Genomic DNA, 114,970 nt, shown 5'->3' with positions numbered 1-114,970 from the left:
GCAAGGTGGCACGCCAGCCGGCAAGGCCGGCCGTACCACTTCGACCCTGGCCGTTCGGCCTATGCCATTGCGCCGGACGTCCACCTGCGCAGGGCATGGTCATGAATGATGCGATTTTCCCCGATACTCCCGATACCACGGTACATGCGCGCTTCGTGCGTATTGCCGCGCTCTATCCGCAACATCTAGCCGTCGCTTCCGACGAACTGAGCCTGAGTTATGCCGAACTGAACGAGCAAAGCGATCGGGTCGCCGCCGGGCTGAGATCCGCCGGCGTTGAATCCGGGAGCTATGTCGCGTTACTGATGGAGCGATCGGCGGAAGCGATCGTTGCGATCCTTGGCGTGTTGAAGGCGGGTGCGGCCTACCTGCCGATCGATGGTTCGTGGCCGGAGGATCGCATTCGCTTCGCGCTGACGGACGCGGACGTCGCCGCCGTGATCGCGGATCGGCCCGGAGTGCCGGGGCTGGATGAGGTTGCGGTGTTCGGTTTGGGGGATCTTGTGGGTGGCTCGGCTATCGGTCGCGCGCGGGGCGCGCTCTTGCAGGAGAGCTCGCTGGCTTATTGCATGTTTACCTCGGGGTCGACGGGGAAGCCGAAGGGCGTGGAGATCCGGCATGAGTCGATTCTTCGGCTGGTGCTGAAGTCCCATTATCTCGACTTCGACGCCCTGAAAATGCTACATGCGGCGCCGCTGGGTTTCGATGCGTCGACGCTGGAGATCTTCGGGCCGCTGTTGAACGGCGGCACCTGTGTGGTTTATGGAGACCGGGTTCCGACAGGCTGCGGCATCGCGCGCGCCGTCGAACGACACGGTGCCGAGGTGGCCTGGCTGACCGCGGCCTTGTTCAACGCGATCGTCGATGACGATGCATCGCATCTTGCCGGGCTGCGCTGCGTCCTTACGGGTGGCGAAGCCTTATCGGTGCCTCATGTGCGCAGGGCGCTCGCGGCTCTCCCGGCGACCACGCTGATCAATGGCTACGGCCCGACCGAATGCACCACCTTCGCTACGACCTATCGCATTCCGCGTGACCTTCCGGGGGATGCCGGTGCGATTCCCATCGGGCGCGCGATCGGCGAGACCTCGCTGCATGTGTGGAACGAACAGGGTGAACCGGTGGCCGACGGGGACATCGGTGAGCTGTATATCGGTGGCTCGGGCGTCGCCAGCGGTTACCTCAACCGCCCCGAGCTGACGGCCGAGCGCTTTGTCTCATCGAAGCACGGGACCCTTTATCGCACGGGCGATCTGGTTCGCTTTCTTCCCGATGGGAATCTCGCCTTCATAGGACGGGCCGATGGGCAGGTGAAGATTCGGGGATACCGGATCGAGTGTGGTGAGGTGGAGTTCGCATTGCGTGCGTTGCCTGGGGTGGCTAACGCGGCCGTGGTGGCTCGCGAGGATGAGCCAGGGGATCGGCGGTTGGTGGCTTATTACGTGATGGGAGGTGACCGCATCTCCGATCGCGAGCAGGCTCGCTCCTACCAAAGCCAGGACGAGGGCATCGCCGCACGTGCCCTGCGCGATGAGCTCAGCGTCCTGTTGCCGGCCTACATGATTCCGACGGCGTGGGTGCGGATGGATGCGCTGCCGATCAACGGCAATGGCAAGCTGGACCGGCATGCCCTGCCCGCCCCGGATCGTTCGCGTCCTGAACTGGCCGCCACCTTTGTCGCACCGCGTGGCGATGTCGAACGCGCGCTGTGCGATCTTTTTGCCGCGACGCTCGGCGTGGAGCGCGTGGGCCGCGACGACAATTTCTTCGACCTCGGCGGCAATTCGCTGCTGGCGACGCGCGTCATGACGCGCATCCACAACGAGTTGTCCGCTGTCCCGACCCTCGTCGGTTTCTTCGCGGAACCCACGCCCGCCGCCGTCGCCGCGGTGATCGGGGGGCGAACCTCGCGGCACGCACTGTCGAGCCGGCTCGCCAGCGGTACGTCGACGGCAGGCGAGCCGGTGGCGATTATCGCTATGGCCGGCCGGTTTCCGGGCGCGCCCGACGTGGAGTCGTTCTGGGACAACCTGTGCGAAGGTCGCGAAACGATCCGCTTCTTCGCGCCCGACGAACTCGATGCCGCGATACCTGCCTCGGAGCGCGACGATCCAGGCTACGTGCGGGCGCGCGGCGTCCTCGACGGCGTGAGCGACTTCGACGCCTCGTTCTTCGGCATGTCGCCGCGCGAAGCCGAGCTGACCGACCCGCAGCAGCGCCTCTTCATGGAACTGTGCTGGGAGTGCATGGAACGCGCCGGCTATGTACCGGATGGGCAGGAGGCACCCGTCGGCATCTTCGGCGGGATGCACAATGCGACGTACTTCCAGAAGCACATCAGCGGCCGCCCCGACCTGGTCGAAAAGCTCGGTGCCTTCCAGGTGATGCTGGGCAACGAAAAGGATTACGTCGCCTCGCGTGTCGCGCACAAACTCAATCTCACCGGGCCGGCCATCAGCCTCAACACGGCCTGCTCCACGTCACTGGTGGCGATCGTGCAGGCGTTCGACGCACTGCGCGCCGGTCGCTGCGCTATGGCGCTGGCCGGCGGTTCGTCGATAGCCTGCCCGCCGAACAGCGGTTACCTTGCGCAGGAGGGCTCGATGCTTTCGCCCGACGGCCATACGCGGACGTTCGATGTGAACGCACAGGGCACGGTGTTCAGCGATGGCGCGGCGGTCGTTCTACTAAAGCGGCTGTCGGACGCGGTGCGCGACGGCGACCCCATTTACGCCACCATTCGCGGCGCGGCGGTGAACAACGATGGCGCGGTCAAGGCCAGCTTCACCGCACCCAACGCCGCGGGCCAGGCAGCCGTCATCACGATGGCGCTTAACGACGCCGGCGTGGCCGCGCGTGATATTTCGTACATCGAAGCCCATGGTACGGCCACGCCACTGGGCGATCCCATCGAGATCGAAGGACTCACCGAGGCCTTCCGGCAGACCACGAACGATACGGGCTTCTGCGCGATCGGGTCGCTGAAGAGCAACGTCGGCCACCTGGTCATGGCCGCCGGGGCGGCCGGCGTCATCAAGACGGCCCTGGCGCTGAGCGAGCGTCGTCTCCCGCCGTCGCTGCATTTCACCGCCCCCAATCCCCGGCTCAATCTCGCGGCGTCGCCGTTCATCGTCAACGATACGCTGCGGCCGTGGCAGAGCGCCGGTCCGCTGCTGGCCGGCGTCAGTTCGTTCGGCGTGGGCGGGACGAATGCCCACGTGATCCTTGGCGAAGCGCCGGCGCGTGCACCGTCGGATGCCGCGACCGGCCCGCAGTTGCTGACCTTGTCCGCGCGCACGCCGGCCGCCCTCGCCGCGGCTGCGGCGCGCCTGGCCGACCACATCGCCATGCATCCGGACAGCAATCTCGCCGACACGGCCTGGACATTGGCCAGCGGCCGCAAATCCTTCGGACAGCGTACGCACGTCGTCGCGGTGTCGCATGGCGAAGCGGAAGCGCAGCTTCGTGACGTGGCAGCCGCCGCGATCTGCCGTACCAGCAGCGATCCGTCGCCCGGCGTCGTATTTCTGTTCCCTGGCCAGGGCTCGCAGTACGCCGGCATGGGTCGCGAACTGCATGCGACGGAGCCAGTGTTCCGCGCGGCACTGGACGAGGTCACCTGCGCCTTGCGCGACGAACTGGGCTTCGATCTCCGGGAGCGGATGTTCGACGACGATGCGGATGCCCTGAAGGCGACGGCACTCACGCAGCCCGCGACGTTTGCGCTTGAATACGCGCTCGCCCGCCTGTGGATGAGCCTGGGCGTCCATCCCGTCGCCCTGATCGGGCACAGCGTAGGCGAGTTCACCGCGGCCGCACTGGCAGGTGTGATGCCGCTGGCCGAGGCCGCGCGCCTCGTCGCGCGTCGCGGGCGAATGATGCAGGCGTTGCCCGCAGGCAGCATGCTTTCGGTTCGTCTGGGAGCGGCGGAACTGCGTGCGCGGCTTCCGGGCACGTTGTCCCTTGCGGCGGAGAATGCGCCTAACGCGAGCGTCGTTTCAGGGCCCTCCGGCGAGATCGAGGCGTTCCGGGCCGGGCTCGACGTGGAAGGGATCGCTTGCCGCCTCCTGCACACCTCGCACGCGTTCCACTCGGGCATGATGGATCCGGTGCTCGATGCGTTTCGTGCGGAGGTCGCGGCCGTGCCGCTTTCCTCGCCCACCATCGCTATCGTGTCGACACTGACCGGCGTCCCGCTGACCGACGCCGAGGCGACCTCACCCGACTACTGGACGCGTCATCTGCGCGAGAGCGTGCGGTTCTCGCCGGCGCTTCTGCATGCACTCGAAGACACCTCGGCGGCCTTTCTCGAAGTCGGTCCCCGGCCGAGCCTCGCGGTGCTGGGTCGCCAGCATGCACAGGCACGCGGTCGCACGATCGTTCCGAGTCTGGGGGATGGCCCTTCCGATGAGCGCGCCGCCCTGCTTGGCGCCGCCGGTGCGCTGTGGAGCGCAGGCGTGACGGTTGCCGTCGCGGCGCTCGACCACCGTGCGCAACGGCGGCGTGTGCGTTTGCCGACGTATCCGTTCGAACGGAAGCGGCACTGGGTGGAGGCGCGGGTGGCGGCCTCGGTGACGGCGATCGCGGCGGGGGTGTCGCTTTCGCAGGTTGCCGCCGGCATGGCAGGCATCGCACAGCCATCCGACGCACCGCCCCCCGTAGGAGCGCGCCCCGCGCGCGACCCGGACACCACCTCGCCAGACCAGTCAGATCACCACGACATCGTCTCGCCCCAGTCCCTGGAGCTCTCCATGCCCAATTCGCCCGTATCCGCCCGGCCCCAGCGCCTTGTCAGTGAGCTGCTCGCCTTGTTCGAGGATGTGTCGGGGGCTGAACTCGAGGGCGTCGATCGTGCGTCGAACTTCGTCGAGCTGGGGCTCGACTCGCTGTCGCTGACCCAGGTGGCGTTGCAGCTGCAGAAGACATACGCGTTGAAGATCACCTTCCGCGAATTGATGGATGGGTGTTCGTCGTTTGAAAGTCTGGCGGCGCATATCGACCGGTTGTTGCCGGCTGAGGTAGTGGCGGCGCCCGATGCAATGGCTGTTGCAGGAGCCAGCGCGGCTGGCGACGGGTCTGGCGGCAATCTGGCCGGCTTTGCCGGATCGCCAGCGGGGCTGGCTCCTACCGGAGCGGCGGCGCTGAGCTCCACCGGGGCTGGACTGGTGCAGGACATCATTGCCCAGCAGATGCAGATCATGCGGGAGCAGTTGGCGTTGCTGGCGGGAACCGCAGGCCCTGTGGCAGGGCCACCCCCGGCTCCTGGCAGAGCGCAAGCGCCGACTGAGGCAACCGTGGCGGCCAACGACGGCGAAGAGGCCGCGCTTGCGCACACCACGTACGACGTCAGGAAGGCGTTCGGCGCCATTGCACGGATTCACCACGGTGGCACGGACCTCAGCGCCCGCCAGCGTGCGCGGCTGGATGCCTTCATGCGCCGGTACATCGAGCGCACCAAAGCCTCGAAGGCGTATACGGAAGTACACCGCCCACATCTGGCCGATCCGCGCGTGGTCAACGGCTTTCGCCCGCTGTTGAAGGAAATCATCTATCAGATCGTGATCGAGCGCTCCAAAGGCGCCAACGTCTGGGACCTCGATGGCAATCGCTACGTCGATGCGCTGAACGGCTTCGGCATGAACCTGTTCGGCTGGCAGCCTGACTTCGTGCTCGACACCGTGCGCAAGCAACTCGATGAAGGCTATGAGATCGGCCCGCAGCATCCGCTGGCCGGCATCGTGGCGAAGCAGGTCTGCGACCTCACCGGCTTCGATCGCGCGGCGCTGTGCAACACCGGTTCCGAGGCGGTCATGGGCTGCGTGCGCGTGGCGCGCACGGTGACTGGCCGCGACACCCTGGTCATCTTTACCGGTTCGTACCACGGCATCTTCGATGAAGTGATCGTCCGCGGCACGAAGAAGCTGAAGTCCGTACCGGCCGCACCGGGCATCCTGCGCAACACCTCCGAACACGTGCTGGTGCTCGACTACGGCACACCGGAATCGCTGCGGATCATTCGCGAGCGTGCTCATGACATCGCCGCGGTGCTGGTCGAGCCGGTGCAGAGCCGTCGTCCGGACTTCCAGCCGGTGGAGTTCCTGCAGGAGCTGCGCGCGATCACCGAAGAGGCAGGCTCGCTGCTGATCTTCGACGAGGTGGTCACCGGATTCCGTGCCCATCCGCGCGGTGCGCAGGCCGTGCTAGGTATCGATGCCGATATGGCGTCGTACGGGAAGGTCGTCGGTGGCGGTTTCCCCATCGGCGTCATCGCGGGCAAGCGTCGTTTCATGGATGCGCTGGATGGCGGTCACTGGCAGTTCGGCGACGACTCGACGCCGACCGTCGGCGTCACCTATTTCGCGGGCACCTTCGTACGCCACCCGCTGGCCCTCGCCGCCGCACATGCCGTGCTCACGCATCTCACGAAGGAAGGCGGCCAGCTGCAGGCCACGCTCAACGCGAAGGTCGCCGCCATGGTGGGCGAGCTCAACGCGTTCTGCGCAAGCGTCGGGGCACCGGTGCACGTCGTGCACTTCGCCTCGGTGTGGAAGACCACGTTCACCGAAGACCACCCGTTGCAGGATCTGCTGTTCGCGATGATGCGAAGCCGCGGCATCCACATCCTCGACAACTTCCCCTGTTTCTTCACCACCGCGCACGGTGAGGCGGACTTCGCCGCCATTGCCACCGCGCTCCGTGAATCGATTCTCGAAATGCAGGAAGCCGAATTCCTGCCCCGCCGCCGCGAGACCGCGTCCTTCGATGCCGAGCGTCCGCCCATAGCGGGCGCACGCCTGGGCAAGGACCCCGAAGGCCGTCCCGCCTGGTTCGTTCCCAACCCGGACGCGCCGGGCAAGTACCTGAGGGTCACCGCATGACGCCCAATGAGCTGGCCGCCGCCACAGCGGTCGACTACGATCCGTTCGCCGCCGCGCCGCTGTCGCACGTGCTGCCGACGACCGAGCCCCAACGCGAGGTGTGGCTGGCATCCCGGCTGGAGCCGGAAGCCTCGCTGGCGTACAACGAAGCGGTCTCGCTGACCTTCAAGGGCTTGCTCGACGTGCCGGCCCTTATGGGGGCACTACAGGCGGTGGTCGACCGTCATGAGGCCCTCAGAGCCACACTCAGCCGGGACGGCGAGGAGCTGTTCGTGGCCGACCACACGACGCTGCCCATCGCGAGCCACGACCTTTCGCCGCTGCCCCCGTTCGAGAGCGACGCACGTTTACAGGCGGCATTCTCGCGCATCGTTACGACACCCTTCGATCTCGAACACGGCCCGCTGGTCAGGGCGGAGATCTTCCGCCTTGCCGCCGACCGCCATCTGCTGACCCTCGCCGCACACCACATCGTGTGCGACGGCTGGTCGTTCGGCGTGATCGTCCGCGATCTCGCCGCGCTTTACGCGCAACGCCTCGGCAAGGGCCCCGGCCCGGCACCGGCGGGCGCGTTCTCGAACTTCGCGTTGGCCGAGGCGGCGCACGGCGGCAGCGGAACGGCTCGCGAGGACGAACAGTACTGGCTGGGCCGCTTCGCCGGCACGCTTCCCGTACTGGACCTCCCCGTGGACCGGCCCCGCCCCCGCCGTCGTACGTTCACCTCACGGCGCGAAGACCGTCTGCTGGACGCCATGGACGTGGAGGCGATCAGGCGCCTGGCTGCGACACACCGGGCCAGCTTCTACGCCACGCTGATCGCGGGCTTCGCCGTCCTGCTCCGCCGCATCGCGGGGCAGGACGATGTCGTGATCGGCATACCATCGGCGGGTCAGGCCAGCGAAGGGCTGGAAACCCTGGTGGGTCACTGCGTCAACGTGCTCCCCCTGCGCGCCCGGATCCACGATGCCGCGAGCTTCGCGGACGTCCTCGGCAACGTGCGCGGCAACCTTCTCGATGCATTCGATCATCAGCGCTATACGCTGGGCAGCCTGCTCGCCCGGCTCTCGCTGGCACGCGATCCGTCCCGGCTGCCGCTGGTGTCCGTGCTGTTCAACCTCGATGCGCAACTCGACGAGACCACCGCGCCGTTCCCGGATCTTCGTTTCGACGTGGACGCTATTCCCCGCGAGTACGAGAACTTTGAGCTCTTTGTGAATGCCGTGCAGGTCGAGGGCGGACTCCGTCTGGAGTGCCAGTACAACGCCGACCTGTTCGACGCAGCCACGATACAGGGCTGGCTCGACGCCTATGCCACCTTGCTGCGTCACGCGGCGCATGCGCCCACGACCGAAGCGATCGCACTGCCGGTCGTCTCCGACGCCGTCTATCGCGAGCTCGCCGGTCTGCAACCGGCACCGACGCCGTTTCCGGAACTGCGTCTCGCGCACGAATTCTTCGAGCAGCAGTGCGACCGCGCGCCGGAGCGCATCGCCGTACGTCACGCCGACCGTACGCTGACCTATGCGGCGCTGGAGTCACGGTCCAATCGCATCGCCAACGCACTTCGCGCCCGCGACGTCGGTCACGGTGCCCTGGTCGGGCTGTCGCTCGGCCGCGGACTCGACATGCTGGCCTCCGTGCTGGGCGTACTCAAATCCGGTGCGGGCTATGTGCCCCTCGACCCCGCCTTCCCCGCCGAACGCCTGGCCTTCATGGCCGAGGACGCGCGGCTTGCCGCGTTGGTCGTCGATGACGAAACACCCCTGGCGTTCGAGTTCGATGCACGCCGCGTCATCGCACTGAACAGCGACGAGGTGGTCCACGCGTCGTTCGACCGCCCCGCACGCGACCGTCGCGCGGGCACACCGGATTCCGTGGCCTATGTGATCTTCACCTCCGGATCCACCGGACGGCCGAAGGGTGTGCGCGTACCGCACCGCGCGGCCGCGAACTTCCTCACCAGCATGCAGCGTGTGCCGGGCATCGCGCCGGACGACCGTCTGGTCGCCGTGACCACCCTGTCGTTCGATATCGCCTTCATGGAAATGATGTTGCCGCTCACCAGCGGCGCCGAAGTCGTCATCGCCGGTCGCGACGACGTGCGCGATGGCGGACAGCTGCGGCGCCTGATCGAGGACTGTGACGCCACGATGATGCAGGCCACGCCCGCCGGGTGGCGACTGCTGGTCGACGCGGGATGGCACGGGCGTCCCGCTTTCCGTGCCGTTTCCGGCGGCGAACCGCTGCCCGTCGATCTCGCCGAGGCGCTGCTGGACCGCTGTGGCGAGGTCTGGAACGGCTACGGCCCGACCGAGACGACGGTCTACTCCACCTACTGGCGTGTCTCCGATCCGCGCGAGGGAATCTACATCGGCCGCCCCATCGCCAACACCACGGTGCATATCCTCGACGAGCGCGGCCATCATTGCCCGCTCGGCGTGCCGGGCGAAATCCACATCGGCGGCGCGGGCGTCACCCTCGGCTATCTCGACCGCCCCGAACTCACCGCCGAGAAATTCATCGCCGATCCCTGGTCGGAGGCGCCCGACTCGCGTATGTACCGCACGGGCGATCGTGGCCGGTGGACAGCGAAAGGCGTCCTGGAACATCTGGGTCGTCTCGACTTTCAGGTGAAGGTGCGCGGCTATCGCATCGAGCCCGGCGAGATCGAAAGCGTGCTTGCCGACGTGCCCGCGGTCGCCCGCGCCGTCGTCATCGCGCGTGAAGACCGTCCCGGCGACGTACGCCTCGTGGCCTACGTAGTGGGCCGCGACGGCATCGTCCCGGAGGAGGAATCGCTACGGTCGTACCTGCGCTCGCGCCTGCCCGACTACATGCTGCCCCAGCACATCCTCGTGCTGGACAGCGTGCCGCTGCTGCCCAACGGCAAGACCGACCGCAAGGCGTTGCCGCCGCCGATCGCGCACTCCGTCGCGACACCGGGTGCGCGCGTCGCGCCGCGCAACGACGACGAGCGACGGGTCGCCCTCGCGATGGAAGCGGTGCTCTGCCTGCCCGACCTCGACGTGCGCGACGACTTCTTCGCGCTCGGAGGGCATTCCCTGCTGGCCGCGCAGCTCACGGCGAAGCTCAACCGCGAGTTCGGCGTGAGCCTGTCGTTCCGGACGCTGTTCGACGCTCCCACGATCGAGCAACTTGCCGCCGCCATCGGATCGCAGGTCGCCAGCGGCTCGGCGCCCGCCGCGGAGCCGATCGGCCACCGCAGCGATCAGCACCACGCGCCGCTGTCGCTGATGCAGCGCCGCCTGTGGGCGCTGGAGCGCATGCATCCCGGCCGGGTCACGTATAACGCGCCATCGGCGCACCGGCTTCGCGGTCGTCTGGACGAACATGCCTTCGACATGGCTTTCCAGGCCCTGATCCAGCGGCAGTCCAGCATGCGGACGGCGTTCCGCGACGTGGGCAACGACATCGTCCAGGTGATCGAGCCGCAACTGACGTACCCGTTGTTCCCGGCGGAGGATCTGAGGCACCTGCCGGACGAGGAGCGCGAGGCGACGCTGATGGCGCGTCTGCAGCAGCTGACGGACACGCCGTTCGACCTCCGCCGCGCACCGCTGTTCAGTGCGCGCCTGTTCCGCCTGGGCGATACCGAGCACGCGCTGTTCTTCATGCCGCACCACATCATCTGGGACGGCTGGTCGTTCGACATCCTGTACAACGAATTGTCGGCGCTGTATCGCAGCTTCGTGGCCGGTCTGCCCTCGCCACTGGTCGCCCTCCCGGTAAGCTACGGCGACTTCGCCGAATGGCACGCGCACTGGCTGGAGTCCGCGGCGTTCCAGGCGCAGCTGGGCTTCTGGCGCGAACGTCTTGCACAGATGGGCGACGTCCGGGCGTTGCCGACCGACCATCCGCGCCGGCCCGGCATGTCCGGACTGGGACGCACCGAATGGATCCGCGTGTCGCGCGCCGATACCGACGCCATGCACGACGTGGCACGGCAGGCCGACGCCACCCTCAACATGACGCTGCTCGCGCTGTACTTCGCGATGCTGTCCAGCTCGGCCGGGCAACGTGAACTCGTGGTCGGCACACCGGTCCGTGGACGTAACCAGACCGAGGTCGAATCGGTCATGGGCTATTTCAACAATCTGCTGCCGCTGCACGTGTCGGTCGATCCCGCGCTGTCGTTCCTCGAGTTCGTCCGTCTGGTCAGGCGCAAGGCGATCGAGGCCTTCGGCCATCCGGACGTCCCCCTGGAATACCTGCAGCGTGAGCTCAAGATCGGACAAGGAGCGGGCGCCACGCTGTACCAGGCGCTGTTTTCGTTCCAGGACGCCCGCCAGCGTGCGGTCGACTGGGGCGGGCTGGAGCACGAGCAGATCCTGCTCTTCCAGAGTGGCGCTACGGAAGACCTCGGCCTGTGGTTCCTCGAGAGCCACGCCGGCATGGTCGGCGGCGTGACCTACAACGCCGACCTGCTGCAGGCCGCCACGGCGCGGCTGATGCGCGAGCGGTACCTCGACATGATGCGTACGGTCGCGGCCGATCCCGCCATCGCGGTCGGCGCACTCACGGCCGCGACCCCGGCCGAGCGCGAGCGCATGCGTCACTGGAACGCGACGGATACCGACATCGTCCTGCCCGTCGACCTGTATGGCATGGTCGCGGCGGCGGCGAAGACGAACCCGGACGCGGTAGCGATCGTCCAGCATACGCGCACGCTCCGCTACGACGCGCTACTGGAGCGTGCTTCACGGATCGCGGCGCTGCTGCACGAGCGGGGTGCGCATGCGGGCGAGGTCGTGGGCCTGTGCGTGAATCCGGGTGCGGACCGCGTCGCGGCCCTGCTCGCTATCGGACTGACCGGCGCGACGGCGCTGCTGCTCGATCGCGCCGACCCGGCGGCCCGCCTGCGCGACATCCTTGCCGACGCTCGGGCCACGGTGATGGTGGGCGACGCGGCGCTCGAGGCCATGCTCGACTGGCCGCGCGCCTGTGCCGTGTGGCTCGACCTGCACGAGGGAGAAGCGGACGTCGCGACGTGGGACGTTGCGCCGTCTGCCGTGCGGCCCTCGCCCGACGATACGGCGATCGCCTTTTACGCTCCGGATGTCGAGGGGAAGGCACGCGGTGCGGCGTTGTCGCATCGTGCGCTCGCCAACACGCTGCAGGCACTGGCCGGCACGTTGGGCGTGCGTCCCGGCAAGCGCATCGCCGGCGACGCGTCGCCTTCCGATGCGATGTCCGTCGTCGAGCCCCTGCTCGCGCTCGCCCACGGTGCCACCTGGTTCGAGCAGGATGCCCACGATCTCGCTCACGGACGCCTGGATGCCATGGACGTCTTCATCGCCACACCTGAAACCTGGCACGCACTCGTGCGCCAGGGCTGGTCCGGCGATCCGGGCATGCGCGCCGTGGTCGCCGGGGGCCTGCCCACCGCCGAACTGGCCACGCATGTCGCGGGCGCCACCGCCGGCCTGTGGACCCTGTTCGGCGACGCCATGTCCGCGCCCGTCGCGGCATGCGGCCAGGTGGAACGCGCGGCCGACGCCCTGCACGAAGGCCGGCCGCTTGCCAACAGCGAGGCGTGGATCCTGGACGACGGCGGCGAACCCTGCCCCATCGGCGCGACGGGCCACGTTGCCATCGCCGGCCTCGCGCTTTCCATGCCGTTCGGCCACCGCGCGCAGGCCGGTCGCCAGCCAGCCGACGGTCGGCTGGCCCGGACGGGATACCGCGGACGCTGGCTGGCCGACGGGCAGTTGCAGGTGCTCGACCGGGAGGACCGTCGCGTTCGCCGCCATGGTCTCGACGTCGAACCGGCGGCCATCGAAGCACTGACGCTCGCCCAGCCGGGCATCGTGCGCGCCATCGCCGTGCCGCGTCGCGACCGCGACGGTCTGACGCGCATCGACGTATACGCACTGACCGCTCCGGGCTACTCGCCGGACACCGACGACCTGCGTGCCTCGCTCGCGACTTCCCTGCCGGCGTCCTCGATGCCGGCTCACATCACCGTGCTGGACGCGCTGCCGCTGTTACCCACCGGCGAGCCGGATATCGCGTCGCTGCCGGTGCCCGACGACGGCTCGCCCGGTGGACGCACGGTGGACAGTGAACCGCGTACCGAGAGCGAACGTCTCCTCGCCAGCGTCTGGCGGGAGCTGCTGGGCGTGGGCCGCGTCCGCACCAGCGACAACTTCTTCGATGTCGGCGGCCACTCCCTGCTAGCGGTCGACATGGCGCAGCGCGTGCAGAAGCTGAGCGGTATCCAGCTCAATCTGCTGGACATCGCCAACGGCACCCTCGGCACGCTTGCCGCCGAACTCGCCATCGCCAAGCCCGCACCGGCGATCACGGCAAAGCGCGGCCTTTTCAGTCGCCTGCTCGGACGCACCACGCCATGACGCATCTCGCCTGGATCGTCTGCTGGACATCGGCCATCCTGCTGGTCCACGTCTTCGTGGGCTATCCGCTGTGGGTCTGGTTGCTCTCGCGCCTGCGCCCGCTCCCGGTGGCGAAACGCGGCATCCTGCCGACCGTGAGCATCGTCGTCGCCGTGCACGACGGTGCCGGGTTCATCCGCGCCAAGCTGGCCAGCCTGCAGCAACTCGACTACCCCGCCGAGCTGATCGACATCGTGATCGCCTGCGACGGTTGCCACGACGCGACCGTCCTGCTCGCGCGGCGTTCGACGGATCCACGGCTGACCGTGCTCGATTTCCCGAATCGTCGCGGCAAGGCCGCCTGCCTCAACGACGCCGTCGGGCTCACGCGAGGCGAGGTGCTGCTGTTCACCGATGTCCGCCAGAAACTCTCGCCGGTCGCCCTGAAGGAGCTGGTCGCCAACCTGGCCGACCCGACCGTCGGCGCGGTGGGCGGTGAACTGCACATGGAGAACGTGCGCACCGGCTTCGCCCAGGGCGTGGATTTTTACTGGCGTTACGAGAAAGGCATACGCCATGCGGAGGCCTTGTCCGGCTCGACCGTCGGTGTCAGCGGCGCGCTGTACGCCATGCGTCGCCACCTGTTCAGGCCGCTTCCCGCCGGTACCGTGCTCGACGACGTGCTGGTGCCGATGCGCGTCGCCGCGCAGGGCAAGCGCGTGGTGTTCGAACCCAGGGCGATGGCCTGGGACCAGCCATCGCAGGGAGCGGAGGACGAGAAGCGCCGCAAGATCCGTACGCTCGCCGGCAATTTCCAGCTGATCCAGCTGGCGCCGTGGCTGCTGCTGCCCTGGGCCAATCCGCTGTGGTTCCGCTTCGTCAGCCACAAGATGTTGCGGCTGCTGGCGCCATGGTTGCTCGTTGCGCTCACCTGCAGCACCGGCCTGCTGGTGACACGGCATCCGATGTACGCGGTGGCCTTCGGCGGACTGGTCGTCTGTGCCGCCATGGTCGCGCTCGCGAAGTTCCGTCCACCGCTGGGACGCTGGTTTCCGCTGCGTATCGCGCTGGCGTTCTTCTATCTCAACCTCTTCGCGGCACAGGCGCTCGTTGCCTTCGCCCGTAACCGAAGGCTGCACTTATGGTGATCGATAGGCCCCTTCGTGGCGCACCCGGTATCCGGGGCAGACTCGGCGAACTCTGTTACTCCAGTGGCCTGCTGCATCCGTTGCAACGCGTACGGGCATGGTGGCAGCGCGACCTGCGCATCCTCGCCTATCACCGGGTGATGCCGCTGCCGGATCCGGATACCTACGAGTTCGACCTCGAACTGATCAGCACGCCGCCTGCGGAGTTCCGCGAGCAGATGATCCGGATCAGGAAGTTCTTCCGACCGATGCGGCTGACCGACATCGCCGCCGCACTCGACGCTGGCGAGGCCTTGCCGCCGGATACGGTGGCGATCACCTTCGACGACGGCTACGACGACAACTACCGCATCGCGGCACCCATCCTCGATGAGGTGGGCGTGCCTGCGACCTTCTTCGTATCCACCGGACATCTCGATACCGGTCGCCCGTATGGATACGACTGGCTCGTCCACATGATTCTGGTGACCCGCGCGCCACGCCTGCAGTTGCCCGAACTCGGTATCGACATCGCCCTGCCGCCGGATCGCGCCTCCCGTCGACGCATCGCCGGCAACGTGCTGCTGCGCATGAAATGGCTCGACGCCCTGGGTCAGACCGCGATGACCGAACGGCTCGAGCAGGAATGGAACATGCCGTCCGCCGACGCGCGACCGCCCGACTGCCGTCCGATGACCTGGGACCAGGCCCGGGAGATGGAGGCCAGCGGCCACGAGTTCGGTTCGCATGGCGTGCATCACCGCATGCTGGCCCGGCTGCCGGAAGATGAAATGGAGCGCGAGATCCGGGCCTCGAAAGCGACGCTCGACCGCGAGCTGCGCCACCCGTCGATCCTGATGTCTTATCCGGTCGGCGGCGATCGTGCCTACAACGAAGCCGTGATCGCGGCCACACGCAATGCGGGGTTCCGGCTCGCGTGCAGCTATATCTGCGGCACCAACCCGGAGCCCAGCGAGAATCGCTACGCCCTGCACCGTCTGCCGGTGGAAGCGAACATGGGACCGGGCTGGTTCGCGGCGATGCTCGCGCTGCCGCAGCTCATGAGTTACCCCACCGCCGCACACGAAGCCACCGGACCACAGGCGCAACCATGTTCCCTCTGATCCTGGTCTATGTGGTGCTCACCATCATCCGGCCGCAAGATTACGTGCCGGGGCTGGATCTCGTGCCGATCCTGCCCGTGGTACTGATGCTGGCGTTCGGCGCGTGGCTGATCTCACGCGACAAGACCTTCCAGGCGCCGCAATTCATCATCCTCCCGGCCTTCCTGCTGATCCTGATGGTCTCGGAAGTCGCCAACGGATGGACGGGTGGCGCGGTCGACGAGCTCGCCAGGTTCGGCCCGGCCGTCATCGCGTTCTTCGTCCTCGGTGCCGCATGCAGCACGCAGAAGCGTGTGCGGACGGCGATGACCGTGTTCGTCATCTGCGCGGCGGTGCTCGCGCTGCACGGCATCGAACAGGCGAAGACCGGCATGGGCTGGACCGACATCCCGATCGGCGAAGGCGGCCGCATCCAGTACGTGGGTATCTTCAACGACCCCAACGATCTCGGCCTGCTCTTCGCCGCCACGCTGCCGATGGCGATGTTTCTGGGCCGACCCGGTGCGGGCACGATGCGCCTTGTCTGGCTCGGTGCCGCCGCACTGCTTCTGTACGGGATACTGCTGACCAATTCGCGCGGCGCGATGCTTGCCGTGCTCGTCGTGGCTGGCTGCTACGTCTGGTACAAGCGCGGCATCGCGGTGGCCGGCGTACTCGGCATCATCGGCCTTACGGTGATGAAGCTGCTGTCATCGCGCATGGACGAGCTGGATGCCGGCGAGGAATCCGCGGCCGGTCGCGTGGATGCCTGGTACGCGGGACTCGAGATGTTCCGCGACAACCCGATCTTCGGCGTCGGCGCCGGCAACTTCACCGAGTACAACGAGCTCACCGCTCATAACTCGTTCGTGCTGGTCATCGCGGAAACCGGGTTCGTCGGCTTCGTGTTGTGGCTTGCCTTCGTCGGGTATGGCTTCTGGATGATGTTGACCATCGTGCGGCATGTGCGCGTGCCCGGGAAGGACGCGGCCGTCGAAGCCGACTGGGCAACCGAGCGGCAGATGGCGCTGACCTTGCTGCTGTCGCTGTGCGGCCTGTTCGCCTCGGCGTTCTTCCTCAGCCGCAGCTACATGATCGTCATGTACCTCATCGCCGCCATGGTCGCCGGCCACTACGTGGGTGCGCGTCGCCGCTGGCCGGAGCTCCCCTTCTTCCGTCTGTCCGACGGCGGCTGGCGTTGGGTCCCCGCTGCGATGGGCACCATTGCGGGCTTCTTCGTCCTCGTGGCCGTCCTGTTGAGGACCGTATGAGCACGGTCTATGAAAACCTGCTCCGCCACGTCGTCTGGCCCGCGTATGAAGGGGTCCTGCGTCGACGCGATACCCCCCGCCATATGCGTCACTACGAGCGCGAGCAGTGGCTCTCACCGGAGCGTCTCGAGGCCTTGCAGATGGACCGGCTGCGCTCGCTGCTGGACTGGTGCTGGCACGAGGTGCCCTACTACCGACGCCGCTGGACCGAGATCGGCATGCGGCCGGGCGACATCCGCAGCATGGCCGACTTCGCGACGCTTCCCGTACTGACCAAGGGGGACATCCGCCACCATGCGGACGAACTGAAGGCGAGTTCGCTGAAAGACACCCTCGGCTACAAGGCGACGGGCGGCTCGACCGGCGAACCGCTGCGCTTCGGCTTCACCCGCGAGAGCAACGACCGCCGCGTCGCGGTGATGTGGCGTGGCTACGGCTGGGCCGGATCGCGCATGGGACGGCGCACGCTGTTCCTCTGGGGTGGAGCGGTGGGCAGCCCCTCGACGGCGCACCGGATCAAGGACCGGATCTATAACGCGGTGTTCGCGCGCAAGCTGCTCGACAGCTTCCACATGAACGAGACCAACCTCGCCTCCTACGCGGACGCCATCGACGCCTATAAGCCGGAAGTACTCGTCGGCTACGTCGGCCCGCTGGTACGTCTTGCCGAATGGCTGCTTGCGACCGGCCGACAGATCACGCGACCCGCCTCGATCATCGGCGCGGCCGAGGCTTTGCATCCGTTTCAGCGCGAGATCATCGAACGCGCGTTCGGCGCACCGACCTTCAACACCTACGGCTGCCGCGAGTTCATGCTGATCGCTTCCGAGTGCGAGCACCGCGACGGGCTGCATGTGAATGCGGACCACCTTGTGGTGGAGACCCTCGTCGATGGCCATCCGGTCACCCACGGCAGCGGCGAAGTAGCCATCACCGACCTGTTCAATCGCGGCATGCCCTTCATTCGCTACGTCAACGGTGACATGGCGACCCACGCCGAGCACCGCTGCCCATGCGGACGCGGCCTGCCCATGCTCGCGTCGGTCGACGGCCGCAAGCTCGATGCCATCCGCACCCCGGCCGGTCACGTTCTGCCGGGCGAATTCTTTCCGCACATGCTCAAGGACGTGCCTGGGCTGCAGCGCTTTCAGCTGGTACAGCGCCGTCTCGACCGGCTCGATCTTTCCATCGTACGTGGCGACGGCTTCGACGACGCCTCGCTCGCCTATATCCGTCGTGAAGTAGGCAAGGTCATCGGCGACAGCGCCGAACTGCACTGCCATTTCGTCGACGACATTCCGCTCACCCGCAGCGGCAAGTTGCGTGTCACCGTCTCGGAGCTCGTCTCGTGAACATCACGCACTTCGTCGAGAACCTCAACCGCGGCGGCCTCGAGCGCATGGTCATCGACCTGGTGAAGGCGCAGCACCGTCAGGGTGACAAGGTCCAGGTGGTCTGCCTGTTCGAGCGCGGCTCGCTGGCCGGCGAGCTCGACCGGCTGGGCATTCCGGTACATGCCTGCGGCAAGAAGACGGGACTGGACCTCCGTGCGCTCGCGTGCGCACGGCAGTTCATCGCCGGGCACTACACCGAGGTGCTGCACACGCATAACGCGGTGGCGCACTACCAGGCGGTGCTGGCCAGCGCGGGCATGGGCATCCGCCAGGTGGTGAACACGCGCCATGGCATGGGCGGTGCCAACCGCAAGGGTGGCCGCCGCGAATGGTTGTTTCGCCGCGCCCTGAAGGCGACCGACGCAGTCGTGGCGGTATGCGAAGCCGCCCGCCGCGATGCGGTACGCCGCGGCGTCGCGCCGGCCAGGAAAACCTGCGTCGTGCCGAACGGCATCGTCGTCGAAGGCTTCGACGTGGCGTCCGACGCCATGCACGAACGCCTGACCCACCAGTTGAAGATCCCGGACGCCACCCGGATCATCGGCACCGTGGGACGGCTCAACTGGACCAAGGACCAGGCCAGCCTGATCCGCGCGTTCCGCGTGGTGCGCCACAAGCGACCCGATACCGCGCTCGTGCTGATCGGCGACGGCGAGCTTCGCGAGACCTTACGCGCCTGCGCCTACGATGAAGGCGTCGCCGGCTGCGTGCATTTTCTCGGCGACCGCGACGACGTACGCGAACTGCTGCAGGGCCTGGACCTGTTCGTGCTGCCTTCGATCACGGAGGGCTACTCCATGGCGTTGCTGGAGGCCTGCGCCACCGGCCTGCCCATCGTCGCCACCGACGTCGGCGGCAACGCGGAGATCGTCAGCGATGGGGCGACGGGGAATATCGTGCCCGCCTGCGATCCGCCAGCCCTGGCCGAAGCGATGCTCGGTCTGCTCCATGAATCGCAGCGCGCGTCGCGTCTGGGCCGTGCCGCGCGCGACTGGGTCGAGGCGCATGGCTCGCTCGATGCGATGGCGGCACGCTATGGCCGCCTGTACTTCGGCGACAGGGAGGCCGTGACATGAAAGTCCTCGTCCTGACCAACCTGTTCCCCACCCCGTGGGATCCACGCCGCGGCACGTTCAACCGGCAGCAGTTCCAGCGCCTCGGCGAGCGTCACGACGTGGATGTACTCACCGCAGTGGAATTTCGCGAGCGCATGGCGGGGCGCCAGGGCGAAACGCGGGTGTCGGGCGTCCGCGAGGACTGGTTCACCTTTTATCACCCGCCGGGCTTCGGCCGCTTCCTCAACGCGTTGTGCTTCTTCGCCTGCGTCATGTGGCAGCGCGGACGCGAGATCCGTAGCGCGCACTATGACGTGCTGCTCGCCAGCTGGGCCTTCCCGGATGCGGTGGCCGGCGCGTGGCTCGCGCGCCTGCTCGGTATTCCGTACGTGGTCAAGGTGCACGGCAGCGACCTCAACGTGCAGGCGGAGGCGCGTCTCCGGCGTCCGCAGATCCGGCAGGCCCTGCGTGACGCGGCCGGCGTCGTCGCGGTCAGTCGCGCGCTCGCCGCGCGTGCGGTGTCGCTGGGCGCGCATGCCAACACCGTCGAGACGCTGTACAACGGGGTCGACACGCGGGTGTTTCATCGCGGCGATCGCACCGCCGCGCGGCTTCGGCTGGGGCTGCCGCCCGAGGTACCGCTCGTCCTTTACGTCGGCAACCTCAAGGCGACGAAGGGCTGCCACGATCTGATCGACGCCTTCCCGCAGCTGGTCGGGCGTCATCACGACGCACGTCTGGTCTTCGTCGGCAGCGGTGCGAGCCGCGCTCACCTCGAAGATCGCGCGGCGTCGCTGTGTTGCGCCACCGCCGTGCATTTCGAGGGCGCGGTAGACCACGTAGCCACCGCCGACTGGTTCCGTGCGGCGGATGTCCTCTGCCTGCCCAGTCACAACGAAGGCGTTCCCAACGTGATACTGGAAGCGATGGCCTGCGGCACGCCCATCGTCGCCACAGACGTGGGCGGCATCCCCGAAGTGGTCCCCGGGCACGCGGGTATCCTCGTTCCACCTCACCAGCCACACGAACTGGGTACCGCGCTGATCGAAGCCCTGGAACGCCACTTCGACGCAGCCGCCATCGCCGACCATGCCGCCACGTTCCGCTGGGACGAAAACATCGACCGCCTCGAGCGCATCCTCACCCACGTCGCCCATGTGGGAGCGCGCCACGCGCGCGGCCCCCACCTCGCGGCACGCGCCCACCCTCGCCACCCGCCGACACCATGATCCGAAAACCCAGAAAACTCGAACTCCTCGGGCTTCTCCCCGAAACCCTGGTGATGACCCGGACACGCGACGCCTGCCTGCGCTACCTCAGCTTCGACGACGGCCCCGAGCCAGGCCACACGCCGCGCCTGCTCGACACCCTCGCGAAGCACGGCGTCAAAGCGAGCTTCTTCCTTGTCGGCGAGAAGATCGAGCAGTACCCGGAGATCGTGCAGCGGATCGTCGCCGAGGGCCACATGATCGGCAATCACTCGTACAGCCACTGGTCTTTCAGCAACATGACCCTCACGAAACAGCTGGACGAGGTGTATCGCACCGACGCACTGCTGCGGCTGTTCGACGACCGCCCGCATCACCGGATGCGCCCGCCCAGTGGTTACGTGGGCGCGCAGTTGCTGCTGCACTTCGCGCGGCGCAAGCGCAATCTGGTCTACTGGTCCTACGACAGTCTCGACTATCAGGACGCCCCGGTGGAAACCCTGATCGCCCGCCTGCGCAACGACCCGCCCGCGCCCGGCGACATCGTGCTCATGCACGACGACAGCGACAAGGCGGCCGAGGCACTCGACGTGATGCTGCCTGAGTGGCTGTCGCAGGGCTTCGGCTTCGCGGCGCTGGAAGGGTCGGCACCATGAACATCCTCTATCACCACCGCACGCGCGGTCGACACGTCGAGGGAGTGCACATCCGCGGCATCGTGCAGGCGTTGCGTGAGCTGGGGCACGACGTTTCCGTCATGTCGTTTCCGGGCGCCGATCCCGAGCGGGAGGTCGAGGACGCCTCGCCCGGTAAGCGCGGTCGCATCGCCACGCTGGTGACGCGACTGCCTGGCGTCGTCTTCGAGATGTTCGAGCTGCTTTACAACGTGGTGACGTGGTTTCGTATGGCACGCGCCTGGCGCAAGGCGCCGCCCGCACTGATCTACGAGCGCTACTCCCTGTTCCTTTTCGCCACCGTCTGGCTCGCACGCCGGCGCGGCATCCCCCTGCTGCTGGAGATCAACGACTCGGCGCTGGTCGACCGGGTGCGCCCGCTGACGATGAAAGGGCTGGCCCGGCGCATCGAGGGCTGGTGCCTGCGGCGTGCGACGGGACTGGTCTTCATCTCCACGTACTTTCGTGACTTCGCGCGCGGCGCATACGGCGCCATCGCCCCCAGTGTGGTCTCGCCCAATGCGGTCGACCTGCCACGTTTCGATCCTTCGCGCTTCGATGTCGCCGCACTGCGCGCCTCGCGCGGCCTGACCGGCCGGGTGGTGTGCGGCCATATCGGCGCCTTCGCCCACTGGCACGGTGTGGATGGCTTCGTCGAAGCCATCGCCGGGCAGCTGGATGCCGTGCCGGAACTGGCGCTGGTCTTCGTCGGCGATGGCAAGACGCTGCCCGCGGTCCGGGCACTGATCGCGGATCGCGGTCTGGCCGACCGGGTATTGCTGCCGGGTCGGGTACCGCACGACGAGGTCGCCAGCTGGATCGCCTGTATGGACTATGCCGTGCTGCCGAATTCCAATCACTACGGGTCTCCCATGAAACTGTTCGAGTTCATGGGTATGGGTGTCGCGGTGGTCGCGCCCGACTACGCGCCGGTGGCGGAAGTGATTGCCGATGGCCGCACGGGCTGGCTGTTTCCGCACGGTGACGCCGCCGCCTGCGTCGAGCGCGTGCTCGCGCTGGCGCGCCATGCCGACGAACGCCAGCGCGTGGGCGACGCCGCCCGCGACTACATCGCCAGCGAGCGGCAGTGGCGCAACAACGCCGAACAGCTGCTCACCCTCGTCCCGGCCGGAGCCTGAATGTGATCGTCATCGCCCTGCTCGTCCTGCTCCTGCTGGTCGCGGCGGCGGTCACCGTGGCCATCCGCGCACGCAACATGCAGTACTGGCTGTGGGGCTATCTGACCCGGCGCAAGCCGCCGAAGGTGCAAGGACCGAAACACGTGCTGTTCTGCTTCGTCGACCATTTCGAGCCGAACTGGGGCCGTGTGGACATGGATACGCAGCGGCGTCGCGTGGACCGCTGGTGCAGCGATTATCGCGCGCTGGCGGCGCGCCATCGCGACGCGGACGGACGCGTTCCGCAGCACAGCTTCTTCTACCCGGAAGAGGAATACGTCGAGGAGCATCTGGACAAGCTGCAGTCGCTTTGTGCCGATGGGTACGGTGAGATCGAAATCCATCTGCATCACGACAACGACACGGAAGCCAACTTCGTCGCCACCATCGACCGCTTCAACCGCCTTCTGCACGACAGGCATGATGCCTTGCCGCGCGATCCCGTCACCGGCCAGCTGCGCTTCGCCTTCATCCACGGTAACTGGTGCCTGGACAACTCACGCGCCGATGGCCGTTGGTGCGGCATCGACAACGAGCTGATCCTGTTGCGCGAGCTGGGTTGCTACGCGGACTTCACCCTGCCCTCCGCCCCCAGCGACACGCAGACGCGGATGTCCAATGCGATCTACTACGCCACCGACGACCCGCAGCGCTGCAAATCGCACGACACCGGCGTGCCGATGCGCGTGGGCGGCAAACCGAGTGGCGACCTGCTGATTATCCAGGGGCCGCTGGGCCTCAACTGGAAAGACCGGCGCTTCGGCGTCATCCCACGTATCGAGAACTCCGATGTGCGCCAGGGCTGCCCACCGACGCCATCGCGTGTCGATCAATGGGTCGACACGGGCATCCACGTCGAAGGCCGCCCCGAGTGGGTCTTCGTCAAGGTGCACACCCACGGCACCCAGGAACGCGACATGGACACGCTGCTCGGCGCTCCCGCCGATGCCATGCACGACCACCTCGAGGCGGTCTACAACGATGGTGTGAACTACGTCCTCCACTACGTCACCGCCCGCGAGATGTACAACATCGCCAAAGCCGCCGAAGCCGGCCTCGCCGGCGACCCCGGCCGCTATCGCGACTTCGAGCTGCCGAAGCCGGGCAAGCAGCCGGTCGCCCACGAGACCGCCGCCACCACCGTGTAGGAGCGCGCCTGCGCGCGACCATCGTGCCGGCAACGCCACCCCCGACAGGCCGCCCCCACGGCTGAAATTGTCTAACAGCCGCGCCGTCCAGTAGCATCGCAATCCATGCATCTCGCCACGCCACGCCTGTTCACCCGACTTCGCCGCCATCGCGGCGTGTGGGTGCTCGCGCTGGCCGTGCTGCTGTTCAAGCTGACCATGGCGACGTTCTGCCTGCTCGACGGACCGACGGCCGCGTCCGTCGACACGGCGGGTGCCACGATCGCCGTCGCCACCAGCGACACCGCAGCGGGCGATACCTGCGTTCTGAACGAAGGCGGCGGCTGCCACTGCAGCTGCGCCCATAACGTGGCCGTACCCTCGACGATGCCCGCCCTGCTTGCCGGCGTGCCGCACGTACACGTCACCGCGACGCTCCGTACCGGTGTGACGCCGACCTACGAGCGCTCCCCGCTCCGCCCCCCGATCGCCTGACGAACGCCACCGTGCGATGCCGACCGCCTGAGCGGTCGCGTCGATTCGCGTCCGTTCTTCCGGAGATCCATCCATGTTTTCTCTACGCATCGCGCTTTCCGGCGCCGCGTGCGTGTGCCTGTGCGCCGCAGGCCACGCGAGCGCTCTGCCACTCGACCGCGCATCGCCCGCCGTGCGCGACCGCATCCACGCGTTGTGGGCCGACAACCCGGCCATCCAGGCGGCGGACGCCCAGCGACGCGCCGCCGAAGCCCGTGTCCGCGCCGCGGCGCAGCCCGTCTACAACCCCACGCTGTCCCTCGAGGGCGAGAACGCCGACGTAGATCGCCGCACGGCATCGGCCAGCCTGTCGCTCGATCTGAGCGATAAGCGACACGCCCGGGTCGACGAAAGCGAAGCCGCCTTACGCGTCAGCGAGGCCGCCTACGCGCTGCGCCGTCGCGATATCGCCGCCGAATGGCTCAAGGCGTGGGCCTCGGCCGAACTCGCACGGCGGCAGCGCAGCCTTGGCGAGGAACGCATCGTGGCGATGACACGCTTCGACCATCTCGCCGCGGACCGTCTGCGTGTCGGTGACATCAGCGCACCGGAGCGGGATCTGGCCGCGCAGGCACTGGCCGAGGCGCGCATCGAACAAGCCGCTATCGAGGGGCAACTCGCGGCGGCGCTGGCCTCCCTGACGGCTATCGGCGGCGAACGAGACGACGGGCAGGCGACCGGATGGCCTGCGCTACCTGAGGCGCTGCCCGCCAGCCCCGATCGCATCGATGCACAAGCCCTCGACGACCGCCTCGAACTGCGGCGGGCCCGTGCCGAGCAGCAACGCCTCGATGCCGCCGTCACCGTGGCCCGCCGCGCGCGGCTATCGGATCCCACGATCAGTCTCACGGGCGGGCGGGTCCGCAGCGGTAGCCGGAGCGATCCGGTCATCGGCATCAGCGTCTCGATGCCGCTGCCGGTGCGCAACACCGGCCGCGCCGAGGTGATGGCGGCGCAGGCGGAAGCGGATGCCGCGCTCGCCGATCGACAGGCGACCGCATGGAAAGCGGAAGCGACGCTACGTCAGACCGCCATGACCTATCGCGCATTACGAAGCACCGCGGAAACACTGCGCAAAGCCCGAATGGGAGCCCTGGGCGAGCGCGCCGCGCTACTCGAACGCCTCTGGCAGGCCGGTGAACTCGACACCTCCGACTACCTCGTCCAGCTCAAGCAGAACCTCGATACCGCGCTGTCCACGCTCACGCTGGAAGCGCAGACCTGGCAGGCCTGGTTCGACTACCTCGCCGCCGCCGGCCGTCTTCCCGAGTGGATCGACGGCCCCGCAACGGATGCCACCCCATGAATCGCCCCCTTCTGAAGATCGCTTTCGCGCTCGCAATGGCACTGTCCCTTGTGCCCGTACGCGCCGAAGAAGCGGCAAACCCGCTGAAACTCGACGCGCGCGCCATCGCCGATGCCGGCATCGTCGTCGACACGCTTCGCTCCCGCCAGTTGACCGACACCCTCACCGCACCGGGCGAAGTCAGGGTCGACGCCTATTCCACCCTGCTCGTCTCGCCACGCGTCGCCGTCCAGGTCGTCGAGCGAAAGGCGAAGCTCGGCGACGTCGTCGCCGCCGGTACTCCGCTGGTCGTGTTGTCGAGCATCGAGGTGGCGGAAACCCAGGGCCGCCTCATCGTCGCCAGCCAGGACTGGGCACGCGTTTCGGCACTGGGTCCCCAGGCCGTCTCCGGACGTCGCTACGGCGAAGCGAAGATCGCCCGGGACCAGGCTCGCGCCGCATTACGTGCCTACGGACTGACCGACGGACAGATCGCCCGCATCGTCGCGCGGGGCTCGGCGGCCGCGGACGGCCAGTTCGAGCTCATCGCACCGAAGGCGGGACGTATTACGACCGACGACTTCCTCGTGGGCGAGCGCATCGAAGCGGGGAAACCGCTGTTCACGCTGGTCACCGAGGACAGCGTCTGGGTCGAGGCGCGTCTCCCGCCCGCGGCCGCGGATGCGATACGGCCCGGCGCCGCCGCAACCATCGTCGCGCACGGAACGGAACGGCCCGGCAGCGTCATCCAGCGCGCGCATCGGACCGACGAGGCCACACGCACCACCAGCGTGCGCCTTCGTGTCGACAACCGGGACGACCTGCTCCACCCGGGGGAACTCGTGGAAACGCGTATCGCCACTTCGGCGACCGCCAGCGTTCTCGCCGTGCCCGCGGAAGCCGTGGTGTTGCTGAAAAACGAACCGACGGTGTTCGTGCGCGGCAAGGAGGCCGGAACGTTCGAGCCCATGGCGGTGGACGTCGGCGAAACACGCGACGGCTGGACCGTCGTGCGCCGTGGCCTGACCGCGGGAGCCGCTTACGTCAGCAAAGGCGCCTTCGCCCTGAAAGCACGCCTGCTGCGCTCACAACTGGGAAACGACTGATGCTCGTCCGTCTCGTCGAACTCTCCCTCCGTTACAAACTTCTGGTGATCCTGGGCGTTCTGACGATCGCCGCCCTTGGCGTCGCCTCGCTGAAGCGGCTCCCCATCGATGCCTTCCCCGATGTCACGCCGGTGCAGGTCAACGTCTACACCGAGGCCTCCGGACTCGCCGCCGAGGACGTGGAGCGCCTGCTGACCACCCCCGTGGAAGCGGCCCTCGCCGGATTGCCCCGCGTGGAAACCATCCGTTCGGTGAGTCTGTTCGGGCTGTCGTACGTCGCCGTCTACTTCGATGACGACACCGACATCTACTTCGCCCGCCAGCTCGTGAACGAACGGCTGCAACAGGTCGCCGCACGTTTACCCGAGGGCTATGGCAAGCCCGAGATGGGTCCGAATACCTCGGGCCTGGGACAGGTCTTCTGGTACACCGTCGAGACCGACGACGGCAGCGCATCCGACATGGACCTCCGTGCGTTGCAGGACTGGACCGTCCGCCTGGTGCTGCGCACGGCACCCGGTGTCGACGACGTGACATCGTGGGGTGGGCAGGAGCGACAGTTTCAGGTCCGCGTCGATCCGATGCGCCTGGTCGCGCACCGACTCGCACTCAGGGACGTGATGCAGGCCGTCGAATCGAACAATGCACAGGTCGGCGGCAACGCGATCGACATCGGCCGGGAGCAATACCTCGTGCGAGGCGTCGGTTTGCTGCGCAACGCGGAGGACATCGGCTCCATCGTGCTGAAGAGCGACGATGGCACACCGGTGTACATCCGTGACGTGGCGTCCGTCGTGGAGGCAGGCGCACCCCGGACCGGCGCGGTCACGCGCGATGGCAAGGAGGTCGTCCTGGGCCAGGCACTGGCGCGCATCGACGAAAACGCGAAGAGCGTGGTCGACGCCGTCAAGGCGAAGCTCGATACGATGCGTCGCGCGCTGCCTCCCGGCACCGTCGTCAAACCGGTCTACGAGCGCACGGATCTCGTGGACGCGGCGGTCGGTACGGCATCGCGCGCCTTGCTGGAAGGCGCCCTGCTGGTCGCCGTCGTGCTGTTTCTCTTTCTGGGCGAGCTGCGAAGCGCCCTGATCGTCGTCGCGACCCTGCCCCTGGCGATGCTGATCGCGTTCATCGGCATGGAACGGTGGGGATTGTCCGCCAACCTCATGTCGCTCGCGGGGCTGGCCATCGGTATCGGCATGATGGTGGACGGCGCGGTGGTCATGGTGGAGAACGCTCACCGCATCATGGGCGAGCATGCCGCGCAGGGCGACGCGGTGGACCGGGGCGCCGCCGTGCTGCAGGCCGCTCGCGAAGTGGCGACACCGGTCGCCTTCGCGATCCTCATCATCATCGTGGTTTTTCTTCCGCTGTTCGGGCTGCAGGGCCTGGAAGGAAAAATGTTTCGTCCGATGGCGTTCAACATCGGCTTCGCCATGGCGGGCTCGCTGGTGCTCGCCCTGACGCTGGTCCCCGTCCTCGCCGCTCTGCTTCTGAAGCCGGGACCGGAGCGGGATACGAGGCTAGTCGGCTGGCTCAAGAGCCACTACGAGCATCTGCTGCACTGGTCGCTCGACCACCGGCGCATCGTCCTCGGCGGCGCCGTGGTCGTGCTTCTGGGCACATTCGCCCTTATCCCCTTCCTCGGCAAGGAGTTCATGCCCAACCTGCGCGAGGGCGCCATCATGTGGCGGATCACGTCGATCCCTTCGGCCTCTCTCGCGGAGTCGATCGACCTTTCGCGTCAGGTCGCCGAGCGGATCAAGGCCAACGTACCCGAGGTCGAAACGACGCTGGCCATGATCGGACGCGCCGAGAAAGGTGAAACCGCGGACGTGAACTACATGGAGGTCTACACCCCGCTGAAGCCCGCGTCGGCATGGCGCGATGGCCAGACTCTCGAGTCCATCGAGGCGGCGATGCAGCAGGAACTGACCGAGGCCCTGCCTACCGCGGTCGTCAGCTACACCCAGCCCATCCAGATGCGCATCGAAGAGCTGATTTCCGGCGTCCGCGCCACCCTCGCGCTGAAGATCTACGGTGACGATCTGGCCACACTCGACCGGCTCAGCGCCCGGGCGCGTGACGTGCTGGCGACGGTACCCGGTGCAGCCGATCTGGCGCTCGAAGCCAACCTCGGCAAACCGCAGCTGCGCATCGAGGTCGACCGCACCGCCCTGGCTCGCTACGGGCTCAATGCCGACGATGTACTCACCGTGGTTCGCAACGGTATCGGTGGCGAACCCGTCAGCAGCCTTATCGACGGTGTACGCCGTTTCGACATCGCGGTGCGACTGGACGACGCCAGCAAGGCCTCGCCGGGAACGATCGGGCGCATTCCGCTACGCACGCCGACCGGTGCGCTGGTGCAGTTGTCCCAGGTCGCCCGCGTCACCCAGGCCGAGGGGTATTCCTTCATCCGCCGCGAGGCGCTGCAACGCTTCGCCGTCATCGGACTGGATGTACGCGGCCGGGATATCGACGGGTTCGTGCGTGAGGCGGAGGCACGGCTGGTCTCGGAACTCACCCTGCCGACAGGCTATTACACCGAGTGGGGCGGCGCGTTCGAAAATCAGCAACGGGCCATGAAGCGTCTGGCACTGATCGTGCCGCTGACGATCTTCTGCATCTTCGTGTTGCTCTATACCGCGTTCAGCTCATTCCGGCATGCGGCGCTGATTCTTGCCAACGTGCCGTTCGCAGTCATCGGCGGCGTCATCGGCTTGTTCATCACCGGGCAATATCTCTCCGTACCTTCCGCGGTCGGCTTCATCGCGGTGTTCGGCGTGGCCATGCTCAACGGCATCGTGCTGGTCAGCTTTCTGGACCGGCAGCGTGACGAAGGGGGTGACCTCCGCCAGGCAGTATTGCGCGGGAGCGCGCTGCGTCTGCGCCCCGTGCTGATGACTGCCACGGTGGCGATCCTCGGGTTGCTACCGATGTTGCTGTCCAGCGGCGTCGGCGCTGAGACGCAGCGACCGCTGGCCACCGTCGTTGCCGGCGGGCTGATCACCTCGACGCTCCTGACCTTGGTGCTGTTGCCGGTAGTGTACGAATGGATGGAGGCGAGGGCCCGACGCCGCTAGACAGTCCGGCTGCGGTGGAAGCCCACCGCAGTCGTCACCGGCCCTCGTCTCGAGGGCCGTCCCGGCTCAGCCCTTGCGGCGTGCCCGCAGATCCGAGCGAACGCGATGCAGTCCCCGGTAAATCCATCGCACCGGCGCATACATCCGGAAGCCCGCCGTCGCACGGGTCGCGCGCACGACGTACAACGAGCCGCAAGCCTCCGCGCGCGTCGCCAGCAGTCGCTTGTATTGGTTATCTCCGTAGCCGAAGCTGATCCGCTCGCCGGGGAAACGATCGAGCAGCGCCCGCACGGCCTGAAACACGGCCACCGACCCGATGCCGACCTTCGCCACCTCTTCGTCATAGCCGAGGTCGTCAACGAGGTAGGTTCCCCCGAGGCGATAACCGTGGACGTAGGCCAGCGGTCTGCCGTCGCGTAGCACGACATGACCGATCAATTGCCCGGCGGCGGTAAGCCTTTCGAACAACGCGACCCGCTCAGGCGCCTCCCAGTCCATCGGCAGGTCGTCATGGTGCCAGGTCTTCGCGTACACCTCGTTCATCAGGCGGCAGTATTCGGGCATGTCCTCGGGCCGGTCGAACGTGCGCAAGGCCGCGTCGCAGCCGAGCTTCCGATAGGCGCGGCCCACACGCTGGGTCAGATCCGTGCGCTTCTTCTTGTCCATCGCCGAGAGCCACGCTTCCGACGAAACCTGCGGATCGATCGACCAGTGCAGCTGATCCAGCAGATGCGCAGCCACCGTACGAAACCCCCCGCGAGTTAGCGACTCCGCGAACGGATTAGGCAGGTCCGCCTCCTGCACGCGCACCACCCGCACGCTGCTGTCGCCCGCCAGCTGGCGCGACACGGCGACGCTGACGACGCCGCGCTCGGCCTCCCCGGCCACGACGCCAGACCCAAGCAATCGTAACGCGGCCCCGCGATAGAGGCGCACACGCCGCCCCGCGAGATCCAGCCGCGCCGTGTGTTCGATCGCAAGCAACGGTGCGTAGCCGACCACCCTCCCCCCGGCATCGCGCACCACGATCACATGCGGCACGGTGCCATCCCGGCGACTCTCGACCTCATATGCGATCCAGTCCGGATGCTGCACGATACCGCTGGCCGCGCCGGGCAGTTCAGCGACGCGGGCCAGTTCGTCGCGGTAGCCGCGCAAGGTTTCGAGGGAACGTACGATGCAACAGACGTAACTCATGGGCTGGCCTTGGACACTGCCGGCGGGATGAATTCGAGGGCACGGATCAACCAGCGACCCGGCCGGCCGAGGCGTCGGCCGATGCCGGCCATCAGCTGCACGTCGTCTCCGGTCCAGTAACGAACCAGGACGCTACCCGGCACGTAAAGCACAACGAACACGGCGCAGCCGCCGAGGAAGCCGACCCGTGACGGTATGGCGGCGGTGGTCGCCCATGCCGCCAGCGTCGCCACGCTGCCCACGGCGAACAGACGAGCCATCGCCGCCACCGGCAGCGCGCCGCTGGTCGCCTTGCGCAGGTAGTGCACCGCAAGCACCATCTCGACGACACGTGTCCCCGCGTAAGTCACGACTGCGCCGGATAGCCCGAGAACAGGAATCAGCGCCAGACCGAGAACCGCGTTGGCGACGAGCGCGACAGTGGCGATGCGTACACGGTCGTCCTGCCGGTCCACCACGGTCTGAAAGGCCGCGATACCATTGCCGATCAACAGCAGGCCACCCAACACCAGCGTGGCCTCGATCGCGGGAATCGCATCGAGGTAGCGCGTGCCGTACATGAGGCGCACGATCTCGGGCGTCGTGACCAGGCCGAGCCCGGCGATGGCGATGCCCACCGCCCAGTAGAATCGCGTCGCCTCGGCAAGAAAACGCGCCGCGCGCGCACTGCCGCTCTCCCCGTACGACTTGGCCATGTAGGGAAGCAGCGTCGACGTGAGCCCGACCGAGAACAACTGCACCGCGCCGCGCGTCAGCGTGCCCGCAATCGCGAAGTAACCCACCGCGACCGATCCCGAGAACGTGTTGAGCAGAAAGATCTCGATCGTTCCCACACGAAACGAGCCCATCAACACCAGCACGGCCGTGAGTTTCAGGTGGCGGTTCACCCGCGCATTGAGCGTGGGAGGAATCGGTCCGGAAGCGAAATCCCGGCAATAACGGCGGTAGACCAGCCGGTTAACCAGGTTGAGGATCAGGCACGCCACCGCGAACAGCGCGACAAACGAGACCAGGTCGGCATGCATGAGCATGGCCGCAAGCACGAGCAACATCCCCAGGATGCCGCCGGTCACCGTCGCCACCGCTTCGGGCTCGAAGCGCTCCTGTCCTTTGCCGATGGCCACCAGCACCGCGTAGTTGGCCTTGGCGACCACGGCCACGACGACCAGCGCCATGATCGGTAGAAGGGACGCATCCCACTCGGCGGGCCGGAACAACCAGCCGATCACGAGGAACAGACCGATGACGCTCGCCGAACTCCACGTCTGGATTCGTGAAAAGCGCGCCGCGAGACTGGACGCGAGCCCGAGGTCGCCCATGCCATCCGCCTCGGCGATGAACTTGGTCGATGACGTGGTCAGCGCATGGTTGGAGCAGACGATCAGCCAGCCACACAGCCACACGGTGAACGCATAGCGGCCGAAGTCGCCCGGACCCAGCGCGCGAGCGATCCACACACTCATCAGCAGCCCGAGCGCGTACTCGATGTACGTGGACACCGTGACGATGCCCACGCTGCGCAGGACGTCGAGGCGGCGGGTCATGGCGACGTCCGCGCAAGCGAGTCGGTCAGCCCTGCGCCCGCCGGCTGGCGCATCATCCACTGCGCCACGCCCGCACCGCGGTTGTTCCAGTTGAACCGGCGCAACGTGTCCGAGATGGCCGCGCATGCCGGTGCGTACGATGACGACAAGGCGGCAAACCGCTTCTTCAGCAGCGCGGCCTGCGCCGGATCCGTCTCGAAGTAGTAGGCGGCCGCGACGGGGAGGCCCAGTTCGACATTGTGCCCGTCGCTGTACCAGCCCTCCGACTCCTGGATCTTCATCAGGGCTGCCGGTGTCGCCTTCGATGACGACCAGTACCAGGCGATCTGCCCGCCCGGCCCCGAGCATTCGTTGCGCCAGTCATGCGGATGCACGAGCAACGCCGGGTCGATCCAGCCGTAACGTTCGAGGTAGCGTCCAAAGGCGGTGATCATCGGGGGAATGCGCGGATCCTTCGTCACCAGCCACGCATGCCAGAGACCGTCCACGATGTTCTCGCTCATCCACGGCGAGGCACCGCGCACGTCATCGGCACCGTCGGGATCGTTTTCATGCACGTTCCAGCTGTTGCGCCAGGAGCCGTCGTCGCCGAGCCCGTCGGGGTTATGTCGTTGCTGCTCGTCGAGCCAGCCGACGCGAGCGAGTACGCGATCGCGATAACGTGCATCGCCTGTGAGCTCGTACGCGGCAACGGTCTCGATGAGACCCAGGCCGGCAAGTCGCTCGGTGAAGTAGTCAGTCGGGTGCCGGTATGGACCCGGCGGTCCGTTCCAGCCGCCGCTGTGCCAGAGGTCGGCCATCTTGCCGACGAGGGCGGCGTCGTGCATCGAGTCGTCTCCGCTCAGGGCGACCGCGAGCAGGATGGGTTCGATATAGACGTACTTCACGTCGCACGGTTTGCCGTCAGGCAGCCATCCCCCGGCGCATGAGGGGCTGACTGGAACGCCGTCACGCTTGATACCCGCCATGTACCAGCGAAAGCTCGCCTCGGCCGACTCGAGATAATCGGCGCGGCCGGTGCGCACGTACGCCTTGAACAACGTGGAAGGCCGGTCGAAGAGCCAGGCGGTGCTGTCCTTGACCGGAAGTTCTTTCGCCCAGCGGAACTGCGCATCCACGTAGCGCGCGTAGGCTTCGTCGCGGTCGGCCACCGACTGGGGGCCGGCGATCAGGGAGGCGGTGAGCCATTCGGGCGTGAGCACGGCGATCGCTTTGGGCCTGTCGTCGATCAGGCCTTGCGCGTAGGGCCAGCCGGGAGCATCCATCGCGCGAGGTGTACCGAGTTCGAAGCAATAAATCCCGGCGGCGGCGCGGAACTGGACGCGGACGGCCCGGATGCCGCCCGCGCCGGTGTGCCACTGGAGGGTCGGGATGACGGACGCGGGGACTTCGTTGCCTTCGACGTCGACGATGCGCAGGAGCCTGGGGTCGCGGAGGGTGCCGGGTGGGAAAGGGATGCCTACGGTGACCTGGACGGAGGCCGTGTCGGAAGTGCGGCGGGTTACCGTGATTTGCTGGGTACCGGGGCCAGGCTGTTTCGCGACCAGGGTCGCTCCTGCCGGAGCGGGTGACGCGCCGCTGGCGGGTGACAGGCCCGCCGCGACGGCGGCAAGCAGAAGGCCGATGACGATGAGCACGTGGCGGGACATCGCTTGAGGTGCGCCCGGCGTCGCTCGCCGTGTCTCGCGCACGACCCCGTGCCAGCCGCGCCGACGCTGGAAGGCACGTGCGTTCATGCGACCGACGCGACAGGCGCGTGCAGCCCCGCGAGGCGGTACTCCCAGTCCAGCGCGGTACGGACGATGAAATCGAGATCGTCGTGGCGCGGTCGCCAGCCGAGCACGTCGCGCAGCCGGTCGCTGCACGCGATGAGCTTGCCGATGTCTCCGGGCCGGCGCGGCAGTTCCAGCACGTTGAGCGCATGGCCGCCCGCGCGCGCCACGGCATCCACGACCTCGCGCACGCTGTAACCGTGCCCGTAGCCGCAGTTCAGGGTGAGTGAATCGCCACCGTCGCGCAGATGATCCAGCGCGCTCAGATGCGCGGCGGCCAGATCGTCGACGTGGATGTAGTCACGCACGCCCGTGCCGTCCGGCGTGTCGTAGTCGGTGCCGTAGATGGACACGCACTGACGCTTACCCACGGCGTGTTCGCACGCCACCTTGATCAGCAACGTGGCCAGCGGAGTGCTGTGGCCGATGCGTCCGAGCGGGTCGCAACCGGCGACATTGAAGTAGCGCAGGATGACATGCCGCATCGCTCCGGTTGCGCACCAGTCGCGCAACATCGTTTCGGACATCAGCTTCGACGTGCCGTAAGGATTGGCGGGACACGTCGGCGTCGTTTCATCGGCGACGCCGGCCTCCGTGGCACCGTAGACCGCCGCCGTCGACGAAAAGATGAACTTGTCCACGCCGGCCGCCGCACACGCCGCCAGCAGGTTGCGGGTATTGCAGGTGTTGTTGCCGTAGTACTTCAGCGGATCGCTGACCGACTCCGGCACCACCGTATGTGCCGCGAAGTGCAGGACCGCATCGACGCGATGCGCTTCCAGAACCCGCGAGACGAGGTCGCCGTCGCCCACATTGCCTTCGACCAGGGACGCGCCGCGCACGGCCTCGCGGAATCCGGTGGAGAGGTTGTCGATCACGACGACCCGGTCGCCCCGCGCGACCAGCTGCTGCACCGTGTGGCTGCCGATATAACCGGCACCGCCGGTGACCAGGACCGTATTCATGGAGACCTCCCGGCCGTGGCCGGTGGGAAGTTGCGGGCAAGCCAGCCGCCGATGCCGTCGAGCAGACGGGCGCGGTCGCCGGTGAGGATGTACGTGTGGTCGGTCTCGGCCAGGTACCGCGTGGTGACCGCCGGATGGCTCATCACCTTGCCAAAGCACTCGCGGAACTGACGCGCGTGATTGAAATAGTTGCTGATGCCACCCGAGTAGACGAGATAGAGCTTCATGCCCCGCCCCACCATGCCGGTGAAATCGGCGATCACCTGATCGCGGGGCGCGGGTGCCACCGCGAACACGGGCTCGGGTGCCGCCTTGTCGGCGCCGCCGCCACCCGGACGCCCGCGCAGCCAGCGCGCCCAGCGGCCGGGATCCGCCACACGCGGCAGGTAGTGACGAAGCTTGTAGCCGAGCGTGCGATACGCGTATCCGTCGAGGAATACCGCTCCCGAGACACGCGGATCGGTCGATGCCACCACATGTGCGTTCTGCGCGCCCGAACACAGGCCGACCAGCACGAAACGCTCGCACCCCGCCCGGTTTTTCATCAGAACCATCGCGTCGTCGAGATCCGCGCAGACCTGCTGGGTACGGGTCATGCCGCCGCCCGTGGCACCGCTGTCGCCGAGCGTCGACATGTCGAATCGAAGCGTCGGGTAGCCAGCCGCGTTGAGCTGGCGGGTCAGTTCCACGTGCAGCCGGAAGGGACCGATGCGATGCACCAGTCCGGCGTTCAATACGATGACGCCGGTCTCTCCGCGCGCGCCTTCCGGCACACCCGCGATACCGACCAGGTGCCGTGCACGACCGAATCGATGAGCTTCCTCACGCATCACGCGACCTCCTTCAGACGACCGGTGACGGCCTGGATGAGCGGCTGCGACAGGATCGCGGTCTCGAGTCGCCGCAAGTCGTTCCACGGGGTGGACTGACCGAGCGACTGCGCATCCAGCACGAGCGTAGGCACGGCCGGCGTGCCGACGCGTAACGCGCAGAGCTGACGCCGCAAGCTGTCGCCGATATCGAAGCCCAGCCATTGCTCGGCCACATCGGCGTGGCTGCGCGGTCGCGTAAAGCGCTCGCCGTCCTCGCGCAGGGCGGCCTGCATGGCGTCCAGCGCCGCCACGTAATCGCCGCCATCGAGCACGGGATCCCATGCGATGACTTCCGTGAAACCGGCCCGACCCGCCGCGGCCATGGCGATGCTGCCACCCAGCCGTGCACCGAAGGCGACGACGCGGTCGATACTGGCGCGTCCGCGCAACTCCGCGGCGGCCGTCACGGTGTCCTCGACGCAGCGCGACCAGTCCACCTCGCCACTGCTGCCAGCGGCGTCGCCGGTACCGTGGTAGTCGAAGCGCAACACGGGGACTCCCTGCATCGCCAGCGCTTGCGCGAGCTGACGATACAGGCGATGGCAGCGGATCAGGTCCTGCCCCAGCGAGGCGCACATCAGCAACGCGCGACGCGCCGTCGGCGTACCCGCGTGATACATGCCGAACAGGCCGTCGTCGGCACCGAAAAAGAACGGCAGGTCGAGGTCGCCACGCATGCTCATCTCCGGTAGACCACGCCGATGAAGAATTCCGCCTCGCGATAGCTCTGGCCCACGGCATCGCTCGTACGCCGCTCGCGTGCGACGGACGCGTGCCAGCTCCAGTGCCGATTGATCTGTTTGCCCAGGTCCAGGCCCAGCCGGACCGTGTTGTCCTTACGGCTGAGCGTGTCGTAGGTCACGCGGTCGTAGCTGGCGAATCCCGAGAGGGTCAGCGTGGGGTTGAGGCGGTAGCCGACACCGACGCTCAGCCCGCGTCCGGTCTGGTCGAAGGTGGGATCGTCCAGATAACTCAGCTTGTTGAAGGCCGGCGATATGGTCATGGTCAGCCGCTCACCGCGCCAGTTCCAGGTCGCTTCGAGACGGCGCTCCTTGTACACCTCCGAGCCGATCACCGCGCTGCCCACGCCGATGCCCGTGCCGGTCGCCCCCCTTCCCAGTCCGCCCGTGTTGGCGAACGGATCGATCGCCTCGGCGCGATCGGCGGTCAGGCCCGCGCCGTAGGCCCCTGGTGTCGTGATCAGATCCTGCGCGGCGTCGGCATACTGGTAGGCACCCGCCACGGTCAGTGCGTTGCGCAGGGTCGGCTGCCAGCCGACCTGCAGTCGTACGACGGGAGCCGACGTGCTGCGCCCCTGGTAGAACGACAGTCGCGTACCGCCCACCAGCACGTCCGCATCGAAATGCGCCAACGTGCTCGTGTAGCGCACGAAGGCCTCCTTGCGATCGTAATCGGCCGTGCTCGGCTGATGGGTGAAACCGACCCGCTGGAACTCCACGTTGCCGGAGAGCTGATCGGTCGGGCTCAGGTCGCGGTAGACACGAAAGGCAGCCATGCCGCGGGACGAATCGAACTCATCGACCTTCGATGCGTAGCTGTTGATATACCGCAATTCGAACTGACCGCGCGCCGCATCGCCGAAGCGCATGCGCAGCGTAGGGCCGAGCACGATCACGTTGGTCTGCTGCTGGTTGTCGGGCGAGTCGGCCGACAACTGATCCACCGGCTGCACGCCCGCATAGTCCTCGACCGAAAAGTCCAGCCGTTCCGGGGCGATCGTCCAGTTGGCTTGCGCGCCGAGCTGTGTCTGCGTCTGCGAATCGAAGTGGTTTTCGAGGTACTTGCGGTATTCGAAGGTTCCCGCCACGTTGGCCTGGAACGTCGAACCCAGCTGCGTGAACTGGAATGTCCCCCCTGGCGTCAGCACGTTCTCGCTCAGGGGCCGGTCCGACGACAAGGCGATGTTGTTGCTGTGCTCGATCCCCCCATACAGGGTGTAATCGAAGGTTCCGGCAAGCACCGCCGTCGGTGCGACCGCGAGCCCGATCACGATGGCCTGCGCGAGCCTGGTCGATGCCGGCATGATCCCTCCCCCTGCCCTTCGGTCCGCGTCACGGCGACTGATTGAAGACGACGCCCGCCAGCTTGGCCGGATCGAAATTCGCCACCGCCTGATTGATCGCCGCGGGCGTATCGCGTCCATAGCCCGCGACCACCACGACGAAGTCGGCGAGATCGGCCAGGATGCGCGCATCCGGCGAGCCCTTGACGGACGGACCGTCGAGGAACAGGTAGCGGTCGCTGTAGCGACAACGCAACGAGTCCAGCACGGCGCGCATGCGGAACGACGAGAAGTACTCGCCACTGTTCTCGCGCGACCTGCCGGCAGGAATCAGGCGCATCCGCGGTACGCCGGTCGGATACATGATCGAGGCGATGCCGCGTGACGGATGCTCGAGGAAATCGATAAGACCGCCCGTGTGTGGCTCGATACCGAAGGCCTTGTGCTGGTTCGGATAGCGCAGATTGCAGTCGACCAGCAGGCTCGTCTTCGACTCGTCGAAAGCGAACGCGGTGGCCAGGTTGCGCGTCACGAAGCTCGCTCCCGACCGCGGGCTCACCGCGACGACCAGGGTGATGAAGTTGTTTTCGCCCGCCATCTCCAGCAACCGCGTGCGGATCCCCCGGAAGGCATCGGACTGTTGTCGGACGGATTCCTCGCGATGGATGAGGCGTTTGCGCTCGCAGTCGATCGGCGCCAGCGCCCCGTCCGCCTCGCGCATGCGCGCGATGGAGTGACCCGGCGTGGTACGCGGGTCGACGTGCGGGTGCTCGGCATGCCCGGGTTCGATGGGTTCGGCGGCCAGTTTATTCATGAGTCAGCCCTTCATCCTCAACCAGAACAGCAGCAGGTAGACGGCACCGACGCCGGTGACGATGAGCGCCAGCAGCATGTTCTGCAGGTGCTCACGGCGGCGGTCGCGCGGCGTGGGATAGAACGGAATGGTGGCCAGCACGGGAAAGCCCGTGGCCCGTTCGAGCTGGCCGACCGAACGCACGCGGGGATCGAAACGCGCCACCGCGAACAGCAGACCGAACGGAACCGCCAGCGACAAGGCGACACCAGCCAGACCGAAGTGCATGAAACGCAGGCCCGACGGCACCAGTGGCAACACGGCCGGGTCCTGCACCTGAAAGGTCAGTCCGCGCTGCTCGGCGTCGAGATTCATGGAGACGCGCGCGTTCTCGCGCCGCTTGAGCAGGTCCTGGTAGACGTCGCGGTTGACCGTGTAATCGCGCGTCAGCTCGGCGGTCACGTTTTCCGAGTTGGCGATGCGCTTGCTGCGCTCCAGCTCGGACTGAAGCATCGACTCGCTCGCGCTTACCCGCGCCGAGGCGGCGGCGGCATCGCTGCGGATCGTCGCCAGCTGCACGCGCATCTGCTGGTTGACCGGATTCATGGTGACCATCCGGTCGACCGTGCCGCCACCCACCGCACGGCTTGCATCGGCGCTCTGCATCTGCGTTCGCACATCCTCGATCTGGTGACGCAGGCGGACGACGTCCGGGTAGGAGTCCGTATAGGTGAGCAGGAGCTTGTCGAGCTGCGACTGCATCTCGGCCAGCTGGGCCTGGTAGATGCCGCCGACGGTCTGCACGGCGTTGACCTCGGACTCACCGCTGAGTTGCGCATTCAGCGCCGCGGCCTGGGACTGCTTCTGCATCGCGTCCATGCGGTTGTTCTCGATCTGCGTACGCAGGGCGCTGATGCGGGAATTGGCGTCGATGTCGCTGCCGGGACGCGCATCGGCATTGGCGTCGCGATACGCCTTGAGCTTGTCCTCGGCGTCGGTGAGCTTGCCGCGATAGGCCTCGACCTGGCTGTTGATGAACTCGTAGGCGTCGCGGCTTTCCCGCTGCTTGGAGAGAAGGCTCTCGCTGATGAACAGCTGGCCGAAGGCACGGGTCACCTCGAAGGCACGCCGCGGGTCGGAGTCGAAATAGCTGATGGTGATCAGATTCTCACGGTTGTTGACGATCTTCGTGCGTGCCTTGATGCTCTCGATGAGTTTGTCGCGCTCGATCGGGGACGGTGAAGAGGCCAGCCACCCGCCGGTCCGCAACACCTCATCGAGCACGCGGCGGCTGAAAATCACGTCGCGTGCCATGCCTGCGCGGTTCTTGTTCGCCGTCGCCGAGGCCGCGCCTTCCATCAGCGGCGTGATGATGCTCGCGTCCTGCGCGAGGATGGTCGTGGATGCTTCGTACTTTTTCGGCCATACCGCTCCGATACCCAGCGCGGCCAGCGCGATCACCGCGAAGGTGACGCCCATCGCGACGCGCCGTCTGCGCGCCTCGCCGATCAGTGCGGGCAGCATGCCCGCGAAAGGAACGAGTTCCCCGCTCATCGATGTACCCCTTAAAAGGCGCGTTGCGGCACGGTGATCACGTCGCCGGGCTGTACCGGGTAGTTGTTGGCCAGATCGCCCTGCTGCAGGATCTTTTCCAGCCGCACGGCGTATGCCTGGGTGGCACCGGCCTCGTTGTGCCGATAGAGCTCGGTGCGATCGGGCGCCGCGAATTCGGTGGTTCCGCCGGCGGCGAGTACCGCATCCAGCACGGTCATGCCCTGCCGGTACGGCATGGAGATCGGGCTGCGCACGGCGCCCGTCACCCGCACACGGGACAGGTACTCATGGCTGCGCAACGCGGTAAGGATCACGGCGACCTGAGGATCGCGGATGTACTGCACCAGCTTCTGCTGAATTTCCGCACCGACCTGATCGGTCGTACGCCCACCGGCGGCGATGTCGCCGACCAGCGGCACGGTGATCTTGCCGTCGGGACGGACCGGCACGCTGACGCTCAGGTCCGGGTTATGCCAGACGGTGATCTGCAACTGGTCGTCCACGCCGATCAGATAGGACGCGACGACCGGGCTGGCCGCGTCCATCTTCGGTGGTGGAAGGTTGCTTCCCCCGGTGGCGCAGGCCGTCAGCCAGAGAGTGGCTGCGACGGCGGCGACGCGATTCCAACGCTTCATACGGACACCTACCCCTGTGACTTCGCTCGGTCCGTATCGTCATTTCAACCGGGGGCCGCGTCCATTCAACAGCCCGCCTATGCCATTCGACCGACGGGTGATCCGCGGCGTTTTAAGCCATGATCGCTTCCGCATGGATATCGCCGCACGCCTCCTCCATCCCGCCGTGCAAGCGTTGCTGCTGGCTCTGTGTTCGACGGCGTTCGTGCTGTGTCGGCGTCCGCGTGCGGCGTGCGCACTCGCAGCGATCGCGCTGATATGGATCTGGCTGGCCGCGACGCCGGCGCTGGCGTTGCGTCTGCGCGATGGACTGGTGGCCGGAGCAGCGGAGACGCCGCGGCACGCCGATGCGATCGTCGTGCTTGGCGGCGGCAAGCTTCCGGTCGGCGACTGGTCACACACGACGACCCGGGCAGGCATGGGGCTGTCGTTATGGCGAGCCGGATGGGCACCGCTGGTGCTGGTGTCGGGCAGCGATCAGGCGATGGACCTCGCGCAGGGCTTCGGACACTCGGGCATGCCGGATGGCGATCTTCGCATCGAAGCGACCAGCCGGAACACGCACGAGAACGCGCACAACTCCGCCGCCATACTCAAAGCCGAAGGGCTGCGCCATGTGTTACTGGTGACCTCGGCGGTTCATATGCGGCGGGCGGCCGGGTGCTTCCGGCATGAGGGTATCGAGGTGACGCCTGTACCCGCCGACGATCGTCATGCGACGCTGGCCTCGGCACCACCATGGATCCCGACACGCGGAGCGCTCACCCTGACCGCCCGCGCTCTGCACGAGTACGTGGCCTTATGGATCTACAAACGCCGCCAATGGATATAGCCCGTAGCGGTCCGACACTCTCAGCGGTCGCCTGTCTCGATCTGCAGTGACGTCTTGCTGTCACGACGAACGAGCCCCGGACCGAACTGGGTGACCTTTCCGTCCTTCAGCACAACGGTGTAGTCCTTATGGGAGAAGGAGAAGCGGCCCGGACGGCGATCGAGCCAGCTCATCACCTCGTAGCCGATGATCGTGCGATCGGAATCGGCCGGGCCGAGTCGATCCAGCACCTCGTCGCGGGGCATTCCCACGTCGAGCCGGGCGACCTTCGACGCCATGCCCGCACAACCGGCGACCCCCAGGGCGAGGACGGCCACGACGATCGCCTGCTTCATCCTCACTCGCATACCTCGCATGGGTCGGCATTCACCGGATGGTAACGCACCGGCGCAAGTCCATGCGACCTCGCCGGATCAACGAACCGTGGTCGCGGGAGCTGGCATCGGGACGGCTGCCTGACCGACCGGCTTGCCGTGCGCATCCAGCGTATGTCCCTGCGCATCGACGCCATGGGCGTTGGCACGCTGAACGCGCTGCGTCACGCCGGTCGCCGCGCCATCCGTGCTGACGGCAGCGCCGGCAGCTCCGGTGGTGTTCAGGCCGCGCTCCGTCGCACCCGCTTCCGAACGTGCAGGCACAGCGGCAGCCGCGGGATTCGCCTGATGCAGCATGCCGGGTGAGCCGACCAGAGGCGCCGATGACGACGCGGGTGCCGTCACCGGCTTGGGAGCGGGCGCGCTAGCCGGATTCCCTGTCTGCGACGAGGGCGGATTCGTCGCCGTCTGTGCCATGGCGGCCGTGGCGGCGAAGACCAGGGATAGCAGGAACATGGGACGCGGACGCATGGCGTTTCCTCGATGCGCCAACAGCGGCGCGTGACAGATCCACGCTAACCCCTCCGGTGTGAAGCCCGCGCGTCCCTGTTAGGCTTCCACGATCCTGCTTCGGAGACCTGGAATGCTGCTTGCCCTTGCCCTCGCCCTGGCCACCGACAACGCCTTCGACGCGCGTGTCCACACCGCGAAGATGCTCGAAAACAACGCCGATGGGAAACTCTGGCAGGGCAGACTGTGGGACAGCATCGGCAATCCCGCGACGGACGCGCTGAAGGGCTGCATCGCCAGCAATATGCCGGCGGCCGACCGCCGCCCCTTCACCCTGGTGGCCCGCGTGGCCGCGGACGGGCGCAGCAGCGATGTCGACGTACGGCCGAAGTCGACGGTGGCGACCTGCTTTGCCGGGCAGTTCGCCACCTGGACCCTGCCAAAACCGCCGAAGACGCCGACCCCCTATCCGCTGGAGATCGACGTCACGATGGACTGAAGCTCAGTTCAGTTCGTCGGGATCCGGGCCCATGCGCTTACCTGCATCGAGCGCGGCGATGGCCTTCATTTCATCGGCCGACAGTTCGAAGTCGAACACGTCGATGTTCGACTTGATGCGCTCCGGCGTCGCCGACTTCGGAATCACCATATGGCCGAGCTGCACGTGCCACCGCAGCACGACCTGGGCCGGTGACTTGCCATGCGTCTTGCCGATCGAGACGAGAGTCTCGTTCTTCAGCAAGTCGCCGCCCTGACCCAGCGGGCTCCACGCCTCGGTGATAACGTTGTGCTTCGCGTTCGCCGCGACGACATCGCGCTGGGCGAAATCCGGATGCAGTTCGATCTGGTTAACCACCGGCGCCACACCGGTTTCCTTCACGATGCGCTCCAGATGCGCGGGCTGGAAATTGGACACGCCGATCGAGTGGATGCGGCCTTCTTCGCGCAGACGGATGAACGCCTTCCAGGTATCGACGTAGCGATCGTGCTTCGGCGTCGGCCAGTGGATCAGATACATGTCGACGTAGTCGGTGCCGAGCTTCGCGATGCTCGCATCGAAGGCCTTGAGCGTGGCATCAAAGCCCTGCTCCGAGTTCCAGAGCTTGGTGGTCAGAAAGATATCGCCGCGGGCGACGCCGGAGCGTTCGATGCCCTGGCGTACGCCGGCTTCGTTCTTATAGATGGCTGCGGTATCGATCGAGCGATAACCGGCCGCCAGCGCGGCGGATACGGCGTCGGCGGTCTCGCCGTCGGGAATCTGGAAGACACCGAAGCCCAGCTGCGGTGCCTTGTTGCCGTCGTTGAGGTCGAGGACCGGAACGGTAGAGGTCATGCGTCATCTCCTGCAGGGAACCGCCCGATATCATGACGGCGGCCCCGCATTCAACGCGTGACGGGTCAGTCGCCGCGGCTGGCGTAGTGCGTTTCGACGTAGTTGTCGAGGATGGCCACGAACTCGTCGGCGATGTGTTCGCCGCGCAGGGTCATGGCCTTTTCACCGTCGATGAACACCGGCGCGGACGGAGCTTCGCCGTTACCTGGCAGCGAAATACCGATATTGGCGTGCTTGGATTCGCCGGGACCGTTGACGATGCAACCCATCACGGCGAGGGTGAGGTTTTCGACGCCGTCGTACTTCACGCGCCACACGGGCATCTGCTCGCGCACATGTGCCTGCACGGTTTTCGCCAGTTCCTGGAAAAATTCGCTCGTGGTCCGGCCGCAACCCGGACACGCGGTGACCAGCGGCGTGAACGCGCGCAGGCCCATCGTCTGCAGGAGTTCCTGCGCGACGATGACTTCGGCGGTACGCGACTGGCCCGGTTCGGGCGTCAGCGAGATACGGATGGTGTCGCCGATGCCTTCCTGCAGGAGCACGCCCAGCGCGGCGCTGGATGCGGTGATCCCCTTCGAGCCCATGCCGGCCTCGGTCAGGCCCAGGTGCAGGGCATAATCGCCGCGGCGGGCGAGATCGCGATATACGGCGATCAGCTCCTGCACGCCGGAGACCTTGCACGACAGGATGATGCGGTCGCGGGACAGGCCGAGGTCCTCGGCGCGGGCGGCGGAATCCAGCGCGGAGCGGATCAGCGCCTCGCGGGCGACATGGCCGGCGTCCCAGGGATCGGCGCGGCCGGCGTTCTCGTCCATCAGCGCCGCGACCATGCTCTGGTCGAGCGAACCCCAGTTGGCGCCGATGCGGACCGGTTTGTCGTAGCGGATCGCCATCTGGATGATCGAAGCGAACTGGGCGTCCTTCTTCTTGCCGAAGCCGACGTTGCCCGGATTGATACGGTACTTGGCCAGGGCCTCGGCACAGGCCGGCTCGCCTTCGAGCAGCTGGTGACCGTTGTAATGGAAGTCGCCGATCAGCGGGACCGACACGCCCATCATGTCCAGCCGTTCGCGAATCCGCGGCACGGCCGCGGCCGCGGCCGGCGTGTTCACGGTGATCCGGACCATTTCGGAGCCGGCCCGGGCCAGTTCGGCGACCTGCCTGGTCGTGGACACGGCATCCTCGGTGTCCGTGTTGGTCATCGACTGGACGACGATGGGCGCGCCACCCCCGACCCGGATACGGTCGACGGAAACACCGGTGCTGGGACGGCGGGCGCCGGCTTCCGCGGGACGCGGGCGGCTGAGAAGGTCTTCGGTCATAGCGGAACATTTTAGCGCAATGGTGTGACTGGAATCCGACTGGCTGCGGCAATCCGGCGGTGGGCGTCCTGCCCGGTCGGCGATTCGACCCGCCTCACCCCCTGCTCATCCTCCGGCCCGATAAACTCGCCCCCCATGAACGCACGTCACCGCACCCACGGCTTCTCGAGCCGCCTCTTCGCCGAACAGGCCCTCAGCCGCAGCGCCGGCGCGCCCCTCATCGGGGGAACGCCGTCGAGCTGCTGATCGATGCCCAGGCTCACTTCGACGCCTGGCTCAAGGCCATCGCCAACGCCAAGCGCCATGTCTTCCTCGAGAACTACATCATCCGCGACGACCGGATCGGCCAGGCGTTCCGCGACGCGCTGGTCGAACGCGCGAAGGCCGGCGTCTTCGTCGCGGTGATCGGCGACTGGGGCGGCTGTCTCGGCCAGTCACGCTCGTCGTTCTGGGCGGCCCTGCGTGAAGCCGGCGGACAGGTACGGATCTATAACCCGCCACAGCTGGGCAGCTCGTTCGGCTGGATCAGCCGCGACCATCGCAAGGTTCTGGTGGTCGACGGCGAAGTCGGCTTCCTGTCCGGCGTCTGTCTCAGCGAAAAATGGCTGGGCGACCCCGCCAACGACGTGCCGCCGTGGCGCGACACCGGCGTCGCCCTGCGCGGTCCCGCCGTCGCCGAGATCGAACAGGCCTTCGCGGACAGCTGGCGTGAAGCCGGCGAACCGCTACCCGACGACCCCCGGCTGTCGCCTGTCGCCGGCGCCACCCACGCCGGCGAGGTGTCCTTGCGCGTCATCGCGACACAGCCCAGCACGGCCGGCATGTATCGCCTCGATCAGATGGTCGCGGCGATGGCGACGAAGACGCTGTGGCTCACCGACGCCTATTTCGTCGGCGTGGCGCCCTATGTGCAGGCCCTCTCCGCCGCCGCTCGCGACGGTGTCGACGTCAGGCTGCTCGTGCCCGGCACCAGCGACATTCCCATGGTCGCCGGGATGTCGCGGTCGGGCTACCGCCCCCTGCTGAAGGCGGGCATCCGCGTCTTCGAATGGAACGGCACGATGCTGCACGCCAAGACGGCCGTGGCCGATGGCCGCTGGGCACGCGTGGGCTCATCCAATCTCAACATCGCCAGCTGGCTGAGCAACCGCGAGATCGACGTGGCTATCGAGGACGTCGGCTTCGCGACGCAACTGGAGGCGCAGTACGAGAAGGACCTGGAGAACGCGACCGAGATCCTGCTGCATCCCAGGCGCCGCCGCTCCGGAAACGAGCGCGTCCGCAGCCGTGCCCCGCACCCGCCCAGGCCGCGTCACGGTGGTGGAAGTTCGAGCCGCGCCGCCGCGGGGGCCCTGCGCATCGCCAACACCGTGGGCGCGGCCATCTCGCAGCATCGCGTGCTGGGCGATACCGAAACCGGGCCGTTGCTGGCAGGCTTCATCGCGGCAGCGGTGCTGACCCTCGTCGCCATCCTCTGGCCCGCGGTGATCGCATGGCCGCTGGCTCTGATCGGCGCATGGTTTACCGTCAATCTTTCAGTGAGCTGGTGGACACTGCGCCGCAAGCGCGTGGCGAAGGCCGCCACGGAAGCGCCGCACGAAGATTGACCAGCCATCGTCGACGCTCATGGCAAGGCGATCAGCCGCGCGGCCGGAACTCCAGCGGCTGCGCCGCACTCTTCGGCGCCACAGGCCCACAGCTCCCACACGACCCGCACCCGTCCCCGCAACTTCCGGTCGCCGCGGCAGGTTGCACACGCTTTCCCAGCGACCGGACCATCGCCGGCCTGCCGTCGCGATTGAGCCATGCCGACACCCGCGCCAGCACCCGCGTCGACGTCTTCGGCAGCAGCTTCCGGAACGCCACATACGCCGCGACCGCGACAGCCACGCCGATAACCAAGCCCTGAAACAGTTCGAACGTGCTCATGAAAGCGCCCTCGCGATCTGGTAAGTGGCGAGCGAAGCGAGATATGCCAGGCCGAACAGATAGCCCGCGGCCACCGCCACGTTGCGCCAGGAATTGGTTTCGCGGCGGATGACCGCCAGCGTCGACATGCACTGCGGCGCGAACACGTACCACGCGAGCAACGACAACGCCGTGGCCAGCGACCACGAGTGCGCGATCACGGGCCCGAGCTGCGAGGCGACCGCATCGTCGCTTCCCGACATGGCATACACCGTGCCGAGTGCCGCCACCGCCACTTCGCGCGCGGCAAGGCCGGGCACCAGCGCGATGCAGATCTGCCAGTTGAAGCCGATCGGCGCGAACACGTATTCCAGCAGCCTGCCGAGGCGGCCGGCCAGGCTGTAATCGATGGCGGGCCCCGTGGCTCCTTCCGGCGGTCCGGGGAAACTGGAGAGGAACCACAGCAACACGGTGAGCGCGAGGATGATGCCGCCGACGCGCTTGAGGAAGATCAGCGCGCGCTCCCACAGACCCAGGCCGATGTCTCGCACGTTGGGCAGGCGGTAGGACGGCAATTCCATGATCAGCGCGTGCTCGCTGCGATCCTTGCGCAGCCGCTTGATCACGAAGGCGACCAGCAAGGCGCTGAAGATACCCGCGAAGTACAGCGTGAAAAGCACCACGCCCTGCAGATTGAAGATGCCCCACACCGTCCGGTCGGGGATGAACGCGGCGATCAGCAGCGTATACACCGGCAGACGGGCCGAGCAGGTCATCAGCGGCGCGACCAGGATCGTGGTCAGGCGATCGCGCGGATCCTGAATACTGCGCGTGGCCATGATGCCGGGAATCGCGCAGGCGAAGCTCGACAGCAGCGGAATGAACGCCCTGCCCGTCAGGCCGACGCGGAACATCATGCGGTCGAGAAGGAAGGCCGCGCGCGGCAGATAACCCGATTCTTCCAGCACGAGGATGAAGAGAAACAGGATCAGGATCTGCGGCAGGAACACGAGCACCGCGCCCAGACCCGCGAACAGACCGTCGTTGAGCAGGCTGTGCAATGCGCTGTCCCCGGGGAGGAAACCCGTGACCGCCGTGCCCAGCGCGGCGATGCCCGCCTGGATGCCATCCATGACCGGCTGCGCCCAGGAGAACACCGCCTGGAAGATCATGAACATCAGGCCGGCGAGAATCAGCAGTCCGAATACCGGGTGCAGCACCCAGCGATCGATCGCGTCGTCGACGGCGGCGGTATCCCGCGGCAACGTGACCGTGTCGGCGAGAATGGACCGCACTTCGGCATGCAGTTGCTCGATCCCGGCGTTGTCGATGTCGGCCGGCTCGATCGCCGGCACCGAGGTATCGATGCGCTGGATCAGGGCCTGTGCGCCACCACGCCTGATCGCGACCGTTTCGACCACGGGCACGCCGAGCCGACGTGACAGCGCGTCCACGTCGATGACCATGCCGCGACGGCGCGCCGCGTCCATCATGTTGAGTGCGAGCACCACGGGGCGACCCAGACGGCGCACTTCGAGCACGAAACGCAGGTGCAGGCGCAGGTTGGTGGCATCGGCCACGCAGACGATCAGATCCGGCGGCGCTTCACCGGGATAACGGCCATAGCAGACGTCGCGCGTGATCGCCTCGTCGGGGCTGGTCGCATCGAAGCTGTACGTGCCGGGCAGATCGAGGATATGCAGCGTGCGACCGGACGGTGCGAGGAAGCGCCCCTCTTTGCGCTCGACGGTCACGCCGGCGTAGTTGGCGACCTTCTGCCGGCCGCCGGTGAGCTGGTTGAACAGCGCCGTCTTACCGCAGTTGGGGTTGCCCACGAGGGCGATGCGCATTGTGGAAGCGCTCATGCGGCACCGTCCACGGCGATCATCACGCGCTCGGCCTCGGTACGGCGCAAGGCGAAACGGGTCGAACCGATCTGGATCAACAGCGGGTCTCCGCCGAGAGGGCCCCGCGCCACGAGGCGCACCGGCTCACCGGACACGAAGCCCAGGTCGCGCAGGCGCTGGGCGATGGGGTCGGCGGGATGGGCATCGGTGACGGACTGGACCACGGCTTTGGCACCTTTCGGCGCGTCGGAGAGGCGCACTGGGATTACTCAAATAAGAACTGTTCGCATTGTATGCCTTTAGCGCAAAGGCTGCACAATGCGCAGGATCGGGAGTCAGGCGTTTATGATCTTGCGCCTCAGTCCCCGGAGAACGCCCATGTCAGCTGTCGAACTCACCCGCGAAGGCAGCACCGCCCGGCTCGTCATGATCCGGCCCGAGGTGCATAACGCCTTCGACGACGGTCTGATAGCGGACCTGACCGTCGCGATCGACGAACTCGACCGCGACGACAGCGTGCGTGCCGTCGTGCTGACCGGCGCCGGCGCCAGCTTCTCCGCGGGTGCCGACCTCCACTGGATGCGCGGCATGGCGACGGCCAGCGAGGCGGACAATCTCGCCGACTCGCTGCGGCTGGCGACGCTCATGCGCCGACTGCAATTTCTTTCGAAGCCGACCATCGCGCGGATCAACGGCGCGGCGTTCGGCGGCGGCGTGGGTCTGATCGCCTGCTGCGACATCGCCGTGGCGGCCGAAGGCGCACGCTTCGCGCTGTCCGAGGTGAAGCTCGGACTCGTCCCCGCGGTGATCTCGCCGTATGTCGTCGCGGCGATCGGCCTGCGCCAGTCGCGTCGTCTGTTCCTGACCGGCGAGATCTTCGACAGCGCCGCCGCGCTGGCGCACGGGCTGGTGCATGAAGTCGTCCCGGGCAACGACCTCGACGGCGCGGTGGACCGGCTTGTCGGCTTGCTGAGCAAGGGTGGCCCCGCCGCGCAGCGTGAGGCGAAGAGCCTCGCCCTGCGCATGGGCGGTCAGTCGCCGGAAGCTATGGAGAAGACCGACGCGGTCAACGCGGCACTCATTGCGAAACTGCGCGTTTCCGCCGAGGGGCAGGACGGACTGTCCGCCTTCCTCGAGAAGGCATCTCCGTCTTGGTTGCGCTGATCCGTTACGGCATCGCGACCATCCTGCTGGCCGCCGCCCCCTGCATCGCGGCGGAAAGCCTCACCGAGCGGATCGACGCCCATATCGCCCAGCCACGCTTCGCCGCGGCATCGTGGGGCATCGCGGTGGTCTCGCTGGAGGACGGGCATACCGTCTACGCGCACGACGAAGGGCGCCTGCTGCTGCCCGCGTCGACGGCCAAGCTCTACACGGCGGCGTTCGCTCTGGATCGCCTTGGCCCGGACTACCGCACGCATACCGATGTCCTCGCCGCAGGCTCGATCGCACGCGGGCGCCTGCATGGCTCACTCGTCCTGCGCGGTCGGGGCGACCCGACCCTGTCCGGCGACGAGTGGGCCGAGCGACTGGCGGCCCGGATCGGCGAACGCGGGATCCGCCGCGTCGATGGTGCGGTGATCGGCGACGACACCGCTTTCTCGGGGCCCGCGATCGGATCGGGCTGGGAAGCATCCGACCTTCAGGCGGCGTACGGCGCGGCGGCGGGTGGGCTGGACGTCGACGAAAACACGATGACGGTCGCCCTCTCGCAAAGCGGTGTGGACGTCGCACCCGCCGACGCGGCCGTCACCGTCGCCGCCCAGACACGGGACGGCCTGGAGCTTTACCGGGCGCCGGGCTCGTCGACGGTTCACGTGCTCGGCGGCGTCGCCGAGGGCGGCGCCACGAAGCGCATCCGCCTGTCCCTGCCCGACACGGCGCTCAGCGCGGCGCGGCGCCTGCAAGCCGCGCTGATCAGGCAAGGCATCCGTGTCGATGGCGAGGCACGAAGCGTCCACTGGCCTGTCGCCGCACCCACGGGCGAAACCATCGCGAGCGTCCCGTCGCCGACCCTCGGCGACATCCTCCGCGCAGGCCTGAAACGTTCGCAGAATCTCTACCTGCAGAGCGTCTTCCTGCTCACCGGGCTGGAAACCGCGGAAGCCTGTAGCGCTCAGACTTCCCCCGCCAACTCGCCCGATGGCCCCGGCTCAGGTAGGAGCCAGCCCTGCTGGCGAAACAACCTTGCCACAGTCCCCAAAGAAGACCTCGCCGCCGAAGCACTCACCCACTGGCTATCCACCAAAGCCATAGGCCCGTCCTCCACCACGCTCAACGAAGGCACCGGTCTCTCCCGACACGACCTGACCACGCCCGCTTCGCTGGTGCGACTCCTGACCTTCATGGACAGATCTCCTCAGGCCGCCGCATGGCGCGATCTGCTGCCCGTCGCCGGGGTCGACGGCACGCTGGTCAACCGCATGCGCGGGACGGCGGCTGAAGCCAACGTACGGGCGAAGACCGGCAGCATGAGCTTTGTCAACACGCTGGCCGGCTACGTGACGACCCGCAGCGGCGAACGGCTGGCGTTCGCCATCATGCTCAACAACTACCGGGCACCGCCGCATAGCGCGGAGACGGTGCCTCCGGTCTCGTCCGAGGTCGATGCGGTTGCGGTGATGCTGGCGGAGGCCGAGGGTCATCTTTGACCGGCTTGGGAACTGACTCGCACCGTGCGCCGCGGACCGGTGAAAGCGAATGCCGCTAGCGATGCCCGTCGGCCGGCCGCCTCAGCCCAGCACGTTGGGCAGATCCTTCCCGATCTTCTCCGGCGTATCGGTCGGCGCGTAGCGCTCGACCACCTGCCCCTCGCGATCCACCAGAAACTTGGTGAAGTTCCACTTGATGCCTTCGGTACCCAGCAAGCCCTTTTTCTCCGCCTTCAGCCACCGATACAGCGGATGCGCATGCTCACCGTTGACTTCGACCTTGGCGAACATCGGAAAGCTGACGTCATAGGTCAGCGAGCAGAAGTTGCGGATCTCAGCTTCGTCGCCGGGCTCCTGATGACCGAACTGATCGCACGGAAAACCCAGGACCTCGAAGCCGCGCGCGGCGTATTCCTTCTGCAGGGACTCCAGGCCCTTGTACTGCGGCGTGAAGCCGCACTTCGAAGCCACGTTGACGACCAGCAAGGCCTTGCCTTTGAACTCCGCCAGCGACCGCTCGTTGCCGTCGATATCGCGGGCCGAAAAATCATAGATGCTGGTCATGCGGGCTTTCCTTGAAAGGGAATGGACCCGCCAAGTCTACGCCCGCCGCTCCGGCCATGGGCTGGCTTGGGCTACCATGGACGTCTTTCCGGCTGGAGCCTGACGCCCCGTGATCCGTTTTGCCGCCGCTTCCAAGTCCTATCGTGTCGAGGGAGCGCTCGTCCCCGCGCTCGAGCCCGTCGATCTCACCATCGAGCGCGGTGAGGTGTTCGGCATCATCGGTCATTCCGGCGCAGGCAAATCCACCATGCTGCGCCTGATCAACCTGCTCGAACGGCCCACCGGCGGCCAGGTCTTCATCGAGGACCGCGACGTCACGCACGCCGAGGGTGCCGACCTGCGTCGCCTTCGCGCGGGCATCGGCATGATCTTCCAGCACTTCAACCTGCTGTCGTCGCGGACGGTGGCGGACAACGTCGCGTTCCCGCTGCGCCTGCACGGTGGCATGAGCGACGCCGAGATCGCCGCACGCGTCGACGAACTGCTTTCGCTGGTGGGTCTGACCGCACATGCGCGGAAATTCCCCGCGCAGCTTTCCGGTGGCCAGAAGCAGCGCGTCGGCATCGCGCGCGCGCTGGCCAGCAAGCCATCGATCCTGCTTTGCGACGAAGCGACCAGCGCGCTCGACCCGCAGACCACGGCATCCGTGCTGGAACTGCTGGCCGATATCAACCGTCGCCTCAACCTGACCGTCGTACTGATCACACACGAGATGGATGTGATCCGTCGCGTGTGCGACCGCGTCGCGGTGCTCGATGCGGGACGCGTCGTAGAAGTCGGCGACGTCGCCGATGTCTTCCTGCATCCGCAGCATCCCACCACACGACGCTTCGTCGCGGAAGCCGACCATCGTGAAGGCCGTGGCCCGGAATTTCCGGGTGTCGACGGGCGCCTGTTCCGCCTTTCGTTCCGTGGCGACGCGACCTACTCGCCCCTGCTCTCTCGCGTGGTGCGCGATACCGGCATCGAATACAACCTGCTCTCCGGCCGCGTCGACCGGATCAAGGACACACCTTACGGCCAGCTCACCCTGGCCATGAACGGCGAACGTCTGGAGGACGCGCTGGCGCAGATCCGCGCCGCGGGCGTCGACATCGAGGAGGTGGCCCGATGAGCCCCATGCAGACCCTGTTTCCCAACATCGACTGGCCGGAAATCGGCCAGGCCTGCGTCGACACCCTGCTGATGCTGGGCGGCTCCCTGCTGTTCACGCTGGTGCTGGGGCTGCCACTGGGTATCTGGCTGTTCCTTAGCGCCCGCGGCCAGCTCCACGCCCGGCCAAAACTGTACTCGGCGCTGTCGCTGGTGGTGAATGTCCTGCGCTCGATCCCCTTCATCATTCTGATGATCCTGCTGATCCCGCTGACTCAGGCGATCACGGGCGTCAGCATCGGCATCCGCGGCGCCATCGTGCCGCTGGTGATCGGCGCCGCACCGTTCTTCGCCCGTCTCGTGGAAACCGCGCTGCGCGAAGTGGAGCGCGGCGTTATCGAAGCCAGCCAGGCCATGGGCGCCACGACGATCCAGATCGTCACGCGCGTACTTCTGCCCGAGGCACGCCCGGGGCTGATCGCCGCGACGACGGTCACCGCCGTGGCCCTGGTCGGCTATACCGCGATGGGCGGTATCGTGGGCGCGGGTGGCCTGGGCGCCCTGGCCTATCAGTACGGCTATAACGGCTACAAACCCGACTACATGCTGGTCACGGTGGCCCTGCTCGTGGTGCTGGTGCAGATTCTGCAGTCGCTGGGCGACCGCCTGGTGCTTCGCTATACCCGCCGGTGAGTCGTTCTTTGCATACGGCGGTATGGACGTCTATGCTGGCGCACCGCACCATCTGCCACGGACGTCCATCATGAAGAAGTACCTGCTGCCCCTTACCGCCGCCCTCGCCGTTTTCGTCGCGGGCTGTTCAGGCAGCGCGGACGGCGGCAAGGCGGATCCTTCGGCGACGCTCACCATCGCGGCCACACCCGTGCCGCATGCGGAGATCCTCAAGGAGATCAAGCCTCTGCTGGCCCGGCAGGGTGTGAACATCGAGATCAAGGTGTTCACCGATTACGTCCAGCCGAACATGCAGGTCGCGCAGAAGCAGATCGACGCCAACTTCTTCCAGACCGAGCCGTATCTCGACGCTTTCAATAAAGAGCGCGGTACCAATCTGGTCAAGGTGGTGGGCGTGCATATCGAACCTTTCGGCGCGTACTCGAAGAAGTTCACCTCGATCGACCAGCTGCCGGACGGCGCCGATGTCGTCATCCCCAACGACCCGAGCAACAACAGCCGCGCGCTGCTGCTTCTGGCCGGGCACGGCCTGGTCAAGCTGAAGAATCCCGACGATCGCCTCGCCACGCTGAAAGACGTGGTCGAGAACCCGAAGCACCTGAAATTCCGCGAGCTGGAGGCGGCCATGCTGCCGCGCGTGCTCGACCAGGTCGACCTCGCCCTGATCAACACCAACTACGCGCTGGCCGCCAAGCTCAACCCGGTCAAGGACGCGCTGCTGATCGAGGACAAGAACTCGCCGTACGTGAACTTCCTGGTCAGCCGCGCCGACAACAAGGACGATCCGCGCGTGCAGAAGCTCGCCGCGGCCCTCACCTCGCCCGAGGTGAAGGCCTTCATCGAGAAGAACTACGGCGGCGCCGTGCTGCCGGCGTTCTGAACCGGCATGTCGAACACCTTGCGCAGGTAAGCGACGTACTCCAGGTCGTCGCTCATGTTCTTGCCCGGCGAGTCTGAAATCTTCGCCACGGGCTGACCGTTGCATCGGGTCATCTTGATGACGATGTTGATCGGCGCCGGCCCCACGTCGTTCGTGAGGTTGGTGCCGACGCCGAACGACAGCAGACAGCGACCGTCGAAATGACGGTAGAGGTCCATCACACGCGGAATGTCCAGGCTGTCGCTGAAGACGAGCGTCTTGGTCCGCGGGTCCACACGGTTCGCCACGTAATGAGCCAGTACGCGGTCGCCCCATACGAAGGGGTCCCCGGAGTCGTGGCGCGCACCGTCGAACAGCTTGCAGAAATACATGTCGAAGTCACGCAGGAACGCCTCCAGTCCGTAGACGTCGGATAGCGCGATGCCGAGATCGCCACGGTATTCGCGGGCCCACGCCTCGAGCGCGGCGGTCTGCGAGTCGCGCAGACGCGGTCCCAGCGACTGAAACGCCTGCAGGTATTCGTGTGCCATGCTGCCGATGGGTACCAGACCCTGCCGCATCGCCAGCCACACATTGCTCGTACCCGCCAGTTGCGGACCCAGCCCCCTGGCGAGCGTCGCCAGCATCTCGTCATGCCATGCCTGCGAGAACCGACGACGGGTGCCGTAGTCGGCGATGCGTACGCGCTCGAAGCCCGGGGTGTCGCGCAGCAGCGCGATCTTCGCCTCCAGGCGCGCCCTGCCCTCCGTCAGATCGATGTCCGGCTGTGTCGCGCGGTAGTACAGCTCGTTCACGATCGCCAGCAGCGGCACCTCGAACATGATCGTGTGCAACCACGGGCCCTCGATCACGATGTCGATCTCGCCATGGGCCTCCGCCGAGGGCGCGATCGACACATACTTGGCGTTGAGGTGGAAGAGACCCAGGAAGTCGACGAAGTCGCTCTCGATGAAGCGCAGACCACGCAGATAATCCAGTTCCGCGTCGGTGAATCGCAGCGCGCACAGGCCATCGAGCTCCTCGCGGATACGACCGATCAGCGGGACCAGATCGACGCCCGGCGTGCGGCAGCGAAAGCGATATTCCACCTGAGCCGCCGGGTACTGATGCAGCACCACCTGCATCATCGTGAACTTGTAGAGGTCGGTGTCCAGCAGCGAGGTGATGATCATGCGCTCGCCCCGGTCAGCCCGATCTGCTTGTCGACCGCGTCCACGAAGGCTTCCGTACCGGGCCACGACGTAATCCGTCCCAGCTTGCGGCCGCGATGGAAGAGGAAGAACGCCGGGATGCCATGCAGCCCGAAACGCGTGGCCATCGTCGGATCGTCATACACGTTATCGTGCAGCCAGCGCACCTGCGGCCAGCTGAAGCTTTCGGGCGTAAGCAGCATCTGTCGCTTGGCGATGTCGCAGTTGGGACAATCGCGCCCCCACAGGAACAGGATCGCGATGCGGTTGTCGTCGGTCGCCAGCTCGGCGTCGAGGGCGGTATCGACCACCTTCTGCATCGGGAACTGTTCGAAGAAGCGGGGAACGGTGGTGTCGGCCATGGTGAATCCGTGATCGGGTCGATCCCCCGAGGTGGGGACGATGAGGGGATAATCCGAGGGTACAACCGCCAAGGATTCCCCGTGCGCGCTTTCATCGGTCTTGCCCTGCTCCTCACCGCCTCGCTCACTCAGGCGGCCACGCTGACCCTGGATACGGGCAAGGGGCCTCAGCGGATCACCACGGAGCAGCTTCTGGGCCGGCCCGACGTGCGCGCCATCGACGTGCCTGGCGACGTGTCGTACCACGCGACCATGCATTATCGGGCCATACCGCTGAAGGCCCTGCTGGGCGGGGTGGATCCCGCGGCGCATCTTCAGTTCGTCGCCCTGGACGGCTTCGCGGCCGAGATTCCCGCGGCGCTGGCGCTGCAGGCCCGCGCCGAGGCCTGGCTGGCGATCGAGCCTGCCGACGCGCCCTGGCCGAAGCTGGGCCCCGACAAGCCAGGCGCTGGCCCGTTCTACCTGGTCTGGCTGCATCCGGAGGCGGGCCACGTCGGCTCCGAGCAGTGGCCCTATCAGGTGGCGACCATCCGCGTGCTGGCGGACCCGGCGTCCCGGTTCCCGAAGATGCGCCCGGCGCCCGGCCTTGCCAGCAGCGATCCGGTGATGCGAGGGTTCGCGGTGTTCCAGCGCGACTGCATCACCTGCCACACGCTCAACGGCCAGGGCGACGCGAAACTCGGGCCGGATCTGAATATCCCGCACAGCCCGACCGAATACCTGCGCGACGACATGTTCCGCGTACTCGTCCGCAACCCGCAGGACCTGCGTCACTGGCCGCAGGCGAAAATGCCGGGGTTCGACCGCAATGCACTCTCGGATGCCGACCTGAACGATCTGGTGGCGTATCTGAAGCATATGGCGGGGAGAAAGGCCGCGCCCTGAGCGACGGCGTCACGCCACCGGCTTCCCCTCCACGATCAACTCGCTCGACGCCCGGTGATAAACCTCGAGATCGAGAACCCCGCGCTCCCGGGCCACGAGCACCGGCACCACCATCTGCCCGGTCACGTTGGTCATCGTACGCATCATGTCCAGAATGCGATCGATGGCGACCAGGTAGCCGATACCCTCCAGTGGCAAGCCGGCCGAACTCAGCACCAGCGTCACCATGACCGTCGCCGTACCTGGCACCCCCGCCGTGCCAAATGAACCCAGCACCGAGGCCAGCAGGATCACCACGTACTGCGCGGGCTGCAGGTCGAGATGGAAATACTGCGCGATGAAGACCGCCGAGATCGCCGGGTAGATCGCTCCGCACCCATCCATCTTGATGCTCGCGCCCAGCGGCACCGCAAACGCGGCGTATTCCTCCTTCACGCCCATGTTGCGCACCACGCTACGCAGCGCGATGGGCATGGCGGCGAAGCTCGACGACGAGGTGAAGGCCACCTGCATCGCCGGAAATGCGGCACGGAAAAATTTCACCGGATTGAGGCCGTGCGTCAGCAACAGGCCACCGTAGACGAAGACGATCTGCAGCACGCAGGCGAGATACAGCGCGCCGACGAAGGTCGCCAGGGGCAGCAGCTTCTCGAACCCATAACTTCCCACCAGCGCGGCGATAAGACCGAAGGTGCCGATCGGCGTCACCTCGAGAACGAAGCGCGTGACCTGGATCATCGCGTCGTTCGCCTCGCCCGCCAGGGCCCGCAACCGGGCCGACTTGTCGCCGATCTTCACGAGCGCAAGGCCAAGCAGGCCGGCGAAGAAGATGACCTGCAGAATTTTCCCTTCGCTCAGGGCCTTGAACGGGTTCGCAGGCACGATGTCGAGCAGCACCTTCACTGGCTCGGGCACGTCCTTCGGATGCCAGCCGGTCGGCGTCGTCAGACCTTCGACACCGAGTCCCGGCTGCAGGACATGCGCAACGAGTAATCCCACGAACACCGCCAGACTCGCCGTCGCGGCGAACCACGCGAACGTGCGTCCACCCAATGCAGCGACATCCTTCACGCCGTGCAGGCTCGACACGCTGTGTAGTACGGCGAAGAACACCAGAGGCACGGCGATCATCTTGATCAACGTGACATAGAGCGTGCCGAGCGGGCCGAACCACGTCGCCGCGTCGGGCCCGATGAGCCAGCCGGCCAGCGCGCCGAGGACGAAACCCGCCGCTACCCGCTTCCAGAAGCGGACGCGGAACCACGATGTGAACAAGGACATGAGACGTGCCAGGCAAGGGCAATGAATCACGATACAACGCGGTGTAGCCGTCTGGACGGCCAATCCCGAACGCTGTGTTTCCTCTCGCGAACGCTGAGGGGTTGATATACCTCGAAGGAGCATACATGACCGACCAGAACGTGCTTTTCCAGCCCTTCCGTGCTGGCGACATCGAACTCGCCAACCGCATCGTCATGGCGCCGTTGACCCGCGACCGATCGGGTCCGGATCGCGTGCCGCGTGCACTCGCGGTCGAATATTACGCACAGCGCAGCACCGCCGGGCTCATCGTATCCGAGGCGACGCAGATTTCACCGCAGGGTCAGGGCTACCTCGATACGCCGGGTATCTACAACAGCGCGCAGGTCCGCGGCTGGAAGCGCGTTACCGACGCCGTGCACGCCCGCGAAGGAAAAATCGTCCTTCAGCTGTGGCATGTCGGCCGCATTTCACACACCAGCCTTCAACCCGGCGGTAAAGCGCCGGTCGCACCTTCGGCGATTCGCGCCGACGGCAAGACCTTCACGGCCCACGGGATGGAACAGGTCTCCGCGCCGCGAGCGCTCACGGCCGGTGAGATTCCGCTGATCGTCAATGACTACCGCCGCGCGACCGAACTCGCTCTCGACGCCGGGTTCGACGGCGTCGAAGTGCACGCCGCCAATGGTTACCTGATCGATCAGTTCCTGCGCGACAAGACCAATCGTCGCGACGATGCCTGGGGCGGCAGTATCCCCAATCGTCTACGTTTCCTCCGCGCCGTCCTGGATGCCGTCATCGGCGTGGCAGGCAGCGGCCGTACGGGGATCCGCATCTCGCCGACGACGCCGGCAAACGACATCGCCGATTCCGAGCCGACGAAGCTGTTCAATGCGGTGATCGACGACCTGAAGACGCGGCATCTGGCTTACACCCATGTGATCGAAGGCGCCACGGGCGGCCCTCGCGACGTCCTTCCGTTCGACTACGACGCCTTCCGGGTCCGGCACGGCGGGACATGGATGGTCAACAACGGTTACGACCGTGCCATGGCCGTCGATGCGGTGCGCAGCGGGCACGCCGACCTGGTGGCGTTCGGACGTCCGTTTATCGCCAACCCGGACCTGGTCGACCGCTTGCGTGAAGGGTACCCGCTGGCGAAGCCGAACCCGAAGACTCTCTATGGGGGCGGTGCGGAGGGTTATACGGATTATCCGGCGTTTGCCAGGTAAGTCGCCGCCGGTCCATCGCGAGCAGGGTCAGCTCCGTCGTCGGGAGCGAACCCTGCTGGCGTCAGCGCGATGACGACTTCAACGTCTCGAGTTCACGTGTCCGCTCAGCCGGCGCCTTCTTCCCGAGCTCCTTCACCCTGGCGAGGAAGACCGGCCACCTTCGCCCGCATCGTTCAAACAGCGCGGCGAACGATGGTTTCCACGTGTCATAAAGCCCAAACGGCAACAGCGCGGCATTATTGAGCGGCTTCGCCATCCATCGGTCATACCGGCGATCGCCGCCCGCGACCGTCGCCCGCCACTGGACATAGTCGCCGCGAAACACCTCGAAAGCTTCCGCCTTGGCGACACGCTTCGCCTCGTCGCTGTCCTGCGTCGCATAGATCGAGCCGAGCCGGTCGCGCAGCGCAAGAACACGGGTCGTAAAAGAGCCGTCGAGCTCGCCATCCTTCTCGTCCGGCGGCGGTAGCCCCCGCGCGGTGCGCCACTCACGCACGCCTTCCTCTTCGACGAAGCTCGCATACGATTCGTTGAACGACGAATCGTCCTTCACGTAGAACTTCTGATGAGCCAGCTCATGGAAGATCGTACCCGCGAGGGTATCGTCATCCCAGTAAAGCATGCTGCTGATGATCGGATCGGCGAACCAGCCCAGTGTGGAATACGCGGGGACCTCACCCAGCGCCACGTCGTCCCCCGCCGTCTTCAGCCGGGCCGCCTCCCGGTCCGCGAGATCCCTGCGGAAGTACCCCCGGTACGCGACGCAGCCTGCAACCGGGAAACAATGCGTGACAGGCGCAATGGACAGTTCCGGTGTGGCAAAGACGTTCCAGGCCACCCACGGACGATCGAGCTGGACGAAATAGGTGTAGCTGCGATTGTCGGGCAAGCCGAGGCTCGCCGAGGCGAACCGCCGGGCCTCGCTGGCCAGTTCCAGGCGGTGGCGTGTGTCCTCCGGTGTTTTCGGATCGCGCAGCACGTTCGCGATCGGCCGTCGCGCGGCGAGCAGGGACGCCTGACCGTGCGCGACATGCGCGTAGTAACCGAGCGAGCGGCAGCCGGTGAGTGTGGCTAGAACAACGATGGCAATGACTGAGAGACGCATACCCCATTCTGCCGTAAACGATGTAGGAGCGAGCCCCGCTCGCGATCCACGTCGCGGCGAGCCCCCACCGCGAGCAGGGCTCGCTCCTACCCAGGCCGGGCGCGCCCGCGTCAGCGGGGGGCCTTGCCTCCGGTCATGCTCTGCAGCACGCCATCGCGTCGAATCAGGCCGTGCATGAGCGCCGCACCCATGTGCGCAAGGAAGGTCAGGAAGAACAACCAGGCCAGATACCGGTGCGACTCGCGCAACCACGCGAACAGGGCGGGATCGGTCGGCAGGATCTTCGGCAGGTGCACGCCAGCGAACATCGTCACCGGATAGTTTCCCGCCGAAAGCATGCCCCAGCCGATCAGCGGCATTGCGATCATGAGGGCGTAGAGCAGCAGGTGCGAGCCATGTGCGGCCAGCTTCTGCCACAGAGGCAGATCCACCGGCAGCGGCGGGGCGGGATGCGTCAGGCGGAAGGCGAGCCGGATCAGTGCCAGCACGAAGATCACGACGCCCAACGGACGGTGGATCGCCAGCAGCCAGTCGTGCTTTTCGGCCACGGTGCTGACCATGCCCGCGCCGATGAAAAGCATCGACAGCACCATGATCGACATCAGCCAGTGCAAGGCGCGTGCGAAGGGGTGGAACGTCTGTTCGCGGCTCATCACTTGGCCTCCTTGGGACGGGCGGCACCGGGAAGATGGCCCTCCTCGCTCGTGCGACGCAGGTATGAATCGGCATAAGCCGCGGAACGTGCCGCCAGCAGCGGATCGTTCGATGTTTCGATGCCCTTCGGCAGGATCGTGGGATCGTAATTCACGTCGCGGCATGGACCGGTCGCCTGATCCTGCCAGCTGTCGATCACCAGCGTGCCCGCATCCACCGATTTGCGGTCATCCGGCCAGGCTTTCGCGGCGTCGTCGATGGGATCGCCGTCGCCGGCGAACGTCATGATCAGATGCCAGCGGAGGGGACCTGCCGCAAGCCGCTTCGAAAGATCGGCGGCAAGATAGTCGGTGTCGCCCGCCGCTGGCGAGCCGTCGCCGGTCTCCGGCGTCTCCGGCACCATCTTCCAGCGCACGGCACGGCGCTCACCCGCAGAGTCGCGCAGGTAGAACGCGTTGATGCTCTGGTAGGTCTCCGTGGCGTAGCTGGCCGGCGGCTTTGCCGTCTTCGCCCAGCCGAGAAAGGCACCCGTCTCCGGATGCGCGCCGAAAAACGCACCGGCCTTCGCCGGATCCGGCTTGCCGGTCTTCGGATCGGGATGGGTGGCGACCTGAAGGTCGTAGAACGCCTGTGGGGTCGAGACCGGGAAGACCGGCATCGCGTTCATGCCGGTGCGCCACTGCTCGCCATCGGCAAGATCGAAGCGCAGCGCGAAACTGCGGATGGGCACCGAGCTGTCCGCCGCGTAGGGATTTCCGCCGGGAATGGCCAGCCGCCCGACGACCGGCGTCCTTTCCTTCGCGAAGACGGCCGAACTGGAAAAACTCTGCAGCGCGCCGTTGCCCTCGAAATAGCCGCCGACGCATATGCCCTTGGCATGGTTGCGACGGTATCCGGGGTGCGCGCCGCCGTTGGCCTCGAGGGAATCGACGATCTTCTTCGGCGACAGGCGCTCCGGTGCCAGCCAGCCGCCGACGTAACCAAAAGCGACGGCGGAGCCGGCGACCGCCAGTCCGATCAGGGCCCAGCGCCAACCGACGTGCGCCGGAGGGCGCCGATTCTCGGTGTCTTGCATGCGTCTTTCTCCGTTTTCCAGGGTGGTTGTGCTCAGGGTGGGACGTACGTCCACGACTTTTATTCCCGGGCAGGGGAATATTTCTTCGAACCGGGCGTCTAACGTCCGACACCACCGACCGAGGTCCGGAATGTCCGACCCCAAGATCGACGAAGCCCTACGCTCGATGCTGCCGCGACTGCGGCGCTTAGCGCTGTGGCTTGCCCGCGACGAACACGCTGCGGACGATCTGGTCCAGTCCACGATCGAGCGCGCGCTGTCGAAATGGCATGCGCGACGCGACGACGAGAGTCTGCGGGCATGGCTGTTTTCGATCTTGTACCGGCTGTTCCTCGACGGGAAGCGACGGTCCGGCCGTTACGCCCGCCTGCTGAGCATGCTGGGCCGGGAAGAGCCGACCTGGCCGTCGGCCGAGCGGGTCGCCGTGGCGCACTCGACCCTGGCCGCGTTCGCCTCGCTGCCGGTCGAGCAGCGGAGCCTGCTGATCTGGATCACCGTCGAAGGCATGAGCTACCAGGAGGTAGCCGACATCCTCGAAGTGCCGATCGGCACCGTCATGTCCCGACTGTCCCGGGCCCGCCGCGCGCTGCGTCGGCTGGGCGAGGGCGTCCCCGAAACACCTGCCCTGCGACTGCTGAAATGACCCACACGCCCCCCAGCGAACACGACATCCACGCCTACGTCGACGGTCACCTGGACTCGCCGCACCGTAGCGAGGTGGAACGTTATCTCGCGCGTCATCCCGAGCGCGCTGACGAAGTACAGGGTTGGCGGCAGGACGCCCAGCAGCTGCGGACCCTGCTGGCGGGCGATCTCGCCCCTGCCCCGGCATTCGATCCCGCCCTGGTCAGAGCGCGCGCCGGGCGCCGTCGCATCGTTCGTCTGGCCATGGCGGCCAGCCTGCTGTTCTGTCTCGCCGTGGGCGGCATGGCCGGCTGGGCCGCGCGCGGCATGGGTCCGGGCGCCATGAAACCCATGGCCGATGCGATGCAGGCCTATCGCCTGCTGGCGCTGGATCACGGCGTGGGCATGGACATCACGACGGCCAACGAGGGCGATCTCCGCTCCTGGCTGGCCGGCCGCGTCGGCTCCAGCGTCCGCCTGCCCGACCTCGCCGATGCCGGCTTTCGTCCGATCGGCGGCCGCCTGTTCGCGACCGACCAGGGCCCGGCGGCCATGGTCCTCTATGACGACGGCAGCGGCCACACGGTGAGTTTCTACGTCAGGCCCCCGGGGGTCGCCCGGCACCTGTTGCCGCGAGGCACCCGTGAAGACAGCGGCCTGCTGGCCGACTACTGGTCACGAGGCGGCCACAACTATGCCGTGGTCGCCATGGCCGATGAAGCCGGCCGAGCCGCCGCTCAGCGCATGACGGCCAGAACGATCTGACGAGCGATCCGGCACCCAGACCCGGTGGGATCCGGCCCTCTTGGCGAATACGCCCGACTGGACGGCGACGGACCTCAGCGCTCCTGCAATTCCCCGTTGTGCAGCTCAAGGGTCCGATCCATCCGCCCCGCCAGCCGCGTGTCATGCGTCACCAGCACGAAGCTGGTACCGATCTCCCGATTGAGTTCCAGCATCAACTCATAAACGTGAGCCGCATTGGCTTCGTCCAAGTTGCCGGTCGGCTCATCGCCCAGCACGCACGCCGGACGCGTCACCAGCGCACGCGCCACGGCGCAACGCTGACGCTCACCGCCGGACATCTCGGCCGGACGATGCCGTAGCCGCGATGACAGCCCAACGCGCTCGAGCAACGCGGTCGCTTCCTTCTGCGCCTGCGCAATCGACACGCCACGAATCAGCAGCGGCATGCACACGTTTTCCAGGGCCGTGAACTCCGGCAGCAGGTGATGGAACTGATAGATGAAGCCAAGCGAGCGATTGCGCTCACGACCGCGCTCGGCGTCCGACAGTTCGGACAGCACGCGACCGTTCACCTCGACCTTGCCGGCCGTGAGCGTATCGAGCCCACCGATGATGTGAAGCAGCGTCGACTTGCCCGAGCCCGATGCGCCGACGATGGACATCGTCTCGCCGCGACGCAGGGCGAAATTGACGTTGGACAGGACGCCCGTACGCAGGTCGCCCTCTTCATACACCTTGGCGACGCCCGTGGCGCGCAGGACGATATCGTCGTTGGGCTTATTCATAACGGAGCGCCTGGGCGGGCTGCGTGCGCGAGGCGCGCCACGCCGGATAAAGCGTGGCCAGCAGCGAGAAAGCGAAGGTCACCAGCACCACCCAGCCCACGTCGGACCAGAGCAGCTGACTGGGCAGCTCGCTGATGTAGTACACGTCGGGCGAGAGAAAATTCTGCCCCGTGACGTGCTCGATCCACTTCACGATGGCCGGCAGGTTGTACGAAAGCAGCGCGCCGAGCGCGACGCCCGCGCCGATGCCGACGATGCCGACGAGCAGGCCCTGCACCATGAACATGCCCATGATGCTGCGCGGCGTGGAGCCGAGCGTGCGCAGGATGGCGATGTCCGCCTGCTTGTCCGTCACCAGCATCATCAGCATGGAAATGAGGTTGATCACCGCGACCAGGATGATCAGCGAAAGGATCACGAACATCACCGTCTTCTCCATGTCGATCGCGCGGAAGAAGTTGGCGTGGGTATCCATCCAGGTTTCGACGCGGTACGTCTGGCCGAGCTTGTTGACCAGGTCCTGCGCCACCGGCCAGGCGGCGCGCAGATCGTCCAGCTTGAGGCGGATACCGGTCGGACCATTGAGGCCGTTGAGACGCTGGGCGTCTTCCATGGAAATCAGGGCGAGGTTGGCATCGTATTCCTGCATGCCCAGCTCGAAGATGCCGCTGACCGTGAAACTGCGCAACTTGGGCACGGCACCCATGGGCGTCGCCGTGAACTGAGGCACCACGACCGTCACCTTGTCGCCCACCTGCACACCGAGCGTCATGGCCAGCTCGCGCCCCAGCGCGATCTTCCAGCTGCGATCGGTCAGGTCGGTCATCTTGCCTTCGACCATATGCGTATCGATGTCGGAGACCTTCGGTTCCAGCGACGGCACGATGCCGCGGATCAGGGCGCCGCTGGGCCGGCGGGCCTGCAGAAATGCCTGGATCTCGACATAGGGCGCGGCGCCCTTCACGTGCTTGGTGCCTTCGGCGGTCTTCACGGCCGTCTGCCAGTTCTGCACCGTGTCGTCGATACCGGACACGGTGATATGCGAAACGGCGCCCAGGATGCGGTTACGCAATTCGTTATCGAAGCCGTTCATCACCGACATGACCGTGATGAGCGCGGTCACGCTGATGGCGATGCAGACGATCGACACCGTGGAGATGAACGAAATGAACTGGTTGCGACGCTTGGCGCGCGTGTAGCGCAGTCCGATGAAGAGTTCGAGGGGTCTGAACATACCTGTCGATCGCAGCCTTGAAGGAGGGGGCCACCGCGAAAGGCAGGCACCGCGCGGCAGAGTGCCCGATGCGGCCCGTCGGGGCAAGCTGGAACAATAGACCGGGCAGATATCCTTCAGCTTTCGCCGGGATACGCTTACAGGCCCTCACGCCCGTTTCAAACGGCCGCGCAAAAGACGGAGGTGTTCCGTCGGCGTGCTGTCAGGCATCAGTAACACATGCCCTGCCCCGCCGCGCCAGCGAAACCGGAGAAACACCGCCAATCCGACCCGTCGAACGTGCAACAGTTCCGCAGGCATGGCCAACCCGCGGCGATCCGTCACGCTCCACACGCCATCGACGGCCCAATGCAACCGACGCAGCCGCGGGTGCCGATACCGGCGGACCCGACGCATGCCGATTACGCCGACAACCGCCATCGACGACCAGCGGGCGAACAACGGCAGCGAGGTGAATAACGGTGCGAGCGTGGCCAGACAGACCACCAGGACAAGCCATGCGGTCAGCGTGGCTGAGGGCTTTATATCAAAGCTGATGCCTTGCGCGGATGTCATCGATGATCGCCTGCCAGTCGTCGCGGGGGGCGCGGGCATGGCCCATCACCCAATCCCAGAGATCGGGATCCTGCACGTCCAGAAGCGCATCGAATGCCGTCTTTCCGGCTTCATCGGCGTCGGCGAAACGCTCTTCCAGCCACCACCCGAACAGGCGATCGAGTTCCCGGGTACCACGTCGGGTACGCCAGCGGAGGCGTTTGAGGCGGGCGTCTTCCATAGCGGGAACGGCATCCTGTAGGAGCGCGCCCCGCGCGCGATGGGTTTAACGATTCCCTCAAGGGATACCGCAAAACCATCGCGCGCGGGGCGCGCTCCTACAGAGGCCTTTTAAGCGGACCGCCTCTGCACGATCAGCTTCTTGATCTCCGCGATCGCCTTGGCCGGGTTGAGACCCTTCGGGCAGGTGCGCGCACAGTTCATGATCGTGTGGCAACGGTAGAGCTTGAACGGATCTTCGAGGTCGTCGAGGCGGTTACCGGTGTCTTCGTCACGGCTGTCGACGATCCAGCGGTAAGCCTGCAGCAGAATGGCGGGACCGAGGTAACGGTCACCGTTCCACCAGTAGCTCGGGCACGAGGTCGAGCAGCAGGCGCAGAGAATGCACTCGTAGAGACCGTCGAGCTTCTTGCGGTCTTCCGGCGACTGCAGACGCTCCTTATCGGCCGGCGCCGGGCTCTGCGTACGCATCCACGGCTTGATCGACGCGAACTGGGCGTAGAAGTGGGTGAGGTCCGGCACCAAGTCCTTCACCACCGGCATGTGCGGCAGCGGATAGATGTTGACCGTACCGCCGCCACACTCCTCGATGGCGCGCGTACACGCCAGCGTGTTGGTGCCGTCGATGTTCATGGCGCACGAACCGCAGATGCCTTCACGGCACGAACGACGCAGCGACAAGGTCGAGTCGATCTCGTTCTTGATCTTGAGCAGGGCGTCGAGAACCATCGGACCGCACGTATCGAGATCGACCTCGTACGTGTCGGTGCGCGGGTTCTGGCCGTCGTCCGGCGTCCAGCGATAAATCTTGAAGGTACGCGTGTTCTTCGCGCCCTTCGCCGGGAAATGCTTGCCGGCCGTAATCTTGGAATTCTTGGGTAGCGTGAACTCTGCCACGATTGCCTCTCCGGTCCGGTATCAGTAAACGCGCTTTTTCGGCGGCACGACTTCGACGTCGTCCGTCAGGGTGTACATGTGCACCGGGCGGAAGTCGAAGCTGGACTTGCCGGCCTCGTCGATCCACACCAGCGTGTGCTTCTGCCAGTCATGGTCGTCACGATCCGGGAAATCCTCGCGGGCATGCGCGCCGCGGCTTTCCGGACGCTGTTCGGCCGAATGCATGGTAGCCACCGCCTGCGCGAGCAGGTTGGAGAGCTCCAGCGTTTCGATCAGGTCGGAGTTCCAGACCAGCGAGCGGTCGCTGACCTTGACCTTCTCGAACGAGGTGAAGACCTCGGAGATCTTGGCCTTGCCTTCCTTCAGCGTCTCGCCCGTGCGGAACACGGCGGCGTCGGACTGCATGGTCTTCTGCATCTCGGCGCGGATCGCCGCGGTCGGCAGCGTGCCGTCGGCGTTACGCAGCGCGTCGAAGCGACCCAGGATCTTGTCCAGCGCGTTGGCGGGGAGGTCCTTGTGCGGCGTGCCCGTCTTGATGAGCTCGGCGCAGCGATGCGCCACGGCGCGACCGAACACCACCAGATCGAGCAACGAGTTGGAACCCAGACGGTTGGCGCCATGCACCGACACGCAGGCCGCTTCGCCGATCGCGAACAGACCCGGGACGATCGAATCCGGATCGTCGTCGCGCTTGGTCACGACTTCGCCGTGATAGTTGGTCGGAATGCCGCCCATGTTGTAGTGAACGGTCGGCAGGACCGGGATCGGCTCCTTGGTGACGTCGACGCCGGCGAAAATGCGCGCGGACTCGGCGATGCCCGGCAGGCGCTCGTTGATGACCTCGGGACCGAGGTGCATCAGGTTGAGATGGATGTGGTCCTTGTTCGGGCCCACGCCGCGGCCTTCGCGGATCTCGATGGTCATGGCGCGGCTGACGACGTCGCGCGAAGCGAGGTCCTTCGCGTTGGGCGCGTAGCGCTCCATGAAGCGCTCGCCCTCGGAGTTGGTGAGGTAACCACCTTCGCCGCGGACACCCTCGGTGATCAGGCAGCCGGCGCCGTAAATGCCCGTCGGGTGGAACTGCACGAACTCCATATCCTGCAGCGGCAGGCCGGCGCGCAGCACCATGCCGCCGCCATCGCCCGTGCAGGTATGCGCGGAGGTGGCGCTGAAGTACGCGCGACCGTAGCCGCCCGTGGCCATGACCACGGCATGGCCACGGAACAGGTGCAGGGTGCCTTCGTTCATGTCGAGGGCAAGCACGCCCACGCACTTGCCATCCTCGAAGACCAGATCGATAGCGAAGTATTCGATGAAGAACGTGGCGTCGTGCGCCAGGGCCTGCTGGTAAAGCGTATGCAGGATGGCGTGACCGGTACGGTCGGCCGCGGCGCAGGTGCGCTGCGCGGTACCCTGACCGTAGTGCGTGGTCATGCCGCCGAACGGACGCTGGTAGATCTTGCCTTCCTCGGTACGCGAGAACGGCACGCCGTAGTGTTCGAGCTCGATGATGGCCGGAATGGCCTCACGACACATGTACTCGATGGCGTCCTGATCGCCGAGCCAGTCGGAGCCCTTGATCGTGTCGTAGAAGTGGTAACGCCAGTCGTCTTCACCCATGTTGCCGAGCGCGGCGGAAATACCGCCCTGCGCCGCCACGGTGTGCGAACGGGTCGGGAAGACCTTGGTGATGCACGCGGCCTTGAGGCCCTTCTCGGCCAGACCGAAGGTGGCGCGAAGGCCTGCGCCACCGGCGCCGACCACGATCACGTCGTATTTGTGTTGCTGAACCTTATAGGCTTCCATCGATCAGTTTCCGAGCGCGATGCGCAGCACGGCCAGCACGCCCGAGAGCGCGGCGAGTACGGCGATGAACTTGATGGCCACCAGCGACGCGACTTCGAGCCAGCGCGTGTGGACGTAATCTTCAATCACGACCTGCAGGCCGAGGACGGCATGCCTGAACATCGTGACGATGAGAGCGATGAGCATCACCGCGTTCCACGGCCTGGCGATGGATGCGCGGGCGGTGGCGTAGTCGGCGTGAATGAGGCTCAGCACCGTGATGACGAACCAGAGGGTAAGGAAAATCAACCCGACCGCGGTGAGGCGCTGGAGCATCCAGTGGCTGACGCCCTCTTTCGCCGAGCCGAGGCCACGGGCGCGGGCAAGCGGATTGCGCAGGTCCTTGCTCATGCGTGCGCTCCCATCAGGATGTAGCCCCACACCAGCGCGGTGAGCACGATGGCCAGCACGATCGCCAGCCAGCTGGAGCGTACGAAGGACTGGATCGAGTATCCCTGCCCGGCGTCCTGCGCCAGATGGCGGATGCCGTTGCACAGGTGATAGAAGAAATTGAGCGTCCAGCCGACCATGACGACCGTACCGAACGGACTGCCGACGATGCCGGTGAAGGTTCCGAAGGTGTCAGGACCGGCGGCGAGCGACGCGAGCCCCCAGACGATGATGAGGCTACCCACGGCATTGATGATGCCGGTGGCGCGGTGCAGGATGGAAGAAACCATCTGCACTTGCCACTTGTAGATCTGGAGATGGGGTGAGAGCGGTCGTCCCGTTTGTGCCATGGCGGCTATCCTGGATTGGAATCGCTGATGCCCGACGCACCTACCCTTGCCTTCCTGGACTCAGAAGTCGATACAGCGTCCGTTCTTTTCCCAGTCGCCATAACGCGTGGGGTCCAGCGGCGCTTTCTCGACCTCTGGCTCGCCATTCGTGGGGACGAGTGGCGGTACGAGCGGCTTCGCCGGGGCGGAATCGTTCGGGCCTTCGGACTTGGAGGGATTGTCGGACATGGTTATAAAGCCCCAAAAGGGTAATACCTGTGGCAAATCAGCACAACCTTGACGATCGGGCCAAACCTTGGTTTGGCCTTGGGCTGACCGTATATCCTACGCCTCCGCCCCGACTTGCGCCTCCCCATGCCGAGCCGTACCACTCGCACGATCACCCTCACCGGCCCCGACGCGGCCGCTTTCGCCAATGCCCAGTTCGGCAGCGCCGTGCTCTCCCTCGGGGTGGGTCGCTGGCAATGGAGCGGCTGGCTCGATCCCAGGGGTCGGGTTCGCGCCCTGCTTCAGATCGCGCACCCCGAAGACGACCGCTTCGTCGTCGTTCCGCGTGGTGGCGATGCCGAGACGCTGGCTTCCGATCTGAAACGTTTCGTCTTTCGTTCGAAGGTGAAGATCGCGGTATCCGACGTGCTGCATGTATCCGACGGTGACGCGATCGGCGACGGCGATGTACGCGAAGAAGATGACGCCCTGTATTTCGGTGAAGGCGATACATCGACACGTATAAATACGACGCAAGGTGGAAACACCTGGTACGAACGTCACATACGGAAAGGATACGCGTGGCTTCCCGACGAGGCGATCGACGCATTGCTTCCGCCCGCGCTGTCGATGGAGCGACTGGGTGCTGTCGCATTCGACAAGGGCTGCTTCCCTGGTCAGGAAATCGCTGCGCGACTGCATTTTCTGGGGGGTCACAAGAAGCATCTGCGCGTCGCGCGAAGCGATGCCACGATGCGCGAAGGCGAGACGCTACGCGTTAACGGCCGCGACATAGGTATCGTGCTGATGCATGCGGCATCGCAACCTTTACCTATATCGCTTGTCGTACTCGACGACGGCATCGCATCGGCAGAAACTCTTGAAATAGACGACAAGCGCCTACACATCTTATCGACATTCGAAGCGTGATCTTTCGCAGATTCGCAAGAATGTGTCTCACGCAATGTGTGAGTTAAAGCTGAACCGGACAGCTCACGCACTTGCAGAATTCGTGCAGCGCCACTAGGCTCCGCCGATCCAATTTAAGTGGCCGTGGTGTTTCTCCACGGTTACACCCGCGACGATCCGTCGATGATGACGGTTCTGGCGCGACCCGGCGAAAGCCGGAGATTGAGCAACGCGCAGCCCATGAGTAGCGCGTAGTCAGCCGACGGAGCCGCCGCCTTTGCGAGCCGCTCCCTTTCGGTGCACCCCCATACCGGGCGACTCCGGACAGTCGCCCAGTACAGTCACAGTGTGTGACGCCCGCCTCATCCGTGTTTCTCCAAACACAACATCGGATGTCGTCGGTTGGTCCAGGTAGTAACGGCCTGCCCGCCCGTCTACCGCTCATACGTCCCCCATGGCTCTTTCCGAAAGAAAGCCGCAAGTGACGGAAAAGCTCGTTGGAGGCAGATACACATGAAACTTTCCGCGCTGCTCTGGATGGCGTCCGTCCTCCCGAGCCACCTCGCTGACCAGACGTGCCTGGCGACGACGGTATACCTCGAAGCACGTAGCGAACCCACTATCGGCCAGTACGCCGTGGCGGAAGTCGCCCTTCGACGCCGCGACCGCGGCATGGGCGGCGACAAGGTGTGCGACGTCGTTTCGGCGCCACATCAGTTTGCGATCACCACCACGCCGAAGGATTTCGAGATCACGGATCTCGTCTCCTGGTCCAAGGCATGGAAGGTGGCAGGCGACTCCCTGAATAACTGGAGCCTGCCAAAGAGTGAACGACTCGTTTATGTTCCGCAGGCCGACCACTTCGCCACGGCTGCCGTCTCGCCGAACTGGTCCGCAAGCCGCATCGTTCGCAAGATCGGCGACCACGCGTTCTACGCCGTGAACTGACAACGGCCCTACAACGTGAGGGGAAAAGGAAGGCAGAGCGGGCAGCTTGTGCTTTCCCGGGAAAAGGGGCCCTCGGATGAGGGTCTTTTTTTGCGCCCGATTTTCTCACCGCTCATAAAAAACCCGCCGAAGCGGGTTTTTATTTAGCCGTCCATACGTCTAAACGATCAACGACGATAGACGCGATCCCCGCGCACCTCGACGTAATCGCCGCGACGTAGCTGCGGATCTTCCACCTGGGTCACGGTGGCCCGGCGACCGTCGTCCAGACGGATGCTCACGCGGAAAGCGACCTGATCGGCGCCATTGCGCTTGCCGACCTGGTTACCGACCACGCCGCCGACCACCGCACCACCGACGGTGGCAGCCGAACGACCGTCACCCTTGCCGATGGTGTTGCCCAGCAGACCACCGGCGACCGCACCGATGACGGCACCGAGCGGCGACGAGTCGCGCTGGGTATAGACCTGCTCGACGTCGTCCACGACGCCGCACTGCTCGCACCCTCGCGGTGCGCCCTGATACACGACGCGATCCTCGCGATACACACGACGTGGCTGCTCATAGCACGCGGTCAACGACAGCGTGGCGACGGCAGCGGCGACGATGCCTGACTTGCGGACAATGCTATACATGGATGAAGCCTCTGGGAACGCGTTGGAGAATCAGCGTGCGTCGGAAACGACCGACACGCCTTCCTGTACCTCGACGCGATCGCCCGGATCGTGATCCATACGCACCGAACGCGTCACGCCGTTGTATTCGTAACGAACGTCATAAGCGACGATCTTGTCACCCGACGTGCCGGCCACGGTGCTGCACTTGCGCACCGTGCTCGTGGTGGTGTTCGTCTCCTGGCGACGCTCCTGGATCTCGTGGCCCGCATAGCCGCCACCGACCGCGCCGGCCACCGTCGCCAGCGTGCGCCCCTTGCCACCGCCGATCTGGTTGCCGAGCAGACCGCCGGCGACCGCGCCGATGGCCGTACCGGCGATCTGATGCTGGTCCCTGACCGGCACGTGGCGGGTCACCACCTCGTCGTGGCACTCGCGCTGCGGCGACGAGGCCGCCTCGCGGACCGGATCGACGCTGACCACGCGGCCGTACTTCGGGCCGGCCGGTGCGGGCGCGGGAGCAGAAGCCGCGGCGCCGTCGCCACGGTAGGACACGTCGGCATTCGCGTCGCGGTTGCACGCGGACAGGCCGCACACCAGCGCCGCGCCCAACGCGATGTTCAGGACGGAAATCTTCAGACTGCTCATAACCCTACTCTCCTAACGAAGGTCCGCGACCTCGATGGCGCATGAGCCCCATCTCCCGGAAGTCGCCTCGGAGGACATTTGACATTCGTTAAACTGAATGAGGCCTTAGACTGTCGCTACCTTCATTCAGGCATCACGCTTACATGGTCGATCTGGTCGACACCCACGCACACCTGGACGACGCGTCGTTCGACAGCGACCGGCGGGCGATGTACGAGCGCGCAGCCGCCGCGGGCGTTCGCCGCTGGATCGTGCCGGCGATCGATCGCGGCAACTGGGAAACGATCGAGCGACTCGCCGGTGAGAGAGACGGTATTTTCCCCGCCTACGGCCTCCATCCCTTGTTCATCGACCGGCATCGCGACGAGCACCTCGCCGAACTGCCCGACTGGCTCGACGGCCACGGCGCCGTGGCCGTTGGCGAGATCGGGCTGGACTGGTACGTCGAAGGACTGGATCCGGTGCGGCAGCGCGACGTGTTCGCCCGCCAGCTGGGCATCGCCAAGGAGCACGACCTTCCGGTGATCGTGCATGCACGCCGGGCGTTCGAGGAGGTCATCCATACGCTTCGCCGGATCGGCGGATTGCGTGGCGTAGTGCACAGCTTCTCGGGAAGCGAGGAGCAAGCCCGACAGCTGTTCGACCTCGGCTTTCATATCGGCATCGGTGGCCCGGTCACCTACGACCGGGCTCACCGGATCCGGCGCGTCGTCGCGACCATGCCGCCGGAGTGGCTTTTGCTCGAAACAGATGCACCCGATCAGCCCTGTATGCATCGTCGCGGCCGACGCAACGAGCCGGCGTTCATGACCGATGTCGTGGACACCGTGGCGGTCCTGCGCGGCATCAGCCGCGAGGAGGTTGCCGAGGTCACGACAGGCAATGCCGATCGTCTCTTCTCGCTCGGGCGCGCACGAGTCGACGACGCTCGTCAGCGCGGAACGGACCAGAACTGAAAATCCTTCGGAAGCAGCCCATACCGACTAACCCGGATGATGAAGGACGATTCGACGGTGGCCGGCCACACGTTCACCCGGAGCCCTCCCTCGAGTTGCAGCTTTGTCCCATTCAGCGGAACACCGACGAGTGATCCAGGCGTGAACCCCAGAAACGCCGGAGCATCGTATGGGTCGAGAATTTCGAAGACGAGCGATCCGAAATCGTAATGTTTCCCGTCCTGATCCTTTAGCTCGAAGATTCCGTCGAGATCGTGCGACATACCCGCAGCCAGCTTACGCGTGCCATAAAACTCTCCGTCGAGCGTCCTTGGCACGTTCGACGAGACACGGACGAAGAATTCGTGTTCGACCTTGCGATCGATGGGCGCGTTCACCGTGAATGCCCGGACTTTGAAGTTGTCACCCGGCAACCCCGATGCGATAAGCGGCACCGGCGGCAATGCCCGACCACCGGAATCAGTGTAGGCGCTGGCGTATTTTGACGGGCGACCGTCGATGAGGAAATGTGCCTGCGCTTCGGCATGAGGGTCGCCGGGCTCGATCTGCCAGGCGATTAGCTCTCCGCCTATCAGGCCGCCATAGGGGTCGGTGGCGACCACACCGCGGTCAGCAATCCGCGCACCGGGATCGACATGGATGGGATCGCGCCCGTTCGGCCTGAGTCTGGATACCCTCGAGGAACCGTCGCCGCCGGCAGGGAACGACGACGCGGCCGACACGGGCTCCGGGGCCCGGTCGCGCCCTCGCCTCGGGCTGGCGTTCTCTCCCGGCCCGGAAGGCATAGCAATGGTCCAGCGATCTTGCGGGGCTTCGGCGGTGTCGGTCGCGTCCGATGGCTTGTCCGTCGTCATATGGCTCTCCTTTTCCCATCGCAGCATGGTCCTCATGCACGGTGACTATGCGCCTCGCAGGAGTCGACGAACAGCCGCTCGACGATGATGTCGATTTATTTTCGTCATCCGCATTCGGCAGCTGCGCTCGATGTGGCTGATAGGGCGCGTTTACTCACAACGGCGGTCCAGGGCACGACGGCACTTGTTGCCTGAAGTCAGTGCTTGCTAGGCTAATAGTTCACCAGCGAACTATTAGCCAGCGTAATGTCCACCCTGAAACCATGCGTCGAGGCGCTCTACGAGGGCGTCGACCGGGTCGCCGAGAACATCGACGGCTTGCCGAAATGCGAGGTCCTTCTCATCCGACTGCTTTTGCTGACGGGCGAAGCGCTGCAGCGCAACGTGGAGACCAGGCTCAGGCCGTTCGACCTCAACGACAGCGATTTCCGCACGCTGATGATGCTGTATTCGTCCCGGAACGGCAGTTCGACGCCCAGCGAGCTCTGCGCGCTGGCTGAGCAGAAGCCGACCAACATGACCCGTATCAGCAATCTGCTCGCCAAACGCGGTCTGATCACCCGCTCGCATGCGACGCAGGACCGCCGTCAGATCGTGCTGACGATCACGACCGAGGGCAGGCAGTTCGTGCGCACGCTGCTCCCGCCGATGTTCCCCGAGGTGGTGTCGAAGTTCGCCTGCTTCAGCGCTACGGAACGAAAGACCTTCGAAGGGCTGTTGAAAAAGCTGGCCCTGCATCTGGATACCGCGGAAACCCCATGAAACCCTTACCATTCCGCCCCACGCTGCTGGCGGGCATGCTGGCCGTGTCGCTCGCGGCCTGCCACGTGCCCGCGAAGATCGACCGCCCTGCCCTGCGCGACGACGTGCCACTGGCCGGCCTCGTCACCGACCAGCGCCCGGGTTGGCCCGCCGCCGAATGGTGGCGCGCCTATGGCGATCCACAGCTCGACATGCTGATGGACATGGCCCTGCGCGGTGCGCCAGACCTCGCCCAGGCGAAAACGCGCGTCGACAGCGCGCAGCAGAACATTCGCGTCGCGGCGGCGCAGGCGGGCCTGCGCGTGGACGGCAGTGCGCAGGTCGCACGGCAGCGCATGAGCGAACATGGCCTGATTCCGGCGCAGTTCCTCGGCTTCACCTGGTACAACCAGGCCGACCTCGGCGTGCAGGTCAGCTACGACTTCGACTGGTGGGGCAAGAAACGTTTCACCCTCGAGTCCGCGATCGACAGCGCGCGGGCGGCGGAGGCGGAGCGCTCGGCGTCGTCCCTCGCGATCCAGGCGGTCGTCGCGGACACCTACTTCGGCTGGCTCGCGGACATGTCGCGAGTGGCCATCGCGGACCGGCTCATCGCTGTCCGCGAACGCGCGCTGCGTATCGCCGACCTTCGTGTGAAACAGGGCGTGGACGTACCCGATACCGTGCAGCAGGCACGCGCCGAGCTGTCCGGTGCCCGCCAGCAGCGTGTGGCGTTGCAGGGATCGGCGGACATCCGTCGCGCCTCGCTGGCCACGCTGGTCGGCGTCTCGCCCGGACAGCTGCCCGCGCTTACGCCGCGTGCGCTTCCCGCTGTCGCCCCCGGCCTGCCCGCGAACGTCGGCACCGACCTGATGGCGCGCCGACCGGATATCGCGGCCAGCCGCTGGCAGGTCGAAGCCGCGTTACGGCAGACCGACGCCGCACGCGCCCAGTTCTTCCCCGATGTGAGCCTGTCGGGCATGGCGGGCTTGTCCAGCATCGACATGGACAAGCTCTTCTCCGCGAGCAGCCGCGTGTTCTCGCTGACGCCCGCGCTGCACCTGCCGATCTTCGAAGGCGGGACGCTCGAGGCGAACCACGGCGTCAGCCAGGCGCAGCTGGGCGCCGCCGTCGCTCAGTACAACGCCACCGTGGCCTCGGCCGCACGCGACGTCGCCACGCAGGCGCTCGGTGCGCAGCAGATCGCCGCCCGACGCACCGAGCAAGCCGCGCAGATCGACGCCGCCAACACCCTGCTCGCCAGTGCGAAGGCACGGGCGGCACGCGGCGTGCGTGACGACCGCGAGTCGCTTGCCACCGAAGCCTCGCTGGCGCAGCAGCTGGATATGGACGCCGACCTTCAGGGCCAGGCCTTGTCCACCGATGTCGCCCTGATCAAATCCCTCGGGGGCGGCTATCGCGCCGAACCCGTCGACACCTCTTCCACGCCCAGCACGAACGGAACCCAGAGCCCATGAGCGCCAACCCGACCGATACCCAGCGCACCCCGGTGGAAAGCGGCAACGCGCCCAGGGACAAGCGCAAGCGAGGCCGTGCGCTGCTGATCGCCCTGATCGTCTTCCTCCTGGCGGCGGCGACGTGGTTCCTGCTGTGGCTGTTCGTGTTCTCGATCCGCGAGACCACCGATGACGCCTATGTGGGTGGTAACCAGGTGGGTATCTCGGCGCAGGTGCCCGGCATCGTCACCGGCGTGTTTGCCGACGACACGCAGCGGGTCAACGCGGGTCAGGTGCTCGTCCGCCTGGACGCTACCGACGCCGATGTGGCCTTGCGCAAAGCCAGCAGCGCCCTGGCGCAGGCGGTTCGTCAGGTCCGCCAGCAGACGCAGTCGGCCGCCAGCGCGGACGCCGCGCTCGGCGCACGCCGCAACGATCTGAAGCGTGCGCAGGACGACCTGAAGCGTCGTCTGCCCCTGCTCGCCGAAAAAGCCGTCGCACCGGAAGAAGTGCAGCACGCCCGTGACGCGGTGGACACCGCGCAGTCCGCACTGGAATCCGCACAGCGTCAGGCCGATGCGTCGCGCGCGCTGATCGACGGCAGCGATGTCGAATCCAATCCGGCGGTCGAACAGGCACGCGCCAACTTCCGTCAGGCCTGGGTCGCCTCGCAACGCAACGCGATCGTCGCACCCATCGACGGGTACGTCGCGCAGCGCAGCGTCCAGGTGGGCAACAGCGTGCAGCCCGGCCAGCAGCTGATGACGGTGATCCCGCTACACGACCTGTGGGTCGAGGCGAATTTCAAGGAGAGCCAGCTGCGCCACGTGCGCATCGGCCAGCCGGCGAAGATCGAAGCCGACATCTACGGTGGTGGCGTGGAATACCACGGGCACGTGATCGGTCTCGGCGCCGGTACCGGCAGCGCGTTCTCGCTGCTGCCTGCGCAGAACGCCACCGGCAACTGGATCAAGGTGGTGCAGCGCATCCCGGTTCGCATCGCGCTGGACGCGAAGGACCTCGACAAGCACCCGCTGCGTATCGGCCTGTCCACCGCCGTGACGCTCGATATCTCCAACGACGATGGCGACGTCCTGGCAAGGGCTCCGTCGACGACACCGGTCGCGCAGACCACCGTTTACGACGAGGTGGCCGCGAAGGCCGATGCCGCCGCTGACGAGATCGTGCGCAACAACCTCGGAGCCAGTGCGCCTTGAGCGACGCCGTCGCCATTCCGGACGCCGCGCCCGCACCGGCGGGCCCGAAACCGCTGCAGGGCATGCAGCTGGTCCTGCTGACCATCGCCGTCGCGTTCTCCACATTCATGGAGATTCTCGACATGACGATCGTCAACGTGGCCGTGCCGCATATCGCCGGCAGCCTGGGTGTGAGTTCGAACGAGGGCACGTGGGCGATCAGTTCGTACGCGCTGGCCAGCGCGGTGATGCAGCCGCTGACCGGTTGGATCGCCAAGCGCTTCGGCGAAGTGAAGACCTTCTGCTTCTCCGTCGCGCTGTTCGTCGCGTTTTCGATGCTGTGCGGCCTGGCCACCAGCATGCCGATGCTGGTGCTGTTCCGTCTGCTGCAGGGGGCGGGCTCCGGCCCGATGGTGGCGTTGTCGCTGTCGCTGCTGCTGGCGAGCTATCCAAAGGACAAACAAGGCATCGCGCTGGCGATGTGGGCGATGACCGTGGTCGTCGCACCGATCTTCGGTCCGATCCTCGGCGGCTACCTCACGGACAATTTCTCCTGGCCGTGGATTTTCTACATCAACGTACCGGTGGGCGCCGCGGCGGGCGTGATCACCTGGGCGATCCTGCGCACCCGTGAAACGAAGATCGTGCGCGCTCCGATCGACTCGGTGGGCCTGTTCCTGCTGGTGCTCGGCGTGGGCTGCCTGCAGTTCATGCTCGACAATGGCAACGACCACGACTGGTTCGCGTCGCCGCTGATCCTGACGCTCGGCCTCATCGCGGTGGTCGCGCTGACCTTCCTGGTCATCTGGGAACTGACCGCGAAGTATCCGGTGGTCGACCTGTCGCTCTTCACCCGGCGCAATTTCGCCGTCGGCGTCAGCGCGTTGTCACTGGGCATGCTGGGCTTCTTCGGCATCACGGTGGTGTTCCCGCTGTGGCTGCAGACGACGCTGGGCTATACCGCGACATGGGCAGGCCTGGCGACCGCGCCCGTCGGCATCCTCGCGTTCCTCATGTCGCCCATCATCGGCAAGAACATCCAGCGGCTGGAACTGCGCGCGGTGGTGACCTTCGCCTTCCTCGTGTTCGCGTTCACCGCGTTCTGGTTTTCGACCTTCAACAGCGGCGCGTCGTTCGCCACGCTGGTCCTGCCTCGCTTCGTCATGGGCATCGGCATCGCGTGCTTCTTCATTCCGCTGAACCAGATCTTCCTTTCCGGCCTGCGGCCCGACCAGATCGCCGGTGCGTCGGGGCTGGCCAACTTCTGCCGCACGCTCGCGTCGAGCGTGTCGACCGCACTCACGGTGACGATCTGGCAGCATCGCGGCGAAGCGCACCATGCCTCGCTGACCGAATACGTCAATCCGGCGTCACCGGCGGCGATGGCCTATGTCGACCGCCTTCAGATGATGAACCTGCATGGGCAGGCACAGCGAACCGTACTGGATCAGGTGGTCAACCGGGAGGCACTGACCCTGGCCGTCAACGACGTGTTCTGGCTGTGCGGGATCCTTTTTCTGGCACTGATACCGATTCTCTGGCTGGCGAAGCCGCCGTTCGGGAATGCCGGAGGAGCGGCGGCGCACTGACGCTGCACCTCCGAACATTAAATCGGCGTTATTTAAATCGTTCCAATCCCATATGTGAAACCGCAAACGTTTACAAGACGGTGCGACAACTGGTGCGACGCAATACCACGTGGTAGCTTTCGCCGCATGGCACAATCCCTACGCATCATTAAGAAGTATCCGAACCGTCGTCTGTATGACACGGAGATCTCGAGCTACATCACGCTGGAAGAAGTCCGCCAGCTGGTCCTCGACGGGGAAACTTTCGAAGTCCGCGACGCCAAGTCCGGTGACGACCTGACCCGATCCGTCCTGCTGCAGATCATCTCCGAGCACGAAGAGCACGGTCAGCCGATGCTCTCCCCGCAGCTGCTGTCGCACATCATCCGGTTCTACGGCGACTCCCTGCAGGGCTTCATGGGCCCGTACCTGGAGCGCAGCCTGCAGGTCTTCCTCGATCAGCAGCAGCAGTTCCGTACCCAACTCAACAGCCTGATGGGCCAGACCCCGTGGTCGATGCTCAACGAGATGACCGAGCGCAACCTCGACGTCTGGAAGTCGATGCAGCGCGGTTTCCTCGATGCCGCCACGGCCAAGCCGCCCGAGCCCGCCTCGCGTCAGAGCCAGACGTCGCGGCCAGGTAAGAAGGCAAGCTGACGCATCCCGCCGCCAGGGACTTGCTCCCGGCGGCGCTGCGGCGCACGATGCGCTGCCCCGCAATATTGCGCAGCAAAAACAGGCCGCCATGCCCCGTAACGACATCGCCGTGGTCGGCGCCGGACTGGTCGGCGCCATGGTCGCCACCCTGCTGACCCAACGCGGTTTCCGCGTCTCCGTCTTCGAGAAGCGCTCCGATCCCCGCAAGGCGGGCTTTCAGGGCGGCCGTTCGATCAATCTCGCCCTGGCCGAACGCGGCCTGCATGCCTTGCGCGCCACCGGTCTCGCCGCGCAGGTGCTCGAGCAGGCTGTCATGATGCGCGGCCGCATGGTGCACGATCCGGCCGGCCACAGCGGCCTGCAGCGCTATGGGGTGGACGATTCCGAAGTGATCTGGTCGGTGTCGCGAGGTGGTCTCAATAACCTCATGCTCGATGCGGCGGAAGCCGCAGGCGCGACCATCCATTTCGATCAGGGCCTGGCCGGGGCCGACCTGGACGCGGGCAGGCTCATGCTGCGCAGCATGGACGGAACCGAGCGCAGCATCGACGCACCCGTCATCATCGGTGCCGATGGCGCCGGGTCGGCGTTGCGCGCCGAGATGCACCGACATTCGCCGCTCGGCGAACGGATCGAAGAGCTGGGTCACGGCTACAAGGAACTCGAGATTCCTCCTGGCAAGGATCCCTCCGCGCCGTTCGCCATCGAACGCAACGCGCTGCATATCTGGCCGCGCGGCCATTACATGTGCATCGCCCTCCCGAACCGCGAGGGCAGCTTCACGGTAACGCTGTTCCTGCCCAACGATGGCGAGCACCCCAGCTTCCGTACGATCGCAGGCGCGGCCGCCGCCGAGGGCTTTTTCCGCACGGAATTTCCCGATGCGCTGGCGCTGATGCCCGAGTTCGCGAACGACTGGGCGGCCCATCCGGTCGGCACGCTGGCGACGCTGTACCTGGATCGCTGGCATATCGGTGGCCGCGCCCTGCTGATCGGCGACGCCGCGCACGCGATCGTGCCGTTCCATGGTCAGGGCATGAATTGCGGTTTCGAAGACGCGGCCGAACTGGCGGACCTGTTCGCGGCGAATCCGTCCGATCCGGCGGCCGTGTTCGCCGCCTTTGAAGCGACGCGCAAGCCGAATGCCGACGCGATCGCCCGGATGGCGCTGGAGAACTACGTGGAGATGCGCGACAAGGTCGCGGATCCCGTGTTCCTGCGCAAGCGCGAGATGGGTGCGCTGCTGACGGAGCGCTGCCCGACGCACTATCTGCCGCGCTACCGGATGGTGACGTTCACGCATCTGCCTTACCGCTACGCGCTGGAGCGTGGGCAGGCGCAGGACGTGCTGGTGGAGCAGCTCCTGCTGGGGCATGAAAGCGTGGCGTCGGTGGACATCGAGGCGGCTGTGCGGGCGCTGCAGGCGACTTTGCCTCCGTTGCCGGCTGAGGCGTTCGATCGGGGCTGAGGAAGCCGCGACACCGTCACGCATGGACAAGCCGCCGCATGGCCCGGACAATCGTCGGAATGACCGTCGCCGCCGCCAACGCTGTCCTGCTTGAAGCGCGCTCCCTGTGCTTCCTGCGCCAGGATGAGCCGGTCTTCGGTCCGGTGGATTTCGCACTGCGCGAGGGCGAAATCGCGCTGATCGAGGGCGACAATGGCAGTGGTAAAACCACGCTGATGCGTGTGCTTACCGGCATGCTTCGCCCCGGCTCGGGGGAGGTCCTGCTCGACGGCGCTCCGTTCTCGCTCGATACCGTCGCCGGGGCCGTGGTCTTTCTCGGCCACCATCCCGGCCTGAAACTCGACCTCTCGCCTCGCGAGAACCTGCGTGTCGCCGCCGGACTCTACGGCTTGCGCGGCGGCGCCGATATCGATGTGTCCCTCGCCGAGGTCGGCCTCGCCGGATACGAAGACGAGTCCGTACGCCGCCTCTCCGCCGGACAGAAGAAGCGTGTGGCTCTCGCCCGCTTGCTGATCCTGCCCGCACGCGTGTGGCTGCTCGACGAGCCCTACGCCAATCTCGACCGCGAAGGCATCGCCCTGGTCAACCGCCTGCTGGAGCGCCACGCGGCGCGCGGCGGTGCCGCTCTGGTGACGAGCCACGGGGCGGTGTCTTTCGCCGGCGACGCACCACGCCGCATCCGGCTGCACGCATGACGCCCGGAAGCACACCCGCCGCCTGCGCCGCCCTGCTGCGCCGCGATCTGACCCTGGCCTGGCGCCGGCGCGGTGACATCGCCATGCCCGTGCTCTATGCGGTGATCGTCGCGACACTGTTCCCGTTCGCCCTCGGACCCGAGCCCGCCCTCCTCGCCCGCATCGCCGGTGGCGTCGTGCTGGTCACGGTCGTGCTGGCCATCCTGCTTTCGCTCGACAACCTGTTCCGCGGCGATATCGAGGACGGCTCGATGGAGCTCCTGATGCTCGCACCGCAGCCGCTGGCCTTGCTCGTTGGCGTCAAGATCCTCGCTCACTGGATCGTCTCGTCGCTGCCGCTGATCGTCGTCGCACCGCTGCTGGCCAGCATGCTGAAGCTGCCGGCGCCGGCCATGCCCGTGCTCGTGGCCACCCTCGCGCTGGCCACGCCGTTGCTGTGCCTCCTGGGAGCGATCCTCGTCGCGCTGACGGCCGAGTCGCGACGCTCTGGTATGCTGCTCGCGCTCATGCTTCTGCCGCTTTGCGTGCCGGTCGTCATCTTCGCCGCGGGGGCGGTAGCCGCCGCACAGGACGGCCTGCCCTGGGTCGCGCCGGTAGCGTGGCTCGGCGCCGGACTGGTTCTGGCGCTGGTGCTGGCACCGCTTGCGTGCGCCGCGGCGCTGCGTATCGCGATGGACTCATGATGCGCGCCACCGTACGGACCGGAATCCGGACTCACCCTTTCTCGCACCAAACGGCAACGAGGACCGATGGCTAACTGGGTTCCCCTCTGGCTGCACCGTCTCAGCTCCCCGCCGGTGTTCTACCGCTTCGCGGGTGCCGTCCGTCCATGGGCGCTGGGCCTCGCCCTGCTTCTCGGCGGTGTGGCGCTCTATGGCGGCCTGTTCGTCGCGCCCGCCGACTACCAGCAGGGCGACGCGTACCGGATCATCTTCATCCACGTACCCAGCGCCTGGATGAGCCTTTTCATCTACGGCGCGATGGCCATCGCCGCCTTCATCGGCCTGGTCTGGCGGATCAAGCTCGCCGAAACCGTGGCGATGGAGTCCGCCCCTGTCGGCGCCGCGTTCACCCTGATCACGCTGGTCACCGGCTCGCTCTGGGGCAAGCCGATGTGGGGCACGTGGTGGACCTGGGACGCGCGCCTCACGTCCGAGCTGGTGCTGCTTTTCATCTACCTTGGCATCGTCGGTCTGTATCACTCCTTCGAGGACCGGCGTCAGGGCGCGCGTGCCGCATCGTTTCTGGTGCTGGTCGGCGCGGTCAACGTGCCGATCGTGCATTTCTCGGTGAACTGGTGGAACACGCTGCACCAGGGATCGACGGTGCGTCTGCTCGGCCCCTCGCATATCGATGCGAGCATGCTGTGGCCTCTGCTCACGATGATGGCGGCGACCAAGCTGTATTACGTCGCCAGCCTGTTCGCACGCGTGCGCGCCGACTTCATCGTTGCGGAAAGCGGCAAGGGCTGGGTGCGCGATCTCGCCCTGAACACGCCGGGGAACGACGCCGCATGACCGCCGCCCTCGCCATGGGCCAGTACGGCTTCTACGTCTGGACCTCGCTCGCCGTTTTCTTCCTCGTCCTTCTGATCGACACCCTCGCGCCACTGGCGAGGCGTCGACGCAACCTGCGCGATCTCCGTGCGCGCCTCGCGCGCCAGGAGAACCGCCGCCGTCCCGGAACCGCTCCCCGTAATGAATCCCACCCGTAAGCGTCGCCTCGCCATCGTGATCTCGGTGATCGCCGCCGCCATCGTGGCGGTCGGTCTGACCGTGTTCGCATTGCAGCGAAACATGAATTATCTCTTCACGCCGAGCCAGGTGCAGCAAGGCCAGGCCACGCAGTACGGCAGCTTCCGGCTGGGCGGCATGGTCAAGGCGGGTTCGATCCAGCGCGCGAAGGACAGCCTGAAGGTCAGCTTCATCGTCGTCGACGATCAGGGCGCCATGCCGGTGGAATACACCGGGATCCTGCCGGACCTGTTCCGCGACAACCAGTCGGTCATCGCGACGGGTCGCATGGACGATGCCCGCTTCATCGCCAGCGAAGTGCTCGCCAAGCACGACGAGAACTACATGCCGAAGGAACTCAAGGACGCCATGGCCAAGGCGCATGAGAACCGCAAGATCGACGACAAGGGCATGGGCGATCAGGCCATGACTGACAAGGCCACGGCACCGGGTACGCCGAAATGATTCCGGAGCTTGGCCAGTTCGCGCTCGTCCTCGCGCTGTTGCTGGCGCTGGTCCAGGGAGTGCTTCCCATCCTCGGCGCGTGGCGTGGCAACGCCGCGCTGATGGCCGTGGCGCGACCCGCCGCGGCCGGCCAGGCCGTGTTCGTGTTCCTGGCGATGGGCGTGCTGATCCACGCGTTTCTGGTCTACGACTTCTCGGTGGCCTATGTAGCCGACAACTCGAACCTCGCGCTGCCCTGGTACTACCGGATCACCGCGGTGTGGGGCGCGCACGAAGGCTCGATGCTGCTGTGGGTCTTCATCCTCAACGTCTGGTCGCTCGCGCTGGCGATGCTGAGCCGTCACCTGCCGACACCTTTCGTCTCCCGCGTACTCGGCGTGCTCGGCCTCATCGGCGTCGGCTTCCTGGCCTTCATCCTGTTCACCTCGAATCCGTTTCTGCGCGAGCTGCCGATGCCATCCGACGGCGGCGACCTCAACCCGGTGCTGCAGGATCCCGGCATGACCTTCCACCCGCCCGTGCTGTACATGGGCTACGTGGGTTTCTCGGTGGCTTTCGCGTTTTCCATCGCGGCGCTGCTGGGTGGCGAGCTCGAGCAGGCCTGGGTGCGCTGGGCGCGCCCATGGACCAACGTCTCGTGGGCGTTCCTCACCATGGGCATCGTCGCCGGCAGCTGGTGGGCATACGCCGAGCTGGGCTGGGGCGGCTGGTGGTTCTGGGACCCGGTCGAGAACGCGTCGTTCATGCCGTGGCTGGTCGGCGTCGCGCTGATCCACGCCCAGGCGGTGACCGAGAAACGAGGCTCGCTCCCCGCGTGGACGGTGCTGTTATCGTTGTTCGCGTTTTCGCTGTCGCTGCTCGGCACCTTCCTCGTGCGCTCGGGCGTGCTGACCTCGGTACATGCGTTCGCTTCGGATCCGCGTCGCGGCCTGTACATCCTCGGCTTCCTGATCGTGGTGATCGGCGGCTCGCTGCTGCTCTATGCCATCCGTGCGCCCAGGGTGGCGACGGGCAAGCCGTTCGCGGCACTGTCGCGCGAGACCGGCATCATGATCGCCAACCTGCTGTTCACCACGGCGGCAGCCATGGTGCTGCTGGGCACGCTGTTCCCGCTGATCGGCGACGCGCTCAACCTCGGCCGCATCTCGGTCGGGCCACCCTATTTCAGTTTTCTGTTCATCGCGCTGATGGCGCCCGCGGTCCTCCTGCTTCCGTTCGGCCCCTACCTGCGCTGGGGCAGCGCCGAGGGCCGCCAGCTGACGACGCTCGCCCTGCGTGCCGGTATCGCCGCCGTGATCTGCGCCATCGTCGCCGCCTTCGTCGCCCAGGGTCACCTGCGTGCGATCGCCGGCATCGCGGGCGCTGTCTGGGTGGCCGCGGGCACCCTGTCGTACATCCTCAAGCGCTGGCGCGAGATGCCGCGCGGCCGCCGCTATCCGGCCGAGATGGCCGGCATGCTGGTCGCTCACACGGGCGTCGCCATCTTCATCATCGGCGTGATGCTCTCCGAATCGCTGAGTGTCGAGCGCGACGTACGTATGGCGCCCGGTGACACGCAGGCCATCGGCGGCTATGTGTTCCGCTTCGATGGTGTCCACGAAACCCAGGGACCGAACTGGCGCGCCGATGAAGGCACGGTCACCATCCAGCGCGATGGCACGACGATGGCGACCGTGAAACCGCAGAAACGCACGTATTCGCGCGGCCAGGTACAGACCGAATCCGCCATCGACGCGGGCTTGTTCCGCGACATCTACGTAGCGCTCGGCGAGCCGATGCAGGCGACCGATGTCGAGGGCGCCTGGGCGCTGCGGCTCTACTACAAGCCGTTCGTCCGCTGGATCTGGCTCGGCGGCCTGTTCATGATGCTCGGCGGCTTCCTTGCCGCGGGTGAGCGCCGCTTCCGCGCGAAGAAGGCCGCCGCGACCGCCGCGGTGCCCGCGAAGGAATCGCTCGCATGAGTCGCCTGATGCCCTTGTTCGTGTTCCTCGCGCTGTGCGGTCTGTTCGGCTTCGGTATCTGGTGGAACACGCAGCACGATCAGCACGAGATCGTCTCGCCGCTGATCGACAAGCCAGCGCCGGACTTCCTGCTGCCCGAACTGGGTCAGCCCATGAGTATGGTCGGCAAGGCATCGCTGCTGGGTAAGCCGTATTTCCTCAACGTGTTCGGCAGCTGGTGCATCGAGTGCGTGCACGAGCATCCGGTGCTGTCGGGTGAAGTGAAGTCGCTGGGGCTGCGCCTCGTTGGCCTCAACTACAAGGACGAACCGTCCGACGCGATGAACTGGCTCCGCGAACACGGCAACCCGTTCGACCTCGTCATCACCGACCGTGACGGACGCGCCGGCATCGATTTTGGCGTGTATGGCGCGCCGGAAACCTTCCTGATCGATGGCAAGGGTGTGATTCGCTACAAGCATGTCGGGCCGATTACGCCTGAGGTGGTCGACAGGGAATTCCGCCCTGCGCTGGCCGCGCTGTCGAAGGAAGGTGGCTAGTGAGCAGGTACGGTCGCGCGCGGGGCGCGCTCCTACAACGTGCTGGCGAAGGTCCACGTCGTGCCGCGGAAGGTAGGAGCGCGCCCCGCGCGCGACCGCTCCTCGCCATGATCTTCATGCTGCTGCTACCCCTGCTCTCGATCGCCCAGGCCATCCAGCCGCTGCCCTTCCGCGACCACGCCGAAGAACTTCGCTTCCAGCATCTCAGCGCCGAACTGCGCTGCCCGATGTGCCAGAACGAAACCCTGGCGGATTCCAACGCGCCGATCGCACACGACCTGCGCCGACAGATTTTCGAAATGATGCAGGCAGGCAGGAGCGACGCCGAGATCAAGGCATATCTGGTCGACCGCTACTCGGATTTCGTGCTGTACAAGCCACCGGTGGAACCGAAGACCTGGCTGCTCTGGTTCGGGCCGCTGATCGTGCTTGCCCTGGGCGGCCTCGTCGTCGCCATACAGGTACGCCGCCGTGCGCGCCAGAACCCCGTCGGCAACATGCCGGCGAACGACACCGAGGACGACTGGTGACCCTTCCGTTCTACCTTGCCGCCGGGGCGATGCTCGCCGTCGCGCTCGCCCTCATCCTGGTGCCGCTCATTCGCCAGGGCCGGACGCACGGGCGCTCGAAGGGCGTGTTCGTGCTCGTCGTCGCACTGGCCGTGCTGGTGCCTCTGGGCAGCGCCGGCATCTACCTGCTGGTCGGCACGCCGGCCACGCTCGGCGGCGTCGAGCCACCGAAGGAAATGGACGTCGGCCAGGCGATCGCCGCGCTGCAGGCGCGACTGAAAGAACAGCCGGACGATACGCAGGGCTGGCTGCTGCTCGGCCAGACATACGCCATGCTGAAGCAGCCGGCGGATGCCCGCGAAGCCTACGACGGTGCGCTCAAGGCCGACCCGAAGAACGGCCCGGCGATGGTTGGCTGGGCCGAGGCGGACTCGCTCGTGCGTGGCGATCACCTGATCGTCGGACGCGCGTTCGACCTGCTGCAGGCCGCCGTCGCCGACAATCCGCAAAACCAGAAGGCACTGTGGTTGCTGGGCATCGCACAATTTCAGCAGGAGCACTTCGCGGACGCGTCGGCCACCTGGAAAAAACTGCAGCCGCTGCTGGATCCGGATTCGAACGTGGCGCATGCGGTGGCACAACAGATCGCCGAAGCCGACAAGCGCGTCGGTGGCAAACCGAAGGAATGACCCATGGGTGACGCCCGCCGCTACCACCAGCTGTCCTCACCGTTCCGCATGAAGAGGGGCGGTGAACTGCATGGCGCGCGTGTCGCCTTCGAGACGTGGGGCACGCTCGATGCGTCGCGCGGCAATGCCGTCCTCATTCTGACGGGCTTGTCGCCCAGTGCGCACGCGGCATCCAACGACGAGGATCCCACCCCCGGCTGGTGGCAGGACATGATCGGGCCCGGCAAGGCCTTCGATACCGATCGCTGGTTCGTCGTCTGCGTTAACTCGCTGGGCAGCGATAAGGGCTCGACCTGCCCCGCGTCGGTCGATCCCGCCACCGGCGCGCCGTACCGCCTGACCTTTCCCGAGCTGTCGCTGGAGGACGTGGCAAATGCGGCGCACGAAGCCATCACCGGCCTCGGTATCTCACAGCTCGCCTGCCTCGTCGGCTGCTCGATGGGCGGCATGAGCGCACTCGCGTACATGCTGCTGCACCCCGCCTCGGTGCGCACGCACGTCAGCGTCGACACCGCACCGCAGGCGCAACCGTTCGCCATCGCCATCCGCTCGCTCCAGCGCGAGGCCATCCGCCTCGATCCCCACTGGAAGGGCGGACAATACGAAGGCGACGAATGGCCCGAACACGGCATGAGCATCGCGCGTAAGCTGGGCGTGATCACCTATCGCTCCGCGATGGAGTGGAACGGCCGCTTCGCGCGCATCCGGCTCGACGCGGAGCAGCGTGAAGAAAACGAACCGTTCGGTTTCGAGTTCCAGGTCGAGTCGTATCTCGAAGGTCATGCGCGGCGATTCAACCGTCAGTTCGACCCGAACAGCTATCTGTATCTCTCGCGCGCCAGCGACTGGTTCGATATCGCCGAGCACGGCGAGGGCGATGTCATGCGCGGCCTGGCCCGCATCCAGGTCGAACGCGCGATGGTGATCGGCGTGAGCACGGACATCCTGTTTCCCCTGGAGCAGCAGGAAACCATCGCCAAGGGGCTGGAGGCCGCGGGCGCGGCGGTCGAGTTCGTCGCGCTGGACTCGCCCCAGGGCCACGATGCCTTCCTCGTCGATATCGCCAACTACAGCAAGGCCATTGGCGGCTTCCTCGGTTCGCTCTGACACCACGGCCCCACGTCAGCCGGGTGCGGCGGCACGCCGCTGACGCTCCCGCCCCGCCCGCCCTGCTATGATCGGAAGCGACCCGGCGTCCCCACGCCACCATCGCCTCCAGAGGTACCACGCATGATCACGGTCGATTTCCAGGGCAGCCGCAAGCTCATCGATGCGATCGACGCTTCCGTCGCGCAGCCGAGCACACCGGCGATCACCGACACCCTGCGCAACGCGCTGTGCCGGCTGATCCGTTCGCAGGAAGTCATCCTGCCCGCCTGCGTCTTCGAGACCGCCGGCGACCACTACGCCCGCCGCGAGCTCTATCGCAGCGAAGAACACGGTTACAGCGTCGTCGCCATGACCTGGGGTCCCGGTCAGGGCACCCTGATCCACGACCACAGCGGCATGTGGTGCGTCGAAGGCGTATGGAACGGCGCGCTCGAAATCGTCCAGTACGAACTGCTGGGCCACGAGGCGGAGCGCTACCACTTCCGCCCGGTCGGCTCGATCCAGGCAGGCCCCGGTTCCGCCGGCAGCCTGATCCCGCCGCACGAGTACCACACCATCCGCAATCCCAGCGACGACGCGGTGGCGGTCAGCCTGCACATCTATTCGGGCCGCATGACCCAGTGCGCCGTGTTCAACCCCGAAGGCGACGACTGGTACCAGCGCGCCGAACGCAAACTGGGTCTCGACCAGATCCATTGATTCCCGCATAATCGCGTGCCCGTGCCGAAATGGCGGAACCGGTAGACGCGGCGGACTCAAAATCCGTTTGTAGTGATACAGTGAGGGTTCGAGTCCCTCTTTCGGCACCACGCGTTTCAAAAAAAACCCGCCCACGTGGCGGGTTTTTTTTGGATGCCGGCACCCCGCCTTCACTAATGTGACGGGCTTGTCTGGCGCCGGATGTCGACTGCCGAATAGGTGCAAAGCGCCCGACTCGCCGACCTTAATGTGCCGCTCCTTCCACTCAAGTAGCCGTCGATGTCGATCCAGTCCGCCCGCTTGCGCAACATGCAAGCTATCGCTGCACGTTTGGTGAGCGAAGGATTTCATGGGAAGGACGCCATGGCGAGATACCTCGGGCCAGCCTTCACCGCACGTCGCCTGGAGACCCTCCTCGCCGGCGGGCTCATGACGGCCATGTGCGCCTGGGCGCTGGAACACCGTCTCCAGAAAAGCCGGGGATGGCTGGACGCCGATCGTGTGGCCGAAATTGTCGTCATGCCGCTGCCAGCCCTCTGCGAACCTGCGACCGGGGTGGCCCTGCGTGACGTCGCTTCCTCCACAGGAGACGTCACCTGCCCAGCCTGCGGGGGAGGTACGTAAGTATTCGCTCACGGGGCCTTAACCGAGGGAAGCTCCAGAATCGCCAGCGGGGCATCAACGGGGGGAATGACGTGCATACCGACGAAAGAACGCGACACGAACCGACCATCGATCCGGAAGCGCGTTTCGCGCTCCAGCAACTCTGTTCCACAGCGTTTCTTGCCGTGAGCAGCCTCAACGAAACGGCGTGCGTCCGACTTCTGCGTCGCGGCCTCGCCTCGCAGGACGAATTCGGTTACTGGAGCGCCACGGCAACGGGTAAGCGTATGTTCGACCTGCTGACACGTGATGCTCGCGTCGCCGCGGAAGTCGCACGCCGGGCCTGACGGTGGTGAAAGTCCGGATCTGATCCGGTAAAGTCCCCGCCCATGGCACCTCTCCCTATTCCCGGTGGCCTGCTCGTTGCCATCGAAGGCATCGATGGTGCAGGCAAGACGACTCTCGCCCATACCTTGCGTGACACGCTGGCTCCGGCCGGCACCCCTGTGGCGCTCAGCAAGGAACCGACGACCGGCCAGTGGGGCATGCGGATGCGCGCCTCCGCATCCACCGGACGGCTGACGCCGGACGAAGAACTTCGCCTCCTGATTCTCGACCGGAAAGAGCACGTGGCCGAACTGATCGGCCCCGCCCTGGCCCGTGGCGAGATCGTCATCCTCGACCGCTATTTCCCGTCCAATGTGGCCTATCAGGGCGCGGCCGGGCTCGACACCGGCGCCCTGCTAGAAGCCAATGCCTTCGCCCCCCGCCCCGACCTGCTGCTGCTGCTGGACCTGGAACCCAGGGTAGGTCTGGAGCGCATCCGTAAGCGCGGCGACAAGCCGAATCATTTCGAGACCTCGGACAACCTCGACCGTTGCCGTTCGATCTTCCGCGGCCTGGGCCTCGGGCATACGGTCGTCATCGACGCGACGCAGACCGCCGAAGCGGTCGCGCATGAAGCGCTTGGCCATGTCCGCGAGGCGTTGGCGGCTAAACAGGGACATCCGGACTGACGCGCCGATTTGATGGACGAGAGCTGAACCGATTTTGTCACTTTTACTCAAGTAACCAATTCGCCCGCCGATGTGGTCAACACCACATTCCCCGGGTCACCGAATGCTTCGTTACTGGATCGACAGAAACCGCGAGTCGCGGACCAAGCTCGCCGCGCTGGACAAGGTCCAGGCGATCGTGGAGTTCACCCCGGACGGGCACGTACGCCACGCTAACGCCCTGTTCCTGCAGGCCATGGGCTATGGCATGGACGAAATCCGTGGCGCCCATCACCGCACGTTCGTGGCGCCGGCCGATGCCGACAGCCCGGACTATCGAGCGTTCTGGGAAGGGTTGCGTGCGGGACGCGGCGACACGGGGCTGTACCGCCGCCGGCGCAAGGACGGAGGCGACGTGTGGCTGCAGTCGTCATACAGCCCTTTGACCGACCGCAACGGCAACGTCATCGGCGTCATCAAATACGCGACCGACGTCACCGCCCAGCGTCTCGCCGCCGCGGACATGGACGGGCGTCTCCAGGCGATCGATCGCGCTCAGGCGACGATCGAATTCGATCTGGACGGCACCATCCTCGAGGCCAACGACAACTTCCTTGGCGCCATGGGCTACACACGGGACGAAGTGATCGGTCGCCATCACCGGATGTTCGTCGATCCGACCGAAGCCTCTTCGCCCGGCTATCAGACCTTCTGGGCACGACTGCGCGAAGGCCGCCATGACGCCGCGCTGTACCGTCGGCTCGGTCGCGATGGTCGCGTTGTGTGGATTCAGGCGACCTACAACCCCATCTTCGACTTCAACGGCGTACCGATGAAAATCATCAAGTACGCGACCGACATCACGGCGCAGACGCTCGCCGCGCAGACGCTTCAGCGCGAAGTGGTGTCGCTGTCGGGCGCCGTCGTCGACAACGCGGAAAAGGCCGGCAAGGCCGAGGCTCTTGCGGGTGGCGCGCGGCATGCGGCCGAGCGCGGCGGTGCGGTAATGCGCGATGTCGTACGTACCATGGGCGGCATCCAGGAAGGCACGCGCTCCATCGAGGAAATCCTCGAACTGATCGACTCGCTGTCGTTCCAGACCAACCTCCTCTCGCTGAATGCGGCCATCGAGGCGGCGCGCGCGGGCGAGAGCGGCAAGGCGTTCGCCGTGGTGGCGGAAGAAGTGCGCCGCCTCGCGGTACGTAGCGCCGAGGCGTCGAAGCAGATTCATCAGCTGATCGGCGATGCCCGCGGCCGCGTGGACGAAGGGGCGAGCCTTGTCGGTACCGCGGGACACACGATGGAGGAAATCCTCGCCGCTATCGGCAACGTTACTCAGGTCACCGGGGCCATCAGCGAAAGCGCAGAGCGCCAGTCTTCGGGAATCCAGCGGGTCAACGCCGCCGTCTCGCAGCTCGAGGCGGTCTACGGAAATCTCTGACGGCCAGCGCTGCGCGTTCGACGCCGGTGGTCGTTACCGGTCTCGAACCCGGCGTGCGTCAGAGCTCGCGCACGATGCGGAAGCCGACGCGCGCGCTGCGCAGATCCGCCGAGGCGCCCTGCCGGTACGCCGAGCGAACCATCTCCGGCGCGCTGCCCCAGGAGCCGCCGCGGATCACCCGACGTCCGCACCCGGGATTGACCCACGCATCGGCCGAACGTGGCGCACGGATGTAGTTGTCGTGCCAGCAGTCGCCTACCCACTCGGAGACGTTTCCGCCCATGTCGTACAGGCCGAACGCGTTCGGCGTGAAGCTCATCACCGGCGCCGGCCCCCAGAAGCCATCCTTGTAACCGTTGAAGGCGTTGCTCCAACGGCGGCCGGAACCCGAACGATCGTTCCCGCCGGTGAGGTTTTCGACGCGTGACGTCGGCGTGTCGTCGCCCCACCAGTACCGGGTGGTGCTGCCCGCGCGCAAGCTGTATTCGAACTCCGCCTCGCTGGCCAGGCGATATTTCTTGCCGGTCCGCTGGGACAGCCAGTCCGCGTAGGCCTTCGCATCGTTCCAGGAGACGTTGATCACGGGCAGACGCTCCTGCCCGGGTTTGCCCGCGTAATCGTCCTGCCAGGTGGCCGCATCGTCATCGCGCAGGCCGCCGCTCTGTTCGTCGTACACGCTGCCTCCCTGCAGCGACTGCGACTGCGGCACGTAACCGGTGGCGCGTACGAAGTCGCGGAACTGACCGATGGTGACCGCGCTGCGCGCCATGGCGAAACCCTTGTCGATCTGCACCTCGTGCACCGGCGCTTCGTTGGCGTCGTGACCACGTTCGCCATCGGGCGAACCCATCAGGAACTTGCCGGTCGGCACGACGACCATGGCGGGCGCCTGGCCCGTCGAGTCGACGAAGCGGTCTGCGAAGACCTGACCCGGCTTGTAGCTCGCATAGAGCCGGGCGTTGGTCAGCCGCTCGTTGAAATCATCCAGACCGGCGAGATCGGCACTGATCTGCTGAGCCTTGTCCGCCAGTTGCCGCGCCAGTTCGAGATTGCCCGAGTCCAGCGCGGAACGCGCCTGCGCGAGCATCGCCGTGGCGCTCTGCCGACGCATGCCTTCGATGCGGCCACGGGTGTCCTGCAGGCCTTGCGATTCCGGCTGGATCGCCGCCGCCTCCGCCAGCGCGGTGTCCGCCGCCGCAAAGTCGTTCTGCGCCACCGCGGCCAGCGCCTTGTCCAACACGGTGCGTTGCACCTGCGTAATGCCCTGTTCCGCCACGGCGTTGTCCGCGTCCAGCTGCAGCACTTCGCGGTAGGTGTCGAGGGCACTGTCGCCGTGCGGGAGGTCGGCCTTGCCCTCCTGCAACTGCGCGGCGGCCTTGCCCAGCAGCGGCCGCACCTTGTCCAGCACGGCGAGTTTCTGTTGCAGCGGGGCGACGTCGGCGGTGCTGTCAGGCAGGCCCTTCAGCGCCGTCAATGACTCACGCGCCGCGTCGGCATCGCCCAGTGCGATGTCCTGCTCGATCTCGGCCGCAAGGCGTGCGCGCACCTCGTCCATGCCCGCGAGCGCGCGTTGACTGTCCGCCTTTTCCTTGAGCACGGCGGCGAAGAGCGAGGCCGCGCTGTCTTTGCCTCCGACCAGACGATCGGCGGCCAACGCCTTGTCACCCCGGTCGAGCGCGGCAGTGATCTCGGGCGTGTCCGGGCTCTTCTGCGCCGGCAACGGTACCTCGGGCGATTTGTCGCGGCGGCGGGCGGCGATGACTGCCGCGGGCGCCAGCATGATCGGCGGCCCGGCGTCGATCTCGGACACGACGGCCGGCGTCGCGGCCTGCGGACGCTGGTCGAAACCCATGGTCGTCGGCTGGCCGCGCATGGGCGAACGCGGGGTATTCTGCGTCGGCGAGACGTGAAGAAGCTGCGGAAAGAAGTGATAGAACAAGGCGAAACCGAGCACGGCCACACCCAACGCGCCGCCGATGGCGCGCTGTCGCTGGACGGTTTCGGTGTTGGGCATGGTGGGCGGTTCCGTGCGAGCCTGCTATCGTGCGTTGCAACCATAGGGAATCGCGCTCGACAGGGCAACACGATGCGTCGACGTGACCCCTGACCGAACAAGGACGCATGCATGACAACGAGCGACATCGCTCACACCGCTCCCTGGATCGACAACCGCGAGGTTCTCGACGCATGGCTCGCCCCGATCGCCCCCGCCGCCGTCGTCGGACTCGATACCGAGTTCATGCGGCGCAACACGTTCTATCCTCAGCTCGCCTTGCTCCAGCTTGCGCATGAAGGCCGCTACGCGCTCATCGATCCGCTTGCCGTGCCGCTGGAGGACGCGCTCGCACCGACGTTCGCCGCCCAACCCGTCGTCACGGTCATGCACAGCGCAGGCGAAGACCTGGAAGCCATGGCTCCGTGCCTGCCCGATGGCCCGCACACGCTGTTCGACACGCAGATCGCCGCCGCTTTCGTCGGTATGGGGCTGGGCATCAGCTATCGCGCGCTGGTCGCCGAGCTGGTCGGCGCCGAGCTGGACAAGGGCGAGACACGCAGCGACTGGCTGCAGCGGCCTCTGACCGACTCACAGAAGTTGTACGCCACACTCGACGTGGTGCACCTGCATCCGGTCCACGCGATCCTAAGCGAACGCCTGGCCGGACGCGGGCGCGGCGGATGGCACGCGGAAGACTGCGCACGCATGAAGCGCCGCGCCAGCCAGCGCGAGGGCGATCCGCAGCCCCAGCGAGGATTCAAGGCGGCCAGCGAATGGGCGCCGGAGAAACAGGCGCTGCTGCGCCGCGTGCTGCGCTGGCGTGAAGCCGCCGCACGTGCCCTCGACAAGCCCCGCTCCTGGCTGCTCGAAGACAACCATGCACTCGACCTGGTGTCGAAGATCCCGCAGACGCCCTCCGAACTCGACGAGCGTGTCCGTGGGACGCGCGCCCTGCGTTCGGCGCAGCGCCAGGAGTTGTTCGACCTGTTGCGTGTTCCGGTCGACGCCACGGAAGTCGAGACGACGGTGAGAATCACCGGCCATCCGATGGGCGACGCCAAGCGCGCCATCAACGAGATGCGCAGCGCCATCGATACGCTGGCCACGCAACTCGACCTTCCGCCCGGCCTGCTCTGCGCACGCCGCTCGATGGAAGAGTTCGTGATGAGCGGCGGCCTGTGGCCCGAGGCGCTGGAAGGCTGGCGTCGTGGGGTGCTTTACGACCGGTTGTCGGCGTTGTTGCCTGGCTGAGTCTGAGGCAACGCCCCCCGGTGCACCCGCGCACACTGGACAATCCCCGCGACCAGCAAGGCGATAGCCGCCCACTCCAGGGCATCCGGCCATCGCCGATGCCACAGGAAGCTGTACAACAGCGCCGCCAGCGTCTCGAAAACGATCATCTGCCCCGACAAGGACAACGGCAGCAGACGACTGGCACGATTCCAGAATGCATTGCCCAGCACCGACGCGAACAGCGCCACCCCCATCGACATCCCGACGAACAGCCACCACTGTTCAAGGTCATGCGCCGGGGTTCCGACGGCGAGCGCCACAGGGACAAGCAGCAACGACAGTGCCCCCGTCATCAGCCCCGTCAACAGCGACCACTCATGACTACCCAGGTCATGCCGCCGCGTGAGCCAGCGCGCGTTACCGATCGAATAGGCGGACCACGACAGCAAAGCGCCTACGGCGCAAACCAAACCCAACAGACGTGTCGGCCACGGTGCCACCTGTGTTGTCTGCGCAGACAGCGCGCTATACGCAATCAACGCCACGCCAGTGACACTCAACGCCAGCGCCGGTGCAAGCCGGCGCATGGGAATCGCATCCGCGTCGTGTCGGGCGACGACCGCGACCACCACCGGCACCAGCCCCACGATAAGCGACGTGGCCGCGCCGCCCGCCGACTGCACGGCAAACGCCAGCAGCAAGTAGTAGACGAGATTTCCCGACAGGCTCAGCCACACCAGGCCCCACCAGGCTGACCGATCCAGTCGCCGCATCAGTGGCCGCGCGTTCACGCCTAAGACAACGGCCGATACGAGACCATAGGCGACATAGCGCCCGATACTCAGTTCGAACGGACTGAAGCCGTTCAATACGGCGGGAACGAGGAATACGGTTCCCCACAGCGCGCCAGCTGCCGCGCCGCTGGCCATACCGCGAACAAGAGATCTGCGCATCAAAGGAGGTCACCGAGGACGGAAGCCACAGCCTAGCGAAGGCGTACCGCGCGGGCTTGACCCAGCCTACTGCTGACCGCGTCGCCACTCTGCCGGTGACATACCCAGTTCACGACGAAACGCCCGGGTCAACGCGCTGTGCTCGGAGTATCCGGCCGCCTGTGCGATGTCAGCGATGGTGTGCGAGGTGTACGCAAGCGCATGTTTTACGCGTTGCAGGCGACATGCCGTCAACCAGGCCTGCGGGGAGCGCCCGAAATAGCCGACGAATAAGGCATGCAGGCGACTCACGCTGACGCCCACCTCCAGCGCCATCCGCTCGACGGTCCACATCGCATCCGGACAGGCGTCGATCCGAGAACACAAGGTGTGCAGTCGCGTGGTTCGCGACTCCGGTGCGAAGTGCAGCAGCAACAGGGACAACAGGCCCTCAGCATCGCCCCGCGCAACCAGGGGCGGCAACCGTCGTTTCGCATCCGCCGGTAACGCCAGCCAGCGCCGTTGTCTCAGCGTCTCATGCGTAACGTCGTCGAGCCGCGGCGGCGGACAGTCGAGGATCAGCACCGTGTCATCGGCCACGCCCGACTCGTCATGCAGCTCGCCTGCGGCCACGAAGGCGCCCTGCAGCTGACCGAGGCGATTTCCCCGACCGCCCAGCTCGAACTCGAGGTCGCCATGCAGCGGGATCACCCACTGCGCGTAGTCGTGGCGGTCAAGGCCGGTGGGCCGGCTGTAACTGCGCAGATGGATGGCCGGGCTCGACATGCCGCCAGTCTGCCGCCCACCGACCGTAGCCGGCAAGCCTTCATCCCGTCGGCGCGCGAGGGCTTGGCGACCCGCTGTTCCCCTGCTAACATTTGTGGCTCGTGTGGGGCCTTAGCTCAGCTGGGAGAGCGCGTCGTTCGCAATGACGAGGTCGGGGGTTCGATCCCCCCAGGCTCCACCAATCCGATACCGACAAAACAGCGCGTGGTGCTTCCGCACCTCGCGCTGTTTTGCTTTACGAGGCCTCGTGGTCCAGCCGGCGCTCGTCGTAGTCCGACTGCGCCTGCGCCATCGCCTGCCCGTGTCGGCTGGCCCAGATGCACAGCGCATCGAACGGATCCTTTAGCGTACGCCCCAGCGGGGTGATCGAGTACTCCACCGCGACGGGCGACAGCGGCAGCACGCGCCGCGCAACCAGACCGTTCCGCTCCAGCCGTCGCAGCGCTTCGGTCAGAGCCTTATGCGTGATCCCTTCCAGCCGGCGCAGCAGCTGATTGAATCGCACCGGGTTTTCACAGACCACGCTGAGGATCATCACCGACCACTTGTTGGCGATCTGGTCGAGGATCGGTTTGGTTTCGCGCACGTCGATCAGCGCGACTTCGTCGTCGGGGAGCGGAAGCCTGGGCGGCATGGAGATAACCTCGCGTATACCTACGCACTTCAAAGTGCATAATTGACCGTAGATATACGCCGTATACCATGATGCTTCAAGTCCTTCCGGAGCATCGTCATGTCGCAACTCAGTGGAAAAATCACCGTCGTTACCGGCGGTGGCAGCGGGATCGGGCTCGCCATCGCCCAGCGCTTCGTCAACGAAGGTGCCTATGTCTTCATCGTCGGCCGCCGCCAGGCGACACTCGATGACGCCATCGCCAGCCTCGGCGCCAACGCCGAAGCCGTGCAGGCCGACGTTACCGACGCCGTCCAGCTAGACCGTGTCTTCGCCACGGTCGTCGCCCGCAAGGGTCGCGTCGACACCCTCGTGGTCAACTCGGGCATCAGCGAATACAGCCTGGTCGACGACATCACCGAAGCGCACTTCGACGGCATCTTCGACCTCAACGTCCGTGCCGCGGCATTCACCGTGCAAAAAGCGGTGCCGCACATGCCCCCGGGCGGCACAATCGTGCTGATCGGGTCCATCGCGGATGCGATCGGCGTGTATGGCTACGGCACCTACGCCGCAAGCAAGGCGGCGCTGCGCTCGTATGCCCGCACCTGGACTGCCGAGCTGGTCAGCCGCGGCATCCGCGTCAACACGCTCAGCCCGGGCCCGGTCGACACCGAAATGATGGCTGCCGCTTCCGATGAGGTGCGCGAGACGCTGACCGCCCGCATACCCCTCGGCCGTATGGGCAGACCCGATGAGGTCGCCGCGGCGGCGTTGTTCCTGGCCTCGTCCGAGAGCAGCTTCATCGCGGGCGCGGAATTGTGCATCGACGGCGGCATGACACAGGTGTGACCGGTTTTGCTTTATGGTCATGGGATGACTTCCGACCTTAAAACCACGCCTTCCGTCCTTTTCATCTGCACCGGCAATATCTGCCGGTCGCCCACCGCCCATGCCCTGCTCATGCACAAGGCGGCCGAACTGGGCTGGGACGTCCGCGTCGACAGCGCGGCCGTCAGCGGTGAAGAGATCGGCAATCCGCCCGACTCGCGCGCGCTGACCGAGTTGCGTCGACGTGGCGTCGCCATGCCGACACATCGCGCGCGCCGCGTCACCGCCAGGGACTTCGAGGACTACGACCTGGTGCTGGGCATGACCGGGTCACACATCGACGCCCTCCGCCGTGTCGCACCCGACGCGGCGGACAAGGTCGGGCTGCTGATGGACTATGCGGACGGTCCGAAAGGCCTCGACGTGCCCGATCCGTGGTACGGCTCGGCGAAGGATTTCGTGCACGCGTTCGACATGATCGAGCGCGGCGTCGATGGCGTGATTCGTAAGCTCCGAGAGCCCGCCGCACGGTGACCGTTTCGGAACTCGACCATCTCGGGCAGCTCCTGGGCGAGCGCCCTGCCCGCCTGCATACGCTCTCCGGCGGCGACATCGCGCGCAGCGTTCGTGTCGAGCGGCAGGATGGCAGCCACGTCATGGCCAAGTTCCGTCGACCGGGACAAGTCGCGCTGACGCTCGAGGCGAGCATGCTCGATGACTTGCGTGCCGCGGGGCTCCCCGTGCCCGAGACGCTGGCGGTCGATGACGATGCACTCGTACTGGCGTGGGTCGACGATGGCGGCCGTGGCTTCGACGACGAGGTGCAGCGCGCCGCCGGTCGCGCTATCGCGACCATGCATGCGCAGCCCGTGGGCGATGAGTTCGGATATAGGCACGACACGGTGATGGGCAGCATCCCGCAACCGAATACGTTCGATCGCGACTGGATCGCGTTCTTTCGTGACCGGCGCCTGCTTTATATGGCGGGACTCGCGGACGACGCCGGTGAACTTCCTGCGGCGTTCCGCCATCGCATCGATGCCGTGGCCCGGCGTCTCGGCGAGTGGATCGATCCGGCGGTGCAACCGTCACTCGTGCATGGCGATCTGTGGGGAGGCAACATGCTCGCCACCGCCCAGGGCGGGGCATGCTTTATCGATCCGGCCATCTATCGCGGTGATGGTGAGGTCGACCTTGCGCTGGCGACGCTGTTCGGCAGTGTCGGGCCGGCCTTCTTCGAGGGGTATAACGAGATCCGGCCGCTCGAACGCGGATTCATGACGACGAGGCGGCACCTCTACCAGCTGTATCCGCTGTTGATGCATGTGCGCTTGTTCGGCGGCTCGTACCACGCCCCGCTCGACAGCACACTCGGAAAACTGGGCGTCTGACGATTCGCCCGGCCGTCAGCGACTCGACGCACCCAGGCGTTCGCGCAAATACGTCACCACCCGCATCGCCCTCATCGACAACGCCCACTCCGCTCGACGCACCAGCCAAAGCGTATCAACGACAGGATCGGCTCCACTCACCACCTGGATAGCCTCCTGCCGCGCAAACGCACGACGCGCATGCTCCGGAATCACCGTGAAGCCAAGTCCGCGCGCTACCGGCTCCAGAATCAGCCCGATCTGATTACTGAACCCTGCGACGGGAACACCCTTAAGACCACCGGCACCGGGAAATTGACGCGCCAGGAGCCGCGTCGCCATCGCCTGACCGTCGGGATGGTCAATGAAGCCAATCTGGACGAGATCCTTCCAACCCTTCACAGCGCGGTCGGCAGGAGCGACCAGTTCCAGCGCCTCAGTCGTAAACGGCTCGGCGGCCAGCGATTCGTCATCGGGCCGCAGCCTCATCAGACCGATTTCATAGCGGCTTTCCATCACCGCCGCGCGAACTTCGCTGTCCGGGGCAAAGCGATGGCGAATGACAAGCCCCGGATTCGCCTGCTGCAGATCCAGCAATAGCGGATACAGCGACAAGCCAATGCTTCCAGGCGTAATCAGACTGACCTCGCCCTCCAGCGCGTCGACATCCGACAGGCGCAGCTTCAGCGCCTTGTCGGCGCGGTCCACGTCACGGCAGTAGTCCAGTAGCGCGAGGCCGGCTGGCATCAGTTCGATGCTTCGGGGCCGGCGAATCACCAGGGGGCCCAGCCGGTCCTCGAGCTGACGGATGTGCTGGCTGATGGCGGCCTGGGTGACACCCAGTCGCTCGGCGACACGGGTAAAGTTACCGAGGTCGGCAAGCTGCCGGAAGCTCTCCAGCCATTGCGGTTGAATCATAAGATTCTCTTATCCGTGAGAGATTATTCGCGCGAGCGAACTTATGGTCATTATCGACCCTCACGCACAGGGCTGCTAGTCGTAATCGCCCGCGAAACGAGCCAGCCTGGAATAACGATAGTCCCCGCCTCCGCAAGGCGATCGAGGCGCCCATCCACCTGCACGGTCGCCCCGTACTGCCCACGCGATTCGGCAACCACCGGCGAAGCCGTGCGCATCCAAAACAGTCGTCGGGCCGTACTTCACGTCGCCGGTGACGGTCATCACGGTGTCGCGTCCGCTGACGTGTCCTCGAACATCGTGGACCTGAACGCGCGACGCCGAAGACCGGCTGATCCGGTACTTGATGCATCACTTGGCATGCAGCTTGCCTTTACCATGGCAGGCTGCGCCGGCGCGAACGGGATTCGGTGCCTCAAACGCTTACCGCCACTTGCCGGGAATGGACATTCGCAGTGGCTGATACAGGTCATGTTGGCAGGATGGGAATCAATTCGATGACACCGCCGCGCACCGCGCGCGTGCCCAGGGCACGCTTGTGCCTCGCACTGGCGCTGGCTCTGCACGGGCCTCTGGCGCTGGCCGCGGCGCCTTCCGAACGCGACGCTCTGATGGCGAAGGCACGCGACGAACGTAGCGCGGGGCACCGCGTCGACGCGCTGGCGCACTGCCAGGAGGTACTGGCCCGTTGGCCGGACGATCGCGAGGCACAGACGCTCAACGTCGCTTTATTGACGGAAATGGGCGCGACGACGCGCGCCAGGGAACTGGCGGCTCGCTTGCAGCCGCCCCAGAGCGTGGGCGATCGCGTTCATCTGGACGCCGATCACATCGCCCACGAGATCCGCTGGGCTAACGGCGAGCCCGCCGATCCGCGCGCACCCTACGCCGAGGCCGACCGCGCCGTGGCCGATGCCCGTCGCCTCGCGGACGATCCTCAGCTGGACGAGGGCCTGCGCCAGCGCGCGGAGCTGGATCTGCTGGTGGCGCTGGACCAGGCCGGTCGCGCGGACGAGGTGGTCACGCGTTACGACGCGCTTCGCCAGCGTAACGTCGCCCTGCCCGCTTACGTCGAGCGCGCCGTCGCCGATGCGCTGCTGGTCAGGCGCCGGCCGGCGGAAGCCGCAACCCTTTACGAAGACAGCATTGCCAAGGACCCGGGCCCCTATGGCGCCGCCGATTTCGAACCACGCATCGGCCTGATGTACGCCTATCTGGAATCCGGGCAGACGGACAAGGCCATCCGGACCATCGATGCGCTCGCCGCGAAAGAGCCGACATGGACGCGCGTGCCCGGTATCCGTGCGCCGATCCAGAACCAGCGCAAGGTCGATGCCGATCTCAACGCGGCCACGCTCCGCGAATACGTCGACATGCCGGCCGACGCGTACGACCGCCTTCTTCCGCTGTCGCGCGAGGCGCCCGCCAACTCGCAGATCCGTCGCGAGCTCGGCATGGTCGAGCTGGCCCGCGGCTGGCCACGCCGCGCGCAGGAAGACTTCAACATCGCCGGCACGCTCGACCGCCGCGATGTCGGCGCTTACATCGGTGAAGCCGATGCCGCGCGCGTGCTCAACGATTATGAAAGCGTGGACGAGGACCTGGGCGTCGCGCAGACCCTGGCCGACCGCAATGGGCGCGTCGCCCGCGCCGTGCAGTCGTGGAACCGCGAGCGCGGCTGGCAGTTCGATCTGAGCACCGAACAGGGCAAGGGCTCCAGCCCCGACTTCGGCGACCGCGACGCCACGACCCAGGCGTCGGCCGCGAGCCCGCTGATCGACGATCACTGGCGTGTGCTGGCACTGGCCCGTTATTCGACCGCCGACCTGCCCGAAGGCGACGTGCGTCGCTCACGCGTCGGCGTGGGCGTGATCGGCTATGCCCGTGGCCTCGAGGCTTATGTGCGAGCCCTTCCCGCCGCCGACCGTTATGTCGGCAAGACCGCCCTCGAGGCCGGCTTCGACTGGTCGATCACCGATCACTGGACCTGGGCGACCGATTACAGCACCGCGGGCGAAGACGCGCCGCTCCGTGGACAGTACTACGGCATTTCAGCAAAGACGCTGGATACCGCCGTCACCTGGAAGGCGAGCGAGCTGACCCAGGCGCGCCTGGGCCTGTCGCGCGACAACTTCAGCGACGACAACAAGCGCACGTCATGGACCGCCTCGCTGACCCAGCGACTGCACACCGCTCCCAATCTGGCGCTGGACGGCGGCATCGAACTGGGAGGCTCGATGAACACTCTGACCGATCGCCCCTACTTCAACCCGCGCCGCGACAAGAGCTACGCGATCACGGGCCGCCTGCAGAACCTGCTGGGCCAGTGCTACGAGCGCTCGGTCACACAGCGGATCGACGTCGCCGTGGGACAGTACGCCGAACAGGGCTACGCGACCGACTGGATGGCCACCATCCGCTACGGTCAGACGTTCCAGCCACGCGCCGGTATCCGGCTGGGCTGGGGAATCGGCTGGCACAACCAACCTTACGATGGTCAGCGCGAACACCGCTTCGTCCTCGACCTGACGATGCACTGGGGAGAATGAGAGTCATGCGTCCGCTGTTGTTTCTGCTGATCCTGCTCGGAGCGGCCCTGTCCGCCGCCGCGCAGCCGGTCGCCGCCCCGCACCCCACCCTCATCGTCCTGGCCTACCACGACGTGCGCGACGACGTCGGCCTTCAGGCCGATCACGATCCGGATGCGACCAGCACCGATCACCTCATCGCTCATTTCGACTGGCTGCGCGCCAACGGCTACAACATGGTCAGCCTGTCGCAGGTCGTGGACGCCAGCAACGGCGGCAAGCCCTTGCCGAAGGACGCCGTACTCCTGACCTTCGACGATGGCCTCGAGAGCTTCTACACCCGCGTGTATCCGCTCCTGCGCGCCTATCACTACCCCGCGCTGCAGGCGGTCGTCGGCTCGTGGATGGACATGCCCGACGGCAAGCACATGCCGTACAACGGCGGTGACTGCACGCGTTCGTGTTTCCTCACGTGGGATCAGGTCGCCGAGATGCAGAAGTCCGGCCTCGTCGAGTTCGGCTCGCATACGTGGGAGATGCATCAGGGGCAGAACGGCAACCCGCAGGGCAACCAGATGCCCATGGCCGCCTCGATCGCTTACGACAACGCCACGAAGCACTACGAGACCGAAGCCGAATACGCCGCGCGCGTCCGTAAGGATCTTTCACACAGCGCGGATGAGATCGCCGCGCACACCGGCGTGCGCCCGCGCGCGGCGGTGTGGCCTTACGGTGCCTACACCCGCGTGGGTCGCGAAGTCGCCGCCGACCTCGGGATGAGCGTGTCACTGAGCCTGGGCGACAGCGTCCCCACGCTGATCCCGGGCAAGACGATCCCGCGACTGCTGGTCAGCGGCAACGTCACCGCCAACCGCCTCGGCTGGCTGATGCGCCATCAGGCCCGTGTCGACGCCACGCGCGCCGTACAGGTCGACCTCGACTACATCTACGACCCCGATCCGGCGCAGCAGGACCGCAACCTGTCGAAGCTGCTCGACCGGATCAAGCGGATGCACCCCAGCCAGGTCTGGTTGCAGGCATACGCGGACCCGGACGGTGACGGCGTGGCCGATGCCGTCTATTTCCCCAACCGTCACCTGCCGGTGCGGGCGGACCTGTTCTCGCGCGTTTCATGGCAGCTGCGTACCCGCGCCGGCGTGCGTGTCTACGCGTGGATGCCCGTGCTGGCTTTCCGGTTCCCGGACGGCAAGGATCTGCCTTCCCTCGCGGGCGAGCCCAAGCCCGGTGGCGATCATTTCCGCCTCGCGCCGTATGACCCACGCGTGCGCAGGATGATCGGCGATGTGTACGAAGACCTCGCGATGCATGCCGACGAGGCGGGCATCCTGTTCTCCGACGACGCGTACATCCGCGATACCGACAACCTCGGCCCGTGGGCGAAGAACACGCCTGCCCAGAACACGCAGGCGCTCATCGATTTCACGAAGGAACTGACCGAGCGCATGCGCCGCTGGCGTCCGCAGGTACTGACAGCGCGCAATCTCTACGCGCGCCCGGTGCTGCAGCCGCAGGCGGAGGCCTGGATGGCGCAGAGCCTGCCCGCATTCGTCGCCGCCTATGACATGACCGCGATCATGGCGATGCCGCAGCTGGATCAGCAATCGGACCGCCTGGGCTGGTATCGCAAGCTGACCGCACAAGTCGCCGCCGTGCCGGGAGCCATGGAGCGGACACTGTTCGAATTCGCCACGATGAACTGGCGCACGAAGAAGCCGATCCCCGATCTCGACCTTGCCGCGCGCATGCGCGCGGTCCAGGCGCAGGGCGCGCGTCACATCGGTTATTACCCCGACGATTTCCTGCACAACCATCCCGACCTGGAGACGATCCGTCCGTTCATCTCCGCCTCCGACTATCCTTATCCGGCGCCGGCACGATGAACGGCGGCGTTCTGCATGCCCTGCTCGAATTCGCGTTCTTTTATCCGCTGGTGATGTCGCTCATCTGGATGAGCGGCGGCGTCATCTATTTCCTGCGCTGGGAACGCAACGAGCCGATACGGGTCAGGCCGCCGGACCTGGCCGAATACCCGATGGTCACCCTCATCGTGCCATGCCACAACGAGGGCGAGCAGGTGCGCGAAACGATCGCGCACCTGGCGTCGCAGCAGTACCCCAACTTCGAGATCATCGCGGTCAACGACGGCTCGACCGACGACACCGGAGCACAGCTCGACCAACTGCTGGACCAGTACCCGAAGCTGCGCGTCATCCACATGGCCAGCAACCAGGGCAAGGCGATGGGTCTGCGCGCCGCCGCACTCGCTTCCAACGCCGACTTCTTCGTCTGCGTGGACGGCGACGCGCTGCTCGATGACTACGCCACGCACTGGCTGGTCTCGCACATGCTGGACAGTCCTCGGGTCGCCGCGGTCACCGGCAATCCGCGCATCCGCAATCGTTCCACGCTGCTGGGCAAGCTGCAGGTGGGCGAGTTCTCCTCGATCATCGGACTGATCAAGCGGGCGCAACGGGTGTACGGCCGTATCTTCACGGTGTCCGGCGTGATCGCCGCGTTTCGCAAGAGCGCGCTGCACGACGTCGGTTACTGGAATACCGACATGGTGACCGAAGACATCGACATCAGCTGGCGCCTCCAGATGCGTCACTGGGAAATCCGCTACGAACCCAATGCGCTGTGCTGGATTCTCATGCCCGAAACCGTGCGCGGCCTGTGGAAGCAGCGCCTGCGCTGGGCACAGGGTGGCTCCGAAGTCCTGCTTCGCTACACCGGCAAGCTGATGCGCTGGCGGCAACGTCGCATGTGGCCGGTGGCGCTCGAGTATGTGATGAGCCTGGTCTGGTCGTACACCATGGCCGTCATCGTCACGCTGTGGGCGCTCGGCAAGTTCGTCGAGCTGCCCCGCGAGTACTACGTCGACACTCTGCTGCCGCACTGGCACGGCGTCGTGCTCGGGATCATCTGCCTGCTGCAGTTCCTGATCAGTCTGCTGGTCGACCGCCGCTACGAAACCCGCATCGGCCGCAACTATTACTGGATGATCTGGTACCCGCTGGTGTACTGGCTGCTCAACACGGCGACCTCGATCGTCGCGATGCCCAAGGCGCTGATGAAGCCCAAGGGCAAGCGTGCGGTATGGGTCAGCCCGGACCGGGGACTGCGATGAAAGCCGAAGCGATCGTTATCCAGCGACCGGAGCGTCAGTCGCGCGTCCAGAAGGCCGTCTTCGGCACGGTCACCGTCGTCGCCTGGGTGGCCTGGGCGTTTCTGTGGATGCCGCTGATCACCTTCGCCGCCTGGGTCTTCGGGGCCCGCTCCGCGTGGGTGCAGTTCTATGTCGAGAACCGCATCGGCGATGGCGGCGACATCGACGTGATCTTCCTCGTCGCTCTGCTCTGCGCGCTCGTTTTCACGTCGTGGTCGGGCTATAACCACGCGCGCTTCGCCGGCAGGCAGAAACGCCGTGGCAACAAGCCGTTTACCGTGGAAGAAACCGCGAGGGAGATCGGCGCCAGCACCGACGACGCCCTGCGCATTCAGGCCCATCGCCGGGCCGTGGTGAGCGTCTCCGACGAGGGCTACATGACCGTGCAGGACGTGCGCTAGCGGGCCCTCAGGACGAACACGCCGAAGGCGGGATCGGGCGATATCCACTGCCGCTCGACTGTCCACCCGCCCGCCTCGGCCAGCCGTGCGAACGACGCCGGTGTGAACTTGTGCGAGTTCTCGGTGTGGATCGACTCGCCCGCGGCGAAGGCGAAGGTCTGCCCCGCCACCTGCACCTGTTGCGCCTCACGGCTTACCAGATGCATCTCGATCCGCTCCAGCGCCACATTCCAGACGGCACGGTGCTCGAACGACAGAGGATCGATATCGCCACCAAGTTCACGATTGATCCGCACCAGAACGTTGCGGTTGAACGCCGCCGTGACGCCTTCGGCATCGTCATAAGCGGCCAGCAGCACATCGGCGTCTTTCACCTGATCGGCGCCGACGATCAGGTGCGCGTCGGCACCCAGCCGTTCGCGTATGGAACGCAGCAGTGCGATCGCTTCAGCCGGGGTGAAGTTACCGATGGTCGAACCCGGAAAGAACGCCACGAGTGGGCGACCGGCCACGGCCACCGGCACGTCGATTCCCGATGTGAAATCGCCGGCGACCGGATGGACCGGCAGCGCGGGATAGTTCGCTGCGAGGCTCTGCACCGCCCCCTGCAGGGCGTCCGCGCTGATATCCACGGGAACATACGCCGAAATCCACGGCGCGGCATCGAGCAGCACCCGCGTTTTCTCGCTGGCCCCGCTCCCCAGTTCCAGCAGGACCGCGCCTTGCGGAATCGTGCCTGCGAGATCGTCGGCGATGGCGTGCAGCAGCGCGGTCTCGGTGCGCGTCGGGTAATACTCGGGCGTGCGGCAGATCGCCTCGAACAGCGCCGACCCCGCACCGTCGTAGAAATACTTCGGCGAGAAGTGCTTGCGCTCCGCCGAAAGCCCGGCGAGCGTATCGCGCAGAAAGGTCAGGCGTTCGCCGTCGGGCGAACCGTGGACATCGCGGGCGAGACGAACGCCGCTGAACATCCAGCGCTGACCGGGCCGGTAAAAGTTGCGGTATGACGGACGCGAATGTCCGTGCGGGGTAACGCTCGCACCACCGCGCAAGACCATCTGCCCGACCATGAACTTGCCGTTGTATTCGCCCACGGCATCGTCGGCCGCCCGGAAGCCGGGATACGGAAGATAGGCGCTGGCCGTCCACTGCCAGGCGACGTCATCGATCTGCTCGAGCCTGCCTTGCGTGCGAACGGCATGTTCCCACTCGGCCTCTGTCGGCAATCGCGCACCCGCCCAGCGCGCGAAGGCGTCCGCTTCGTAGTAACTGACGTGCGTTACGGGTGCATCGGGATCCAACGGCCGCCAGCCACCCGGCGTCATGTGCGACCACACGTCGCCCTCGCGCCGCCAGTACAACGGTGCCGTCCAGTCTTCTTCCTGCCGCTGCGCCCAGCCATCCGACAACCACAGATCCGGGCGACGGTAGCCACCAAGGGCGATGAAGGCGAGCCACTGGCCATTGGTGACGAGGCGGTCGGAGATTTCGAACGGCTCCAGCCACACGGTATGACTGGGCCCCTCGTTGTCGAAGGCGAACGGTTCATCCACGGCACCGATGCGCACCGGGCCGCCGGTGACCCGATGAAAGCGTCCGCCAGGTCCGGCCGCGGGCGCAGGCCACGCCGGATCGAAAGCCGGTCGCAGCGGCGACTGGGCGAACAGGTGCTGCGCGTCCATCACCAGGAGTTCCTGGTGCTGTTCCTCATGGGCGAAACCGAGCCGGACCAGCGCCTCGACGTCGGCACCCGGGTCTGTGCGCAGGAACGACCGCATATGCATGTCGACATGATGCCGGTACGCCAGCACGTGCTCGCTCGTCGGCCGTGTCAGCAGGCCGCGCATCGGTCGGGGATGCCGCGGACCGACCGCTTCGTAATAGGAATTGAACAGATAGCCGAAGTCCGCGTCGAACACGTCGTAGCCCGGAACGTTGGGGCCGAGGACGAAGGTTTCGAAGAACCACGTGGTGTGCGCGAGATGCCACTTGGCCGGGCTGGCGTCCGGCATGGACTGAACCACCATATCTTCCGGACCGAGCGCGGATACCAGGGACTCCGTGTGAGCGCGCACGCGCTCGTAAGTCGCGCCGAGACTCTCCCCCGGCGTACATCGCGCGCACGCCGGGGTGACGTCTTCGAGAAAAGCTTGCATGGGTCGTCTTCCTTGCGGGCGGTTCAGTCGGGCGTGTGCTCGATGGTGACGCGGTCCGCGTAGAACGCGAGGTGGCCGTCGATCGACGCGACCGCGTCATGGGGTTGCTCGTAGGTCCATATGGCGTTGACCGCCCGCTCGCTGTCGCCGGGCAGGCTGTAATACGACGCCTCGCCCTTGTACGGGCACCAGGAGTGATGGGCCGTACGGCTCAGAGCCTGCATATCGGCATCCTTGCGTGGCAGATAAAAGACCGGCGCGTAGCTGGCCTCCTGAAGGACCAGCGCGTCGCGGGTGTCGACGATGACGCGGTCGCCGTCGCGGACGACGACGCGACCGCCGGCCGGGGTCACGGTGATGGGATGATCGGGGCCGGGGATCCTGACGGGACGTGAGGACATTTCACTCTCCTTCGCGGCGGAATCGCCGCAGACCAGTCATCCTGCGACCGGACGGCGACGAATCCAAGGCGACAAACCGGAAAAGGTGAAATTACCCGCGGGCACAGATGACTGGATTGGAGCTTACGACCGCGCGAACCGGTAGTGCGCGACGAGCCACTCCTGTCCGTTCGCATACCCGAAAAGCTCGGCGCAGGACATCCAGAATATGCGCCAGCGCTGGAACCACAGTCCCGCGGCGTCCCCGTAAGCTTCACGCAGCACCGCCATGACCTCGTCGCGGGCGGCGTCCTGGTTGGCCAGCCAGTGATTGGCCGTGCGCTCGTAATGGCTTCCGTCCACGTGCCAGCGATCCTCGATCTTCAGGTCCTGCTGGAACCAGAGCAGGCTGTCGGAAGCCGGCATGAGGCCGCCGGTGAAGAAGTGCCGCCCCATCCAGTCGTCCTTCCCGTCCGTCTCGAAGGGGTACATGAACTGGCGATGGGCGAAGATATGCACGAAGAGCTTGCCACCGGGCCGGAGCCAGGTGCCGATGCGCGACAGCAGGGTCTCGTAGTTGCGCATGTGTTCGAACATTTCGACCGACACGCAGCGGTCGAACCCGCCCGCAGGGAGCTCCAGCGCGTTGACGTCCGCCGTGATCACCCGGACGTTGTCCAGCCCCAGCTCGACGCATCGCGCCTCGATGTGCCGACGCTGCCCCTGCGAATTGGATACGGCGGTGATCCGCGCATTGGGGAAGCGGCGCGCCATCCACAGCGTCAGCGAACCCCAGCCACAGCCGAGCTCGAGAATGGTCTGCCCGTCCGCCAGCTCCGCACGTCGGCCGTAGACGTCGAGCATCGCATCCTCGGCCTGCGCGAGCGTCTCCGCACCGGTGGGATACAGACAGCCGGAATACTTCAGGCGCGGACCAAGGCACAGCTCGAAGAAGCGTGCCGGGAGCTCGTAATGCTGGCCGTTGGCGGCGTCCGTATGGACGGCAACCGCACTCTGCCTGAGTGCATCGATGCGCGACTGATAGCGGGCGGCCACCGTGGTCAGGCCGCCCTCGCCTTCCTCCGCCAGGCGTTTCGCGCAGAGTCGCCGGATGCCCGCGCGAATCAGCGCGTCGGGCAGCGTACCGCGCTCGGCGAGCCCGAGCAGTCCGGACGCCGCCTGATCCTCACGGGTGTAACGGGTGGAATCGGCCGTCGTGTTCATGTGTCCTCGCTATGCCGTGAGGGAAACCAGGGGAAAAACATCGGGGTATCGCGCTGGTATCGCCGGTATTCATCGCCACGCGAACGCAGCGCCTGGGTCTCCGTGTACGGCACCCCGCTGACGAAGCGCAGAAACAGGAACATCACCAGCGGACCGCTCCATGCCAGCCAGCCCACCGGCGAGCCCACCGCGAGTGCGACATAGGCGAACCAGTGCAGCCATTCGAAGAAATAGTTCGGGTGGCGTGAGTAACGCCAGAATCCGTCGCGACAGGTTTTGCCGCGGTTCGCCGGCTGCGCACGGAAATGTGCGAGCTGCCGGTCGGCCAGCGACTCACCCACAACGCCGACGAGCCAGACCGCGATCGCTACGCCGATCCAGCCGGCATGGGTCGCCGGGTTGGCCGCCACGGCGACGAACGGCACCGCGAAGAGCGCGACGAGGAATGCCTGAAACTGAAAAAACGCGAAGAATTTGCCCTGGTGTCCGTGCCAGTGGGCACGAAGCGCGCGGTAACGCCCGTCTTCGGCCTCACCACGCACACGCCGCCAGAGGTGCAGCGCAAGACGCCCGCCCCACAATCCACCCAGGATCGCCATCACCGCGCGCGTCGCTCCCGCGCCCGATCCTGCCAGCGCCGCCCATACGGCCGCGCCACCCACGCCGATCGACCAGAGAACGTCGACGATACCGGCATTGTTCTTGCGCCACTGCCAGGCCCAGCCAGCGGCCATCATCCATGCCGCGGCCAGCCATATGGCGAGGAAGGTGTGTGACGTACTCATGACAGGCGCGGCTTTTCGAAGAGAAGGTGCGCCACACCGATCGACCGCTCGATGAAACCGCCTTCGCAGTACGCGAGATAAAACTCCCACATACGGATGAACCGCTGATCGAACCCCTGGCCGCGCACTTCGACCAGACTGGCCATGAAGCGCTCGCGCCACGCATGCAAGGTCCGCGCATAGGACTGGCCGAAGTCTTCGAAGCGAACCAGCGCCAGATCGGTCGCCCGGGTCTTGGCCGCCAGCATGCCCTGCACTGACGGTATGAAACTGCCGGGGAAAATATGGCGTTTGATGAAATCCACCGAGCGAAGCGCCTGTGCGTAGCGATAGTCTTCGATGGTGATCGCCTGGATCAGCGCGCGACCACCGGGCCGCAACACGCTACGGATCTTGGCGAAATAGGTCTCCTGGTACTTTGCGCCGATCGCCTCGATCATCTCGATGGACACGACCTTGTCGTAGGTGCCACGAAGATCCCGGTAGTCCTCCAGCAGCAGCGTCACACGATCTTCGAGCCCGGCTTCGGCGACGCGCTCGCTCGCCAGCGCGAACTGCTCACGCGAGATCGTGGTGGTGGTCACGTGGCAACCGAAATAGCGCGCCGCGTGCACGGCGAAGCCGCCCCAGCCCGTACCGATCTCGAGAACGCTGTCGCCGGGCCTGAGGTCGAGCCACTGGCAGATGCGATTGAGTTTGCGCGTGGAAGCGACCTCCAGCGTATCGTCCTCACTCTCCCAGAGCGCCGAGGAATACATCAGGTCTGACGAGAGGAACAACCGGAAGAAATCGTTGCCGAGATCGTAATGCGCGGCGATGTTTCGACGACTGCCCACGCGGGTGTTTTCGCGCAACGCATGCCATGCCTTCATGGCGATACCGCCCACGCGCGCCAGGCCGGTCTCCATGCCGTCGAGGCGGTCGCGGTTACGGACCAGCAGCCGGATCAGGCCGACCAGGTCGTCGCAGGTCCAGAGACCCTCCATGAACGCCTCGCCCGCACCGACGCTGCCGTTGGCGGCCACGGCCTTGTAGAACGCCAGATCGTTCACGTCGATCCTGACATCGGGCGCACCCTCGACGAACTCACCGAACGTGGTGCCTCCCAGCGCATCGCGGATCGTCAGGCGGCCATGCCGGAGTCCCTCCATGCGCGCCAGCAACATCCGCCGCAGGAAGCGGTGGCTACGCGAATCGGGGACGAATTCTTCCGTGCGAGCGATGCGATTCATGGTCTCAGCCCTGTTTCATCGGGTGGTCGTAAACGGGATTGCGTTTCAGCCACAGGCGCATGGCTTCGAAATGGATGGCGCCGATGACCTTCGCGGTCATCAGCGGGTACCGCCAGAGGACACGCGCCAGCGATGCGCCCGTGAGCGGCAGGCGCCGCAGTGCGAGATGCGCGTCGAATTCGCGCTCACCGTCGCGCAGCACGTCCATATGAACGGCCAGCGTGTCGCCAGGTACGGTGAACCGCCACCGGTAGGCGCGCTCCATCGGCATGAAGGGAGACACGTGGAAGACCTTGTCGAACCCGGCATCGATCGCGTGCCCCCCGGAGGCATCCGCCGCCAGCACGTAGCTGTGCCGCTCGCGCCAGGGGGTGTTGGTGATCTCCGCCAGCACACACTCGAGTGTCACCCCGTCCGCGGCGTAGCAGTAATAAAAGCTCACGGGATTGAATGCGATACCCGCGTACCGCAGATGGGTCAGCAGACGCACCGGCCCCGCCGGGCGGCGACCCAGTACCTCGGCCGCGCGATCGCGTACGGCATCGGCCAGGGGCGTGGCGGGATCGCCGAAATAGTCGGAACGACGGAACTCCGCGAGGTTGCGCCGACCGTTCGACCACAACCAGCGCCGCGCGAAGACGCGA

At 66.2% G+C, this 114,970-nt stretch carries 106 protein-coding genes and 2 tRNA genes (1 of these 108 cut by a window edge); 61 read left to right on the top strand and 47 right to left on the bottom strand.

What is annotated here, in order from left to right; genetic code table 11:
• Positions 1-101: 101 nt before the first annotated feature.
• The 15 genes from FA85_RS19950 (at position 102) to FA85_RS19880 (ending at position 29,379) form a co-directional block, all read left to right on the top strand.
• Positions 102-6,878 (top strand): polyketide synthase, encoded by a 6,777-nt coding sequence (locus FA85_RS19950; protein WP_239739800.1) that lies wholly within the window; start codon positions 102-104, stop codon positions 6,876-6,878.
• Positions 6,875-13,252 carry a non-ribosomal peptide synthetase gene (locus FA85_RS19945; RefSeq protein ID WP_051943706.1) on the top strand — a complete coding sequence of 2,126 codons (6,378 nt, stop codon included), beginning with the start codon at positions 6,875-6,877 and terminating at the stop codon, positions 13,250-13,252. The genes FA85_RS19950 and FA85_RS19945 overlap by 4 nt, the downstream gene beginning before the upstream one ends.
• Positions 13,249-14,379: a glycosyltransferase family 2 protein gene (locus FA85_RS19940; protein ID WP_036113516.1), complete on the top strand. Its 1,131-nt coding sequence runs from the start codon at positions 13,249-13,251 to the stop codon at positions 14,377-14,379. Before FA85_RS19945 ends, FA85_RS19940 begins: the two co-directional genes overlap by 4 nt.
• A complete protein-coding gene (locus tag FA85_RS19935) occupies positions 14,373-15,482 on the top strand; it encodes a polysaccharide deacetylase family protein (RefSeq protein WP_036113519.1) in 1,110 nt (369 codons plus the stop codon). Before FA85_RS19940 ends, FA85_RS19935 begins: the two co-directional genes overlap by 7 nt.
• Positions 15,470-16,732, top strand: a complete 1,263-nt coding sequence (locus tag FA85_RS19930; protein ID WP_036113522.1) for an O-antigen ligase family protein — start codon at positions 15,470-15,472, stop codon at positions 16,730-16,732. Before FA85_RS19935 ends, FA85_RS19930 begins: the two co-directional genes overlap by 13 nt.
• A complete protein-coding gene (locus tag FA85_RS19925; RefSeq protein WP_036113527.1) occupies positions 16,729-18,084 on the top strand; it encodes a phenylacetate--CoA ligase family protein in 1,356 nt (451 codons plus the stop codon). The genes FA85_RS19930 and FA85_RS19925 overlap by 4 nt, the downstream gene beginning before the upstream one ends.
• Complete coding sequence (gene pelF, locus FA85_RS19920) at positions 18,081-19,202, top strand: GT4 family glycosyltransferase PelF (protein WP_036113528.1); 1,122 nt, start codon at positions 18,081-18,083, stop codon at positions 19,200-19,202. The genes FA85_RS19925 and pelF overlap by 4 nt, the downstream gene beginning before the upstream one ends.
• Positions 19,199-20,410 carry a glycosyltransferase family 4 protein gene (locus FA85_RS19915; protein WP_081907494.1) on the top strand — a complete coding sequence of 404 codons (1,212 nt, stop codon included), beginning with the start codon at positions 19,199-19,201 and terminating at the stop codon, positions 20,408-20,410. The genes pelF and FA85_RS19915 overlap by 4 nt, the downstream gene beginning before the upstream one ends.
• Positions 20,411-20,463: 53 nt before the next feature.
• Positions 20,464-21,045 carry a polysaccharide deacetylase family protein gene (locus tag FA85_RS19910; RefSeq protein WP_239739801.1) on the top strand — a complete coding sequence of 194 codons (582 nt, stop codon included), beginning with the start codon at positions 20,464-20,466 and terminating at the stop codon, positions 21,043-21,045.
• The gene (locus FA85_RS19905) at positions 21,042-22,202 is read left to right on the top strand and encodes a glycosyltransferase family 4 protein (RefSeq protein ID WP_036113538.1); all 1,161 of its coding nucleotides are present in this window, start codon (positions 21,042-21,044) and stop codon (positions 22,200-22,202) included. Before FA85_RS19910 ends, FA85_RS19905 begins: the two co-directional genes overlap by 4 nt.
• 2 nt (positions 22,203-22,204) lie before the next feature.
• Positions 22,205-23,389, top strand: a complete 1,185-nt coding sequence (locus FA85_RS19900; protein WP_051943708.1) for a hypothetical protein — start codon at positions 22,205-22,207, stop codon at positions 23,387-23,389.
• Positions 23,390-23,494: 105 nt separating this feature from the next.
• The gene (locus FA85_RS19895) at positions 23,495-23,863 is read left to right on the top strand and encodes a hypothetical protein (protein WP_036113539.1); all 369 of its coding nucleotides are present in this window, start codon (positions 23,495-23,497) and stop codon (positions 23,861-23,863) included.
• A 73-nt stretch (positions 23,864-23,936) separates the two neighbouring features.
• Entirely contained in the window at positions 23,937-25,208 is a 1,272-nt protein-coding gene (locus FA85_RS19890) for a TolC family protein (RefSeq protein WP_081907495.1), read from the top strand.
• On the top strand, positions 25,205-26,293 hold the full coding sequence (locus tag FA85_RS19885; protein WP_036113542.1) for an efflux RND transporter periplasmic adaptor subunit: 1,089 nt from the start codon (positions 25,205-25,207) through the stop codon (positions 26,291-26,293). The genes FA85_RS19890 and FA85_RS19885 overlap by 4 nt, the downstream gene beginning before the upstream one ends.
• Positions 26,293-29,379, top strand: a complete 3,087-nt coding sequence (locus FA85_RS19880) for an efflux RND transporter permease subunit (protein ID WP_036113544.1) — start codon at positions 26,293-26,295, stop codon at positions 29,377-29,379. Before FA85_RS19885 ends, FA85_RS19880 begins: the two co-directional genes overlap by 1 nt.
• Positions 29,380-29,445: 66 nt before the next feature.
• Here the strand turns inward: FA85_RS19880 and FA85_RS19875 are convergent, their stop codons facing one another.
• From FA85_RS19875 to FA85_RS19830, 10 genes are read right to left on the bottom strand one after another with little or no spacing between them, the layout of a single operon-like run.
• Positions 29,446-30,576: a GNAT family N-acetyltransferase gene (locus FA85_RS19875; protein WP_036113545.1), complete on the bottom strand. Its 1,131-nt coding sequence runs from the start codon at positions 30,574-30,576 to the stop codon at positions 29,446-29,448.
• Complete coding sequence (locus FA85_RS19870) at positions 30,573-32,120, bottom strand: oligosaccharide flippase family protein (RefSeq protein WP_036113547.1); 1,548 nt, start codon at positions 32,118-32,120, stop codon at positions 30,573-30,575. The genes FA85_RS19875 and FA85_RS19870 overlap by 4 nt, the downstream gene beginning before the upstream one ends.
• Positions 32,117-33,856 carry a hypothetical protein gene (locus tag FA85_RS22250; RefSeq protein ID WP_197056612.1) on the bottom strand — a complete coding sequence of 580 codons (1,740 nt, stop codon included), beginning with the start codon at positions 33,854-33,856 and terminating at the stop codon, positions 32,117-32,119. Before FA85_RS22250 ends, FA85_RS19870 begins: the two co-directional genes overlap by 4 nt.
• Positions 33,853-34,857 (bottom strand): UDP-glucose 4-epimerase GalE, encoded by a 1,005-nt coding sequence (gene galE, locus FA85_RS19860; RefSeq protein WP_036113549.1) that lies wholly within the window; start codon positions 34,855-34,857, stop codon positions 33,853-33,855. The genes FA85_RS22250 and galE overlap by 4 nt, the downstream gene beginning before the upstream one ends.
• Entirely contained in the window at positions 34,854-35,687 is an 834-nt protein-coding gene (locus tag FA85_RS19855) for an alpha/beta hydrolase family protein (RefSeq protein WP_036113551.1), read from the bottom strand. Before FA85_RS19855 ends, galE begins: the two co-directional genes overlap by 4 nt.
• Positions 35,687-36,406 (bottom strand): alpha/beta hydrolase family protein, encoded by a 720-nt coding sequence (locus tag FA85_RS19850; RefSeq protein ID WP_051943710.1) that lies wholly within the window; start codon positions 36,404-36,406, stop codon positions 35,687-35,689. Before FA85_RS19850 ends, FA85_RS19855 begins: the two co-directional genes overlap by 1 nt.
• A 2-nt stretch (positions 36,407-36,408) precedes the next feature.
• Entirely contained in the window at positions 36,409-37,773 is a 1,365-nt protein-coding gene (locus tag FA85_RS19845; RefSeq protein ID WP_036113554.1) for an outer membrane beta-barrel protein, read from the bottom strand.
• Positions 37,774-37,801: 28 nt separating this feature from the next.
• A complete protein-coding gene (locus tag FA85_RS19840) occupies positions 37,802-38,566 on the bottom strand; it encodes a P-loop NTPase family protein (RefSeq protein WP_239709009.1) in 765 nt (254 codons plus the stop codon).
• Between the two features lie 3 nt (positions 38,567-38,569).
• Positions 38,570-40,099 carry an XrtA system polysaccharide chain length determinant gene (locus FA85_RS19835; RefSeq protein ID WP_036113557.1) on the bottom strand — a complete coding sequence of 510 codons (1,530 nt, stop codon included), beginning with the start codon at positions 40,097-40,099 and terminating at the stop codon, positions 38,570-38,572.
• Between the two features lie 11 nt (positions 40,100-40,110).
• Entirely contained in the window at positions 40,111-40,734 is a 624-nt protein-coding gene (locus tag FA85_RS19830) for an XrtA/PEP-CTERM system exopolysaccharide export protein (protein ID WP_036113560.1), read from the bottom strand.
• A gap of 133 nt (positions 40,735-40,867) precedes the next feature.
• Here FA85_RS19830 and FA85_RS21230 point away from each other — a divergent pair, with 133 nt between their 5' ends.
• Positions 40,868-41,566, top strand: a complete 699-nt coding sequence (locus FA85_RS21230) for a YdcF family protein (RefSeq protein ID WP_051943712.1) — start codon at positions 40,868-40,870, stop codon at positions 41,564-41,566.
• A 20-nt stretch (positions 41,567-41,586) separates the two neighbouring features.
• Here the strand turns inward: FA85_RS21230 and FA85_RS19820 are convergent, their stop codons facing one another.
• Both FA85_RS19820 and FA85_RS19815 read right to left on the bottom strand, forming a co-directional pair.
• The gene (locus FA85_RS19820) at positions 41,587-41,901 is read right to left on the bottom strand and encodes a cellulose biosynthesis cyclic di-GMP-binding regulatory protein BcsB (protein ID WP_036113562.1); all 315 of its coding nucleotides are present in this window, start codon (positions 41,899-41,901) and stop codon (positions 41,587-41,589) included.
• 78 nt (positions 41,902-41,979) lie between these two features.
• Positions 41,980-42,411 carry a hypothetical protein gene (locus FA85_RS19815; protein ID WP_036113563.1) on the bottom strand — a complete coding sequence of 144 codons (432 nt, stop codon included), beginning with the start codon at positions 42,409-42,411 and terminating at the stop codon, positions 41,980-41,982.
• Positions 42,412-42,523: 112 nt separating this feature from the next.
• Here FA85_RS19815 and FA85_RS19810 point away from each other — a divergent pair, with 112 nt between their 5' ends.
• Entirely contained in the window at positions 42,524-42,889 is a 366-nt protein-coding gene (locus tag FA85_RS19810) for a hypothetical protein (protein ID WP_036113564.1), read from the top strand.
• 3 nt (positions 42,890-42,892) lie between these two features.
• On the opposite strand, the gene FA85_RS19805 is transcribed toward FA85_RS19810, so the two are convergent.
• Together FA85_RS19805 and ispG are read right to left on the bottom strand one after the other, a co-directional pair.
• Positions 42,893-43,723, bottom strand: a complete 831-nt coding sequence (locus tag FA85_RS19805) for an aldo/keto reductase (RefSeq protein WP_036113565.1) — start codon at positions 43,721-43,723, stop codon at positions 42,893-42,895.
• A 65-nt stretch (positions 43,724-43,788) separates the two neighbouring features.
• Complete coding sequence (gene ispG / locus FA85_RS19800) at positions 43,789-45,048, bottom strand: flavodoxin-dependent (E)-4-hydroxy-3-methylbut-2-enyl-diphosphate synthase (RefSeq protein ID WP_036113567.1); 1,260 nt, start codon at positions 45,046-45,048, stop codon at positions 43,789-43,791.
• 59 nt (positions 45,049-45,107) lie between these two features.
• Here ispG and FA85_RS19795 point away from each other — a divergent pair, with 59 nt between their 5' ends.
• Complete coding sequence (locus FA85_RS19795; RefSeq protein ID WP_428977052.1) at positions 45,108-46,655, top strand: phospholipase D-like domain-containing protein; 1,548 nt, start codon at positions 45,108-45,110, stop codon at positions 46,653-46,655.
• A 31-nt stretch (positions 46,656-46,686) separates the two neighbouring features.
• Here the strand turns inward: FA85_RS19795 and FA85_RS19790 are convergent, their stop codons facing one another.
• The 3 genes from FA85_RS19790 to FA85_RS19780 are packed head-to-tail and all read right to left on the bottom strand — an operon-like array spanning position 46,687 to position 49,063.
• On the bottom strand, positions 46,687-46,977 hold the full coding sequence (locus tag FA85_RS19790) for a DUF6587 family protein (RefSeq protein ID WP_036113571.1): 291 nt from the start codon (positions 46,975-46,977) through the stop codon (positions 46,687-46,689).
• The gene (gene feoB, locus FA85_RS19785; RefSeq protein WP_036113572.1) at positions 46,974-48,821 is read right to left on the bottom strand and encodes a ferrous iron transport protein B; all 1,848 of its coding nucleotides are present in this window, start codon (positions 48,819-48,821) and stop codon (positions 46,974-46,976) included. The genes FA85_RS19790 and feoB overlap by 4 nt, the downstream gene beginning before the upstream one ends.
• Positions 48,818-49,063, bottom strand: coding sequence for a FeoA family protein (locus tag FA85_RS19780; RefSeq protein WP_036113574.1), 246 nt, complete (start codon positions 49,061-49,063; stop codon positions 48,818-48,820). The genes feoB and FA85_RS19780 overlap by 4 nt, the downstream gene beginning before the upstream one ends.
• 118 nt (positions 49,064-49,181) lie before the next feature.
• Here FA85_RS19780 and FA85_RS19775 point away from each other — a divergent pair, with 118 nt between their 5' ends.
• Complete coding sequence (locus tag FA85_RS19775; protein ID WP_036113575.1) at positions 49,182-49,967, top strand: enoyl-CoA hydratase-related protein; 786 nt, start codon at positions 49,182-49,184, stop codon at positions 49,965-49,967.
• Entirely contained in the window at positions 49,955-51,454 is a 1,500-nt protein-coding gene (dacB, locus tag FA85_RS19770; RefSeq protein ID WP_051943713.1) for a D-alanyl-D-alanine carboxypeptidase/D-alanyl-D-alanine endopeptidase, read from the top strand. The genes FA85_RS19775 and dacB overlap by 13 nt, the downstream gene beginning before the upstream one ends.
• Positions 51,455-51,535: 81 nt before the next feature.
• On the opposite strand, the gene FA85_RS19765 is transcribed toward dacB, so the two are convergent.
• Positions 51,536-52,018: a glutathione peroxidase gene (locus FA85_RS19765; RefSeq protein WP_036113577.1), complete on the bottom strand. Its 483-nt coding sequence runs from the start codon at positions 52,016-52,018 to the stop codon at positions 51,536-51,538.
• Positions 52,019-52,127: 109 nt separating this feature from the next.
• Here FA85_RS19765 and FA85_RS19760 point away from each other — a divergent pair, with 109 nt between their 5' ends.
• The 3 genes from FA85_RS19760 to FA85_RS19750 all read left to right on the top strand — a co-directional run bounded on the left by FA85_RS19760 (position 52,128) and on the right by FA85_RS19750 (position 54,683).
• A complete protein-coding gene (locus FA85_RS19760) occupies positions 52,128-53,132 on the top strand; it encodes a methionine ABC transporter ATP-binding protein (protein ID WP_036113580.1) in 1,005 nt (334 codons plus the stop codon).
• Positions 53,129-53,803 (top strand): methionine ABC transporter permease, encoded by a 675-nt coding sequence (locus tag FA85_RS19755; RefSeq protein WP_036113583.1) that lies wholly within the window; start codon positions 53,129-53,131, stop codon positions 53,801-53,803. The genes FA85_RS19760 and FA85_RS19755 overlap by 4 nt, the downstream gene beginning before the upstream one ends.
• A 70-nt stretch (positions 53,804-53,873) precedes the next feature.
• Positions 53,874-54,683 carry a MetQ/NlpA family ABC transporter substrate-binding protein gene (locus tag FA85_RS19750; protein WP_036113586.1) on the top strand — a complete coding sequence of 270 codons (810 nt, stop codon included), beginning with the start codon at positions 53,874-53,876 and terminating at the stop codon, positions 54,681-54,683.
• Here FA85_RS19750 and pncB read toward each other — a convergent pair.
• Both pncB and FA85_RS22500 read right to left on the bottom strand, forming a co-directional pair.
• Positions 54,653-55,855 (bottom strand): nicotinate phosphoribosyltransferase, encoded by a 1,203-nt coding sequence (gene pncB, locus FA85_RS19745; protein ID WP_036113594.1) that lies wholly within the window; start codon positions 55,853-55,855, stop codon positions 54,653-54,655. The two genes, FA85_RS19750 and pncB, sit on opposite strands and share 31 nt — an antisense overlap.
• Entirely contained in the window at positions 55,852-56,235 is a 384-nt protein-coding gene (locus tag FA85_RS22500) for a YbbN family protein (RefSeq protein ID WP_036113597.1), read from the bottom strand. The genes pncB and FA85_RS22500 overlap by 4 nt, the downstream gene beginning before the upstream one ends.
• A gap of 81 nt (positions 56,236-56,316) precedes the next feature.
• On the opposite strand from FA85_RS22500, the gene FA85_RS19735 reads away from it, so the two are divergent.
• Positions 56,317-57,120, top strand: coding sequence for a cytochrome c (locus tag FA85_RS19735; protein WP_036113598.1), 804 nt, complete (start codon positions 56,317-56,319; stop codon positions 57,118-57,120).
• A gap of 9 nt (positions 57,121-57,129) precedes the next feature.
• Here the strand turns inward: FA85_RS19735 and FA85_RS19730 are convergent, their stop codons facing one another.
• On the bottom strand, positions 57,130-58,401 hold the full coding sequence (locus FA85_RS19730) for a dicarboxylate/amino acid:cation symporter (RefSeq protein WP_036113605.1): 1,272 nt from the start codon (positions 58,399-58,401) through the stop codon (positions 57,130-57,132).
• A 125-nt stretch (positions 58,402-58,526) separates the two neighbouring features.
• Here FA85_RS19730 and FA85_RS19725 point away from each other — a divergent pair, with 125 nt between their 5' ends.
• On the top strand, positions 58,527-59,612 hold the full coding sequence (locus FA85_RS19725) for an alkene reductase (RefSeq protein ID WP_036113608.1): 1,086 nt from the start codon (positions 58,527-58,529) through the stop codon (positions 59,610-59,612).
• Positions 59,613-59,673: 61 nt separating this feature from the next.
• On the opposite strand, the gene FA85_RS19720 is transcribed toward FA85_RS19725, so the two are convergent.
• The 3 genes from FA85_RS19720 to FA85_RS19710 all read right to left on the bottom strand — a co-directional run bounded on the left by FA85_RS19720 (position 59,674) and on the right by FA85_RS19710 (position 62,446).
• Entirely contained in the window at positions 59,674-60,717 is a 1,044-nt protein-coding gene (locus FA85_RS19720) for an aminopeptidase (protein ID WP_051943715.1), read from the bottom strand.
• Between the two features lie 110 nt (positions 60,718-60,827).
• The gene (locus tag FA85_RS19715; RefSeq protein WP_036113611.1) at positions 60,828-61,370 is read right to left on the bottom strand and encodes a cytochrome b; all 543 of its coding nucleotides are present in this window, start codon (positions 61,368-61,370) and stop codon (positions 60,828-60,830) included.
• Positions 61,370-62,446, bottom strand: coding sequence for a catalase family peroxidase (locus FA85_RS19710; RefSeq protein ID WP_036113613.1), 1,077 nt, complete (start codon positions 62,444-62,446; stop codon positions 61,370-61,372). Before FA85_RS19710 ends, FA85_RS19715 begins: the two co-directional genes overlap by 1 nt.
• 130 nt (positions 62,447-62,576) lie before the next feature.
• Here FA85_RS19710 and FA85_RS19705 point away from each other — a divergent pair, with 130 nt between their 5' ends.
• Both FA85_RS19705 and FA85_RS19700 read left to right on the top strand, forming a co-directional pair.
• Complete coding sequence (locus FA85_RS19705; RefSeq protein ID WP_036113615.1) at positions 62,577-63,089, top strand: RNA polymerase sigma factor; 513 nt, start codon at positions 62,577-62,579, stop codon at positions 63,087-63,089.
• Positions 63,086-63,835: an anti-sigma factor family protein gene (locus tag FA85_RS19700; protein WP_036113616.1), complete on the top strand. Its 750-nt coding sequence runs from the start codon at positions 63,086-63,088 to the stop codon at positions 63,833-63,835. The genes FA85_RS19705 and FA85_RS19700 overlap by 4 nt, the downstream gene beginning before the upstream one ends.
• 74 nt (positions 63,836-63,909) lie before the next feature.
• Here the strand turns inward: FA85_RS19700 and lolD are convergent, their stop codons facing one another.
• The 9 genes from lolD to FA85_RS21645 form a co-directional block, all read right to left on the bottom strand.
• Entirely contained in the window at positions 63,910-64,602 is a 693-nt protein-coding gene (gene lolD / locus FA85_RS19695) for a lipoprotein-releasing ABC transporter ATP-binding protein LolD (protein ID WP_036113617.1), read from the bottom strand.
• The gene (locus FA85_RS19690) at positions 64,595-65,836 is read right to left on the bottom strand and encodes a lipoprotein-releasing ABC transporter permease subunit (RefSeq protein ID WP_036113618.1); all 1,242 of its coding nucleotides are present in this window, start codon (positions 65,834-65,836) and stop codon (positions 64,595-64,597) included. Before FA85_RS19690 ends, lolD begins: the two co-directional genes overlap by 8 nt.
• Before the next feature lie 147 nt (positions 65,837-65,983).
• Complete coding sequence (locus tag FA85_RS22020; protein WP_156108745.1) at positions 65,984-66,391, bottom strand: hypothetical protein; 408 nt, start codon at positions 66,389-66,391, stop codon at positions 65,984-65,986.
• On the bottom strand, positions 66,363-66,611 hold the full coding sequence (locus FA85_RS19685) for an FAD assembly factor SdhE (RefSeq protein WP_036113619.1): 249 nt from the start codon (positions 66,609-66,611) through the stop codon (positions 66,363-66,365). Before FA85_RS19685 ends, FA85_RS22020 begins: the two co-directional genes overlap by 29 nt.
• Positions 66,612-66,721: 110 nt before the next feature.
• Entirely contained in the window at positions 66,722-67,507 is a 786-nt protein-coding gene (locus FA85_RS19680) for a succinate dehydrogenase iron-sulfur subunit (RefSeq protein WP_036113620.1), read from the bottom strand.
• 21 nt (positions 67,508-67,528) lie between these two features.
• Positions 67,529-69,313 carry a succinate dehydrogenase flavoprotein subunit gene (gene sdhA / locus FA85_RS19675; protein ID WP_036113622.1) on the bottom strand — a complete coding sequence of 595 codons (1,785 nt, stop codon included), beginning with the start codon at positions 69,311-69,313 and terminating at the stop codon, positions 67,529-67,531.
• Positions 69,314-69,316: 3 nt separating this feature from the next.
• Entirely contained in the window at positions 69,317-69,703 is a 387-nt protein-coding gene (gene sdhD / locus FA85_RS19670; RefSeq protein ID WP_036113624.1) for a succinate dehydrogenase, hydrophobic membrane anchor protein, read from the bottom strand.
• A complete protein-coding gene (gene sdhC, locus FA85_RS19665; RefSeq protein ID WP_036113627.1) occupies positions 69,700-70,092 on the bottom strand; it encodes a succinate dehydrogenase, cytochrome b556 subunit in 393 nt (130 codons plus the stop codon). The genes sdhD and sdhC overlap by 4 nt, the downstream gene beginning before the upstream one ends.
• Before the next feature lie 60 nt (positions 70,093-70,152).
• Positions 70,153-70,320, bottom strand: a complete 168-nt coding sequence (locus tag FA85_RS21645; RefSeq protein WP_081907499.1) for a DUF1674 domain-containing protein — start codon at positions 70,318-70,320, stop codon at positions 70,153-70,155.
• Positions 70,321-70,446: 126 nt separating this feature from the next.
• On the opposite strand from FA85_RS21645, the gene ygfZ reads away from it, so the two are divergent.
• Positions 70,447-71,229, top strand: coding sequence for a CAF17-like 4Fe-4S cluster assembly/insertion protein YgfZ (gene ygfZ, locus FA85_RS19660; protein WP_036113629.1), 783 nt, complete (start codon positions 70,447-70,449; stop codon positions 71,227-71,229).
• A gap of 492 nt (positions 71,230-71,721) precedes the next feature.
• On the top strand, positions 71,722-72,156 hold the full coding sequence (locus FA85_RS19655; RefSeq protein WP_036113631.1) for a cell wall hydrolase: 435 nt from the start codon (positions 71,722-71,724) through the stop codon (positions 72,154-72,156).
• Positions 72,157-72,323: 167 nt separating this feature from the next.
• Here FA85_RS19655 and FA85_RS22645 read toward each other — a convergent pair whose 3' ends face one another.
• Both FA85_RS22645 and FA85_RS19645 read right to left on the bottom strand, forming a co-directional pair.
• A complete protein-coding gene (locus tag FA85_RS22645; RefSeq protein WP_036113633.1) occupies positions 72,324-72,791 on the bottom strand; it encodes an outer membrane lipoprotein in 468 nt (155 codons plus the stop codon).
• A 30-nt stretch (positions 72,792-72,821) separates the two neighbouring features.
• Positions 72,822-73,418 (bottom strand): glycine zipper 2TM domain-containing protein, encoded by a 597-nt coding sequence (locus tag FA85_RS19645; protein ID WP_036113634.1) that lies wholly within the window; start codon positions 73,416-73,418, stop codon positions 72,822-72,824.
• 143 nt (positions 73,419-73,561) lie between these two features.
• Between FA85_RS19645 and FA85_RS19640 the strand changes: the two genes are divergently transcribed.
• On the top strand, positions 73,562-74,374 hold the full coding sequence (locus FA85_RS19640; RefSeq protein WP_036113636.1) for a TatD family hydrolase: 813 nt from the start codon (positions 73,562-73,564) through the stop codon (positions 74,372-74,374).
• Here the strand turns inward: FA85_RS19640 and FA85_RS19635 are convergent.
• Positions 74,350-75,228: a hypothetical protein gene (locus FA85_RS19635; RefSeq protein WP_036113637.1), complete on the bottom strand. Its 879-nt coding sequence runs from the start codon at positions 75,226-75,228 to the stop codon at positions 74,350-74,352. The genes FA85_RS19640 and FA85_RS19635 overlap by 25 nt on opposite strands.
• 246 nt (positions 75,229-75,474) lie before the next feature.
• Between FA85_RS19635 and FA85_RS19630 the strand changes: the two genes are divergently transcribed.
• From FA85_RS19630 to FA85_RS19525, 22 genes are all read left to right on the top strand, one after another.
• The gene (locus tag FA85_RS19630) at positions 75,475-75,990 is read left to right on the top strand and encodes a MarR family winged helix-turn-helix transcriptional regulator (RefSeq protein ID WP_036113638.1); all 516 of its coding nucleotides are present in this window, start codon (positions 75,475-75,477) and stop codon (positions 75,988-75,990) included.
• Positions 75,987-77,447, top strand: a complete 1,461-nt coding sequence (locus FA85_RS19625) for an efflux transporter outer membrane subunit (RefSeq protein ID WP_036113639.1) — start codon at positions 75,987-75,989, stop codon at positions 77,445-77,447. Before FA85_RS19630 ends, FA85_RS19625 begins: the two co-directional genes overlap by 4 nt.
• On the top strand, positions 77,444-78,643 hold the full coding sequence (locus FA85_RS19620) for an HlyD/EmrA/EmrK family protein (RefSeq protein WP_036113640.1): 1,200 nt from the start codon (positions 77,444-77,446) through the stop codon (positions 78,641-78,643). Before FA85_RS19625 ends, FA85_RS19620 begins: the two co-directional genes overlap by 4 nt.
• 62 nt (positions 78,644-78,705) lie before the next feature.
• The gene (locus FA85_RS19615; protein ID WP_051944251.1) at positions 78,706-80,211 is read left to right on the top strand and encodes a DHA2 family efflux MFS transporter permease subunit; all 1,506 of its coding nucleotides are present in this window, start codon (positions 78,706-78,708) and stop codon (positions 80,209-80,211) included.
• Between the two features lie 126 nt (positions 80,212-80,337).
• Entirely contained in the window at positions 80,338-80,847 is a 510-nt protein-coding gene (phaR, locus tag FA85_RS19610; protein WP_036113645.1) for a polyhydroxyalkanoate synthesis repressor PhaR, read from the top strand.
• An 88-nt stretch (positions 80,848-80,935) separates the two neighbouring features.
• On the top strand, positions 80,936-82,315 hold the full coding sequence (locus FA85_RS19605; RefSeq protein WP_036113647.1) for an FAD-dependent oxidoreductase: 1,380 nt from the start codon (positions 80,936-80,938) through the stop codon (positions 82,313-82,315).
• Between the two features lie 59 nt (positions 82,316-82,374).
• Positions 82,375-83,010 (top strand): heme ABC exporter ATP-binding protein CcmA, encoded by a 636-nt coding sequence (gene ccmA / locus FA85_RS19600; protein ID WP_036113649.1) that lies wholly within the window; start codon positions 82,375-82,377, stop codon positions 83,008-83,010.
• Positions 83,007-83,693, top strand: a complete 687-nt coding sequence (ccmB, locus tag FA85_RS19595; RefSeq protein ID WP_036113650.1) for a heme exporter protein CcmB — start codon at positions 83,007-83,009, stop codon at positions 83,691-83,693. The genes ccmA and ccmB overlap by 4 nt, the downstream gene beginning before the upstream one ends.
• 66 nt (positions 83,694-83,759) lie before the next feature.
• Positions 83,760-84,527: a heme ABC transporter permease gene (locus FA85_RS19590; RefSeq protein ID WP_036113651.1), complete on the top strand. Its 768-nt coding sequence runs from the start codon at positions 83,760-83,762 to the stop codon at positions 84,525-84,527.
• Positions 84,524-84,724, top strand: coding sequence for a heme exporter protein CcmD (gene ccmD, locus FA85_RS19585; protein ID WP_036113652.1), 201 nt, complete (start codon positions 84,524-84,526; stop codon positions 84,722-84,724). Before FA85_RS19590 ends, ccmD begins: the two co-directional genes overlap by 4 nt.
• Positions 84,708-85,208 carry a cytochrome c maturation protein CcmE gene (gene ccmE / locus FA85_RS19580; protein WP_051943718.1) on the top strand — a complete coding sequence of 167 codons (501 nt, stop codon included), beginning with the start codon at positions 84,708-84,710 and terminating at the stop codon, positions 85,206-85,208. Before ccmD ends, ccmE begins: the two co-directional genes overlap by 17 nt.
• Positions 85,205-87,169: a heme lyase CcmF/NrfE family subunit gene (locus tag FA85_RS19575; RefSeq protein WP_036113653.1), complete on the top strand. Its 1,965-nt coding sequence runs from the start codon at positions 85,205-85,207 to the stop codon at positions 87,167-87,169. Before ccmE ends, FA85_RS19575 begins: the two co-directional genes overlap by 4 nt.
• Complete coding sequence (locus tag FA85_RS19570) at positions 87,166-87,708, top strand: DsbE family thiol:disulfide interchange protein (protein WP_036113657.1); 543 nt, start codon at positions 87,166-87,168, stop codon at positions 87,706-87,708. Before FA85_RS19575 ends, FA85_RS19570 begins: the two co-directional genes overlap by 4 nt.
• A gap of 107 nt (positions 87,709-87,815) precedes the next feature.
• A complete protein-coding gene (locus tag FA85_RS19565) occupies positions 87,816-88,238 on the top strand; it encodes a cytochrome c-type biogenesis protein (protein ID WP_051943719.1) in 423 nt (140 codons plus the stop codon).
• Entirely contained in the window at positions 88,235-88,906 is a 672-nt protein-coding gene (locus FA85_RS19560; protein WP_036113660.1) for a tetratricopeptide repeat protein, read from the top strand. The genes FA85_RS19565 and FA85_RS19560 overlap by 4 nt, the downstream gene beginning before the upstream one ends.
• A gap of 3 nt (positions 88,907-88,909) precedes the next feature.
• A complete protein-coding gene (metX, locus tag FA85_RS19555; protein WP_036113663.1) occupies positions 88,910-90,013 on the top strand; it encodes a homoserine O-acetyltransferase MetX in 1,104 nt (367 codons plus the stop codon).
• Between the two features lie 123 nt (positions 90,014-90,136).
• Positions 90,137-90,715 (top strand): cysteine dioxygenase family protein, encoded by a 579-nt coding sequence (locus FA85_RS19550; RefSeq protein ID WP_036113666.1) that lies wholly within the window; start codon positions 90,137-90,139, stop codon positions 90,713-90,715.
• A gap of 23 nt (positions 90,716-90,738) precedes the next feature.
• A tRNA-Leu gene (locus FA85_RS19545) sits at positions 90,739-90,825 on the top strand.
• 169 nt (positions 90,826-90,994) lie between these two features.
• The gene (locus tag FA85_RS19540) at positions 90,995-91,339 is read left to right on the top strand and encodes a hypothetical protein (protein WP_036113670.1); all 345 of its coding nucleotides are present in this window, start codon (positions 90,995-90,997) and stop codon (positions 91,337-91,339) included.
• Between the two features lie 71 nt (positions 91,340-91,410).
• On the top strand, positions 91,411-91,665 hold the full coding sequence (locus tag FA85_RS19535; protein ID WP_036113673.1) for a hypothetical protein: 255 nt from the start codon (positions 91,411-91,413) through the stop codon (positions 91,663-91,665).
• Positions 91,666-91,707: 42 nt separating this feature from the next.
• The gene (gene tmk / locus FA85_RS19530) at positions 91,708-92,334 is read left to right on the top strand and encodes a dTMP kinase (RefSeq protein WP_081907500.1); all 627 of its coding nucleotides are present in this window, start codon (positions 91,708-91,710) and stop codon (positions 92,332-92,334) included.
• A 103-nt stretch (positions 92,335-92,437) separates the two neighbouring features.
• Positions 92,438-93,754, top strand: coding sequence for a methyl-accepting chemotaxis protein (locus FA85_RS19525; RefSeq protein ID WP_051943720.1), 1,317 nt, complete (start codon positions 92,438-92,440; stop codon positions 93,752-93,754).
• Positions 93,755-93,812: 58 nt separating this feature from the next.
• On the opposite strand, the gene FA85_RS19520 is transcribed toward FA85_RS19525, so the two are convergent.
• On the bottom strand, positions 93,813-95,768 hold the full coding sequence (locus FA85_RS19520; RefSeq protein ID WP_036113675.1) for a formylglycine-generating enzyme family protein: 1,956 nt from the start codon (positions 95,766-95,768) through the stop codon (positions 93,813-93,815).
• Between the two features lie 111 nt (positions 95,769-95,879).
• On the opposite strand from FA85_RS19520, the gene FA85_RS19515 reads away from it, so the two are divergent.
• Positions 95,880-97,001 (top strand): ribonuclease D, encoded by a 1,122-nt coding sequence (locus FA85_RS19515; protein WP_036113677.1) that lies wholly within the window; start codon positions 95,880-95,882, stop codon positions 96,999-97,001.
• Here the strand turns inward: FA85_RS19515 and FA85_RS19510 are convergent.
• Both FA85_RS19510 and FA85_RS19505 read right to left on the bottom strand, forming a co-directional pair.
• Positions 96,968-97,936 carry a DMT family transporter gene (locus tag FA85_RS19510; RefSeq protein WP_051943721.1) on the bottom strand — a complete coding sequence of 323 codons (969 nt, stop codon included), beginning with the start codon at positions 97,934-97,936 and terminating at the stop codon, positions 96,968-96,970. The two genes, FA85_RS19515 and FA85_RS19510, sit on opposite strands and share 34 nt — an antisense overlap.
• Before the next feature lie 66 nt (positions 97,937-98,002).
• Complete coding sequence (locus FA85_RS19505) at positions 98,003-98,701, bottom strand: helix-turn-helix transcriptional regulator (protein ID WP_036113680.1); 699 nt, start codon at positions 98,699-98,701, stop codon at positions 98,003-98,005.
• Positions 98,702-98,806: 105 nt separating this feature from the next.
• Between FA85_RS19505 and FA85_RS19500 the strand changes: the two genes are divergently transcribed.
• Positions 98,807-98,882 (top strand) — tRNA-Ala (locus FA85_RS19500).
• 54 nt (positions 98,883-98,936) lie between these two features.
• Here the strand turns inward: FA85_RS19500 and FA85_RS19495 are convergent.
• On the bottom strand, positions 98,937-99,335 hold the full coding sequence (locus FA85_RS19495) for a winged helix-turn-helix transcriptional regulator (RefSeq protein WP_051943723.1): 399 nt from the start codon (positions 99,333-99,335) through the stop codon (positions 98,937-98,939).
• 99 nt (positions 99,336-99,434) lie between these two features.
• Here FA85_RS19495 and FA85_RS19490 point away from each other — a divergent pair, with 99 nt between their 5' ends.
• Genes FA85_RS19490 through FA85_RS19480 form a run of 3 tightly spaced genes read left to right on the top strand, consistent with a single transcriptional unit; the run spans position 99,435 to position 101,536 of the window.
• The gene (locus FA85_RS19490) at positions 99,435-100,166 is read left to right on the top strand and encodes an SDR family NAD(P)-dependent oxidoreductase (protein ID WP_036113683.1); all 732 of its coding nucleotides are present in this window, start codon (positions 99,435-99,437) and stop codon (positions 100,164-100,166) included.
• Between the two features lie 24 nt (positions 100,167-100,190).
• On the top strand, positions 100,191-100,679 hold the full coding sequence (locus FA85_RS19485; protein WP_036113687.1) for a low molecular weight protein-tyrosine-phosphatase: 489 nt from the start codon (positions 100,191-100,193) through the stop codon (positions 100,677-100,679).
• Positions 100,676-101,536 (top strand): fructosamine kinase family protein, encoded by an 861-nt coding sequence (locus FA85_RS19480; protein WP_036113690.1) that lies wholly within the window; start codon positions 100,676-100,678, stop codon positions 101,534-101,536. Before FA85_RS19485 ends, FA85_RS19480 begins: the two co-directional genes overlap by 4 nt.
• 15 nt (positions 101,537-101,551) lie before the next feature.
• Here the strand turns inward: FA85_RS19480 and FA85_RS19475 are convergent, their stop codons facing one another.
• Positions 101,552-102,433: a LysR family transcriptional regulator gene (locus FA85_RS19475; RefSeq protein WP_036113692.1), complete on the bottom strand. Its 882-nt coding sequence runs from the start codon at positions 102,431-102,433 to the stop codon at positions 101,552-101,554.
• 497 nt (positions 102,434-102,930) lie between these two features.
• On the opposite strand from FA85_RS19475, the gene pgaA reads away from it, so the two are divergent.
• Genes pgaA through pgaD form a run of 4 tightly spaced genes read left to right on the top strand, consistent with a single transcriptional unit; the run spans position 102,931 to position 108,549 of the window.
• Complete coding sequence (gene pgaA / locus FA85_RS19470) at positions 102,931-104,982, top strand: poly-beta-1,6 N-acetyl-D-glucosamine export porin PgaA (RefSeq protein WP_036113693.1); 2,052 nt, start codon at positions 102,931-102,933, stop codon at positions 104,980-104,982.
• A 5-nt stretch (positions 104,983-104,987) separates the two neighbouring features.
• Positions 104,988-106,862 (top strand): poly-beta-1,6-N-acetyl-D-glucosamine N-deacetylase PgaB, encoded by a 1,875-nt coding sequence (gene pgaB / locus FA85_RS19465; RefSeq protein ID WP_051943724.1) that lies wholly within the window; start codon positions 104,988-104,990, stop codon positions 106,860-106,862.
• The gene (pgaC, locus tag FA85_RS19460) at positions 106,859-108,109 is read left to right on the top strand and encodes a poly-beta-1,6-N-acetyl-D-glucosamine synthase (RefSeq protein ID WP_036113696.1); all 1,251 of its coding nucleotides are present in this window, start codon (positions 106,859-106,861) and stop codon (positions 108,107-108,109) included. The genes pgaB and pgaC overlap by 4 nt, the downstream gene beginning before the upstream one ends.
• Positions 108,106-108,549: a poly-beta-1,6-N-acetyl-D-glucosamine biosynthesis protein PgaD gene (pgaD, locus tag FA85_RS19455; RefSeq protein WP_036113697.1), complete on the top strand. Its 444-nt coding sequence runs from the start codon at positions 108,106-108,108 to the stop codon at positions 108,547-108,549. The genes pgaC and pgaD overlap by 4 nt, the downstream gene beginning before the upstream one ends.
• Here the strand turns inward: pgaD and egtB are convergent.
• From egtB to FA85_RS19425, 6 genes are all read right to left on the bottom strand, one after another.
• On the bottom strand, positions 108,546-110,705 hold the full coding sequence (gene egtB / locus FA85_RS19450; RefSeq protein ID WP_036113698.1) for an ergothioneine biosynthesis protein EgtB: 2,160 nt from the start codon (positions 110,703-110,705) through the stop codon (positions 108,546-108,548). The two genes, pgaD and egtB, sit on opposite strands and share 4 nt — an antisense overlap.
• A 23-nt stretch (positions 110,706-110,728) precedes the next feature.
• Positions 110,729-111,106 carry a DUF427 domain-containing protein gene (locus FA85_RS19445; protein ID WP_036113700.1) on the bottom strand — a complete coding sequence of 126 codons (378 nt, stop codon included), beginning with the start codon at positions 111,104-111,106 and terminating at the stop codon, positions 110,729-110,731.
• A gap of 123 nt (positions 111,107-111,229) precedes the next feature.
• Positions 111,230-112,309 carry an SAM-dependent methyltransferase gene (locus tag FA85_RS19440; RefSeq protein WP_036113702.1) on the bottom strand — a complete coding sequence of 360 codons (1,080 nt, stop codon included), beginning with the start codon at positions 112,307-112,309 and terminating at the stop codon, positions 111,230-111,232.
• Entirely contained in the window at positions 112,306-113,094 is a 789-nt protein-coding gene (locus FA85_RS19435; protein WP_036113704.1) for a DUF1295 domain-containing protein, read from the bottom strand. The genes FA85_RS19440 and FA85_RS19435 overlap by 4 nt, the downstream gene beginning before the upstream one ends.
• Complete coding sequence (locus tag FA85_RS19430) at positions 113,091-114,326, bottom strand: SAM-dependent methyltransferase (protein ID WP_051943725.1); 1,236 nt, start codon at positions 114,324-114,326, stop codon at positions 113,091-113,093. The genes FA85_RS19435 and FA85_RS19430 overlap by 4 nt, the downstream gene beginning before the upstream one ends.
• 4 nt (positions 114,327-114,330) lie before the next feature.
• A protein-coding gene (locus tag FA85_RS19425; RefSeq protein WP_036113706.1) for a DUF1365 domain-containing protein crosses the window boundary here: on the bottom strand, positions 114,331-114,970 show its 3' portion. Its footprint extends 122 nt past the window's final position; only the last 640 of its 762 coding nucleotides appear in the window; the start codon falls outside the window, past its right edge; it ends in the stop codon at positions 114,331-114,333.

It is taken from the genome of Luteibacter mycovicinus, assembly GCF_000745235.1.
GTDB classification, from domain to species: Bacteria; Pseudomonadota; Gammaproteobacteria; order Xanthomonadales; family Rhodanobacteraceae; genus Luteibacter; species Luteibacter mycovicinus.
The sequence above is the reverse complement of the archived record's forward strand: the minus strand, read 5'-3'. Positions and strand labels throughout refer to the sequence as shown.

Coding starts and splice junctions, on each gene's coding strand:
- FA85_RS19950 (WP_239739800.1), top strand. CDS start 102: ATGAATGATGCGATTTTCCCCGATACTCCCGATACCACGGTACATGCG.
- FA85_RS19945 (WP_051943706.1), top strand. CDS start 6,875: ATGACGCCCAATGAGCTGGCCGCCGCCACAGCGGTCGACTACGATCCG.
- FA85_RS19940 (WP_036113516.1), top strand. CDS start 13,249: ATGACGCATCTCGCCTGGATCGTCTGCTGGACATCGGCCATCCTGCTG.
- FA85_RS19935 (WP_036113519.1), top strand. CDS start 14,373: ATGGTGATCGATAGGCCCCTTCGTGGCGCACCCGGTATCCGGGGCAGA.
- FA85_RS19930 (WP_036113522.1), top strand. CDS start 15,470: ATGTTCCCTCTGATCCTGGTCTATGTGGTGCTCACCATCATCCGGCCG.
- FA85_RS19925 (WP_036113527.1), top strand. CDS start 16,729: ATGAGCACGGTCTATGAAAACCTGCTCCGCCACGTCGTCTGGCCCGCG.
- FA85_RS19915 (WP_081907494.1), top strand. CDS start 19,199: ATGAAAGTCCTCGTCCTGACCAACCTGTTCCCCACCCCGTGGGATCCA.
- FA85_RS19910 (WP_239739801.1), top strand. CDS start 20,464: ATGACCCGGACACGCGACGCCTGCCTGCGCTACCTCAGCTTCGACGAC.
- FA85_RS19905 (WP_036113538.1), top strand. CDS start 21,042: ATGAACATCCTCTATCACCACCGCACGCGCGGTCGACACGTCGAGGGA.
- FA85_RS19895 (WP_036113539.1), top strand. CDS start 23,495: ATGCATCTCGCCACGCCACGCCTGTTCACCCGACTTCGCCGCCATCGC.
- FA85_RS19890 (WP_081907495.1), top strand. CDS start 23,937: ATGTTTTCTCTACGCATCGCGCTTTCCGGCGCCGCGTGCGTGTGCCTG.
- FA85_RS19885 (WP_036113542.1), top strand. CDS start 25,205: ATGAATCGCCCCCTTCTGAAGATCGCTTTCGCGCTCGCAATGGCACTG.
- FA85_RS19880 (WP_036113544.1), top strand. CDS start 26,293: ATGCTCGTCCGTCTCGTCGAACTCTCCCTCCGTTACAAACTTCTGGTG.
- FA85_RS19875 (WP_036113545.1), bottom strand. CDS start 30,576: ATGAGTTACGTCTGTTGCATCGTACGTTCCCTCGAAACCTTGCGCGGC.
- FA85_RS19870 (WP_036113547.1), bottom strand. CDS start 32,120: ATGACCCGCCGCCTCGACGTCCTGCGCAGCGTGGGCATCGTCACGGTG.
- FA85_RS22250 (WP_197056612.1), bottom strand. CDS start 33,856: ATGAACGCACGTGCCTTCCAGCGTCGGCGCGGCTGGCACGGGGTCGTG.
- galE (WP_036113549.1), bottom strand. CDS start 34,857: ATGAATACGGTCCTGGTCACCGGCGGTGCCGGTTATATCGGCAGCCAC.
- FA85_RS19855 (WP_036113551.1), bottom strand. CDS start 35,687: ATGCGTGAGGAAGCTCATCGATTCGGTCGTGCACGGCACCTGGTCGGT.
- FA85_RS19850 (WP_051943710.1), bottom strand. CDS start 36,406: ATGCGTGGCGACCTCGACCTGCCGTTCTTTTTCGGTGCCGACGACGGC.
- FA85_RS19845 (WP_036113554.1), bottom strand. CDS start 37,773: ATGCCGGCATCGACCAGGCTCGCGCAGGCCATCGTGATCGGGCTCGCG.
- FA85_RS19840 (WP_239709009.1), bottom strand. CDS start 38,566: ATGAATAAACTGGCCGCCGAACCCATCGAACCCGGGCATGCCGAGCAC.
- FA85_RS19835 (WP_036113557.1), bottom strand. CDS start 40,099: ATGAGCGGGGAACTCGTTCCTTTCGCGGGCATGCTGCCCGCACTGATC.
- FA85_RS19830 (WP_036113560.1), bottom strand. CDS start 40,734: ATGAAGCGTTGGAATCGCGTCGCCGCCGTCGCAGCCACTCTCTGGCTG.
- FA85_RS21230 (WP_051943712.1), top strand. CDS start 40,868: ATGGATATCGCCGCACGCCTCCTCCATCCCGCCGTGCAAGCGTTGCTG.
- FA85_RS19820 (WP_036113562.1), bottom strand. CDS start 41,901: ATGAAGCAGGCGATCGTCGTGGCCGTCCTCGCCCTGGGGGTCGCCGGT.
- FA85_RS19815 (WP_036113563.1), bottom strand. CDS start 42,411: ATGCGTCCGCGTCCCATGTTCCTGCTATCCCTGGTCTTCGCCGCCACG.
- FA85_RS19810 (WP_036113564.1), top strand. CDS start 42,524: ATGCTGCTTGCCCTTGCCCTCGCCCTGGCCACCGACAACGCCTTCGAC.
- FA85_RS19805 (WP_036113565.1), bottom strand. CDS start 43,723: ATGACCTCTACCGTTCCGGTCCTCGACCTCAACGACGGCAACAAGGCA.
- ispG (WP_036113567.1), bottom strand. CDS start 45,048: ATGACCGAAGACCTTCTCAGCCGCCCGCGTCCCGCGGAAGCCGGCGCC.
- FA85_RS19790 (WP_036113571.1), bottom strand. CDS start 46,977: ATGAGCACGTTCGAACTGTTTCAGGGCTTGGTTATCGGCGTGGCTGTC.
- feoB (WP_036113572.1), bottom strand. CDS start 48,821: ATGAGCGCTTCCACAATGCGCATCGCCCTCGTGGGCAACCCCAACTGC.
- FA85_RS19775 (WP_036113575.1), top strand. CDS start 49,182: ATGTCAGCTGTCGAACTCACCCGCGAAGGCAGCACCGCCCGGCTCGTC.
- FA85_RS19765 (WP_036113577.1), bottom strand. CDS start 52,018: ATGACCAGCATCTATGATTTTTCGGCCCGCGATATCGACGGCAACGAG.
- FA85_RS19755 (WP_036113583.1), top strand. CDS start 53,129: ATGAGCCCCATGCAGACCCTGTTTCCCAACATCGACTGGCCGGAAATC.
- FA85_RS19750 (WP_036113586.1), top strand. CDS start 53,874: ATGAAGAAGTACCTGCTGCCCCTTACCGCCGCCCTCGCCGTTTTCGTC.
- pncB (WP_036113594.1), bottom strand. CDS start 55,855: ATGATCATCACCTCGCTGCTGGACACCGACCTCTACAAGTTCACGATG.
- FA85_RS22500 (WP_036113597.1), bottom strand. CDS start 56,235: ATGGCCGACACCACCGTTCCCCGCTTCTTCGAACAGTTCCCGATGCAG.
- FA85_RS19730 (WP_036113605.1), bottom strand. CDS start 58,401: ATGTCCTTGTTCACATCGTGGTTCCGCGTCCGCTTCTGGAAGCGGGTA.
- FA85_RS19725 (WP_036113608.1), top strand. CDS start 58,527: ATGACCGACCAGAACGTGCTTTTCCAGCCCTTCCGTGCTGGCGACATC.
- FA85_RS19720 (WP_051943715.1), bottom strand. CDS start 60,717: ATGCGTCTCTCAGTCATTGCCATCGTTGTTCTAGCCACACTCACCGGC.
- FA85_RS19715 (WP_036113611.1), bottom strand. CDS start 61,370: ATGAGCCGCGAACAGACGTTCCACCCCTTCGCACGCGCCTTGCACTGG.
- FA85_RS19710 (WP_036113613.1), bottom strand. CDS start 62,446: ATGCAAGACACCGAGAATCGGCGCCCTCCGGCGCACGTCGGTTGGCGC.
- FA85_RS19705 (WP_036113615.1), top strand. CDS start 62,577: ATGTCCGACCCCAAGATCGACGAAGCCCTACGCTCGATGCTGCCGCGA.
- FA85_RS19700 (WP_036113616.1), top strand. CDS start 63,086: ATGACCCACACGCCCCCCAGCGAACACGACATCCACGCCTACGTCGAC.
- lolD (WP_036113617.1), bottom strand. CDS start 64,602: ATGAATAAGCCCAACGACGATATCGTCCTGCGCGCCACGGGCGTCGCC.
- FA85_RS19690 (WP_036113618.1), bottom strand. CDS start 65,836: ATGTTCAGACCCCTCGAACTCTTCATCGGACTGCGCTACACGCGCGCC.
- FA85_RS22020 (WP_156108745.1), bottom strand. CDS start 66,391: ATGACATCCGCGCAAGGCATCAGCTTTGATATAAAGCCCTCAGCCACG.
- FA85_RS19685 (WP_036113619.1), bottom strand. CDS start 66,611: ATGGAAGACGCCCGCCTCAAACGCCTCCGCTGGCGTACCCGACGTGGT.
- sdhA (WP_036113622.1), bottom strand. CDS start 69,313: ATGGAAGCCTATAAGGTTCAGCAACACAAATACGACGTGATCGTGGTC.
- sdhD (WP_036113624.1), bottom strand. CDS start 69,703: ATGAGCAAGGACCTGCGCAATCCGCTTGCCCGCGCCCGTGGCCTCGGC.
- sdhC (WP_036113627.1), bottom strand. CDS start 70,092: ATGGCACAAACGGGACGACCGCTCTCACCCCATCTCCAGATCTACAAG.
- FA85_RS21645 (WP_081907499.1), bottom strand. CDS start 70,320: ATGTCCGACAATCCCTCCAAGTCCGAAGGCCCGAACGATTCCGCCCCG.
- ygfZ (WP_036113629.1), top strand. CDS start 70,447: ATGCCGAGCCGTACCACTCGCACGATCACCCTCACCGGCCCCGACGCG.
- FA85_RS19655 (WP_036113631.1), top strand. CDS start 71,722: ATGAAACTTTCCGCGCTGCTCTGGATGGCGTCCGTCCTCCCGAGCCAC.
- FA85_RS22645 (WP_036113633.1), bottom strand. CDS start 72,791: ATGTATAGCATTGTCCGCAAGTCAGGCATCGTCGCCGCTGCCGTCGCC.
- FA85_RS19645 (WP_036113634.1), bottom strand. CDS start 73,418: ATGAGCAGTCTGAAGATTTCCGTCCTGAACATCGCGTTGGGCGCGGCG.
- FA85_RS19640 (WP_036113636.1), top strand. CDS start 73,562: ATGGTCGATCTGGTCGACACCCACGCACACCTGGACGACGCGTCGTTC.
- FA85_RS19635 (WP_036113637.1), bottom strand. CDS start 75,228: ATGACGACGGACAAGCCATCGGACGCGACCGACACCGCCGAAGCCCCG.
- FA85_RS19630 (WP_036113638.1), top strand. CDS start 75,475: ATGTCCACCCTGAAACCATGCGTCGAGGCGCTCTACGAGGGCGTCGAC.
- FA85_RS19625 (WP_036113639.1), top strand. CDS start 75,987: ATGAAACCCTTACCATTCCGCCCCACGCTGCTGGCGGGCATGCTGGCC.
- FA85_RS19620 (WP_036113640.1), top strand. CDS start 77,444: ATGAGCGCCAACCCGACCGATACCCAGCGCACCCCGGTGGAAAGCGGC.
- FA85_RS19615 (WP_051944251.1), top strand. CDS start 78,706: ATGCAGCTGGTCCTGCTGACCATCGCCGTCGCGTTCTCCACATTCATG.
- phaR (WP_036113645.1), top strand. CDS start 80,338: ATGGCACAATCCCTACGCATCATTAAGAAGTATCCGAACCGTCGTCTG.
- FA85_RS19605 (WP_036113647.1), top strand. CDS start 80,936: ATGCCCCGTAACGACATCGCCGTGGTCGGCGCCGGACTGGTCGGCGCC.
- ccmA (WP_036113649.1), top strand. CDS start 82,375: ATGACCGTCGCCGCCGCCAACGCTGTCCTGCTTGAAGCGCGCTCCCTG.
- ccmB (WP_036113650.1), top strand. CDS start 83,007: ATGACGCCCGGAAGCACACCCGCCGCCTGCGCCGCCCTGCTGCGCCGC.
- FA85_RS19590 (WP_036113651.1), top strand. CDS start 83,760: ATGGCTAACTGGGTTCCCCTCTGGCTGCACCGTCTCAGCTCCCCGCCG.
- ccmD (WP_036113652.1), top strand. CDS start 84,524: ATGACCGCCGCCCTCGCCATGGGCCAGTACGGCTTCTACGTCTGGACC.
- ccmE (WP_051943718.1), top strand. CDS start 84,708: ATGAATCCCACCCGTAAGCGTCGCCTCGCCATCGTGATCTCGGTGATC.
- FA85_RS19575 (WP_036113653.1), top strand. CDS start 85,205: ATGATTCCGGAGCTTGGCCAGTTCGCGCTCGTCCTCGCGCTGTTGCTG.
- FA85_RS19570 (WP_036113657.1), top strand. CDS start 87,166: ATGAGTCGCCTGATGCCCTTGTTCGTGTTCCTCGCGCTGTGCGGTCTG.
- FA85_RS19565 (WP_051943719.1), top strand. CDS start 87,816: ATGATCTTCATGCTGCTGCTACCCCTGCTCTCGATCGCCCAGGCCATC.
- metX (WP_036113663.1), top strand. CDS start 88,910: ATGGGTGACGCCCGCCGCTACCACCAGCTGTCCTCACCGTTCCGCATG.
- FA85_RS19550 (WP_036113666.1), top strand. CDS start 90,137: ATGATCACGGTCGATTTCCAGGGCAGCCGCAAGCTCATCGATGCGATC.
- FA85_RS19540 (WP_036113670.1), top strand. CDS start 90,995: ATGTCGATCCAGTCCGCCCGCTTGCGCAACATGCAAGCTATCGCTGCA.
- tmk (WP_081907500.1), top strand. CDS start 91,708: ATGGCACCTCTCCCTATTCCCGGTGGCCTGCTCGTTGCCATCGAAGGC.
- FA85_RS19525 (WP_051943720.1), top strand. CDS start 92,438: ATGCTTCGTTACTGGATCGACAGAAACCGCGAGTCGCGGACCAAGCTC.
- FA85_RS19520 (WP_036113675.1), bottom strand. CDS start 95,768: ATGCCCAACACCGAAACCGTCCAGCGACAGCGCGCCATCGGCGGCGCG.
- FA85_RS19515 (WP_036113677.1), top strand. CDS start 95,880: ATGACAACGAGCGACATCGCTCACACCGCTCCCTGGATCGACAACCGC.
- FA85_RS19510 (WP_051943721.1), bottom strand. CDS start 97,936: ATGCGCAGATCTCTTGTTCGCGGTATGGCCAGCGGCGCGGCAGCTGGC.
- FA85_RS19505 (WP_036113680.1), bottom strand. CDS start 98,701: ATGTCGAGCCCGGCCATCCATCTGCGCAGTTACAGCCGGCCCACCGGC.
- FA85_RS19495 (WP_051943723.1), bottom strand. CDS start 99,335: ATGCCGCCCAGGCTTCCGCTCCCCGACGACGAAGTCGCGCTGATCGAC.
- FA85_RS19490 (WP_036113683.1), top strand. CDS start 99,435: ATGTCGCAACTCAGTGGAAAAATCACCGTCGTTACCGGCGGTGGCAGC.
- FA85_RS19485 (WP_036113687.1), top strand. CDS start 100,191: ATGACTTCCGACCTTAAAACCACGCCTTCCGTCCTTTTCATCTGCACC.
- FA85_RS19475 (WP_036113692.1), bottom strand. CDS start 102,433: ATGATTCAACCGCAATGGCTGGAGAGCTTCCGGCAGCTTGCCGACCTC.
- pgaA (WP_036113693.1), top strand. CDS start 102,931: ATGACACCGCCGCGCACCGCGCGCGTGCCCAGGGCACGCTTGTGCCTC.
- pgaB (WP_051943724.1), top strand. CDS start 104,988: ATGCGTCCGCTGTTGTTTCTGCTGATCCTGCTCGGAGCGGCCCTGTCC.
- pgaC (WP_036113696.1), top strand. CDS start 106,859: ATGAACGGCGGCGTTCTGCATGCCCTGCTCGAATTCGCGTTCTTTTAT.
- pgaD (WP_036113697.1), top strand. CDS start 108,106: ATGAAAGCCGAAGCGATCGTTATCCAGCGACCGGAGCGTCAGTCGCGC.
- egtB (WP_036113698.1), bottom strand. CDS start 110,705: ATGCAAGCTTTTCTCGAAGACGTCACCCCGGCGTGCGCGCGATGTACG.
- FA85_RS19445 (WP_036113700.1), bottom strand. CDS start 111,106: ATGTCCTCACGTCCCGTCAGGATCCCCGGCCCCGATCATCCCATCACC.
- FA85_RS19440 (WP_036113702.1), bottom strand. CDS start 112,309: ATGAACACGACGGCCGATTCCACCCGTTACACCCGTGAGGATCAGGCG.
- FA85_RS19435 (WP_036113704.1), bottom strand. CDS start 113,094: ATGAGTACGTCACACACCTTCCTCGCCATATGGCTGGCCGCGGCATGG.
- FA85_RS19430 (WP_051943725.1), bottom strand. CDS start 114,326: ATGAATCGCATCGCTCGCACGGAAGAATTCGTCCCCGATTCGCGTAGC.